Raw genomic sequence first — 115,343 nt, forward strand, 5'->3', positions numbered from 1 at the left:
TCATCGCTTTCTTTAAAATATTTTAAAACCTGATTCACAAGATTAAGCTGTTTTGCATGCAACATCGAGATTTCATCGATGACGAGAACTTGCGCATTTTCAAGGTGTTCCTTGAGATATTTACGCTCTTTCATACGTTTCAGGTCATCGTCAGTTAACTGATCTTTAATGCCGATGCCTGCCCATGTATGAATGGTCATACCGTTCATATGTGTTGCAGCAATACCTGTAGACGCCGTAATAGCCACAGGCACTTTACGTGCTTTTAAGTATTGAATGTACTGATTGAGTGTATAAGTTTTCCCTGCACCAGCCGAGCCGGTTAAAAAGACATTTTCCCCTGCTTTAAGCAGTTTAAGCGCAGTTTCCTGTTTCATAATCTCGTAAGTACATCTTCAACAGCCCATAGCTTAACGATTTTCCCGAAAAAATTAAATGAATGTGAAAAAATTTCTATAAAACCAATATAAATCAATAATTAATAGCAAAATAATATTTGGTAGGTTTTTGGTAGGTAGGAAAATGATCTTCATATCTCAATACTAAGGCCATGGTGAGGCTCACCTGTAATAACAAACAATGGATTTATGGAAGAAGGAATCACTCCATGGCTTTTAAAAATATTGCAGATCAAACAAACGGTTTTTATATTCCCTGTGTATCACTCTTTGGACCAGGATGTGCCAAAGAAATTGGCACAAAGGCACAAAACCTCGGCGCAAAAAAAGCATTAATTGTGACCGATGAAGGCTTATTTAAATTTGGTGTCGCAGATCTTATTGCAAACTATTTAACTGAAGCGGGCGTTGCTAGCCATATTTTTCCGGGTGCTGAACCAAACCCAACAGACGTCAATGTTCATAATGGTGTAAATGCCTATAACGACAATGACTGTGACTTTATTGTCTCGCTAGGTGGTGGTTCTTCTCATGACTGTGCGAAAGGAATTGGATTAGTAACTGCTGGCGGTGGTCATATTCGTGATTACGAAGGTATTGATAAAAGCAAAGTACCAATGACGCCGCTGATTGCAATCAATACCACAGCTGGTACTGCATCTGAAATGACTCGCTTCTGTATTATTACCAATACAGACACTCACGTAAAAATGGCAATTGTTGACTGGCGTTGTACTCCACTTATTGCAATTGATGATCCGAAACTCATGATTGCGAAACCTGCTGGTTTAACAGCTGCAACGGGTATGGATGCTTTAACTCATGCTGTTGAAGCGTACGTTTCTACGGCGGCTAACCCAATTACCGATGCTTGTGCAGAAAAAGCGATTACCATGATTAGTCAGTGGCTACAACCTGCTGTCGCAAATGGTGAAAATATCGAAGCTCGTGATGCCATGAGCTATGCACAGTACTTAGCTGGCATGGCATTTAACAATGCATCTTTAGGTTATGTTCACGCGATGGCGCATCAATTGGGCGGTTTCTATAACTTACCTCACGGCGTATGTAATGCAATTTTATTACCACACGTATGTGAATTTAACTTAATTGCCTGCCCAGATCGCTACGCAAAAATCGCTGAGTTAATGGGTGTAAAAACTCATGGACTGACTGTGATGGAAGCTGCGTATGCTGCAATTGATGCCATCCGCAAACTGTCTTCATCCATTGGTATTCCATCTGGTTTAACAGAGCTAGGCGTGAAAACTGAAGACCTTACAGTCATGGCCGATAATGCTCAAAAAGATGCTTGTATGCTGACCAACCCACGTAAAGCAAATCATGCGCAAGTTGTGGAGATTTTTAAAGCAGCACTTTAATACTGATGTAAATGGCATGTCCCTCTAGTAAGTCAAACCCCTCCGACCGTTGACTTACTTTTTGGGGAATACTTAGCTCCAGCGGTATTCCCTTTTTTTAAAACCTCTATTCCAAACCAACCTCTAAACCTGATTGACAATTCGCCCATTTCATTGAAGGATACTCAGCATGTCTTAATTACAATAGCTCGATAAAAATGAATACATCCTCAGCTACTCAAACATATGCCCCAGATATTTTAGGAACTGGCTACGAACAGCTCACACTCAACTTTCCTGATGATTATGAAGGTAAAGTTGTAGCAACCCTAGTTCGTAAGAAAGCTGCTCAACCGACTCAAAAAGCTGTGCTTTATATTCATGGGTTTTTAGATTATTTCTTTCAAACTGAAATGGCTGAACAATTCAATGCACATGGTTATGACTTCTACGCACTAGATTTAAGAAAATACGGCCGTTCAAAGCTACCCCATCAAATTTTCTATAATGTGCTTGATTTAAATGAATACGATGCCGAAATTACTCAAGCATTAGATATCATTGCTAAAGAACAACACACTCAGGTCTTGCTTGCAGGCCATTCGACTGGTGGTCTGACAGCAACGCTTTATACTGCCCATCACCCAAGCCACCCTCTTATTAAAGCGCTATGGGCAAACAGCCCGTTTTACGATTTTAATTTAAGCCTAGTCGAGAAGAAATTTGGTATTCCAGTGCTCAGTCGAGTAGGAAAATATCTGCCAAAAGTTAAATTCCCAAGTCAATTAAACAAATGGTACACCGCGAGCCTTCACAAACAGCTCAAGGGCGAATGGGACTTTAATCTGGACTGGAAACCTACCTCTGCCCCGACAGTTCAACTCAGCTTTCTACATGCGATTCATACAGCACAAAAAGAAATACATCGCGGGGTTAAACTCAATGTTCCCGCGCTGATTATGCATTCTCATCAGACTAAAAACCCTAAAAAATGGGGAACAGATGCGACTCAAAGTGATGTGATTTTAGATGTTAAAGACATTGCAAAACATGGTAAAAAAATCAAAGGCGATGTCTCCGTTGTCTCTATTCACAATGGATTGCATGATTTAGTCCTTTCGGCCCAGCCAGTACGGGAACAAGTCTATCAACAATTATTCCAGTGGCTGGATCAAAAAATCACTTAACTGAGCTTAGGTGAGTCAAGGTATTTCACCAGCAGTTGATGCGCAGGATGTTCGCTCGGCACTAACTCCATAAGGCGTTCTACCGCATCAATTGCTTCGGGGAAATGAGCTAAATGCTTAAGTAATAAATCTGTTTCTTGGGTTTTAAAAATTGCATCGCTTAGGCGTGATTCGAGGCAGTCACGCCATGCACATAAAAACGGACTTTCAGTTTTTGCCAGAAAAACACCTGTGTAAAGCTGCAAAGCTGAGGCTGCATATCCTGCATCCAGTGCTTGTTCAGCTTGCAAAAAATCGGCTTCTACATGAACAAGCAAACGATATGGACGTGAACCAAGCAAGCCCCCCAAAATATCTCGAAGTTGAGACATTTCAGCTTTAAGCGTACCCATACTGACTTTACGTTCGCCATAGAGCGCCTGATAAAGATGCTCTAAAGTTAAACCATGCGGACATAAGGCCAATATAGTTAAAATCTCAATTTGACGCGGTGTTAATAACAAACTTTTGCCATTAAATTTAACTTGTGGTGTCGAAAATGCCCGAATATTTAATTGTTGACGCTGCTGCTCTAGCAAGGCAGATTGAATAATTGAAGCACAACGTTCAGCAGCCAATATTCCCAAACTATTATGATTTTTCCAAGTCGTCGATAAATCAACGACACCTAGAGTTTGTTTTGAATAAGGATCGATAATTGGCGCGGCATAACACACCCAATCATGAATTGATTCCATATAGTGTTCATTGGAAAAAACACAGCTTGATTGTTGAGTTTTTAAAGACAAAGCCAATGCATTGGTGCCAACAAATTCTTCACGCCATTGCCCGCCCTGCACAAAGTGAACACGCTCAGCAGCACTTTGCATTTGCGCACTTGTTGCCGTCCAAATGATCGTACTACCAATATCCCCCACGGCTATTACCATTGAAGATTGCTCAGCAATATGGCGTAAATCATCAGCACATTGCGTTAAGGCCATATCTAAAGCATTTTGTGAAGCAGATTTTTTCTCGACTAATGGGGCAGCAAAACGCTCTTTAGGAATCGCAGCAGAGGCTGACCGTTCCCATGAACTTGCAATACTTTGACCCAGTTTGGCAGCATTTTGAGGAGAGAGACTATTTTGCGTACGCAGTTGATCAATCAACGTCCGTTGCTGCAATAAATCCTTTTTTGTGAACATTTGTAAGTTCCTTATATATCCACATTTCTATTCCAACCTTTCTCCAACCTTCTTCTTTATATCCTAATTAAACAAAGTACGAAAGTACCTACTGACAGGGTTCTTGTTAGTCTTTAGTCCTAAAAAGCAAAGGAATATTTATATGCGCTATATCGATCCAAATCAATCGGGCTCAAAAGTTCAATTCAAATCACAATATGAAAATTTTATTGGCGGTGAATGGGTTGCACCTGTAAAAGGTGCTTATTTTGACAATGTATCTCCTGTTGACGGAAAAGCTTTTACCCGTATTCCACGCTCTAGTGCCGAAGATATCGAACTCGCTCTAGATGCAGCACATAAAGCCAAAGCAACATGGAATAAAGCCTCGCCAACGGTCCGCTCTAATATACTTTTAAAAATTGCTGATCGTTTAGAAGCAAATCTTGAAATGTTAGCAGTAGCAGAAACTTGGGATAACGGTAAAGCAGTACGTGAAACTTTAGCAGCAGACATTCCACTTGCAATTGACCATTTCCGTTATTTCGCTGGATGTATTCGCGCTCAAGAAGGCGGCATCTCTGAAATTGATGAAGATACGATTGCTTACCACTTCCATGAACCGCTAGGTGTCGTGGGTCAAATCATTCCATGGAACTTCCCAATTTTAATGGCAGCATGGAAACTTGCTCCTGCTTTAGCCGCTGGTAACTGTGTCGTGATTAAACCGGCAGAGCAAACACCAGTAGGTATTTTACTGGTTGCTGAACTCATCCAAGATATCTTACCGCCGGGTGTGCTTAATATTGTGAATGGTTTCGGCGCAGAAGTTGGCCGCCCGTTAGCGACAAATCCACGTATTGCCAAAATTGCATTTACAGGTTCAACCCAAACTGGACAAATGGTCATGCAATATGCGACCGAAAATATTATTCCAGTGACCTTAGAACTTGGCGGTAAGTCACCAAATCTTTTCTTTGAAGATATCATGGATAAAGAAGATGACTTCTTAGAAAAGACACTTGAAGGTTTTGCAATGTTTGCCTTGAACCAAGGTGAAGTATGTACTTGCCCTTCTCGTGCTTTAGTACAAGAGAGCATTGCTGATCAGTTCTTGGAGATGGCCGTCGAGCGTGTAAAACGTATTAAAACGGGTCACCCACTTGATACTGAAACCATGATTGGTGCTCAAGCGTCTCTACAACAACAAGAGAAAATCTTAAGTTGTATTAATACGGGCCGTAAAGAAGGTGCAGAACTCTTACTTGGCGGTAGTGGCCGTAAAGAAGTAGGCGATGGTTTCTATGTTGATCCGACTATTTTTAAAGGTCACAACAGCATGCAAATTTTCCAAGAAGAAATTTTTGGACCTGTGCTTGCTGTGACAACATTCAAAGACTTTGACGACGCAATCAAAATTGCCAATGACACCATGTATGGTTTAGGTGCAGGCGTTTGGTCACGTTCAGCACACATTTCTTATCGTGCTGGTCGTGCGATCGAAGCGGGTCGTGTCTGGACAAACTGCTATAACATCTACCCTGCTCACGCTGCATTTGGTGGCTATAAAAAGTCAGGTATTGGCCGTGAAAACCATAAGATGATGTTAGATCATTATCAACAAACTAAAAACTTGTTGGTGAGTTATTCAACGAAACCAATGGGCTTCTTCTAAGTTCTGCACCAAGTTGATACCAGGCTATCAACACTAGAAAGAAGTAAGATCATTAATTATGTAAGAAGCTAGTAATTTAGATTGCTGGCTTTTTTATTTATGTTGTTAAACCATGAGTTTTTATCATTTGGAATAAAAAACCATCATCAAACCTTTAAATCGCTTCATTTAGGCATTGCTTTTGCATTGATTAATACAAACCAACTCCAAGGAGTATTGTATGAATCAACCAGAAACAGCTTCCGTCATTTCTTCAAACACTGAAATCTCGTCAGCAGAATATTTTGCACAACGCCAACTTAAACAAGGCACGGTCGGTTGGTTACTCCTGATTGGTTTAGGCGTAGCTTATGTGATATCGGGTGATTTTGCCGGTTGGAACTTCGGCATTGCCCAAGGTGGTTGGGGCGGTATGTTTATTGCCACCGCACTTGCTGCACTTATGTACCTGTGCCTATGCCTTTCTATGTCAGAAATGTCCACTATGATGCCTACGGCGGGTGGTGGTTATAGTTTTGCCCGCGCGGCTTTTGGTCCTTTTGGTGGCTATTTAACAGGAACAGCTATTTTAATTGAATATGCAATTGCCCCTGCGGCGATTGCAGTATTTATTGGTGGTTATTGCGAATCTTTATTTGGTATTAATGGCTGGATGATTTACCTCGCCTGCTATGCCATTTTTATGGGCATACATTTGAAAGGTGCTGGTGAAGCCTTAAAAATCATGTTTGCAATTACGCTTGTCGCAGCGGTTGCTCTTATAGTGTTTATTGCTGCAATGATTCCGCATTTTAATGCACAAAACCTGTTAGATATTCCAGTTGGTACAGGGGTAGGCGCAAGTCGTTTTTTACCCCATGGTTACTTAGGTATCTGGGCAGCAGTTCCTTTTGCAATCTGGTTTTTCCTTGCAGTTGAAGGTGTTCCTTTAGCAGCCGAAGAAGCGAAAGATCCAGCCAAATCTCTCCCACGGGGTTTAATCGGTGCAATGCTCATATTAACGGTGTTTGCCATGCTCATTTTATTCTTGGGTGCGGGCGCAGCGGGTGCAAGTACTTTGCAAAACTCTGGCGCTCCTCTCGTAGACGCTCTGGTTAAAGTTTATGGAGCTAATACATGGCTAGCGACCTTTGTAAACTTTGTGGGTTTAGCAGGTTTAATCGCAAGTTTCTTTTCAATTATCTATGCCTATTCGCGTCAAATTTTTGCACTGTCACGTGCTGGCTATTTACCGACTTCACTCTCATTAACCAATAAAAATAAAGCACCTTATCTTGCGATTATTATTCCGGGCATTATCGGTTTCTTACTTTCACTTACTAAAGAAGGCGATTCACTGATTTTAATTGCCGTTTTCGGGGCAACCATTTCTTATGTGTTGATTCTTTTATCTCACATCAAATTACGCCTATCTAAACCCGACATGCCCCGTCCCTATAAAACTCCCGGCGGCATTGTAACCTCAAGTATTGCATTAGTTTTAGCAGTGGCTGCGGTCGTTGCAGGTTTTGTGGTAAACCCGAAAGTCTGGTTCATTGCTGCTGCTATTTACATCGTGTTTATTGCTTACTTTTTATTCTATAGCCGCTATCATTTAGTGAAAGGTACACCAGAAGAAGAGTTTGCAAATATTAAAGCCGCAGAACAAGAACTATAAAACCAGATAAGGATGCAATCATGAGTTATCGTAATATTGTTGCCAATCAACACTATCACTTTGCTGACTTAAAGACATTAATGGCAAAAGCAACGCCGTTACGTTCAGGCGACGAGTTAGCTGGTATTGCAGCAACAGATGCAACTGAACATGTTGCGGCACAAATGACTCTAGCCGATGTACCTCTTAAAACCTTTTTAAATGAAGTTGTGGTCGATTACGAAACAGATGAAATTACCCGTCTAATTATTGATGAACATGATTTGGCAGCCTTTGCCCCTATTTCACACTTTACAGTGGGCGATTTTCGAAATTGGTTGCTTGGAGAAGAAGCGACCACCCAAAGCTTAAAAGCATTAGCATCAGGTTTAACTCCAGAAATGGTGGCTGCTGTCAGCAAAATTATGCGCAATCAAGATTTGATTTATGTTGCCAGCAAATGTGAAGTCGTTACCCAGTTTCGCAACACCATCGGTTTAAAAGGCCATCTTTCCACTCGCTTACAACCCAATCACCCGACTGATGATGTGCTCGGTATTTCTGCCAGTATTTTAGATGGTTTGATGTATGGTAATGGCGATGCCGTGATTGGCATTAATCCTGCGACAGATAACTTACATAATTTGTCAGAGCTACTGAAATTGCTTGATCATGTGATTCAGGAATATCAAATTCCAACCCAATCTTGTGTGCTCACGCATATCAGCTCAGGTATTCAACTCGCTGAAAAAAATGTGCCGATTGATTTAATGTTTCAGTCAATTGCTGGCACTCAACAAGCCAACGAGGGTTTTGGAATATCGCTCGACTTACTACAAGAAGGATATGAAGCCACGCTAGCACTCAAACGCGGGACCATTGGACAAAACGTTATGTACTTTGAAACTGGTCAAGGCAGCGCCTTATCAAGCAATACACATCACGGCGTTGACCAGCAAACATTGGAAACTCGTGCCTATGCCGTAGCCCGAAAATATAACCCGCTTCTGGTCAATACAGTAGTCGGTTTTATTGGCCCCGAATATCTCTTTAACGGCAAACAAATTATACGCGCAGGCCTAGAAGATCACTTCTGCGGTAAATTGCTTGGTGTGCCAATGGGCTGCGACATTTGTTACACCAACCATGCCGATGCCGACCAGAATGATATGGATGTTCTGCTTACCCTATTTGGCGCCGCGGGCATCAACTTTATTATGGGTATTCCGGGTTCAGATGATGTCATGCTCAACTATCAAACGACGTCATTCCATGATGCCCTCTACTTAAGACAACTTTTAGGATTAAAGCCAGCCCCTGAGTTTTCTGCTTGGCTTGAACAACAAGGTATTTTTAAACAACAAAACTCTCAAATTTGTTGGGCAGATCACATGCCTGACCAATTCTCTCGTCTGCTCATGAACTAGGGAGAACGCCATGAAACTTAATCGTGATATTCAATATCCCTCTTCTACCCATCAAGATCAGTGGGAAAAACTCAAACAGTTTACCGATGCCCGTATTGCTCTGGGCCGTGCAGGCTGTAGTATCCCAACACGAGCCTTACTTGAGTTTCAGTTGTCTCATGCACAAGCAAAAGATGCGGTTTATCAAAATCTAGATGTTTCATATTTATCTGAACAGTTACAGCAAAAGCAGCTCAAAAGTCTTCATATTCAAAGTAATTCCGCTAATAAAGAAATTTACCTTAAGCGTCCAGATTTAGGGCGTCAGCTTTCAAGCCAATCAAAAGATGTCTTAATTAAGGAATATGCAGAAAACCCACAACAGTACGATGTTTGTATTGTGATAGGTGACGGACTCTCTGCAAGAGCAATTGAAGCGAATGCATTGGCATTTATTGCAGCGCTGAGTGAACAAATTCAGCAAGAAAACTGGAGTCTTGCACCAATTTCACTTGCGACAGGCAGTCGGGTTGCCTTAGGTGATGAAGTTGCTGAAATATTTAAAGCATCCATGCTTGTGATGCTGATTGGTGAGCGCCCAGGTTTAAGCTCTCCTGACAGTATGGGAATTTACTACACATGGAATGCCTATGCAGGTTGTTCAGATGCGAAACGCAATTGTATTTCCAATGTTCGCTCAGCAGGTTTAAGCATTCCTGTTGCGGTACAACGTTTAATGACATTAATGAAAAAATCAAAACAGCTCGGCTTTTCAGGCGTTAATTTAAAAGATGAACATCAACTTTCAGATATAGGTCTTGAGGGAACTCAAAAGCTATTATTTTAAACAATAGAATATGTATAGGGATTTATTGATAAATAGATAATCCTTTGCATAACAACATCATTTCAACGAAAAATATCAATTCCTGGGTATTAGCGATTTATACAGATATTCTCTTCTTTATATTTATCGCTATACTCCACATATTGATCTTCTATGAATCATTTGTATGAGCACAACAAACGCCTTCCCAAAAACTATTTATGCCATTCAGCATCTTGCTTTCGAAGACTTAGGTTCATTAGAAGATGTCTTTTATCAACTCGGATTTCGTGTCCGTTATTTTGAGGCGGGTGTTGATGATTTAACCCCTGCTTTTGTACATGAAGGTTTAACCATTATTTTAGGTGGCCCAATCGGCGTTTATGAAACTGACGATTATCCATTCTTAAAAAATGAAATTGCTTTACTCAAACAACGTCTAGCAGCTGATAAACCTACTCTGGGTATTTGTCTAGGTGCACAGCTTATTGCTCATGCACTTGGTGCAAAAGTATATGCAGGACATCAAAAAGAAATTGGCTGGGGTCCACTGAGCTTAAGCCTACGCGCTAATCAGGTTTTATCTGGTTTGCTTAATAATGTTCATGTTCTACATTGGCACGGTGATACTTTCGACCTTCCTGAAAATGCAGTGCTCTTAGCAAGCTCTGATATTTACACCAATCAGGCATTTGAAGTCGGTAATAATATTCTTGCCTTACAGTTTCACATTGAAAGTACTGAAGAACATTTTGAAAAATGGTTAATTGGTCATACATGTGAACTTCGCCATGCAAATATCTCAATTCCAAAACTTCGCGAAGAAAATCAGCAATATGCTCAGAGCCTCGAACAAGCTGCTTTTGACGTTATTCAAAAATTTCTTAAACGAATTGGATATAGTGGTTAATCTTCAATTTAATATATTAATTAAATTATATCCATAAAACCAAATGCTTAATTTTTACCCAAAGATGGATTATTAATCTATCTTTGGGAACCTTTATAATTAATTTCCGTGTATTATTAATTTATTCATTTTGTAACATAAAATAAACGCTGATTTACTATGGAAATCCTGAAATTTATTAAAAGCTTTAACACGGTGAATACTTATTTATCGCTAGCATTTATTCTTCTTATCATTATTGTTCTTTATTTTTATGTGGTTAATCCAGCTTAGCTTATTTGCCAAAGCACAATAAAGAATAATATAGGTAAGAAAATAGATATAAAAAAGCCCAACTGAGTTGGGCTTTTTTATATCTGCTATTTACTCAAAAACATGTTACTCGGCTTACTTTTTCTCAGGCTTAAAGCTATCTTTCAAATCGAGAATACGGTTAAACACTGGTTTTTCAGGTGAATGATCATGTTGATCAGCAACGAAATAACCCTCGCGTTCAAATTGGAAACGATCTTCAGGGCTCGCTTGTGCCAAAGCAGGTTCAATGACAGCTTCTAACACTTTCATCGAATCCGGATTTAGGTTTGCCAAGAAATCATCACCTGTTTCAGGGTCTGCTTCTGTGAACAAACGATCGTAAATACGTACTTCAGCAGGAATGCCTTTAGTCGCAGATACCCAGTGAATTACGCCTTTTACTTTACGGCCTTCAGGGTTTTTACCTAAGGTTTCAGGGTCAATTGAACATTTCAACTCAACCACTTCACCATTAGCATCCTTAATGACTTCATCACATTTAATCACGTAAGCATGACGTAAACGTACTTCACCATCAGGAATTAAGCGCTTGAAGCCCTTTGGTGGAACTTCCTCAAAGTCTTTACGGTCAATATAGATTTCCTTGGTTAAAGGAATTACACGATCACCCATATCCACGTTTGGATGGCGAGCATGATTAATATCCATATCTTCCGGTAAATTGGTTAAAGTCACTTTAAGAGGGCTTAAAACAGCCATACCACGCGCAGCTGTATTTTCTAAAGATTGGCGAATACAGAACTCAAGCATTGCAACATCTACAATACCGTCAGTTTTTGACACACCTACGCGCTTACAGAATTCACGCAAACCTTCAGCAGTAAAGCCACGACGACGCATACCGACTACAGTTGGCATACGTGGGTCATCCCAACCATTCACATGACCACCTTCCACCAATTTACGTAATTTACGTTTTGATGTAATGGTGTAGTCCACATTTAAACGTGAAGATTCATACTGATGCGGAACCGCTTCAGATTTTACTTTTTCTACAATCCAGTCATAAAACGGACGGTGATCTTGGAACTCTAATGTACAAAGCGAGTGAGTAATCCCCTCAATAGCATCAGACAATGGATGAGCGTAGTCATACATTGGATAGATTTTCCACTTATCACCTGTTTGGTGATGCTCTGAATGCAATACGCGATATAAAATTGGGTCACGCATATGTACGTTTGGGCTTGCCATATCAATCTTGGCACGCAGAACAGCTTCACCTTCTTTAAATTCACCACTGCGCATTTTTTCAAAACGCGCGAGGTTCTCTTCAACAGATACATCACGGTATGGTGAATTTTTACCAAGTTCAACAAAACTACCGCGGTTTAACTTAATTTCTTCTGGAGATTGTAAATCCACATAGGCATCGCCTTGCTCAATCAATTGAACAGCCCATGCATATAATTGATCAAAATAACCTGATGCATAGCGTGGCTCACCATTCCAGTTAAAACCAAGCCATTTCACATCATTCGCAATACCGTCTACATACTCTTGTTCTTCAGCATCAGGGTTTGTATCGTCAAAACGTAAATTACATAAACCATCAAACTCTTCAGCCACACCAAAGTTTAGGCAAATCGCTTTCACATGACCAATATGCAAATAACCATTTGGTTCTGGTGGAAAACGCGTTACGATCTGCTTTGCACGACCAGCAGCCAAGTCTTCAGTAATGACTTGGCGAACAAAATCTAAGCCAGCCTGTTGTTCTTGCTGCGTAGAATCGACAGAGGCATGAGTATTCGGTGTCGGGTTATTTGGCAGGCTCGAGACAACATCATTAGGCTTCATAGTGTATCAATCACTTCTTTGTAGATAAAATTTCGAAAAATTTAAACGCTATCTTCATTTTTAACAAAGATTTTAACGTTTTTTACTTGCCTTGTAGTTTACAGTTTGCTTATGCTTCTCTCAACCAAAAACCCATGGTCATAAGCCCATGTTTAGGAGATTAATGTAATGAGTTTTCCTCAAGTCGAATTAAACACCAATAAAGGTCGTATTGTTCTTGAATTGAATGCTGAAAAAGCACCTAAAACAGTAGCAAATTTTTTAGAATATGTACGTGACGGTTTTTATGACGGCGTTATTTTCCACCGCGTCATTGATGGTTTCATGATCCAAGGTGGCGGTATGGATGAAAACTTCAAAGAAAAAGCAACACGTGATTCAATTGAAAATGAAGCTGATAACGGTTTAAGCAACGACGAAGGTACGATTGCAATGGCACGTACTCAAGCTCCTCACTCAGCGTCTGCTCAATTCTTTATCAACGTGAAAAATAACTCTTTCTTGAACCATACCTCTAAAACTGCTCAAGGTTGGGGTTATGCTGTATTTGGTAAAGTTGTTGAAGGTTTAGACATTGTTGAAGCGATCAAAGGTGTTCGTACTGGTAACCGCGGTTATCACGCTGACGTTCCTTTAGAAAATGTTGTAATCGAATCTGCTAAAATTATTTCTGAATAATTTTAGGATAAAGCTGTGACTTATCTGTTTATCTCAGATTTACATTTGTCACCTGAACACCCTCGACTCGTTCGAGGGTTTTTAGACTTATTGGTGCATTACCAAGATAGAAATACTCAACTCTACATCTTAGGCGATTGGTTTAATGCCTGGATTGGAGATGACTATTCAGCACCATGGCTTGATGAAATTGTTGAGGCTTTAAAAGTCTTTAACCAAAAAGGGAATCGGGTTTACTTTCAAGTCGGTAACCGTGATTTTGCGCTTAATCAAGTTTTCCTCAATAAGTTTAATGGCGTCTTACTACCTGACATTTATTTCCTCAATATTGCAGGACATCAATATCGTCTAGAACACGGCGATGCATTATGTACAGATGACGTTTCCTATCAAAGATTTAAAAAGATTATCCGAAATCCTCTCTTAGTTGCTCTTTTACGCCGTACCCCACTGAGTTTTCGCACTAAGTTGGTTAATGGCTTCCGCAAAAGAAGCTCCGCTGATAAACAGCAAAAAAGCTATGAAATTATGGATGTGAATGAGCAAGCCGTTATTTCTGCTTTAGCAGATGTAGATATACTGATCCATGGGCATACTCACCGCCCCTCGATTCATCAGGTGCAAGCTAAACAACGAATTGTACTTGGCGATTGGCGTGAAGATCAGGCTTATATTTTAGAAATTGATCCATCTTCAAATACGCACCAGCTCGAATTGATTGTCTGGAATTATTAGCTAGAAATTAGACACTTTTTATTTGAACTTTCAATTCTTTAATTTTTTTATTTAAATCAAAATCGTAAATCACACACATGCTGGCAATAAATATAAATTTCCAGCTTATATGTGCATGATCGTGATACTCAATGTATAAAATAAGCAGACTCAATACAAATATAAGAATGATAAAGGCTTTAACAATTCTAGTTTCTCGCAACTTACTCTTTGCCTCAGGTGGCATTAAATCAATCATTTTCAATAGATTACTAAAACTTTATATGAGCATTATATTTCTTTATCAAATTACATAGGAAATGTTTTTGAATAAAATAGCGTATGATGACAAAGATTAAATTCTCTCAATTGCCATAAGATTGATATGGAGTAGACCTATGGACCTATTGAATTCTGTTAAAAGTCGCTATACAACAAAAGCGTATGATTCTGAAAAGAAAATTCCTCAAGAAAAAATTAATAAATTATTAGAAATTTTACGTTTTTCACCTTCTTCAGTGAATATACAGCCTTGGCACTTTTTCGTTGCGGATAACCTTGCAGCTAAAGAAAGAATAGCGAAAGCCTTAACAGGTAAATATGCTTACAATGGTCCTAAAGTACTTGAGTCATCACACACACTTGTATTTTGCACAAAAACAGATATTTCATCTGAATACTTAAATCAATTACTTGAGCAAGATGACTTAAGTGGTCGTTTTAAAGATGAAAAAGCTAAATTAGGCCAAAAAGATACTCGCCATGGCTATGTTGAGTTCTATCGAAATGAGCAGAAAAATTTATTTGGATGGATGGAAAATCAAACATTTATTGCTCTTGGGCAACTACTTTTTGCTGCGGGTTTAGAAGGAATTGATGCAACCCCAATGGGGGGCTTTGATGAAGAGATTTTAAATACTGAGTTAGGTTTAACTGAGAAAGGCTTACGTAGTTCAGTCATTGTTTCCCTAGGTTATCGCAGTGAAAACGATTTTAATGCCAAACTACCTAAATCACGCCTACCAGATGAAGTTATTTTTACCTATTTATAAAATTAGAATAGTTCAAGAGATTCAACTCTCTTGAACTATAAAGCCATTGCCTTAGCTAAACAAATCACGCCACTTATCCCAAATAAAATACCTAAGGTGGTAGGCCATTTTAATTTTTCTTTATATAAAATTATTCCACTTGCAATTCCTAATAACACAACAAGAATATTCATACTTGCAAAAACAATTGCGGGCGAATCCTTTAAAAGAATATGAGCTTTCACATATAAAGCAATATTTGAAAAATTAAGTACCCCCAACACCAACCCAGCTATAGCACTTTTAACCTGCCATTTTTGGGTTTTCTGCACCAATAAATATGAAATTGATAATATAAAAGCTGTAATAAAAATAAGATTCAGAGTGAGTGTAAATTGAAGACCTAAACTACTTGTATATTTTAATAAAATATCTACTGCTGCATAGCCAACCCAGACGCTCAATAAAGCAAGAATTGATTTTCGAGATTGATGACCTGAAGCGGAACTTAGCTGTCCAAATAAAACCAGTAAAACTGCAAAAATACCTAATCCTATACCCCATAGTTTTAACGTATTAAATTGTTCTTGAAAAAAGAAATAAGCGGCTAATAAAGAAAGTACTACAGAAAGACGCTGTGCGATTTCCGTTTTAACAATTCCTGCATACTCCAATGATTTAGCAAGGCACAAGAAAATACTAGGTAAAATTACCCCTAAAGCAACAATTAACCACCAAGGCGTATGTTGTATAGAAACCTGTTGAATATTAGGTTTAAACCACCAAAAGCAAAATAGACTTGCACTTGCATAGTTCCATGCAATCATATGTAGTGGTTGATATCCTTTTTTCTTTAAATTTTTTAATAGAATAGACACCAAGACGCTACTTAAGGCAGCCGCCAATATCAATAACATGACTTACAACTCTATTTATTTAAATATTTGAGTCACCACGATCAAATCATGACCTTGGATGAGTTTAATATTTTGAATTAACTTTTAAATAAACATAAAAAAACCAGTCATTATCTGACTGGTTTCTTTTTAGATTTCAATTAACGATTATTTTCGTCTTCTTGACCATCTTCAAATTTAGTGTCGTTGTCAAAACCACCTTGATGACCACCGAAGCCGCCTTGACCGCCGAAACCGCCACCTTGAGCACCACCGAAGCCGCCTTGACCGCCGAAGCCGCCACCTTGAGCACCACCGAAGCCGCCTTGACCACCGAAACCGCCTTGAGCGCCACCGAAGCCACCTTGAGCGCCACCGAAGCCGCCTTGAGCGCCGCCACCGAAGCCACCAGTAGGTTGACCACCAAAGCCACCTTGAGTGCCGCCTTGTGCTGGGAAGCCGGTACCTTGTGCGCCTGCTGGGCGTGGGTTACGCGCTGGAACAACAGTTGAAATCGCGTGTTTGTATACCATTTGACTTACAGTATTTTTTAATAAAACAACATATTGGTCAAATGATTCAATATGACCCTGTAATTTAATACCGTTCACAAGGAAAATAGAAACAGGGATACGTTCTTTACGGAGAGAATTTAAGAACGGATCTTGTAAAGTTTGACCTTTAGACATTTTTAACTCCAAAAAAATTTTTTAAATCAGCGCAAAAAAACTATCTTTATTTTTCAACTAAAAATTATAAAAAGACAGTGTGCAAATTTTGCTTTATCCATAAGAGTTTCGCAAGTCTTCTTTCGCCTGCTTTATCGTCAAGTAAGTTTTAAAATCGTGTATTTCTTGCAAAGAACGTAACCACGTATATTGACGTTTGGCAAGTTGTCGTGTTGCAAATAAAGCTTTATCCTCCATTTCACGTTTACTTTTGAGACTTATATCACTTTTTAATAGAAATTCTAGTGCTTGTCGATAACCCACTGAACGCATTGAGGGTAAATTTTCATCTAAATCGTATTTTTCAATTAGAGCTTCAACTTCACTCAAAAAACCGATTTCCCACATTTTGCTTAATCTTTGCTCAATGCGTTGATGTAATTCTACCCGATCTGGAAGTAAAGCATAATTATGAAATATGTATCGATATGGTACGTTTTTTGGTTGTGCTGCCTGTAATTTAGTAATTGGCTCACCCGTAAGCTTATAAACCTCTAGTGCTCGAATAATTCTTTGCTTATCAGTCACATTAAATTTTATAGCCGCAGCAGGATCAACGGAAGCTAACTCATCATAAACAGCCTGCCACCCTTCATTTAAACCTTTTTCTTCAATTGCTGCCCGAATTTGGGCATCTGCGCTTGGCAAATTACTCGATAGGCCTTCTAATAATGACTTAAAGTACAACATTGTGCCTCCCACCAAAATAGGAGTTTTCCCACGTGAATGCATGTCATCAATCAACTTACACGCATCTTCAACAAACTGAGCAGCTGAATAAACTTCAAGAGGTGTAATAATATCAATTAAATGATGAGGATATAGCGCTTGTTCTTCACGAGTTGGCTTAGCAGTACCAATATCCATATCTTTATAAACGAGTGCAGAATCAACAGAAATCAGCTCAAAATTTCCACGTTCATATAATTCACATGCCAAAGCGGTTTTCCCGCTCGCAGTTGGTCCCATTAAATTGATGACGGGCAATTGATTTGACATGTAAAACTACTCTCCTCGAGCAAATAATTTATCTAATTGAGATAATGGAAATGCACGCCAAGTTGGTCTTCCATGGTTACATTGGCTGGCAAATTCGGTTTGTTCCATTTGGCGAAGTAAAGCATTCATTTCAGACAGACTGAGTTGTCGATGTGCACGCACTGCCCCATGGCATGCCATTCCAGCTAATAATTCGTCTCTTTTTTGAAGTAATCCTTGTGCTTCATCATTTGGATCTAAATCGTTTAAAAGTTCAGGAATAAGATTTTCAAAGTCAGCTTTTTGTAATATGGCTGGCACTCCCCGAACAATAATCTGCTCATCCCCATATAAATCAATTTCCAGTCCTAAGCGCTCAAGTTGAGGTTTCAACTCTTCCACACGCACTGCCTGCATACGGCTAATAGAAATGACTTTAGGGATAAGCAACTGCTGAGACGTCCAAAACTCTGGTTTGTCCCAAGCATTTTTCATTTGTTGTAATAAAATTCGCTCATGCGCTGCATGCATATCAACAATAATTAGCCCTTCTGTATTTTGCGCTAAAACATAAATTCCATGAAGTTGTGCAATTGCGATACCTAATGGAAATTCATCGACCTTAGCTACTGGCTCAATATTTTCATTCACGGAAAAGTTAGCGGGCTGATCACGCAGTGGCGCCAAGTATGTCTTTAACGCATTATTTAGCTGAGGAGATCCATTATATTTTGGCGTTTGATCGGCATAATGAATAGTTTGTGGACGGCTAGCATTAAAATCAGTTAATAGCTCTGTCGGTGCATTCTGAGTTCGCGCTTCATTATCTGGATTTAAAGCTTCATTTGCACGATGCAGCGTAAATTGTTCCTGATATTTAGGTTGAGGCTGTACAGAATAATCTGAGGTTTCATCCACTTTCATCGCTTGAGCTAAATCAGCGCTCGCTGTCTGAAATTGCGACAGAGTTTCTTTTGCATAATGCCTTACAAACTCATGCACTTCTCTCTGATTTAAAAACCGGATTTCATGTTTTGTAGGATGAACATTCACATCAATATTTTCAGGATCAACTTCTAAAAACAGTAAATAAGATGAATGTTGATGTCCATGTAAAATACCGTCATATGCCATACGTAGCGCATGTGAAATCGTTTTATCTTTGACGATACGTCCATTTACATAGACATATTGCATATCAGCCTGCGCACGAGCATCTGAAGGATGGCCAAGCCAACCTGATAACCGCATGCTAATACTTTCGGCATCCATCCAATATGCATTTTGTACAAATTGCGAACCTAATAATTGCTGTACTCGCTGAAAACGTAGTTCTCCGCTATCAGCTATAGGTAAATTAATTCTAATATTATCATTATGCTCAAGCACAAAACGTATATCAAAATGTGTTAAAGCCAGACGACGAACAATCTCTTCAATATGACCAAATTCAGTCGTTGGTTTCTTTAAAAATTTACGGCGTGCCGGTACATTAAAAAATAAGTCCTGAACACGTATGTGAGTTCCCTTTTGAGCAGCAACAGCTTGTATTTCTTGATGATCAAAGGCTGTGCCATTGACTTCAACCTGATGGCCAATACCACTTTCATCTTGGCTACTGGTCAATGTCAATCTTGAAACAGCAGCAATCGAAGCAAGTGCCTCCCCGCGAAATCCCAAACTTACAATCGCGTGTAAATCTTCTGCCGTTTTAATTTTACTTGTGGCATGACGCATGACGGCTAATGCCAAATCCTCAGAATGAATACCATGCCCATTATCAATAATTTCTATTAAGGTCGAACCACCCTGAGCGATCCGTATAATGAGCTCGGTTGCACCAGCATCAATGGAGTTTTCTAATAATTCTTTAACAACAGATGAAGGACGCTCAATCACCTCACCAGCAGCAATTTGGTTGGCTAACGCTGCGTCTAATGTATGGATACGACGTTGTGTTAGCTTTTCATCAGTCATGAAGCTGTTCCTGCAAAGTCTGATACAAATGTTCTGTGGGTAAAGTTAAGGTCACTAAACGGCTCAACTCATCCTCTGACTTTTGAATATCGATGATGATATCGGCCTGAGGAATTTCATCGCCACCTTTTGATGGCCATTCAAATAAAAATAATGCGTCTGTGACATCTAAATAGTCACGGATTCCCATTAATTCAAGTTCATAAGGGTCATTCAAACGATATAAGTCAAAATGAAAAATTTCTTTGTCATTGATTTTATACGGCTCAACCAGCGTATAAGTTGGACTTTTAACCGAGCCTTTATGACCTAAAGCCTGTAAGAAATAGCGCGTAAGTGTGGTTTTACCCGCACCTAAATCTCCAATTAAATAAATCACACCCGACTGAACATGTTGCGCCAACGCTTGAGCTAGACGCCCAGTATCTTCTTCATGATTTAAGACCAATTTCAATGAATACGACATAGCACACATAACATGATTCAAAATAATCGATATGATAACATTGCCCTGCCCTAAAAGCCTACTCAAGCCCTAGAAGTTGGCTTTTTTTATATCAATTCTCTTACATATTTACATTTTTTATGTCTAGTCCAAACGAATTTCTACCGCCCATGATTGATGGGGTGAGCGCAAGCCAAGTCTATCTTCCTGCACAAACAAATACTCAAACTATTTATGAGTATCTATGCCAACATTTTCAACATATTAAAGTACAAGAGTGGCAACAACGATTTCAAGATGGGCTTATTTATGAGGCAAATGGACAAAAATTAACACTAGATAGTCCATATCAAAGCAATACGCATATTTTTTATTATCGATTTCTTGCCTATGAGCCCCATGTTCCTTTCGAACATCGAATTTTATTTGAAAATGATGACTTACTGGTGGTCGATAAACCTCATTTTTTAACAATTAGTCCAACTGGACAATATGTGCAAGAAACATTATTAGTTCGACTTAAAAAACAGACAGGTAATGAGTTTTTAACGCCTATACACAGACTAGACCGTGAAACTGCTGGGGTTGTTCTATTTTGCAAACGGGTTGAATCTCGTGGTGCTTACCAACAATTATTTGCAGAGCGTCAAGTCAATAAAACTTACCACGCTATCGCTCCTTATAAAAAAGAATTAAAACTCCCCCAAACACTATGTTTGCATTTAGATAAAGGTACTCCTTTTTACACCATGCAAGTTGTGGCTAATGCTAAAGCAAATAGCCAAACATATATTGAGCTTATTGAGCACAACCAGACTTGGGCTAAATACCGTTTAACGCCAACTACGGGTAAGCAACACCAGCTTCGTGTACATCTTAATTATTTAGAAATTCCGATTAAAAATGATCCATTTTATCCCACGGTTCAGCACAAGTCTGAAGATGATTTCTCAGAACCATTGCAGCTTCTGGCTAAGCATATTTTATTTATAGATCCGCTAACAAAAGAGGAAATGTCTTTTAATTCCATGTTTAAACTGACATTGTAATGTAAGCGTAATGACAAAAAGATTGTATTTTATGCCGAAAAACATTGAAATTACATTGCAATGGTTTAAAATAAATTTCTAAAAATTAAAAATCATTTGGTTTTGTTATTCATGCGAAAAACAGAAGTTTATCAGGTTCGACTGGACTCCCAAGAGAAAAAACAGGCGTTTGCTGTTTTTAAACAATTGGGAATTACCCCTGCCCAAGCGGTACGACTTTTTTTTAAACAGGTCGTATTAACTAAATCCATTCCGTTTGCAATTGAAAATCAGACGATTAATATGGAACAATTATTAAAGCTGAGAAAAGCGAAGGTATCATCATTAAACCAAAATTCATCAACTTCAGTTGAAGATGATGATCATGAAGATTTATTTGAAGAACTAAATGCTCTTCTGGGTGAAAGCGACAAAATTTAACACTGTTGCATTTATAAACAAGTTTTAACGTCAAAAAGCTCTTTTTTTCGTTATGCTCTCTTTGTAAAAACATAATGATAAGTTACAAGGAGTGCCAAATGATCGTTAGACGAGCGACTTTTGAAGATTTAGAGCAACTCGCCGTTTTATTTGATGAATACCGCCAATTTTATGGGGCCTCTTCTAATTTCAAAGAATCACTTCACTTTCTCAAGCAGCGTTTTGAGAATAGAGAAAGTGTGTTTTTCATTCATATTAAAGACGATAAAATCACAGGTTTTATTTTACTCTATTTAGGTTTTTCTTCAGTTGCTTGCTCAACTTACTATATTTTAGATGATGTATATGTTACACCCGTTTTCCGTCGTCAAGGTTCGGCTAAACAGCTAATCGATACAGCAATTTTATTTGCAAAACAAGAAAATGCTTTGCGAATTAGTTTAGAAACTCAAAGTAATAACCATGAGTCTCATCGCCTATATGAACAAATGGGCTTTATTCGGGACAGTGAATTCCAAACATTTCATTGCTTTCTTAAGTAATATTTTGGGCGAGATGTTTTTGCTCTTCAGATAAATAAATCCATTCTCCCTCTGCAATTTCAGGTATAGCCAATTGCCCTATTTGATGGCGATGCAACGCTTCTACTTTGTTTCCTACAGCGGCAATCATTCTTTTGACTTGGTGATAAACGCCTTGATGAATGGTCATCGTTAATTGATGAGTTTCCAATATTTCTACATCAGTTGCAGCAAAAATACCTTTTTCCTGATGTAAGCTCACCCCTTGAGCTAACATTTCAATTTGCTCAGGCGTGACCGGGTCTATAGTCGTAACATGATAAACCTTTGGAACATGTTTACGAGGATGAGTTAAAGCTTGAAGATATTTACCATCATCGGTAATTAAGAGTAAACCAGTTGTATCTTGATCTAAACGACCAATCGCCTGCACACCTCGATGAATCATAATGTCAGGTAAAAGACTAAAAACACTTTGATGATGCTGAGGTTGGTGTGAGCATTCAAAGCCTTTTGGTTTTTTTAAAGCAATATAAACTTTTTCTCTATATTGATAAGTTTGTCCAAAAAGAGAAAACTCTAAATTTTCAGGAGAGAATTGCTTCTTTAGATCATCAGCAACCTCTCCATCAACACTTACAGATCCGTTTTTTATTAACTGCTGACAATATTTACGTGAACCAAACCCTTGAGATTGTAAAATTTTTTCCAGCAGCATGAAGTTTTCTCATTAGAACTAAGCCGTCATTTTAACGTAGTTTCCACTTTTTACTAAACGCTACGAGCAGCTCTTTGCATTTACTTCATTCAATTCACACCCTACTCTTCAACGACCCGATAAATATTTTCATTCTGCTCACTTTCAAATAACAATTCTGTAGTAGGTAAAATAATTTCATTATCAACAATAATATGCTCAATACGCTGACTTAATTTTAAAGATTCATTTTCATGTTCAACTAAATTTTTCTTTAGTTGAGCTTTTGCATTATGTATCTGATCAAACTGATCTTTAATTTTGATATCTATAATATCCATAAAAATGTCCTGTACTCATGAGTAATGATTATTTTTATATCATATTTTTTTAAAACCATAACTTTTAACTTGTTAATTTATATAACATTGTTTCCAAGCGTAACCAAGAACTAAAACTCTTTATCATTGAGAGATATACAATGAATTTTTATTAAAAATACTATCTGAAATCGACTGTATCTTTTAAAGCTTTCACATTACGGCTCTTAAATATTATACAATTCCATTTTATTTACTTTCATTTCTGCTTCTCATGCTTGCCCAATTTGATGTTAATTTAGTTGTTTTACTAGTTCTGCTCGTCTGCGGTTTATTAAGTCAAAATGTGGCTGTAACCATTGCAGCGGGTGTACTGATTGTCGTTAAAATCACGCCTTTAAGTGAGTTCTTCCCTTACATTCAAGCCCATGGTCTTAATTTAGGAATTCTTATTTTAACGATTGGTGTACTCACTCCCATTGCGAGTGGAAAGCTCAGTGGGGAGACTATTTTAAAATCATTTATTAGTATTAAATCGCTGGTTGCTATCGCAATTGGTTTGTTAGTCGCTTGGCTAGGCGGCCGTGGAGTAAAACTGATGTCAAGCCAGCCTGATGTTGTTGCAGGCTTACTCATTGGTACAGTTGCAGGTGTGGCCTTACTTCGTGGTGTACCAGTCGGACCTCTTATTGCAGCGGGTTTACTTTCCTTATTTATTGGTAAATAAAGTGTCGATATTAAAAAAGGTGCAATTAAGCACCTTTTTATACTTAGGTTAAATTATTTACTTTAACCAGAATAATAGGAGTTTCGTTTTAAAGAGAACTTTTCCAATTGCTTCAAGAAACCTTCAAAATAACTTTTCTCTTTTTCTTCAGTTCGATAGCCCGCATATAAAGTTCGTCTTAAGCCTGTAGATGAAACACAATCTAAACGACGGCTTGTAACCCATCCCTTTTGTTCATATTCATTTACTACCCAATCAGGTAAAGCAGCAATGCCTCGACCACTTGCTACAAGCTGAATAAGCATTTGAGTTAAATCTGTTGTTCTTATTTGTTTAGGTTGAATATTCGCAGGAATGAAAAGTTTGGACATAATATCTAAACGATGCTTATCAACTGGATAAGTAATTAAAACTTCTTCCGCTAACTCTTGAACTGTAATATTTTCAGCACGTACCAATGGATGCGTGTTTGATAAGACCAAACGTGATTCATATTCAAAAATTGGGAAATATTCAATTCCTTTTAATGCAATTGGATCTGCTGTAATGAGCAAATCAAATTCTGCATTTTGTAAAAGTTCATGCGGATTTGCTTCAAAACCTGAAGCAAAATCTAAGTCAACATCTGGATATTGCTGTCGATATTGATTTAATAACGGCATTAACCAGTCAAAGCAACTATGGCATTCCGATGAAAAAATAATTCTGCCAGTCTGTCCATGGACAATACGCGTGATATCACTGTGAGTAATCTGAATTTGTGGCAAAACGTCATCGGCTAACTTGAGTAAGCGCTGCCCTACATTAGAAAAACTAACAGGTCTGCTGCGACGATTAACAACCTCTACCCCATACCAATGGTCTAATTCTTTTAACTGATGAGAAATAGCAGAAGGCGTTAAGCAAAGGTCATTTGCTGCCGAGACCAATGAACCGTGTTCACGCAAGGCAACTAAGGTTTTAAGATGACGAATTTCTAACATGGTTCCACGCTTGAAAAATAGATTTATCTATAAATGTTCTAATCTCATCTTTATTTTTCAAAAAATCGAACAACTTTAGATAAATTCTTACTAATGAATACTATTCATCTTATCACAAAATTAATTAGTCAACTTCAACATGAATTTTATTTTACTATTTTTTATTAGTTGAATTCTTATAATTTTAAAATTGAGATAGCTCCCTTCCTTCCCTATGTTATTGAATATATTTCTGCTCCCTAATTAAAATTAGACCCGTATTGGATCTAATTTTAATTAATGCTAAAAGTTATTGGGCCAACACATTTAAGCTAACAATTGTATAGTTTTGATTTTTAGGCTTTAGCTTTAAATCTACTGGTGCTGTTACTTCCAATAAATACTCACCAGCTTTTGGAAATTTGAGCTCAACTTGCCCTTTATTATCTGCCTTAAATGGCAGTGCTTGTTTATCAGTTGTACCTTTTTCTCTTAAATTAACTTCAGCATAAGCTAAAGGCTGTCCTTTTTCAGTTACAGATAACTTAATCGATTGAGCAGCTTTTATCAGGTTTGGGTGTACAGAAAAATTAACTTTTATTGGTGTATTCGGAAGTTGAATATCTGAAACTTTTCCTTTAGAAAGATAACTTTGCAATGTCCACTCTCGTGTTACTTGCTCTGTTTTAATTGTTTTTGTTTTAAGGTCAGCTGGAATCAAATATTCGCGTTCTGCTTTTGGTGGGGCTTTATCAGCTGGCATATCAAAAAATAAATGCCATGTTTTTTGGTCATATACATAGCTTAAAGGATAACTTGCTTGAGTTTGAAGAATATACGTTCCCTCGTCTGGCAAATCTACATCAAAAACAGTTACAGACTTGTGTAAAGCTTCTGGCTTAACGGTCTTAAGCTCATTTTTAGGAGTAATTACGGTAAGGTTGGCATCCTTTAAAGCATATTCACTATTTAATGCTTCTTCGGCATAACCTGCAATTACGGGTACTTGAGTCTGTTCAGTTTTATAAGCTAACGGTGCTACATAAGGTTCATGAGCAAAGCTATAGCTACATGCGAATGCAAGAGAAAGTATTAAAAATTTATTCATTATTACAAAATCCTGTTGTACACAACGGTGAAAGTTTTCAGACAAAAAATAGCAGCTACAGTATACATAAATAAAAATCATTATTATTATCATTTAATATTCAAGTTTAAAATTCTCTGATCTTTTATTCAAAAAGAAAGTGGTTGAGTTCTTAACCAAATGGTTTGGATCACCCTTATCTGGTTGTTTTTGTACTTAGCCTCGGCGATCTTAATTTTTGTTTTTATTATTCTGCACTCTTTTCCCTTATACTTCCTTTTTTGAGTCTCTTCTTAATTTATTATGGCGTCCCCGCAATCCCCTCTTTCTTCTGCACATCAACACTATTCACTCTTTTTAGCAATTTTCTCACTGGCTGTAGGTGGTTTTTGTATTGGAACCACCGAATTCGTCGCAATGGGACTGATTCAGGAAATTGCAAATAATTTAAATATTACAGTACCAGAAGCTGGCCACTTTATTAGTGCCTACGCTTTAGGTGTAGTGATTGGCGCTCCTATCATCGCTATTCTTGGAGCCAAAGTTCCTAGAAAAACTTTATTGCTCGGCTTAATGCTTTTTTATGGCATTGCAAATGCCTGTACCGCTTTAGCTCATACCCCCGAAACTGTTTTAATCTCACGTTTCATTGCTGGTTTACCACACGGAGCTTATTTTGGAGTCGGAGCATTAGTTGCAGCTGAACTAGCGGGTCCATCACGAAGAGCATCTGCTGTTGCCCAAATGATGATGGGACTTACAGTTGCAACTGTGATTGGTGTACCTCTAGCAACGTGGTTAGGTCAAAATTTTGGCTGGAGAGCTGGTTTTGAATTTTCAGCAACCATTGCTTTTGTCACTTTAATTGCTGTTGGCTTCTTTGTACCTAATATTCCAGTCCAAGCAAAAGCAAGTATAAAAACAGAATTAGCTGGCCTTAAAAATATCAACATGTGGTTAACACTAGCGGTAGGCGCCATCGGTTTTGGAGGCATGTTTTCTGTTTATAGCTATGTATCACCAATTCTAACTGAATATACGCAGGTTAATATCCAAATTGTCCCTATCGCTTTAGCTATTTGGGGTACTGGTATGGTTATTGGTGGCTTAGCAGCTGGATGGCTTGCAGATAAAAATCTGAACAAAACGATTGTAAGCGTACTCATTAGCTCAGCTATCGCTTTTGTTGTTGCCAGTTTCTTAATGAGCAATATTTATACTGCTATTGCCTCATTATTTTTGATTGGCCTCACCGTAATGGGATTAGGCGGAGCTTTGCAAACTCGTCTAATGGATGTAGCAGGAGATGCTCAAACATTAGCAGCATCTCTCAATCACTCTGCCTTTAATATGGCCAATGCATTAGGTGCATTTCTTGGTGGATGGGTACTCAGTCACCAAATGGGTTGGATCGCACCAATCTGGGTTGGTTTTGTCTTGAGCCTCGGTGGTCTTATCATTTTACTTATTGCATTTGCCGTAGAGAAAGCAAGTAAGAAAATTTAATCAAAGAAGATGCTAACTCATTATTTCTAATCAGTTAGCTTTCCGCCACAGTGAGGGCAATAACATTTTGTCTCTCTAACCGACTCTTCTTCCTCTAATACCTTTTCACGCATAATCTGAATAATCAGGTTATGCGCTTGCTCTTTTGGCAGGCCTACTTTTTGGCGGATCCGCTCAATTTCAACTTCATCATGTAAAATATCAATACCTCGTACCTGAAGTAACTCACGGAATTCTTGCTCTAGTCTTTGATTACGCTGATTAAGTTCATTTGCAAGCCCAGATGCTAAAATACCGGCAGGTAACGCTGCAATACCAACACCCAAAATGGTAATGAGTGCGCCTAGTAACTTTCCTAAACTGGTGACTGGGGTCACATCGCCATAACCTACTGTAGTTAAAGTAACCACTGCCCACCACATAGATTTAGGTATTGAACTAAAAGCTTCTGGTTGAGCTTTATTTTCAACCACATAAATGCCAGAAGCAGTCATAATAATCATAATAATTAAAATAAAGATAACTGCCTGAAAAGACCCTTTCTCACGTTTAATCACACACAACAATATCTGTAGGGAGATAAAATACCGTGTCAATTTTAATAAACGAAGTAACCTTAGGATTCTGAGCATACGAAGATCAATTCGTACAAAGAAATTGAGATAAGCAGGTAAAATTGCCATCAAATCAATAATTGCTTCCCCGCTTTTCATCCAGTTCAAGCGGATTTTCCATGCAGATTGTGTCGTATCTCGATCTGCAACACTCCACAATCTTAATAAATATTCAATACTAAAAACTGCAATTGAAATAACTTCAAAATAGTCGAACCAAGCATGGTAACTTGTGTATAAATCATTTACTGTTTCTAATAAAACAGCAGCGACATTACCAACAATCAAAACAACTAAAAAATAATTAATACATCTACTTATCGTAGTTTCATAGTCATGATTATGAAGATTATTATAGAAGAACTTACGCAATTCCTTCCAAGCTGAATTTTGCATATTGATCTGACCACTTGATATTGAAGATATAGTAAGCTCTCGCCCTCTATTCACCAATATAGTCTTTAATAAATTTTCCTTCACTCACTTCAATATTTAAAATTTTTCACTTTTCCCACTTCAACTCGCTGCTACACATCGAAATTCATTTTCTTGCCACCACAACATATCATAAATGCCTGGGTGTGATTTTAAGATAATATTTATATAATTTTGCAACACCATAATATGATGGGTAATATCAAGTTTTCTAAATAAAAACTTTCTTAAAATAGGTGTATTTGGAGAAATAAAAACTGCAAATCCATTGCTATATTCTTCATAGACACTGATTCCAAGATACATGGTTATTTCGGGCAAAGGAATCTCAATTTGCCACCCCCAGTTTTCACTATATAGCTCGACATTTAAATGATATCTATTTTTCAATATACTAAAAATATATTGTGCAATATCTTCAGTTTTTTGAACTAAAACACCTCCTTCATCGGAATGCATCTTTTGTTCATATGGTTGATAATCATCAAATTTAAATAAAACTACCGTCTTTAACATTCTCAAATTCCCTATATAAAATACTTATATTTTTTTTAATTATTTTTAAGTTCGTTTAATTATTTTAAAACAAAACATCAGTTAACTTCTAGTACAATATTTAATTTTATATGGATCAAATTAAAAAATGATATATGTAGTACTTTCAAATAAACTTATGAACCAATTCACACTTTTAATAAAAATTAAAACTCAGAAAGACTATTTTTTACCCAACAATGTATATAAATTATTTTATTTAATAATTTATATACCACTTATAGCTTAATCTAGACATATAATTTATTTTTTGATCTTTAAAATTTTCTAAAAAATAATAAGAGGATATATTAATTTAAATAAATATATTTATGAAATTTTTTATGATTAATAATACTAAGTACTATTTATTAAGTTGATACTCATATAGAGAATTTATAATTCTGATATCATTTCCAAAGCGACAATTTTAAAATAAAACTTAATAATTTTCATATATATTAAGAAATACTTAACTTTAAAAGAATTGTCTTTCCCCTTGAAATTAAAGCTAGTACTTACCTCTCATTATTTTTATGGTTTTTGAATTTTTTATCATTATATATTTGCTGGCACAACTGCATATATTACCGCAATGTTTGCAGACTTTTATACGGCGAGACTTGCACTGCTGGGTTCACCGCCAATATTGTTTGCTTTAATGATAGCAGTAACCTCATGACATTAACCCATTATGCGACTGAAACTTCCCCTGTTGTGTTTGGCTCAGGCTACACCCCACTTGGTGAATGGTGGAAAGCTGGCTTTGTCATGGGCGTGGTTAATATCATTATTTTTGTAGTAATTGGCGGACTTTGGTGGAAAGTATTGGGTTATTGGTGACTTAAAGTTGAGGGACATTTCTTACGGATAGGAGTGTTCCTCTAAACTTAAATAATAAATCTTACCAGCAAGCTCACAAAATTCATCGTAAGAGTACTTATTCTTATTTAATAAAACAAAATTATGTTCAAGTGCCATAAAATATTCTCTTACTCTAAATAGTAGTTTTCTCTATCAATCAAATCTTTCCACTCTTCATGACTATAGATTTTAAGGTTATTGAGTCGGGTGCCTATCAATAAGAAACGATCATCCCATGTCAGAATCTCATGGGTATCTTCAAGTTTTATTTCAGAAAATTTTGGAAAGAATTTAGGATCAAAATGTATTATCCCTATTTCCAATAGATACTTTACCTCTCTAGGATTTTCAGGAATAGAATGAAACATAGGAATACGTTCTATTATTTTTTTGGCAATTTGATGTGGTTCAGAATACAAATCATCTAAATACCATTTCTGATCAGAACTTTTCCATATATATGCTTCGAAATTATTCTGCTTAATTAATAAGGTCTCAGTAATAGCATTTGGATTTTGATACCAAACAGTAAATTCTAGATCCTTTGTTGGAATTATAGAAAACATTGGCAATTTTATATAAGGATATGCTTTTAATATCCTAGAAAATAATTTTTGAATTAAGCTATTTAACTCTTCAAGATTTTGTTCTTTATAAAGAATTTTTTCTAAATCAAGAATATTATCTTCTATATTTACAATGCTTTTCATTATTATAAAAATAAGGGCTGATTAATCAGCCCTTATTTTATCTTTTTGCTCAAGCAAAGCATAGCTTTGCTCTTGCGCTAGGGAAAAGCCGATAGGCTTTTCTTGTTCCTAGCTCATTAAGTCAATTGAGCAGCAGAAATTTTCTTAGTATCAACTTGATCAGCTTCTTTAGTATATTCGCTCATCTTGTCGAAGTTTAAGTATTTGTAGATGTCAGCAGATGCGCTGTCGATTTGCGACGCATACTGTTGATATTCTTCTGGGCTTGGTAATTTACCAAGAACCGCAGCTACAGATGCAAGTTCAGCAGAAGCTAAGTAAACATTTGCACCTTGACCTAAACGGTTCGGGAAGTTACGAGTAGAAGTCGATACACATGTTGTATTCGGCGCTACACGTGCTTGGTTACCCATACAAAGTGAACAGCCTGGCATCTCTGTACGCGCACCAGCACGACCATAGATGTTATACAAGCCTTCTTCCATTAATTGGTGCTCGTCCATACGTGTTGGTGGAGCTAACCATAAACGAGTAGTTAATGAACCACTTGGTACTTTATCAAGTAACTGACCCGCTGCACGGAAGTGACCAATGTTAGTCATACAAGAACCGATGAATACTTCATCAATTTTGTCGCCTTGAACGTCAGAAAGAAGTTTCGCATCATCTGGATCGTTCGGGCAGCAAAGAATTGGTTCTTTAATGTCAGCAAGATCGATTTCGTAAACTTTTAAGTATTCTGCATCAGCATCAGCTTTTAACAAGCTTGGGTTTTCTAACCACTTCTGCATGTTTTCAGCACGGCGCGCCATAGTACGAGCATCGCCATAACCTTCAGAAATCATCCACTTCAACATAGTGATGTTAGAACGTAAGTATTCAGCAACTTTCTCTTCAGAAAGTGTGATTGAACAGCCAGCAGCAGAACGTTCAGCAGATGCATCAGAAAGTTCGAATGCTTGCTCAACAGTCAAGTCATTTTCCATTTCTGATAAATCGATCTCAAGGATACGACCAGAGAAGATGTTTTTCTTACCTTTCTTCTCTACAGTTAAGTCACCTGCTTGAATCGCGTAGTAAGGAATTGCATGTACAAGGTCACGTAAAGTGATACCAGGTTGCATTTTACCTTTGAACTTAACAAGTACAGACTCTGGCATATCAAGTGGCATAACACCAGTTGCAGCTGCGAACGCAACTAGGCCAGAACCCGCTGGGAATGAAATACCGATTGGGAAACGTGTATGTGAGTCACCGCCAGTACCTACTGTATCTGGAAGTAACATACGGTTTAACCACGAATGGATAATACCGTCACCTGGACGTAAAGATACACCACCACGGTTCATGATGAAGTCAGGTAATGTATGGTGAGTAGTTACGTCAACTGGTTTTGGATATGCAGCAGTATGACAGAAAGACTGCATTACCAAGTCAGCAGAGAAGCCCAAGCAAGCTAAGTCTTTTAACTCGTCACGAGTCATTGGACCAGTTGTATCTTGAGAACCCACTGTAGTCATCTTAGGTTCACAGTAAGTACCCGGACGGATACCTTGACCTTCAGCTAAACCACATGCACGGCCAACCATTTTCTGAGCTTGCGTGAAGCCTTTGCCAGTGTCAGCAGGTTGTACAGGTGTACGGAACAATGTAGAAGGTTCAAGACCTAATTCTTCACGTGCTTTAGTTGTTAAACCACGACCAATGATCAAGTTAATACGACCACCAGCACGTACTTCGTCTAAAAGTACTGGAGTTTTAAGTTCTGCTTCTGAAATTTGTACGTCATCTTTAAAAGCAGTAACTTTTGCAGCAGCATGGTCAATTTTCAATACTACTTCGTCGCCCATGTTCATGTTAGCAACGTCGATTTCTACAGGTAATGCACCTGCGTCTTCCATTGTATTAAAGAAAATTGGAGCGATTTTAGAACCTAAGCACACACCACCATCTTTTTTGTTTGGAATGTGTGGAAGTTCGTCACCGAAGAACCAAAGTACAGAGTTAGTTGCAGATTTACGTGAAGAACCTGTACCAACAACGTCACCCACATAAGCAACTTGGTTGCCTTTCGCGATGAGTTCTTTGATTTGGTTTAACGGGCCAACTTCACCTGGTTTTTCAGGATTGATACCATCACGCTCGTTTTTCAACATTGCATTTGCGTGTAATGGGATATCTGGACGGCTCCAAGCATCTTGTGCTGGAGACAAGTCATCAGTATTTGTTTCACCAGTTACTTTGAACACAGTGATTTTAATTTCTTCTGGAACGTCAGGACGGCTTGTGAACCATTCTGCGTCTGCCCAAGATTGTAAAACAGCTTTAGCATTGGCATTACCCGCTTTTGCTTTATCTGCTACGTCATGGAATGCATCAAATACAAGAAGTGTTTTCTTTAACGCTTCAGCAGCTAGGCCTGCAAGTTCAGCATTGTCAAGAAGCTCAACGAGTGGCGCTACGTTATAACCACCAAGCATTGTGCCAAGTAAGTAAACTGCACGCTCTTTAGAAACGAGTGATGAAGTTGCTTCGCCTTTTGCAATCGCTGCCAAGAACGCTGCCTTTACGTAAGCTGCTTGGTCAACACCTGCAGGAACACGGTTTTCAAGCAAATCAACCAAAAACGCTTCTTCGCCTGCTGGTGGATTTTTTAATAGTTCAACAAGCTGAGCTGTTTGAGCATCATCAAGTGGCTTCGGTGGGACTCCGAGTGCGGCACGTTCTTCAACGTGTTGGCGGTAAGCTTCTAGCACGGTGTTCATTCCTCTTTTTTTGAAAAATTACTTGCAAATTCCAGCTTTCTTAAAAAGCTTCACAAGTAATATGGACTACAAAAGTTTACTAGAGTTCAAGGTAAAAGTTAATGAAAACGGGGTGTTTCTCCGTGATGCCCATTATTTTGTATCTAAATACCCATGTACAAATAATAAGCATATTAGCCAAATCTGGGCTATTTTTAAGCGGAATAGCCTCAGATGAGAGGAAATTCAATAACCTTACCCAATTAGAACGATTTATATTTTGGCATTTTGTCATGAGGTGTTGCCAAACATTCATCCATCGCTTGCTTTCTAACTTTTTCTTGGAGTGCTTGAGAATCTTTTGTCAGTTCTTCTTTTGGAATTGCATAAACTTTTTCAATAACATTAAGAATGAACTTTTTCGTAACATCATCTTCAATTTTATTTGCATGCTCAACTGCTTGAGCTTTTTCAATTGCTTGCTGGCGATCAAAAACAATACTTCTAGCCGCATTTCCTACGCTAGTACAAAAGCCATGCCACTGCTCTTCGGGTGTTAATGGCTTCTTTTCTGAACAACCGACAAAGAACAAACTCATTGCAATCAATAAAATCTTTTTCATCATTTCACTACACTAATTATTGCTGTTGATATCATACGGAAAATCATCATTTTTGCAAAAATTGCCATAAAAAAAACCGAGATAGAAAACCCTCGGTCTTTTTATATCAAGCATTAGAAATGTCAGTTTAATGTTTCGGGTTAATTAAAAAATTTAATATCCGTAGGTGTTGGTATTTTTGCTGCATCACCAGCAGGTTTTAAGGTGCCATTTTTTGCATCAAAGCGAAATAAACTTATGTTATTACTAAAAACATTGGTTACATATAGGTATTTACCAGATGCATCGAATGAGAAAGCCCGTGGTTCAATACCATTTGCTTTATAAACTGTTGGTTTACCTAGCAATCCATTTTGTTGAATTTTAAATACCAAAAGTTTGTTGTCTGTACCACGATTGGCAGCAATCACATATTTGCCATTTGGACTGAGGATAATTCCACTCGCACTCTTAAATTCAGGTGTTTTGTCCTCATGAATTAGTTTTAGCTCAGCTACTTTTTTCAAATGACCATCTTGTACGTTAAATGTCACAATTTCACTTCGCATTTCTGCGGTAATGTAGGCATGTTTACCATTGGGTGAAAAGACCATATGGCGCGGGCCAGAACCATGGGTAAAGGTCACATCTCGGCTGCTGTCCGCTTCAAGTGGTTGAGGCTTATTCGGGTTATAACGAAAGGTATAGACTTTGTCATTTCCAAGATCGCTCGCATATAAATACTTGCCATCTGGGCTGAAATTTGTCGAATGTGCATGACCACTCTCCTGACGCCCTTTAACATGACCAGAACCTTCCGCGAAAACAATATTTTGAACCATTTCACCCAAATGGCCGTTTGGCAAAATTGGCAAAACAGCCACCCCACCACGACCTTTATCGAATGCCGAATAGTTCGACACAAATAAGAATTTACCATCTAAACTGATTGATGCGTGTGTTGGATGTCCACCATGACTATCCACTGTGTTCAACACCTCCACCTTTTTGTTTTGAATTGATAATGCAGTTACCGCTCCGTCATTTTCTTCATTAGTGGTATATGCAAAACGGCCATCTTTAGATTTCACAATCCAAGAAGGACTTTTCATTTTCAACACCTTAACAGGAGTTAAAGTCCCATCCCTATTAACTTGAAGCTGGTACAAACCTTCACTGGCTTGTTTTGGTTTTTGCACAAGCGGTGCATCAGGAATCGATGTCCATGTTCCCACTAAAGCGATTTGTTGCTGTGCAGCATTTACAGTGGAGCACCACCCAAATGATAAAAGCGTCAACGACAATGTTGCTGTTAATTTTTGAATTAGCCCACGATATTTAATATTTGTATCGTTGTCCTTGCCATATTTTATTTCAACATAAGTATCTATTTTCACGTTTATTTCCTTGAAAAATTCACCTTATTTGCACTTATCAACAAGGTATTATCAATCTAATTTCATTTAATGTTTCTGAAAACTAATTTATAAAACAGCAATTTTCAAGTGAATTTTCTTTAATTAGAACCGTGTTCAAGATTTGGTTCCTTTGAAAACAAACGATAGTTCATATAGTAAATATTCAATTTTTTAAATCTTATGAAGGTGTTATTAAATTAAAAGCCCACTTGAAGTGAGCTTTTAATTCATACATTTAGAAACGCCAGTTGTAGAATAAATCGATCGCTCTTTCTAAAGACTGACTTGCTTCTAGATATAAACGGCGGTTCATTTGATAACGCAACGTAAGCTTGTTCACTGGCGTAAACACACCGACACCATAACGAATAAACAGATCCGGTGTGATATAGCCCGTTAAACTTACTTGCGTATCATCCCCTGTACCTTGTGCATCTAAAGCTAGTCCACTTAAACCAAAAGTACGCCCAATCTGGTTAGTTAAAGCTCGTGTACCACCCAAGCCCATACTGATACCCGCAGCGGCAATGGTGTTATTTACATCAGACTTAAAGCCTTCTGCATTACTTAAACCGCTCGAACCTTCATTAATACGCCCAGTAACGAGCGCGTTCAATGCTTCTTGCTCAGATAGACCTGCATCGTTATAAACCTGAATGTTTGGAGATGTCGCAGTACCTGTAACACGTACTCCAACCATACTACCCTGAACATTTTTGTTTGCGTCTATATCTAAAGTTGGATTTGCCAATGGACCATTGAAACGCGCAATCGCTCGATTCAAATCTAGACTTTGCCCATAAGCCTCAATTTTCACTTTTTGACTGACACCAATTGCTCCATTAGCTCTCATTGCAGTCTCGTAACCACGTTGGCTTAAATTTAAACGACCAACTAATGGAATATTACTGTTAAAGCCTTGGAATATCACTTGGTTTCCAATATTAACAGCAATATCCGCTCGAATATCCCAAGGTTTAGCAGCACGTAAAATTGCAAGCGGATCTTGGCCTTGGCGAACTATGCGGACATCAGATGAGGTATTAATGACTGGAGTCGTTGTTTCCGGCATTGAAATACGTGCACGAGGAACATCTACCGACCCTTTTAAGCTTAAACGCTTATCGAAAGGATACATATCAAGTGTAAGGTTTGGATTGGCAATTGCAGTAATTAATGGTGCCTGACGTACAAGTAAATTATCACCTTTGAGGTTTAATTGAAGACGTGGTGCATCTTTCCATTCAAAACTACCTTTTAAAAGACCTACACCTTGACCGCTGTTAAACGCGCCGTCAATTGTTGCCATGTCCTGACGAATTGATGAATAAACCTGAACATTCGTTAAATTAACTGGCAGCGAAATCATACTGATTGCACCATTTTTCAGACGCATTTCACCAGTAAATTGTGGCTGAGTTAATGTACCGTTGACTTTACCAGCCAAAGCTAAAGTCCCACTCAGTTTGCGGACATCTTGAATAAATGGTTTCAAAACTTTTAATTGAACATCATTAAAAGCGACCTCACCATGCATTGGCATTGATGGCTGGAATGGGTTGATAATAACGTTCGCATAACCCGTACCAATATCAGGTGTTTTCACATCAACACGGAATAACAGTCCTTCAGATACACTTTTTGCAATAATACCCAACTCATCATAAGCCAGAGTGGTTGCTGGGTCTTGTGGATCTTCAGCAGCTAAACCAATTTCACCTTTGCGTGTAATTAAACGTGCGTCAAGTTTTGGATTTCCTCCATTTACCCACGATGCCTTGGCATAACCATTTAATTGCCCAGTTATCGCTAAACCTTCTGGCATAAATGCCGCGAAGTCACTTAAATCCATGTTTTGAGTTACAAACGAGATATTACCGCGTGCTTTACTTACCCGTACCGGCTGGTCAAAACAGAGCTGGCTATTCGCACTTTGCCAGCAGTGTTGACCTACATATAGCTCAGACCGTGCAGAAGAAAAAATCACTGGAGCATTTTGATTTTGTGCCAAACGAATGCGTCTTGAATCAAAACTTCCTTTCTGAATCTGGCCTAACCAATCATTATTTTGGTTAAACCCACCTGCCAACTGAACATAGAATTTGGAAATACTATTATTGCCGAGTACTTTCAATAAATGCGCTTTTCTTGTTCCGGTTAAATTCAATTCGGCAGACTGAATTTGTCTATTTCCACTACGCAAATTATCTAATTTTGCGGTTAATTGAGTCGGTGTTGTTTCCGATGTTGGAAGTTCCCCCTGAATACTCAATCTCTTCACGCTCACTAAAGTATTAAAAGCAAAATCATCTACTGCGATATTTGCTGTTGCTTTTAAACGTGGCTGTGATTGTACATTCAGGTCACCATAAGCTCGACCACGTAGACCCGGATATAACTCGTAGAGTGCTGGCGCATTAAGCTTGATTTTTAGATTTTGGGCATTACCTGTCGCTTGTAGCTGATTCTGCCCATACACTAAAAATAAATTATTGGCTTCAAATTGCTGAGGTAAAAAGCCTTTTTGATTAGAATCCATCAATAAAGATAAATTACCTTTACCTCGAACAGGTTTATTATTTAAAAAGCCTGCAAGATTCAATTGTTGAATATTAATTCGTTTCAAATGGTCTGACCAAACCCCTTGAGTTTTCAGATTTCCTGAAATTTCTCCTTTTACAGCTGAGGTAAAATATTGGGGTTTAAAGCGTACCAATGAACTATTAATATCCCATGCAATGCGATCTTTTAAATTTACAGAACCTGTCGCATAGATTTTTCCAGCTATCCCATCATGTTGTAACTGGTTAATTCGAATAAAATCTGGTGTGCCCGCTATAGAAAACTTCAATAAACCATTTGCCTGTTTTAAGGCTTTTAAAGATCCATCATAATTAACTGCAAAACCTTTAAAACCACCACCAGCTTTCACATCATGAAATAATAATGCTGCTGTACTCTTTCCACCCAAACTTATCGTCTCTTGACCTGCTTGAGCCAGTCGACCAGTTAAGTCAATTTTCTCAAATTGAATGATCTGCTGGTTTGGTTTAGCAAAACCATTTGCTTTAATCGAACCATTTAAAAGATTAACAGGTGCTGCCGCATGAATACTTTGTGGATTAAAATCTTTTGCATTTAACAATGCGTTCCAAACCAACTGACGTTTTTCAGTAGGAAGCAACACTTTAGCCTGCCCAGTTAAGCTACCTTTTTCAGCAGTAAAACTAAAATTTGGAACATTTAAAACATTATCTTTAACATTCAGATTGGCTAGATATTGCCCTGCTGGCAATAAGGTTTTTTCATGCTGATATACTTTTGTAGCAACTTTAATATCTTGCTGACCATCACGTAATGTTAAATCAACCTGACCATTGTCACTGCTTAACCATCCAATATAAGGCATTGCACGGTCTATTTTCGTCCAAGCTACATTCATAAGCATTGGTTGAGGTTTATTATTTTTCTCTGGCGCCTGATTAAACTTGAGCTTCCAAGACTCGTAACGGTCAAAATCAACATTAGCAAATACTTCAGTACCTTTTTCCAAAGAGCCGGTTGAAGCAACAGTAGCATCTAAACTTGGCGGTAAAAAGTCTTGAACAACCTGAGGAATGGCTTTGTCTTTAGGATTAATATGGTCTAAACGACCTTTGACATCCCAAGTAACATGGTCTTTCCAGTTCACTAAACCTTTAAGGTTCACAGCACCTTTCATTACCTGACCATTAAAATCGGTAATGTTAAGTTGATGAACTAAGTCAGTATTCATTAAAGCGTTGTATTGACCTTCAGGTAAATTCTCACCTTTTAAGTCAGTATCAAGCGCTAGATTAAGTTGTTTAATATCACCTTGAAACTTGATCACACCATTTTTTGCAAATAATTTTTGTTCAACCAATAAAGGTAAGTGATAATTTTTGAGTAATAACTCACCTTGCATTGGAACTTCATCACGAACAGGATGTAACACCACCCAACCCGTTAACAAATCTGGAGTTGTTGTTGCAACACCAGCTTTTAAAGTATCTAAACTTCCGCGAGCTGCGACTTTAATATTTTGAATATTTAAACTTTTTAGAGATGGGATTCTTAAATCTGCTGTCGCATTTAATGGGTATTTACCACTAAAATCCATTTTTCCTGTGGCATTATGGACAGAAAGATAGCCCATATCCATACTAGATTTTTCAAATTCCAGTTTGGTCTCTGACCAAAGCGCATCTTGTAAATGAACATCATGAAAATCTACATCTGAGGTCGCTAACTTAATCTCTAAATGATCAACATCGGCTTCATCAACGCGTAGAACAAATGGTAACTTAATCGGCTTAAATTCGAACGCTTTACCAGACGGCGGAGCTTTATTAATAATATGTAAGTTACGTACATCTGCATGACTTAAATGTACTTCTTTTTCTAATAATAAAGAGCGCCATCCTAAACCTACGTCAGCTCTATCTAATGAAACATCAACGTCCTTTAATTGCACCAAAACATTCTTAAGAATAATTCCGCGCAGTAAGTTACCGCCTTCATATTCATATTTAATTATTTTCTGAGCCTCTAAAACCCGATCTAATAAAAAACGACTTCCGCGATCTGTTGACATCATAATCACTAACGAAGACGCTAATAATAAAAATATGATCAATATCGTCAGCACGAAACTACGCAAAATGCGCCGCTTCTTAGGAGAGCTAGGTACCGAAGTTGGCTGCTGTTCTACTTCCGCCATAAAATAAACCTAATAAAATTTTATTTTTAAAGTTGTGGGCCTATAAAGAAATGTAAACGAATCGGATGGTTTTCATCTGAAATACCCGAAGCGACATCTAAACGGATTGGCCCGATTGGAGACTTCCAGCGAATTCCAACCCCAACGCTATAAGCTGCTGGATTACTAAAGTCTTTATCATAGGCATTACCAAAGTCAGAGAAAACGGCGGCTCGCCAACCGTCTTTAAACTGATAGTTATACTCTAAAGAACCTACAGCCAAAGCTTGTCCCCCAATTTTATATCCATCGACTTCTGGGGAAAGACTCTTATAATCAAAGCCACGAATGGTTTGGTCACCACCGGTAAAGAATCTAAGATTGTACGGAACCTTGTCAAAATCATCGGTAAAAATGTAGCTAAGGTCAGATCTTCCAACGAATTGATGGTCGTCATTTTCACCAAGAGAATAAATAAATCTCCAACCTGCACTTGCAATTGCCATATTGGCATCGGACAGTAAACTCTCGCTGCCTAATTCTACCTTATAGGTTTGTTTAAAAGCTTTCGTTGGATTTAAACGTGTATTACTAGAGGTTTTAGACGTTTCATAACTAAATAATAAGGCTTCCTGCTCAGATGCAGCCGTTTTAAAAGCATCTGGTAATTCCGAAATATCAACATCACCCTGTTGGGTCAAACGGTCTAAACGATAGCGGACACCAATGGTATGTTGCCAGTTCCCTAAGGGCCGTTTAATTACACGCTCACCACCAACAACAGCAGATTCAGTTAACAAACTTACATCTGGACCAATATCATCACGAGTTTCACGCTCATATCCGCCCACGATATTAAAATAGTCATTTAATGGGTGTTTATAAGGAATACTATATCGCCCATCAATCGATTGACGAATTTGAGAAACTTCCAAGTTGGCATCAAAAGAATGACCATATTTATTCACAATAGAACGGCGATACTGACTACGTAAACGTGCGCCTGTATCGGTCCCGTAACCGACACCAGTTTCTAAACTATTTAGCCTGTCTGCATTTAAGGTCACGATGACTGGAATTCTTTTTGTTTCACGTGCTTGTGCTTGCAGGCGGTCTTGTTCAGTTTCTTGTTCATTTTGCTGAACTGAAGCACTTTGCAAAGTCGCTATTTTAGCCTCTGCACCTTTTACATTTTGTGTTCCTGCAAACTGTTTTTCATCTATTACATTTTGTGTCACTTCTTTATTAGATGTCGCTAATTGACGTGCTTTCGCAAGTTGTCTTTCTTCTGGTGAAAGTAAATTAGATTCATCAACATCAATATTTTGTTCGTCAACTAAAGCCTGTAAATCTGGTGGTAACTCAAGTGGTTTTTCAATTGGATCAGGTTTGATTGAGTCAACTAAGGTGTAATTAAAATAACGCGAGTTGGTTAGATTATTTGCTAAAACATTGACACGCCAAAAAGCATAATCATCGCCATCTTTCCAAGGCGCCATACTTTCTAAAACATTCAAATTTAACGGTAAAGGTTTCGATGGATCACTCATACGAAACTCAACCTTATCTAATTTGTATCGCTCACCTGTTTCATAGCGTAAATTAATATCAGCCTTATTTTCTGGCTGACTTACTTTTACATCATGTAAGCGCCAAAAAGCATCAAAATAACCATTATCTGATGCTGCGTTGACAATTCGGGTTTTCGTAGTTTCATATAAACCATGGTTAAAAATATCGCCTACATCCTGATCAGGAACTAAGCGAATAACTTGAAACTGGGGTTGTTTTTCACCCGCACCAGTAAATTCAATATTTTGTTCATTAATTCGTACTGGTTCATTTGGTGTAACATTAACACGAACCCGACTCGGGCTTAATTTTTCAAATTTAAACTCAGCATTATAATAACCAACCGCTTGAGCAGCCTGATTACTTAATGTTCTGAGTTGAGGTAAAGCTGCATTAAAATCTTCGAATGATTCTTGGGTAAATGTCGATAACTTACCTTTGATATTTTTAGCCAGCACATCTGAAGCACCACTTACTTCTGCACTAATACGCGGTACTTGTTCCATCGGAATTGCACGTGGCGGACGCACTTTATTTAAAATACGTTTAAAGAAACCAGCTTGTTCAGGCGGGGCATCGGTCTCTGGAGTTAACTCTGGTAAGGTTTTTCCAGTTTCATTGGCTTCGACTACAATCTGGCTATCAGATTTAATCTCTTGCATAAGCTGATCAATATTTACAGGTGCTTGTTTAATTTCCTGTATTTCAGACTGTGTTGCATCACTTACCGTTACTTCAGGTAGCTTTTGAGTCCCATTTTGGAAGTTTTGCGCTTCACTTTTAGCTTCTTCAGCGACTTTATAAATTTCATTTGCCATGTTTTGATCGACAGGCAAATCAGGTAAATCCTCAAGATTATCAAGCGTAATTGGCTTAAATTCGTCAATTTGATTTGGAAATTGTTCTTGTTGTTGCAATATAGCCAAGCTATCTTGTTGTTGCTGAGCTTGAGTCACAAGGGTAGCAATATCTGTTATTGGAACATTATTTTGCTGATCCACTGACGCTAATTGTTCAGTTGACGCATCAGACACTGTCTGATTTAAAGTTGAAGAGTTACTCTCAACAGAGGTTTGAGCAAAACTTGGCGTTACACAAACGGTTAACAACAAGCTGCTACAAATAAGTTTAGGAATCCCCTGCATTTTTAAAATTAAATGCATAGAATGAGTGAGAGTTGACTGTTTAAACTTAATTTTAGAAGGCATAGAAAACTCTAGACTTATTTTTTAATAAAACGCACCAAGGTAAGTGTAAAACTCACTCAAAAACCATTGATTTTTCATTTAATCAAGCGTTAAAAATATCATACATGGTTTTCGATGCAAATTAACACTCGGTCACATTTTTTTATAAAACACAATGAAGTTTGCACATGATGAAACAAGATGAGCACCTGATGACATCACGTCGGTTCGTACCGATGTTTTTTACCCAGTTTTTCGGGGCATTAAATGATAACGTTTTTAAGCAATCTTTATTATTAGTGATTACTTATGGTTTGATTCAGCAGCAATCTGCCCCTGTTAGTACTCTTAATAATTTAGCGGCTCTCTTGTTTATTTTGCCCTATTTCTTTTTTTCGGCCACTGCCGGACAAATTGCAGATAAATATGAGCGTTCACAACTCGTCCGCGGCATAAAAATTTTAGAAATCATCATTATGCTCATCGGCTCTGCCGGTTTTTTATTGGGACACTTATGGTTGCTTCTGCTTGCTTTATTCTTAATGGGTACACATTCAACATTTTTTGGTCCTATCAAATATGCAATTTTGCCTGAAATTTTAAAACCACATGAGTTGATGTCCGGTAATGCTCTGTTTCAGTCGGGCACTTCAATGGCAATCTTATTTGGGATGATTTTAGGTGGTGCGGTGATTGCATCATCACACGGAAATTTATTGTGGATTAGTCTTACAGTTGTGATTATTGCTGGCTTAGGCTATTTGTGTAGTCGATTTGTCTTACCGCAAAAAGTTGCTGCACCAGATTTAAAAATAGACTGGAATTTTATTCGTACGAGTTTTCAAACAATTAAATATGCCAAAAGCTTACCTTTAGTATTCATTATTTTATTAGGTAACTCATGGTACTGGTTTTATGGCGCTACTTATTTAACGCAAATTCCACAGCTCACTCAACAGAACCTTCACGCTTCAGAAAATGTCGTTAGCCTTTTGCTGACTTTCTTTTCGGTTGGTATTGGTGTCGGATCTCTTCTTTGCCGTAAAATTGGGGGTTCAGAAATTAATATTAAAATGGTACCGATTGGTGCAATAGGTCTTACTGTTTTTGCATTATATCTTGCTGCTAGCTTAGCTTTTGTACCTGAAAGAACTGGGGCATTACTCACTTTAAAAGATATTTTTACCCAAGGCTGGGTTTACTATCATGTCATGTTAGCAGTGACTTTACTGGGAATTAGTGGCGGTTTTTATATTGTCCCTCTTTATGCCATGATGCAGGCTTATTCACCACGTTCACATCGTGCTCGTGTTGTAGCAGCGAATAACATTTTAAATGCCGTTTTTATGGTTTCTTCTGCAATTTTTTCAATCTTAATCTTAAGTGTTTTAAAAATTGATATTAAAATACTTTTTATTATTACAGCTGTACTTAGTGCAATCTTTAGTATTTGGCTTCTAGCTCGACTAAAACCAATGCTTGCCACAGCCCACCTTTCTTTAGAGGACTAATTTATGCGCCAATATACAGGCATCGATCGACTTATTAACTCTTTTGATCAGGCATTACGTAGTCTTGTTCCGGGTGCAACAGCAGCGCAGCGCCAAAATCCAGCCGAAACAGTTGAAGCAAAACTAGGGGTAGAAGATGCTCGCCATGTAGCGGGTTTAATGCGTGTTAATCATAGTGGTGAAGTCTGTGCTCAAGCCCTTTATCATGGTCAGGCATTAACGGCAAAATTACCGAATGTACGTCAAGAAATGCAGCAAGCGGCAGTTGAAGAACAAGATCATTTAGCTTGGTGTGAAGTTCGTTTAAAAGAGCTAAATAGTCATACCAGTTTATTAAACCCAATTTGGTATGGTCTTTCTTATGGTATGGGTGCTCTTGCCGGTATTGCAGGTGATAAATATAGTTTAGGTTTTGTGGCCGAAACTGAACGTCAGGTTAGTCTTCATTTACAGGATCATTTAAATCAGTTACCCGCTCAAGATGAACGCTCTCGTAAAATTTTAGAGCAAATGAATGAAGATGAATTACATCATCGACATACTGCACTGGAAGCAGGCGGCGTTGAATTACCTTACGCAGTAAAAATTACCATGACAGCCATTTCAAAACTCATGACAAAAACCAGTTATTATCTTTAAGAAATAAAGGATTGATCTCAATCAGATCAATCCTTTTCAAATATTATTTTAAGCCATGATCATATTTGAAACGCTCGATATCTCGAATTGAGTTCCAATAGTTTCGATTAATACGGTCACGATCAATTTGTAATTCTCTTAAAAGCTTACGATAACGTTCACGCTCTTCTGGCTTTAATTTTTCGTTGTAAGCACTGTCAGAATATTGCTTAAACTTTTCGTCATAACGGTCATACTCATTTTTTGCATTATAGTGATCGGAAGCTGCCTGATAATAAGGTCTTAAACGATTACGCTGCTCAACTGGGCACACATTGATATTGCCACTACCCTCTAAAGCGTTATAAAAAATATTTGTTGGCTGGCAATAATATCCTAGACCTTCTTTATACCCACGTTCATATGACTTTTGATCTGGAACAATATTGGCTTTTCCACATGCTTTGTAATATTGATCTAAACGTGGCGACGAACCTTTTGAACCATCTTTCTCACCCACTAATGACCAATTCGCAGTCTTACATTCTTCTACGCTCATTGCAGCACAACCTGAAAGGCTGATTGCTAGAATGGCTAAACCGATATTTTTCATATTAAGAGAACTCAAAAAATAAATTTAAAAAACGCAAAAATAAAATTCCAGTAAATACCCTAAAAGGCCTTGCTCTATTCAAGACTTCAAAAAAAGTGACTCACTGGATAAGACTTTAAGTTTAAATCAGTTTGACCATCTCACCAAATTGAAAGGCTATAATTCCTAACATTGTTTAACCTAAAAAATAAGACCAAATGAAATTTGATAACTTTTAGATCACTCTTATACGCTAATTTTACTTAAATTTTTAATTATAAAGATTAGACTCAAACAATTGATTATTCATGCAAAAAAAACTAAATATTCCAAAAATTATTCTTTAATCATTTTACTCTTTTTTTATGCTATTAACCTCACAGCTTGCGGTAGGATTTTAGCTAAATAACCACCAAGGTTTTTATAATGAGTACGCATATTTATCCAAACTTAAACTTACAAGACTCTCACCTTAAGGCTTTTAAAATATCAGACGATTTTACTCCACCAACACAAGCCTATACTTTCCAACCCGATTTATTTTTGAAAGAAGTCGATGAATATTTAAACTCATATCCTCATACTCAACATATTGATATTTGCCTACATGATTTAAATGGGCATATTCGTGGTAAACGAATTGATGTTAAAAGTTTGAGAAATCTCTCCAACGGATGTTATTTTCCACTTTCTGTTTATGCAATGAGTCTTGATGGAAAAGTTATTGAAGAGACAGGCCTAGGAAAATATATTGGTGAACCAGACAGACTTTGCCTGCCCATTTTAGGCAGCTTGCAACCAAGCGCCTTATCCCCTGAATTGAATGCCCAGCTTTTCCTCACAATGCAAGAAGAAGGTGGCTCAGATTGTCGATATGAACCACGCAATATATTAAAAAAATTATTAAATCAGTTACATACTAACAATTATTTTCCTGTCATGGCTGCTGAACTGGAATTTTACCTTTTCTCACCCAACCATCACACTGAAACATGTTTGGAAAACCAATGTTTTGACATAGATGCACCAAATAACTATCAACAAGTCTTAGAAGAAGTTGAAAAAGCAGCCCTACTACAATCTATTGAAATTACCGCTATTGTTGCAGAGTCATCACCTGGACAATACGAACTAAACCTTCAACACACTCATGATATTTTAAAGCTGTGCGATCAAATTAATGCCTTAAAAAGAATTGTAAAACAAGTCGCAAGAAAACATGACTTAACTGCCTGTTTCATGGCAAAGCCCAACTTGGCAAAGGCTGGTAGTGGCATGCATTTTCATATGAGCATGCTCAATCAGTACCATGAAAATATATTTAGTTCAGAAGTAGAAAAAGATGAGCTTCCCGCCAAATTACTCAGCTCGATTAGTGGCCTAATTGAATTAATGCCTGCATCTATGGCTATTTTAGCACCTAATATTAATTCTTATAGACGTTTTAAAATCGGGCACCATGTGCCATTAGAAGCAAATTGGGGTACCAATAATCGTAATGTTGCTATTCGAATTCCATGCTCAGATTTAAAAAATCAACGCTTAGAATATCGAGTTGCTGGAGCCGACTGTAACCCCTATTTGGTTACAGCTACGATTTTAGTCGGTGTGTCTTACGGCTTATCTCATAAATTACCGCTACCAAAACCTGCACATCTTTTAAAATTTCCAGATGAGCACATTTTATTAGCCAACAATCAGCCAGAAGCCTTAAAAATATTTAAAGGGAGTCTTATTTTAAAAGGATATTTCGGAGCGGAATTTATAGAGCATTGGTACACAGTTAAACAGGCTGAATATCAAAATATTTATAGTCAAATGACCGAAGCAGAACAACATTGGGATATATAAATAAAAAACGCCGAAAGATATAAACCACTTTGCAAACCCTTAGGGAGAAATTCCCTAAGGGTTTTTTATATGTAATTAATAATTTTTCTGTTTAGCTAAAAAACGTAATCCCACACCGGGTTCGGTTGCAATATAGCGTGGCTGAATTGCATTATCTCCAAGTTTACTTCTCAACTTGCCTACTAAAATACGTAAATAGTGAGTATCTTCCTGATGGGTCGGTCCCCATAATTCTTTTAAAAGTTGTGGCTGTGTTAAAAGCTGCCCTTGATAGCGCATTAACAGCGTCAAAAGCTGAAACTCTTTTCGAGTTAAAGTAATTGGCTGTTGTTCAATCCACACTAAACGCTGCATGACATCAACTTTAAGGTAGCCGTCATCATACACATGAGCTTCTTGTTGAATGGGTTGGCTTCTTAAAATGACACGTATGCGCGCCAACAGCTCTTGCACACTAAAGGGCTTGGTCATGTAGTCATTTGCACCCGCATCTAGCAAGGCAACTTTTTCATATTCATCGGCGCGTACAGATAACACAATCACAGGAACATTCGACCAACTACGTAACTCTTGAAGCACTTCTTTACCGTCTAAATCTGGCAAACCCAAATCTAAAATAACTAAATCAGCACCTTGTGTTGCCAAAGCCTCCAAACCTTTGTAACCAGTCTCACAAAGAGTGGTTTTATATTTTTGTGTTCTTAAGGCAATATCTAAAAATTTACGAATTTGAGGCTCATCATCAATAATCACAATACGTGTTTCTACAGGCGATGTTTCTGAACTTATCATGACTTTACAACTTATTCTTTTACTGGATGAATGGGTAATTTGATTTGAATTAAGGTACCTTTATTTTGGCGCCCTGAAAATGCTTCTATTGTACCCATATGAGCACCTATAATTGCCTTAACAATCGTTAGCCCTAAACCTGTACCGAATTTTCCACGGTCTCCACGTTCCATAGTATAAAACATATCGAAAATGCGGTTTCTTTCATCTTCAGGAATTCCCGTTCCTCTATCTTCAATTTCTATTTTTACTTCATCTTCTGATGAAAGATTAGCACGAATCATGACTGGTTCATCTGGAGGTGAAAAGTTTGCAGCATTTTCTAAAATATTAAAAATGGCTTGCTCTACCAGTGCTGGATGAACATACAAACTAATTACTTGTTCAGGTAATTCGACCAACACTTGAGTATCTGGTTTATAACGCTTCAAACGGCGGGTTGCCGAACCAATTAATTCATCTACACCAATCCAGTCTCTTTTTAGAGATAAGCCTTCATGCCCCAAACGTGTCATATCAAGCAAATTTTGAATATAACGGTCTAAGCGCTCGCCTTCTAAATGAATGGTTTCGAGTAAATCTTGTTGATCTTGCTCTGACATATCAGCTTTAAAATGAGCAAGCGTATCAGCGGCTCCAATAATAGAAGCAAGTGGTGAGCGTAAATCATGCGATACCGAAGATAATAAAGCAGAACGTAAGCGCTCTGTTTCACTGGTTACTTTTGCTTGTTCAAGCTCATTAACCAATTGGGTTCGAAGTGCTGCCTGCGCAATATATTCAATTACGCTTTCAGTCAGCTTCTTTTGCTCAAAATTTAAAGAAATCACTTCATCTTTAAAGTAAATTCCCACAATACCTAGGCTATTTTTTTGTTCTAAAAGAGGTAAAAACCACCAGTTTGACTGACTAAGCGTATCGGTAAAACGCCCACATGGTTGTTGATGCTTCAAACACCAATCTGCTGCCACTTTTTCTTTATCATTTAGTTCTATGTCAGATGAAATCACTCTATCTTGAATAGAAATCCACACTTTAGTTTGAAGTTGTGTTTCTAAGGTCATAAGTCCTGTTTGCATGACTTCTTCAAGGTTCACTGCACGAGAAAGTTTACGCGCCAAGTCTTGCATCACCGTAGTGTAGGCATTTGCAGCTTTTAACGATAAAACCTGCTGACGTAATTGAGAAGCCAAGCGCCCAGCGATTAAAGCTGCTGCAAAGAAAGCCACAACGGTAACCACACCTTGATGTGCTGAAATCTGAAAAGTAAAACGCGGTGCAATAAAGAAAAAGTTATAGGCTAAGAAACAAATAAGAGCGGCTACTACCGCAGCAAGCATTCTAGTTTTCGTTGCTACAATTAAAACTGAAATAATAAAAATGACAGAAAAGTCTTCAATACCTAATAAAACTTCGGCAAAGTGCGCTATAAAAATACTGGCACAGGTAACGGCTAAAACAAAAATACTTTCTTTTAAAGATAGAAAAGACGGCTTTTCAAACTGAGTTATCTTTTTAATGCCCTGTTCTGGATGCAAAATAGTTAATGCAATTGAGCTTTCTTGATTCAGTAATTGCTGAGCCAAATTTTTCTTAAATAACTTTAACCACCATGGTGAAATACTTTTACCAATGACCAGATTTGAGATTCCCCGATCTACCGCAGCGTCCATTAATACTGATGCTACTTGATGACCGTATAAAACTTCTGTCCGACCACCCAGTTGCCGAGCTAGTTCAAACGCCCGATCAATTTCAATATATTCTTTCTTATATGAGCTTTCAGAGTTTGTTAAAGTCTGCTGAGTGCCTAAACTTTTAGCAACATTCACGACTGTCCAAACGGCACCATAACGTTCTGCTAAACGACAACCCGCCCGTACTAAATACTCAGAAGAACCTTGTCCATCTATCGCAATCATTAATTCATTTTGCAACGATATAGACTTCAAGCCTTTAGAGGCATAACTCTCTTTTAAATCTGAATCGACATGTTCAGCAACGCATTGCATTGCTAGTTCACGTAGTGCAGTTAAATTTGAAATGCTAAAAAAGCCTCGTAATGCCAGATTTGCTTGATCGGGCACATAGACTTTTCCCTGATGGAGCCTTTCAATGAGCTCACTGACTGGCAAATCAATTAAACGAATGTCTCGAATACGATCAAACACTCTATCTGGTACAGTTTCACTTACCCTAATGCCAGTAATCTGGTACACCACATCATTTAGGCTTTCTAAATGCTGAATATTCATGGTGGTGAATACGTCAATACCTGCATCTAGTAATTCATTGACATCTTGCCAACGCCGTTCATGACGACTATTTGGTATGTTGCGATGAGCCAACTCATCAACCAAAACGATTTCGGGATGCCTCAGCAAAATAGCATCCAAGTCCATTTCGTCTAAAGTATGCCCCTGATATTGCATTTCCTTTCTAGCAATTTCAGGTAAGCCTTCCAAAATTTTTAAAGTTTCTATTCTTCCATGGGTTTCGACAATACCTACAACAACGTCAGTGCCCTGTTGAAATAACTCTTTGGCACGGGCAAGCATGGCATAGGTTTTTCCAACACCCGGCGCTGCACCGAGAAAGACCGTTAGTCGACCGGCTTGATATCTATTAACGTGGTTTAATAAGGCTTCAGCCTGATTTTCGCGATTGCTTTGCACTTAATATCATCCGGTAAACTAACAACTTTATTTTTAGGTTAATGTGTAGATTGTAATTGATCTAAAGCAATATTGAGCTCTAATACATTAACACGAGCTTGTCCTAATACACCAAACTGCATCGGTTCAATATGTTTTTGCAAAAGCCCTTCCACAACTTTAGGGTCTAAATGTCGCGCTTGAGCTACTCGGACAACCTGTAACTGAGCAGCTTCGGGACTGATATGCGGATCGATCCCACTACCCGATTTAGTCACCAAATCACTTGGAATAGGTGCATTGCCTGTATAATCTTGCTTTCTCACCTCAAGTATCTGAGCGTCAATTTGCTTTTGTAACTCAGGATTAGTACGAGCTAAGTTTGTACCCGCCATTGCCATGAGGTCATAATTGGCTGCCGAAGGACGTGGATGAAAATATTCGTTCCCGACAAATGGTTGAGCCACTAAAGTTGACCCAACAACTTTGTGATCTATTTCAATCAAACTACCATTGGCCTGATTGTTGAATAAAACCTGTCCAGCACCAGTAGCGATAGCACTGTAAATAGCACCGCACCCCACTAGAGTAAAAATTAATAATCCTAAAGATGCTCTTAAGGTCTGACCCAAATTTGCTTCTGAATTTTGTACATAAGTTTTCATTTCAAACTCCAGATTACAAACCAAATAATTGAACAATCACAACATCAATCGCTTTAATGGCAATAAATGGTAGGACCACACCACCCACACCATAAATCAACATATTTCGACGTAATAATTGAGTTGCAGTTGAAGGTTTAAATTTCACGCCTCGCAGTGCAATTGGAATTAATAGCGGGATAATAATCGCGTTAAAGATTAATGCTGATAAAATCGCACTACTTGGGCTCGCCAGATGCATCACATTTAAAACCTGCATTTGCGGAATCGCTGCAGCGAATAATGCAGGCAAAATTGCAAAGTATTTCGACACGTCATTTGCTAAAGAAAACGTTGTTAAAGCACCACGAGTAATCAACTGCTGTTTCCCAATTTCAACTACGGCCAGCAGTTTGGTCGGGTCTGAGTCTAAGTCGACCATATTGCCTGCTTCTTTCGCAGCTTGTGTACCAGAATTCATGGCTAAGCCAATATCGGCTTGCGCTAATGCAGGCGCATCGTTGGTTCCATCACCGACCATCGCAACTAAACGACCTTGTTGTTGTTCAATGCGAATACAAGCCAATTTGTCCTCTGGTTTTGCTTCAGCAATATAGTCATCTACGCCAGCTTCAGCAGCAATCGCAGCAGCAGTTAATGGGTTATCACCTGTCACCATGACGGTTTTAATGCCCATTTCTCTTAAACGAGCAAAACGTTCTTTAATACCATGTTTAATCACATCTGAGAGTTCAATCACGCCCAATACATGATTTTGATTTGCTACGACTAATGGTGTTGCCCCTTTTTTGGCAACTTGTTCAACACGCGCTTTTAACTCTAAATCTTGAGAATAATCTTCATCGACAAATTTCAAAATGGCATCTAACGCACCTTTACGAATTTGATCACCATTAGGGAAATTCACACCAGAAATTCGGGTTGATGCACTAAAAGAGATAAATTCAGCCTGCTCAGGTTCTTGCTGTTTTAGCCCTTGTTCTTTTGCTAATTTAACAATCGATTTTCCTTCTGGTGTTGGGTCTGCAAGCGAACTTACCCAAGCAGCCACTCGTAACTCAGACTCAGTTACCGAAGTTAAAGGATAAAAAGAGGTCGCTTGACGGTCACCATAGGTAATGGTTCCTGTTTTATCGAGTAAAAGCACATCGATATCACCAGCAACTTCTACAGCTTTACCCGATTTTGCCAAGACATTGGCTTTGAGTGCACGGTTCATCCCTGCAATCCCAATCGCAGGCAATAAGCCACCAATGGTTGTTGGAATTAGACAGACCAATAACGCCACGAGCACCACTGGATCAAGTTCAACATGTAAATAATTGGCAATAAACGGCAAGCTAATCACGACAATTAAAAACGTGAGTGTCATCACCATTAACAAAAAGCCAAGTGCAATCTCATTCGGTGTTTTTTGACGATTTGAACCTTCGACCAAAGCAATCATACGGTCTAAGAAACTTTGACCAGATTCAGCAGTCACTTGCACGATAATGCTGTCTGTAAGGACTTTAGTCCCACCAATAACACCAGAACGGTCAGTTCCAGCTTCACGTAACACAGGCGCAGACTCACCTGTAACAGCTGATTCATTAATAGTGGCAAAACCTTCTACAATTTCACCATCGGCTGGAACAAGCTCACCTGCATGAACTTCAATAAAATCATTTAATTGAAGCTCAGTTGCTGGAACTTGAGTCGCTTGACGGTCGGTCAAAGAATTGAGTCTTCGAGCGGTTAAGTTTTCTCTTGCTGCACGCAATGAAGATGCCTGACCACGACCTCTAGCCTCTGCAACAGCTTCGGCATAGTTGGCAAATAAAATGGTAATGAACAGGATAGCTGTTACTACCAAACCAAATAGCAGTGTGGTGTAACCCAAAATGGTACTAATTGCAGTAACCACTGTCCCAAGCCATACAATTGCCATCACAGGGTTTTTAATTGCATGTTGTGGTAGCAATTTCACAAATGCGTTTTTCCAAACTTCAAAATTTGGTACTGCCATGTTTTTTTTATGGCTATTTACATGAGTTTGTGTATTCATTTTCACTCGCCTCCTTAGCCTTTAACCAATAAAAGTTGATCGGCAATTGGCCCAAGGACAAGAACTGGCATAAATTGTAATAAGGTAAGCAGAACAACAATCGTAATCAGCGTTAAAGCAAAGGTTGGAGTTTCAACCTGAAGACTACCTGCTGTTTCAGGTGCTTTTCTTTTTGCAGCTAAGCGTGTAGCAATCATTAAGGGTAAAATTAAGGTCGGGAAACGTCCTAAAAGAAGAGCGATACTACAAGTGACGTTCCACCATACGGTGTTATCTCCAAGGCCTTCAAAACCTGAACCGTTGTTTGCAAATGCAGAGACATATTCGAAAAACACTTGGCTAATGCCATGCGGTCCCGGATTGCTGATGCCTGATAGACCAGGAATGCTGAGGGTTAAGGCAGTAAAGGCAAGAATAATGAGAGGTTGAATCAAGATAATAATCGCGAGTAACTTAATTTCAGCAGCTTCAATCTTGCGTCCAAACAATTCAGGGGTACGACCTGTCATTAAACCTGCAATAAATACCGCGAGTAACAGATAAATCATGAACTGTTGCAGACCACAGCCCACACCGCCCCAAATGGCATTAATCAGCATATTAATGAGTTCAACCAGCCCAGTAAGCGGCGCAGAAGAATCATGCATCATATTGACCGAACCATTATTTACTTGAGTTGTGACAGCTGCCCAAACCGCTGATGCTGCTGGTCCAAAACGTTGCTCTTTACCTTCCATTACGGCGAGTTGAGATGCTGTAGATGACATACTCTCAGACCAGACAGCAGCTGCACCAGAAATAACTGACATAAAAAGCATGCTACCAAAGACAAAGTAAGCAAACTTTTTACGCTGAGTAAAATGCCCGACCATAAAAATCACGGTAAGTGGAATGAGTAAAATCGCAATCATTTCTAGCAAATTAGAAAGTGGTGTTGGATTTTCTAAAGGTACAGAACTATTTGGACCGTACCATCCACCACCGTTACTACCCAATTGCTTAATAGCCACCATCGGTGCAACTGGTCCCAAAGGAATTTTTTGAGTTTCTACAGTACTGGCTTTATCAATAAGTTGTACTTCTGGCCCACCCTGAAAAGTTGCTGGGACACCTTGGCTATTGAGCAATAATGACCAGACAAAACAGAGTGGAAGTAAAAAACGGACTGTAGGGCGAATTACATCTGCCCAATAGTTACCAATTAAAATTTGATCTGGTTGCTCGACAACATCGGCTGCAATATGGCTTGGACGCTGATAAAAGAACGCTCTTAAGGTCGCGACAACTAAAGCCAGCCCCATCATTGGAGTAATGACTTGCAAACCCACAATACCTGTCATTTGCGACAAATAAGATAACTGAGCCTGACCAGAATAATGCTGTTGGTTGGTGTTTGTTAAAAATGAAATAACAGTGTGTAGCGCTAAATCCCAACTCATATTTGGTGCATGGTTAGGATTTAATGGTAGCCATGCTTGCGTCATAAAAATAGCAAGAATAGCCACTGCAAGAAAAATACAGCTAACAACAAATGCTAAAGAATATTGTTTCCAGTTCATTTGTTGTTGTGGAGATACACCTAACAAGCGATAAACAGGATTTTCAATCCAGCGGAATAATCCATCACCGACCATCGGCTGATTTGCCATCACTTTAGATAGATATTTACTGAGGCACCATGCTAAAAAAATAGCGATAAATAAAACAAGTATAAGTTCTAACATGGCTATTCTCCTTTATGTTCCATGGCTTGACTTGCCAAACTGGAAATAAGGAGAAATGAAGAAATATCATTTTTTTTAAGTCCGCATAAGACAATGCCAGACTGATGCAAGATGCGCATTTGAGAATTTATAAGCATCTTTATTGTCCTGAAATAACACTAATTTAGTGAATTTCAGTATCGGTAAAATGCTCGTAAATTCTCTATTGAGGAACTCAAAGCCCGCGTAAAATTTGCGTAAAATCTAAATTGAAAGACATTAAACTTTAAAATTGACGATTGGATAAAGCATCTCATCTGTCTTCAAATTTTCACAATGCCAAAGCTCATATAAAGGAATTTTTACATCTAGTGCCAATGGTAATTTTTTAGAATTAAATTGCATATGGTCTAGGTCGCTCCCCCATGCAATCAAATCAACATCGAGTGAAATATGATGAGATGGGCGAACACGGCCTGAATCTAATTCAAGTTTTTTTAAAAAAGCTTCGATTTGTGAAGAATTTAAAGAACTTTTTAATAGACATGCCGAATTCCAGTAATCATCTCCAATGCCATCTCGGCATGGAATTTGATAAACCGATGAAAACTGCACTTTCCCCAATGTTGCCAATTGCGTATAAGCAAAAGTAAAGTGTTGTTCTGAGTCTAGATTACTCGCTAACGCGAGCGCAAAAATTGTTTCGGGTACGTTCAAGACGGATTCCTACTGCATTAGCTTCTGCAATAATGGCAGGTTTACGAATAGTAATAGTAATTGACTCAATCGTTGGAAAAGTATTAAACAAGCACTCTAAAACAAGCTGAGCCGCATGTTCGATTAACTCAGGTTTCGCTTGCTGAATGGTCTGAGCCGATATTTCACAAATCTGTGCATAGTTGAGAGTATCTTCAAGTTTGTCAGACTGTGCAGCTCGGCTCAAATCATTATGGATGGTTAAATCCAACATTAAAGGTTGAATGATTTGTCTTTCCCAGTTGAAACAACCAATGACTGTTTCAACCTTTAACCCTTCAATAATAATGGCATCCATAAATTTAAACTGACCTTAATGCTTTAACAACGAAGCAGGTTCCATATTTTGAACCATTTTCAAACGCTGGTCTGCATAAATATCGGTATATGGTGCGAGTACGCGCATAAAACGATCGAAATAAAGCATTTGCTTAAATAACAAAGCAAAATCTCGAGGGAATTTAATGCCGTGACGTTCTCCAACCCCTACCATATCCATCATAATGTCGTTTAAATCGGCAGGATTTGATGCCAAAATTTGCTGTGGGTCAGCCATTAATACGCCATTAAATAAGCGCTCTAAATCTTGTGCCAATACTTCAACATCAACTTTGTTATGCGTCATCCCCATTTTCAGCATGTTTTCAGCCATGGCCTGATAATCAGTTTTTTGCAATGCATCCATAAAGGCCATACACGCTGTCCAGACTTCTGGGTTTAGCTGTCCTACAATACCAAAGTCAATAAAACCAATTCGACCATCTTCGAGCAACATTAGGTTTCCGGCATGTAAGTCTGCATGGAAACTCTTACATAGCATCAAACTACCGAACCACGTATTCATTGCCGTAATAAGTACTTGTGATGGATCTTTGGCGTATTGTTTTACAACACTAAAATCTGTCAAAGACACGCCATATAAACGCTGCATGGTTAAAACACGGCGTGTAGAAAACTGATGATAAACTTTAGGCGCAGTCGCAGCATGGTTTTGCGAAATATTAAGATATTCAACAAAATCATCTAAGTTTTGTGCTTCTTCAATGAAATCAACTTCTCGAACCATACGGCTTTTAATTTCATCGACAATTTCAGAAAGTGCAGCAAATTTGATTTTAGGTACCACACGCTCAAGCAGCTTGGCAGCCCAATGCACCACATTTAAGTCAGTATATAAAATGGTTTCAACACCAGGCTTTTGTACTTTAATAACAACATCTTCGCCTGTAGTCAGTTTAGCTGCATGAACCTGAGCAATTGATGCAGAAGCTAAGGGTTTTTCATCGATATAGCTAAAAATCTGATTTAAATCGCGCCCTTCAAACTCAGATGCAAGCACACCTTGAACATAACTAAATGGCAGTGTTGGTGTTTGGTCTAAACAACCTTGAAACTCTTCTACATATTCACGAGGGAAAAGCGATGGTGTACTCGCAATAAACTGACCAAGCTTAATATAAGTTGAGCCAAGTGACTCAAAGGTCTCTCTCATGAGTTTGGCATTACTTGGTTTTTCAGTTGCATATTTAATTCCAGCTTTGGCCGCAACCACTGCTGTTTCACCAATGCGGGCAACGGAACGTAACCCATCAAACAAAATATTTTTTTTCATATTTCTTTAAAACCAAATCATTCCGGTTGAGTGTAGCAAATTTTATCTCGTTTACTGATTAGCTTGCCTGACAAAGTGGGCAATTTACATCTTTATCAAAACTCACAATACGTTGTGTCATGTTTAAGCCATCCCACAGTAAAAGTTTCTGTTTTAAAGGTACACGGTTTAACCCTAAATACAACAAAGTGTGATGTGCTTGTAATGACGCTATCATTACAGGGGTAGTAGCAAGTACGCCAGACTCTGCACAGCGTAGGCCTTCGTTGCTATGCTGTTCTTTTGGAAAAAGACATTCATAACACGCTGAATCTCCTTCAACCATAAACATTTGTGCTTGAAAACCAATTGCTGAAGCACTAATTAATGCGATCTGATGCTTCTTACAAGCTGCATTTACTAAATAGCGGGTTGTAAAATTATCACATCCATCTAAAACCACATCTTGGTGTTCAACAAGTCTATCAATGTTATGTGCGTCTAAACGTTCGTTATAGTATTCAACACAGATATAAGGGTTAATTTTCTGTAAACGTTTAGCTAAAATTTCAGCTTTATAACGTCCGATATCTTCATGACCAAATGCAATTTGACGTTGCAAATTACTTATCTCAATAGTGTCTGCATCAATGAGTGTGATTTTCCCGACCCCTGCTCGCGCTAGTAGCTCTGCACTGCTACAACCTATTCCACCAGCCCCGACAATCAGCACATTGGCAAGTTTGAGTTTTTCCTGAGCTTCTATATCCCATCCATCAAGTAAAATCTGACGGCTATAGAGATGCATTTCTTCATCACTTAACTCTACAAAATCGATATCTTGAAGCTCTGTCACGCACTGATCCTTTCACTTAGAGGCTAAATGATTTTATGATTAAGTCGGGCATTAAGAAAGCCATAAAATAGAAACAGCGTTTTATTCTTTAAACTTTTATCCAACGCATTACTTCTTTTAAGCTTTCTGCAACAATAGAAATATCTATTTTCTTTATTACTTAGGCTAAATATGTCCCAATCATATATTGCACCTGTAGAGTTAGAAAAAGCGTATCGTTTGTTAAATCATGGCCCAACTGTACTTGTCTCTGCTCAGCATGGAGATGACCGAAATGTGATGGCAGCCGCTTGGGCATGTGCATTAGAACTCACCCCTGCCAAAGTAACCGTTGTTCTCGATAAAAGTACTAAAACTCGTCAGCTCGTTGAAAAAAGCGGTTATTTCACCCTACAAGTTCCCTGCTATGCGCAGCTCGATATGACGCATCAACTTGGTACAATTAGTAAATTAGATGACCCGCAAAAACTTGAGCATTGTGGGGTTGAGTTATTTTATCAAGAAGGTCTTACAAGCCCGCTTGTATCAGGTTGCATTGCATGGCTCGTGTGTAAACTTATTCCAGAACCTCACAATCAGTCAGCTCATGATTTATTTATTGGTTCTGTTGTGGGTGCTTGGGCAGATAGCCGCGTTTTTAAAGATGGACATTGGTACTTTCAAGACGCACCGAAAGAACTTCGAAGCCTACACTATATTGCGGGTGGAACCTTTTATTTAATTGGCGAACAAGTGAAAGCTCAGCTTTAATCATCAAAAAGTTAATTTCGTTTCAATTGCAAAAAACCGCAGAGCAATTGCGGTTTTTTGTGGTCAAAATTTATTATTTAAAAAATTAATATTTAAACACCCTTATTTTTATTATTTTGCCGCCATACGAATTGCACCGTCCAAACGAATAACCTCGCCATTTAAATATGAGTTTTCAGCAATATGCCCAACTAAACGGGCAAATTCCTCTGGTTTTCCTAAACGAGACGGATATGGCACCATTTGTCCTAAAGCATCCTGAACATTTTGCGGCATTCCCTTAAGCATCGGAGTTTCCATAATTCCCGGTGCAATGGTCATAATGCGAATGCCATGGCGCGCAAGCTCACGAGCAATTGGCAATGTCATAGCCACAATAGCACCTTTAGATGCGGAATACGCTGCCTGACCAATTTGACCATCAAATGCTGCAACTGAGGCTGTGTTTACAATTACGCCGCGGTCTTCTTCGCCTGCTTCAACTGTGTTTTTACTCATCGCATCCGCTGCAAAACGCAGCATGTTAAATGTACCTGTAACATTAATTTGTAGAGTCTTTGCAAATAACCCTAAATCATGTACGCCTTCACGACCGACCACTTTAGCCGAAGGACCAATACCCGCACAGTTAACCAAACCATGCAAACGACCATGTTTGACCAATACATCCTTAAAGAATTGTTCAGCAGCAGCTTCATCGGTTACATCAAGTTTTACAAAGTCAGCTTTTGATCCTAATTGTTTTACTTGCTGCTCACCAGCTTCTACATTCATGTCTACCAATGTGACTGAAGCACCTTGTTGCACCAAATATTCAGCTGTTGCAGCCCCTAACCCAGAGCCACCACCTGTAATCACAAAGTGCTTCCCTTGAATTTTCATTATGTAATGTCCTATAGAAATGTTCTTTAAACTTAGTAGTGAGAGTAAAAGTTGTTGTTTTCCGATACAATTTCAAAAAGCCTCAAAATGTTTGCAGCTTTTGATCAATCCAAATTTTATATATGAAATATTTCACTTGAAATATACGAAGAAAATATGAGTCTTTGACATGGTTGTCCAACCTTCTTTAAGTAAAGGAACTATTTCGATTGCACTGGTACATGAAGCACTGGGTGCTGCTTATGCCAAAGGGCTAAATACCCAAATAATTCTAAGTAAAGCGGGAATTCCTGCCGAATTACTGATGTCTCCCAAGGCACGTGTGCCCGTTACAACATATGCGCAACTATGGATAGAACTTGCCAATGCCATGAACGATGAGTTTTTTGGTATGGACAGCCACCCTATGCGTCGAGGTAGCTATAAATTATTGACTAAACTTGTCAGTACGGCGGAAACTTTAGAAAAGGCGCTTTACGATATATTGAAGTTTTTTAACTTTATTTTGGATGATCTACAGGGTGAATTAATTCGGGATCAGCAAAAAGCCTATTTGGTCATTCGTGATCGTGAACAACCCAAACGTATGTTTACCTATGCGACTTTTTTAATATTGGTGCATGGACTTATGTGCTGGTTGGTAGATCAACGAATTGGCTTAAACAAGATTTCGGTACGTTGTATTCAACCCCAAGATATTCAGGACTATCTAGTCCGTTTTGGTGGAGACATTAAGTTTAATGCCGAGATAAACCGAATTGAATTTGATGCTCACTATTTAGATATTAAAATTAAAAAAGATAAAAAAGCACTTTATGATTTCTTAGAGCAAACTCCGCAAAATCTTTTAGTTCGCTTTAAAAATGAAAATGCATTAAGTCTTCTTATTCGTCGTCATTTATTGAAACTTCATCCTGCACAATGGCCCGAACTTAAAGATGTTGCACAACAGCTCAATATTTCTGAAGCAACCGTTCAACGCCGACTGAAACATGAAGGTGTCAGTTACCAGCAAATTAAAAATGAAATCCGCTGTGATATTGCGGTTGAACGTTTAAGTAAAACTAACGATTCAATTCAAGATATTAGTGGAGATTTAAGCTTCCAAGACCCAAGCGCATTTCACCGTGCCTTTAAAAAATGGACTGGCGTCAGCCCAGGTGCGTACCGAAATAATTTAACTGCACACAAGCAATAATGTACATGTCGAACCAAAGCTTAAAATTTTAATATTTAAGCTTATGATATTTATATATTTTAAATTCAATATTTCAGATAAGTATATTACTTAAAATTCAATAATCACTATAAAAACAGTTACTTAGAATTTCTTCTAAACTTTTATCTTTCAACCTGATTTATAAATCAAAATAACTAAGTTTAGAAAGAATCGAACCCATGCGAGGATGATCTATTATTTTGCCAGCAGCATCTCCCGGTATTTTAACCGGTTTACGTAACAGCTTAAGTTTATCTTGGATGTTTATGATTGCAGCTGAATTGATTGCAGCCACTCAAGGAATCGGTTATTTACTCAGTGATGGTCGAGAAACATCCCGTCCCGATATTGTTATTATTGCCATTATTTTACTGGCCCTATTGGGTAAAGTGACAGATACCTTAATGAAACTTATAGAAAACTGGTTATTACGTTGGCGCGATACACTACAGAAATAACTTTAAATCCAACAAGCCAAAGTGACCCGATCATTTTGGCCATAGTCTTGAATAGTTTTAATTTCACTAAAACCATGCTCAGCAAATATATTTCGAACAGCTTGCCCCTGATCATAACCATGCTCTAGTGCAATCCAGCCCTGTGGTTTTAACCAGTTCTTACCTTGAGCAATAATAATTTCAATATCAGCCAGTCCCTGATGATCTGCAACCAATGCACGGCGTGGCTCTGTTGCCAGTGCCTGCATGTGTTCATCTTCAGGGTCAATATATGGTGGATTAGACACAATTAAATCAAACTTTTGTGGCTCTAGTGCTTCAAACCAAGCGCCGCAAGCGAACTTAATACATTGCAAATTATGAGCTTGTGCATTTTCTTTTGCGACTTCCAAAGTAGGTGCATAAATATCAGTTGCTGTTACTTGCCAATCTGGACGTTCACTTGCTAAAGCGAGTGCAATTGCACCTGTCCCCGTTCCCAAATCAACAATATTTGCATTATTTGGCAAATTTAGATTTAAAACGGTTTCAACTAAAACCTCAGTATCAGGTCGTGGCACTAAGGTATCAGACGTTACTTTTAAATCGAGTGTCCAAAATGGTTGTGAACCTGTCACATAAGCTAAAGGTTCACCATTTTTAATACGCTCAAGACCAGCTATATAGTCTTGCTCTTGTTGAACTGTTAACTCTTGCTCAAGTTTAAACTTTAATTCAAGTGAATTGATTTTTAGAAAATGCTCAAGTAACCAAGCATTTTCTTGTCGTTCATAACTGTCAGGCTCACCACGAATTGCAAGCGCTTGAGCAATATTCATTATCCGCCATTTTCCTGCGCAAGCATTGCAAGCTGATCTGCCTGATATTCACGATGTAAGCTATCAAGCAATTCAGTTAAATCACCTTCCATAATGGCATCTAACTTATATAAAGTTAGGTTAATACGGTGGTCAGTCATACGACCTTGTGGGTAGTTATAAGTACGGATACGTTCAGAACGGTCACCAGACCCCACTAAATCACGGCGCATTTCAGACGTTGCTGCATCCGCCGCTGCGCGTTTCGCATTTTCTAAACGAGAAACTAACAATGCCATCGCTTTGGCTTTGTTTTTATGCTGTGAACGTTCTTCTTGACACTCAACTACTGTACCTGTTGGAATGTGGGTAATACGTACCGCAGAATCCGTTTTGTTAATGTGCTGACCACCTGCACCAGATGCACGGTAAGTATCAATACGCAAATCTGCTGGGTTAATCTCGACATTTGTATCGACATCAATCTCAGGCAAGATCGCAACTGTACAAGCCGATGTATGTACACGACCTTGTGACTCAGTTGCAGGTACACGTTGCACACGATGTGCACCACTTTCAAATTTTAGGCGACCGTATACTCCATCACCGTCCACACGGCAAATGACTTCTTTAAAGCCACCATGCTCACCTTCATTTTCAGAAAGTACTTCTATACGCCAATTTTGTGTCTCGGCATATTTACTGTACATGCGGAATAAGTCACCAGAGAAAATTGCAGCCTCATCACCACCCGTACCGGCACGAATTTCTAAATAAGCTGCATTAGAATCATTTGGATCTTTTGGAATCATCAAAATATTGAGCTGGCTTTCTAGCTCCCCAAGCAATTCTTTATTCGCTTGAATTTCTTCTTCTGCCATATCTTTAAAGTCAGGGTCAGACTTCATCATTTCAGCAGTTTCAATATCTTCTTCTGCTTGACGGTATTTGCCCCAAACTTCTGTAATTTCAGATAAATCACTATGTTCACGAGACAATTTACGGAAACGTTTGTTATCGGAGATCACTTCCACATCTGCAAGCAATGCGGTAAGTTCTTCATGTCGATCACAGAGTTGATCAAGTCGTAAACGGAGTGACGCTTTCATAAGAGGAAATATCTCAAAAGTCCAAAAGGCTTATCAAATGCTATGGCTATGTAAGTATAGAAGATAAGCAAAATCGTAAAAATAGCGCATAGTTTACAGATTATGCCGCTTAAATGACATATATAATCAGCCAATTCATCAACTTTCACAGTAAGTAACGACTTATAAATATAATGATTTCAGATGAGATTTATTACCAGCTTATAATTTAGCTTTTTCTATAAAAAATAATACATCACCTTTTTCACTCAACCGGGCAATAGAGGCTTTATTCATAAAACCTCTTTACCTGACTATTTATTTTAATTTTTCTAATAATGTTTTACCCACCAGAACAGCCGAGGCCGGATTTTGTCCCGTAATAAGTTCACGATCCACCACTACATTTGGAGACCAAGCATTCGTATTACTTTGATATTTACCACCAATTGACTGTAATGCCGTTTGTGGATAGAACTTCATTTCACCACCTTTTAACAAAGCCTTCGCTTGTTCTTCTTCTTGGTTACTAATTACAGTCATCCGATAATTTTTATAAATCCACTCTCCAGTTTTTACGGTTTTGCCTTGCTCAAGTTGCTGAACAACTTCCGAAGCATTCGGTAACGTTGACATCAACGCAATAGGGCCATGGCAAACCAGTGCTGTAGGTTTTTTAGCTTTATGAAAAGCTGTCAAAACTTTCCCAAGTTGTTTATCTTTTAACAAATCTTGCATAGGTGCATGTCCACCTGGAATATAAATAGCATCAAACTGATCAATACCAATTTGCTCAATACGAGATAGACTCAAAACCGGAGAATCTTGAGGAGACGTTAACTTAAGGTCATGCAATAAGCCTACGTACTGCTTTAATGCTTTTTCATCTTGGTTAAAGTACATCGCACTATTTGATGACTCATCTAACGTTGGAGCTTTGCCTTTTGGTGTAGCGAAAGTCACTGTGTGCCCTGCATCTAAAAGCATTTTTGTAGGTTGCATTAACTCATTTAAATAAAAACCAGTTTTAAAAATATGACCATTTTTTAGCTCTAGCTGCCCTTCATCAGACAATACAATCAATACATGGGCAGCATTTGCACTGAATGCTGCTGAAGCGGTAACTATTGCAAGCATTATTTTATTTAGAGATTTCATCATTTAACCTTCATTCCAACCATTTGCTGGATTTATATTTTGGATGGATATATTCTATTTTTGCCAATGGGGTAGATAAACAACCACATTTGAAAATCTTTTTTGCGTTTGAGGACAAAATGTCTCGTCAATTTGACCATCTTGCCGATGTTGAAGTGTTTTTAATTGTGGCTGAAAAGCTTTCTATTAGTGCAGCTGCAATTTATTTGTCCACAACGCCTTCAGTCATTAGTAGAACAATTACACGGTTGGAGAAAAAATTGGGTATCCAGTTTTTTAGAAGGACCACTCGTCATTTAAGCTTGACTGAAGCAGGTCAACTTTATTATGAGAAAATGCAGCACGCCTTTCAGCTAATCGACCATGCAGAACGTGTGGTTCAAGGTGAACAACTGCAAATTTCTGGAAAAATCAAATTAAGCGTTCCTACAACTTATGGACACTATCGTTTACCACCCTTATTAGAAAAATTTCTTTTGCAATATCCAGACATTCAAATTGAGATCAGCATCTCTAACCGAAATGTTGATTTAATTGCTGAAGGTTTTGATTTAGCTATTCGCCAAGGCCATCTTCCTAATAGCTCTCTTGTAGCCAGACCGCTGGAACTTGCCCCTCTTCAACTTGTTGCTTCACCTGATTATTTAAAACGTATGGGTATTCCTCAAACCTTGGAAGAATTAAATCATCACCAATGTATCGCCTTTGAATTACCTAGCAGTGGTAAGGTCACTCCATGGTTCTTTAAAGATGTAGATCAAGAAATTCAGTGGACACCAACAAATCGGATTTTGGTAAAAGAAGATATTTTAGGCGTAGTTTCTCTAGCTGAAAGTGGATTAGGGATATGCCAGAGTTACGAATTTATCGTTAATGAAAAAATTCGGCAAGGAAAATTACAACCTTTACTTGAGGCTTATGCAGGTCACACACGTCCCTTCTCTTTACTGTACGCACAACATAAACATATGTCTTCTGCCACAAGAGCTTTGATCAACTTTCTCTGTTCAGATCGCCAGTAAAAAACTCATAAAACTAAATGAGATTCATATTTATCTATATGAGTATTAAACATTCTATTTTAATAGAAAACATACAAACCAGACACTAAACTACAATAATGAATTGATGGTTCTCCATATTTTAAGAAACGTGTTTTGTTACATTTGCCGTAACAAAAGATATAGGGTCCTGCTGCTAAGGACACGGAGTAAAAAATGAAATTAAATGCTTGGTTATGTAGCGCTGTTTTAGCAACTTCTATGGTTACTGTAGCGCATGCTGATAACACAACACATGTAGCAGCTGCTTCCGCTTTAGGTAGTGTTGCTGGTACTGCAATTGGTAAAAGCATGGGTGGTACATCTGGCGCAACAATTGGTGCTGCTTTAGGTGGTGCTGGTGGTGCAGCAGTTGCAAGTGACCGTCGTCACCGTACAGAATCTGCAATTGGCGGTGGTTTAGGTGGTGGTGCTGGTTATACCGTTGGTAGAAGCATGGGCGGTACAAATGGTGGTTACGTTGGCGCTGCTTTAGGTGCTGCGGGTGGTTCTGCTCTAGGTAATAAGATTTCTAAAGACCGCGATGCTGACAGATCTTCTAAACATTGGAAGAAAAAACACCGTCGTCATCACTAATCAAATTTGATGAAATAATTATAAGCACCTTCGGGTGCTTTTTTATTAGGGCCAACAAATATTCAGCTTCTCTCTTTTGCTCATGATTCATCCATAGATTAATATAAACAATACAAACAGACACAAAAGTATCGTATCGCCTTGGGGCTTCTCCATAATTATCACGAAATTTTTGATTACATTTATCTCAAGATAAAAATACTGTCCTTCTCAGTAAAAAGGACATGGAGCTGCAAGATGAAAATGAATATTTGGTTAGCTAGTGCATTAATTGCAACATCGTCTATGGTGACGGTTGCACATGCAGATAATGGTACACGTGTTGCTGCAACCTCTGCGTTAGGTAGTGTTGTTGGTACAGCAATTGGTAAAAGCATGGGTGGTACAACAGGCGCAACAATTGGTGCTGCTTTAGGTGGTGCTGGTGGTGCGGCGGCGGCTAGTGACCGTCGTAATCGTACTGAAGCTGCCCTTGGTGGTGCTTTAGGTGGCGGTGCTGGTTATACAGTCGGTAAGAACATGGGCGGTACCAACGGTGGCTACATCGGTGCGGCGGTAGGTGCGGCGGGTGGTTCAGCACTAGGCCGTAAAGTTTCTGAAGATCGTGACTACAATGATCGCTATGATCGTGGTAGCCGTTATGATCGAGATGATCGTAGATATGACGATGGCGACCGTCGTCACTATAAAGGTGGTAACCATCGTCATGACAATGGTTTACATCGTGGCTGGTATAAAAATCGCTAATTTGTACATGCATAAAAAGCACCTTCGGGTGCTTTTTTATTGAGAGACAAAATCTAATATCGAAAAAAAACGATATACATTAACCCTTATATATCGTAGTATTTCGATATATCCTTATTCGAGAATATCGCATGCGATCACTTCAAGATACCAAGTTTTCAATTTTGGAACTTGCTCCTATTCGTAATGATAAAACCATCGAATTTTCGTTACGTCACGCATTAGAATTAGCACAACATGCAGAGAAACTAGGTTATGAACGTTTCTGGCTTGCAGAACATCACAACATGGATGGAATTGCGAGCTCTGCTACAGCCATATTGCTAGGTTTTATTGCCGCACATACACAGCATATCCGTTTAGGTTCAGGCGGCATTATGCTTCCTAACCATGCTCCTTTAGTTGTCGCAGAACAATTTGGAACACTTGCTACTTTATATCCAGATCGTATTGAACTTGGCTTAGGTCGTGCTCCTGGCACCGATCAACTCACCATGCGAGCTTTACGTCGTGGGCATCAAGAAACAGAAGATCAATTTCCAAAAGATGTTGTCGAAATTCTAAAATATTTTGACGCTCCTCAAGCAGGACAGAAGATTATTGCAACGCCAGGGCAAAATACACATGTTCCTGTTTGGTTACTTGGATCTAGCCTATTTAGTGCTCAACTCGCTGCAAAACTTGGTCTACCCTACTCATTTGCATCGCATTTTGCACCACGTATGCTAGGTCAAGCCATTCAACTCTATCGTGAGAACTTTGAGCCTTCTGCTTATTTAGATAAACCTTACGTGTCTATGGGTGTACCTGTTGTAGTCGCAAATACTGATGAAGAAGCACAGTTTTTAGCAACAAGTGCATACCAACGTGTATTAGGCTTAATTCGTGGCGAAAGCTTAAAGCTTAAACCGCCAGTTGAATCAATGCAGGGACTATGGAATACAGCAGAACAGCTTTCTGTTGAAAACTTCTATGCAATGGCACAAATAGGCTCGGTTGAGACTGTCCGCACTGGTTTACAAAAGCTTTTAGCGACATACGATGTTGATGAGTTTATTTTTACCTGTGATATATACGACACAACAAAACGTCTAGAGAGTTTTACGCAACTCATGAATGTAAAAACAGAACATTAAAACTCCGCTTCTCTTTCTCACGCTTGAATTGATTTCAAGTGTGAGATGACCATCTATCTGAAAAGACTTTACCCCAACTTCCTGCTTGGTTATTTATATTAAAACGATAAAAACATCATGATTGAAAAACCAAAAGGACTTTTGGAAAATGAGTATTAATATTAAAAATAACGCTTCAAAATCAGTAATTTTTCAAAATACGTCTCAAGATTTTGAAGACTTTGCTGGTCAAGTTATTCCATCTACCTCAATTAAAGAATTTGATTTTTCACATTCATCTGTCGCTATTATTGGTACAAATCAAGATACCGTGACCCATCTTGAAAAAATTTGCCAACAAGCAAAATTTGTGACCGTATTTCAAATTACACCTCATTTTATTTTGCCCCACAGTCAAATGGGCACAAATAAATTAATTACTCATCCACTCATTATTAAAAATCGAAGATTATTTAACAATCGAGTAAAAAGTCTTTTGGCCTTACGTTTTCTTGACACTCAAGTTAGTGAAACATGGCTTAAGCGCCTTTTAACACCCAATACTGCAACGACTAAAAAAGTATTTTTTAAATCTGATAGTTATTATGCTGCACTCCAAAAACCCAATTGTAAGTTACAAACTTGGCCCATTGTTAAAGTTAACAATACATCAATTCACAGCATGGATGGTATAGAACAACCTGTCGACATCATTATTAGAATAACTGCATAAAAATAAAAAGCATGGTTTTTAGGCCATGCTTTTTTATCACTTACTCATATTTTTGAAAATTGCCATGATCATCGTAATGTAAAATGATGCGTTGTTTCTTTTGCAACTCACTTAAGATCTCAGGACTAACTGAAAATTGAGCTGCTAACAGTTCAACTGAACTATTTGCCGCTTTCATCCGTCGGTCCTCACCACTAAATCTAATCCAGTTATAACTCGCCCACAAAATCAAAATGAGAGCGCTAATTCCGATGAGTAATGCTAAATGAAGTAAGGTCTTAACTTCGGATAAATGATCGACCCAGACATAATCATAAATTAGGTGGCCTTCAAAAACCCATAAGAACAGTGAAACCAATGGGAAAAGTAACCACATTAAGCAAAACCACCCAACAGTTTGCAATGTATAGTTTGCTGTTTTATTTTTCACATATTCCGGCTGGTCAATATATTCAGGAATATCTAACTCTTCTATATCTTTGTTTTCCTCAGGTTTCATGGGTTATCTCCACGGAAGCCTCGGTCTGGGCTGACCCAGCGAGCACGTTTTTTAGTGTTAAATAAAGTTTTTGGTACGGCAACAACGCTTGTAAATAAAGTAAGTAACCAGAAAAATAACGGGTACCAAATAACCCAGAAATAGTTTCTAAAGAAGCGACCACGGTCATAACGCTGGTCAATCCACAAACTCACCAAAAACTGTATCAGACATGTGCCGCCTAATATCACGCCATACCACTGTGGCATCAGTGTTTTGATCTGCCATTGCAAAGGTAATTCAATAAATAACCCTGTAAAAAACAGAATGAATATCAGAATCATCACATAAGACCAAATAATGCTAACTAGAGCTTCAATCATCACTGGCCACATACGGCGTACGCGTAGCTTAAACATTTGCGGGATATATTCTAAAAGAACCTCTACCCCACCTTGTGCCCAGCGAAGGCGCTGTTTCCATAGACCTGTAAATGTCTCGGGCATATAGATATAACAAAGCGCTTGTGGAATATACTGAATATCCCAATGGTCCAGCTGTAGCTTCCAAGAAATATCAATATCTTCGGTAATTTTATCGTCTGACCAAAACCCAACTCGAACGAGCGCTGTTTTACGAAATGCGGCGATCACACCAGATACTGTAAAAATACGACCATATGTACGCTGTGCACGTTTAATTAAACCAATAATCGAAGAAAACTCACCAACCTGTAATTTCCCTAAAATACTAGATCGGTTTAAAATTCGTGGATTACCAGTTACAGCACCAATTCGCGGGAAATTAATAAATGGCTGCATTAACCAAAGTACTGCATGCGGATGTAACAATGCATCCCCATCAATACAAACAAGATATTCGTATTTACTGACCAGCACCCCCGATCTTAAAGCTACAGCCTTACCCTGATTTTCTGCTAAGTGTACAACCCGAAGTCGTGAATCTTGCGCTGACAATTCATCAAGGATTTCGGCGGTCCTGTCACTACTTCCATCATTGACAGCGATCACTTCAAAATTAGGATATTTTGTTTGCAGTGCATAACGAATTGTTTGTCGCACTTGGGCTTCTTCGTTAAAACACGGAATAATAATACTGCACCCTTCACTGGTTGGCTCAGGGAGTGTTTGTTCACGGTATTCCCTTTTAAAGAAAAACCAAAGCCCCCCTACCATCCATGTCCAAGCCATGAGTAAAGGATATAAAAAGGCAAAAGCAAATAGAATATCGAGTAATACTCTCATTACTTTTTCCCCTCTACTAATCCAGCAAAAGGCTGATACATGACAGGGCTAGCATTTAGACTAATCGGATTATATAAATATTGATGTACATCTTTTGATTTTTCAAAATTATAGCCATCAATACCGAATTTCTGAATTCCTATACGCTGAATCGAAAAGAGCCCTTGCTGTACTTCTTCCCAACTGGTCTTTTGAGAGTTTTCCGGCAATACTAAAGTCATCATTATTCTTTGCTTATCTTTTCCATTAAGCGTATTTAATAGGGCTAACAATTGATTAAATTGTTTTTTCTTGCCAATCATATTGAACTTTAAATTGACCAAATCATGTTGCGATAAAAGTGTTTTTAAAAGCGCTGGTAAGTTTTCTACATGATCTAAATCAGGAGTAAGCAATAAAATAAATTGCCCTTGGTTACTCATATTTAAATACGGCTTTACAGCATTTTTGGTAAGTTGGCTAAGTTGTGCTAGATGTTTTGATTGTTCAATACAACTACCCTCTTGCACAGTTACTTTTTGCATTTCGCAATTTAAAGCTGTTCCCGCATTAAGCTGAATACCACTTAAATTACTATTTAAGCGTGCAATATCTTTTGCCAAATCTACTGCTAAAAATGGCTTATCTTTCTGAGGGTAAGCCGGCAACTCTAATATTACCGCTTGGCCTGCACGAGTTTGAGCCTGCCATAAACTACGGTTTAAAATATCTTGTTGCACAGGCATTTTATCTGTAGAGAAATAAGCAACATCATATTTCCCATCGGCATTTTTATCTTCCAAAGGTTTTAAAATTAAGGCATTGTTTTTTAAGCTATACAGTTTTGATAATAACTGTCCTAATTTTTCATCTGTTTGAGTATTTTGTGCAGCTGCTAACTGCTTTAAATCCATACTCACAAAATGACGAGGTTCTTTAAATAAATCAGACTCTTCAAAGTTCAAAATATTTAACATGCCTTCAGTGAGCTGTTCAGCTGTAGGGTTATTTATTACCAAGCTTCGTTTAAATGTTGAATCACCCACCCGATTCATACCGTCACGACCCAAACTGAAAGAAAACTCAAAGCCTGCTTGCTGCGCTAGTTTTTCCAGTTGCTCATTTACAGCGCCATAAGGCCAAATAATTGCTTTGGGATTAACACCGACTTCTTTTTTCAAAACGGCATAGGATTTCTTCAAATCTTGCAAAATACGTTGTTGATATTCTGCATCTGTTTCATAACGTGATTGAGATTTTAAATATGCATACGAAGTCGCAGCGGGCTGCTCATTACCTTGAGGATTGGCTAATATGCCATGATGCAAATCGTCACTATGGCTTGCAAACTCAGCTAACCCTGATGCTTGCATTTCACGAACTTGAGCCCAGTTCACCAAGTTACCTTGACCATAGGCTTCATAACCTGCCTGCGTATTGCCATTCATCCAACTGGTTGGAAGAGCAAAAACTGCCGGAATATCATATTGCTTAAGTAATGGAAATACTCGGCTATAACTACTCAAGGCCCCATCATCGAAAGTAAGTAGAATAGAGTTATGCGGCAACTCCTTACCTTGTCGGCGGGCCTCCTCAATCTCTTTTAAACGAATCGGCTTCCAGTCAGATTGACTAAGCCAATCTAAAAACTGTGCCAGATTATTGGTCTGAATCGCATAAACATCACGGTCACCTTCCTTTAACACATCATCTCGTACATCATGAAAAGTTAAAGAAACCGTATGATTTTTTGGTAATTCAGTTTCAATTCGGGCATGAGAAAATTGTACGGGTAATAATGTTGAAGCAAACACACAGCTCAACATTTTTGACATCATATTATTCATTAAAAACGCCCTTCAAATCCGAAAATACCGTAGGTATGTTGTTCATCATGACCATCGTATGGATGATATTGCCAACCAATTCCATAATTGAGCTGCCAAGTCCGTGAGAGCTGCCATTGATGTTGATATTGCAGAGAGTATGTTGGTCTAGCTGAGTAATCTGCTTGTTTATAAAGCCCGACTCCAGCCTCAAAATGCTGCTTAAATGAGCGTTCATATTCTCGCCAAGTTACCCAGTCATGGCTTAAATTCAACTCAGCACTGTAATGATTGCTGGGACTAAAGTAAGCGGTCTGATCTTGACTATTGCTGCCATAAAATCCACGAACAGTCCCGTAAGTAATATGGTGCGGCGCATCAAATAATCGTTCACGCCAAAAAGTTGAAAATTCTTGTTGTGTATTACCATCGCTTATATCGGTTAAGCCATAACTCGCCCCAATTTGGCGTGACTCATCTTTTTGCCATGTCAAAGCAGCACGGTAAGCTTGCCCATCCTCACCAGCATCAATTGCTTGTAATGGAATATTAGCTTGGCTGTCATATTGCAATTGGTATTGCCAGTGGTCGTTTAACCATTGAGACCAATCAAGACGAACACCTGCTTGCCCGCCATCTGTACTTTGCGATAAAATCGCTGACAACGCCTTACGGTTCGCTTGCCACTCAGCACCGACACCATAACGCTGGTCATGTACATCGCCAAAACGGTACTCTCCGAAACGATCTTGATGCCAAGCAAATAAACGATAATTATCTTTAATCCATGGGCTATTAAGACGAGTTTCCATTTCTCGGTCTTTTAAACCATTTTGCCCACTCACAGAATCGCTACTATCGGCTGCCTTACTTTGGCCCCAAGTGGTTGAGTGAGAAATTGTCGGTCTATTGCGGTCATCTAACTCTTTTCGACTTTTAATTACCCCACCATCTTCAGGATAATATTCCAAAAGACTTTCAGTATTTTTACGCCACTCTGGAATATCCCCTAAAGCCTGAGCATTTTGCATCTGATTAATTCGAGTATCTTTAGAAACTGGTGTTAAACCATTTAAACGAGAAATAGTTTGCTTAGACTGTAGAGGTTTATCTCTCCAACGCTCGACACGAGCCAAATTATTAATTAAACCTTCATTGGCAGGAGCCAAATCTACTTGTTTCTGAAAATGCTTTTCTGCTTGATCAAGATGATTTGCATAAGCTAAGTGCATACCCTGTAAAGTAATATAGTCATCACGGTCGGGATGACTTGTTTTGTCTACCCCTTTTGCCTGACTGTATTTATACATCGGAACAAGTCGATCAACTTCACCCAAAAATTGTTCAGCTTCTTTATATTTTTCTTGTTCAATATATGAGTAGTACAGTCCAGTATATACCGTCATATCTGGATAGTTTTTTTCAGTAAGCAAGGTTTTAAAAGCAAGCTCAGCTTGTTGTGGCTGTCTTTCAGCCAAATAACTATCAGCTATGGCATGACGAATATAAGCAGGTAGTTTTTCTAAAGGTATATTTAACTTAGTAAATTGATCCAGTACTGTACGAGTACGCCCACGGAAATCTAACGCATATATATAGTCATAATGGAATCTTAAATAATTAGGGTCTGACGGTTGAATCAAAGGTTGCATTTGCTCACCTTGCTTCAACACAGCATCAAGTTCGGCAAAGCCTTCACTATCTGACATGCCTTCCCGATTTAAATATTTATAACGAGCAATAGCGTTATTTACACGTTGAGAATACTCACTGACTTGTAGCCAGTGTTGTAACGATTCTATTTGTGTATTTTTATCACTGGTAAGCAATAACTGCTGAGCCTTGTTATAAGCCCCCACAGCCGCTAAGTCATAACTGTATTCTTGTAAAACTGCAAAAGACTTAGGCTGCTGCTTATATGCTTGCTCAATTGCAGATAAAGCATCTACAGGTAAATTGATAAGACGATATGCATAGGCTATTTGCACAAGTTGATCAGTCTTCAGATTTTTACTATTAATTTTTGCTAACTGTGCTTTGGCATTTACAGCATCTTGAGCTTCAGCATATAAAACTGCTAACAAAATCTGCCCATCAAGCGTTTTTTGAATATTAAATTTATTCGACCAATCAATCGCATTTTTAAAGTGTTTAAAATCACGAAAATTACGTATTAAAGGTAACTGTCCATATTCTGGAAAAGTAACCGAATTAATATTGGCTAAATGCTGAGAAAAAGTTAATAGATCTTTTTTTTCATTTGACATTACAACTAAATAATCAGCTAACAACTTTTGATCATGCGGATAAGTTTTTAGCAATTGATCCAGTTGAAATATTGCTTGGTGAGTTTGTCCAGCTTTATAAGTGTGAATAGCCTGCTCTCTCAATTCGTCCACTTGAGCAGCATATAAATTGAGAGGTAAGATGTATACCAATGAAAAAACACATTTTTTTAGCATTTTGATAATCGGATAGTCCCATATCGAGGTGGGAAAGTATAATTAAAAATAAATAAATAATCACACAACAGTAAAATAGTGTGATCAAGTTAACATTTTTGAAATGTGGATTCTTTTTGATTGTTTTTTTAAAATATTTAGTAAAATTAAATAATTACTATTTTTCAGCACAATAAAATACATACACTTCTTTTCAATAGTGTTATTTAAATTTACAAATGAGTTGCAAAAGAACTACAGGTTTATAACCAATAAAAAACATTTAATAATGTTTAGTTTTATATTTAAAACTTTTATTTTTATTGTATTTTATATTTAAAAAACCATTCAACTTATTTATAAACTAATATACACAAATTGAATGGTTAAAATAAGCAATTGATTAAATTAACCAATACGACGTTTTAATCCTGTCATTTGTAAAACACGTGTTGAAATTTCTTCAATCGACATTTCAGTCACGTTTAAATATTTAATGCCTTCTGAAATATAGATTCCTTCAATTGCTCTAAGTTCCATTTGGCATTGGCTAAAACTTGCATAACGACTATTAGCTTTACGCTCACTACGAATCGCAACTAATCGCTCAGCATCAATCATTAAACCAAACAATTTACTACGATGTGGTCTTAATACTGCTGGCAAACGGTTATCGTCTAAATCTTCTTCTGTTAATGGATAGTTTGCAACACGAATACCGAATTGAAGCGATAAGTAAATAGAGGTCGGCGTTTTACCCGAACGAGAAACTCCAATTAAGATTAAATCCGCCTTATCATAATGACGAGTACGTGCTCCATCATCATTATCAAGCGCAAAATGAACAGCATCAATACGGGCTTTATAAGATTCAGAATCAGTTACCGCATGAGTCTGTCCAACCAAAGTTGTCGGCGGGATTCCTAACTCTTGCTCAAGCTTACTGATTAGCCCTTCAAATACATCAAGATTAACCGCTTTAGCCGTATTAATGATTTCTCGTACATGCGGATCAACCAAAGTATCAAATACTAAGGGCAAACAACCATCTTTGGTTTGGCATCGATTAATCTCAACCACAATCTCCATTGCCGCCTCTTCGGTTGCAATATACGGCATGATATGGATATCAAAATCTACATTGGGAAATTGTGCTAATAACGAATGTCCAAGAGTCTCTGCAGTAATTGCAGTTCCATCAGAAATAAAAAAAACGCTTCGCTTAAATTGTTTACTTTCTGACATTAAAATTCTCCTTAAACATTTGTCTTAGTACTATATAATCTTTATAGTAAACTGATCTTACATGACTGTCGCTTAGTATAATTCTCAACTAAGCACTTTATTTTTATAATTTCATGCCAAGATAGACATTAATACTGCAAAAGTGGAGTGAAAACTTTGGAAGCGCGCGTAATCGGTCTAGAAAAATTAGGGAAACACGATGTCGAACTCGTAGGTGGGAAAAACTCATCTTTGGGTGAAATGATCAGCCATTTATCAAATGCTGGTGTATCGGTACCTGGCGGTTTTGCAACTACTGCTGATGCCTATCGTGAGTTCTTAGATCAAAGCGGTCTTAACGCTCGAATTCAAGCAGAACTTGCTCAACTCAATGTTGATGACGTAAATGCTCTTGCAGAAACAGGTGCTAAAATTCGTCAATGGATTGTAGAGACTCCACTCACTGCAACCCTAGAACAAGAAATTCGCGCCGCTTTTACAACACTTTCTAACGGCAACCCAGAAATCGCGGTTGCCGTTCGTTCATCTGCAACTGCTGAAGATTTACCAGATGCTTCATTCGCAGGTCAGCAAGAAACTTTCTTGAATATTCGCGGTATTGATAACGTTCTTATTGCGATTAAAGAAGTATTTGCTTCTTTATATAATGACCGTGCGATTTCTTACCGTGTACATCAAGGTTTTGACCATGACGTCGTTGCACTTTCTGCAGGCGTTCAGCGTATGGTTCGTTCTGAAACTGGCGCTGCGGGTGTAATGTTTACCCTTGATACCGAGTCTGGTTTCCGTGAAGTTGTATTTATTACAGCATCTTATGGTTTAGGTGAAATGGTTGTGCAGGGTGCCGTGAACCCAGATGAATTTTACTTATCTAAACCATTATTAAATGCTGGTAGACATTCAGTTTTACGCCGTAACCTTGGATCAAAACACCAGAAAATGATTTATGGTGAAGAAGGTTCTGCTGGTAAATCGGTTGTCGTTGTTGATGTTGAAAAACAAGAGCGTCAACAATTTGCTTTAAATGATCATGAGTTACAAGAGCTAGCTAAACAAGCGCTTATTATTGAGCAGCACTACGGTGCGCCAATGGATATCGAATGGGCAAAAGATGGCGATGATGGTCAAATTTATATTGTTCAAGCTCGTCCTGAAACGGTAAAAAGCCGTCAAAATGTAGGCACAATGGAGCGCTATCTTCTTAAACAAAGAGGTACTGTTCTTTGTGAAGGTCGTTCAATTGGTCAACGTATTGGTTCTGGTAAAGTCCGCATTATTAGCTCAATTAAAGAAATGGACAAAGTTCAAGAAGGCGACGTTCTTGTATCAGATATGACCGACCCTGATTGGGAACCGGTAATGAAGCGTGCTGCAGCAATTATTACTAACCGCGGTGGTCGTACATGTCACGCGGCAATTATTGCACGTGAACTTGGTGTACCCGCTATTGTAGGCTGTGGTAACGCAACAGAAGTATTGACTGATGGTCAAGAAGTAACTGTTTCTTGTGCCGAAGGTGACACTGGCTTCATTTACGAAGGCGCTTTAGATTTCGAAGTTCAACGTAACTCAATTGAATCTATGCCTAAGCTTTCGTTCAAAATTATGATGAACGTAGGTAATCCGGACCGCGCGTTTGACTTTGCTCAAATTCCAAATGAAGGTATTGGTCTTGCTCGTCTTGAGTTCATTATTAACCGTATGATCGGCGTGCATCCTAAAGCCCTGCTCAACATTGATAGTCTACCTCGTGAAACTCGTGCTGCGGTTCTGACTCGTACTGCGGGTTATGCTTCACCTGTAGATTTCTATGTTGAAAAATTGGTTGAAGGTATTGCGACTCTTGCTGCTGCATTTGGTGACAAGCCAGTTATTGTTCGTATGTCTGACTTCAAATCAAATGAATATGCAAACTTAATTGGCGGTAAGTTATACGAGCCTGAAGAAGAAAACCCAATGCTCGGTTTCCGTGGTGCAAGCCGTTATGTATCTGAGAACTTCCGTGACTGTTTCGAATTAGAATGCCGTGCGCTTAAGAAAGCTCGTGATGAAATGGGTCTAACCAATATTCAAATCATGATTCCTTTTGTACGTACTGTATCTGAAGCAAAACGCGTTATTGAGTTACTAGCACAAAATGGTTTAAGACGCGGTGAGAATGGCTTAAAAGTAATCATGATGTGTGAATTACCAACTAATGCCCTATTAGCTGAACAATTCCTCGAGCATTTCGATGGTTTCTCTATCGGTTCGAATGATTTAACTCAGTTAACACTCGGTCTTGACCGTGACTCAGGTATTGTTTCACACCTATTTGATGAACGTGATGCAGCAGTTAAAGCGCTTCTTTCAATGGCGATCCATGCCTGCCGTAAAGCGGGTAAATATGTAGGTATCTGTGGTCAAGGTCCTTCAGACCATCCAGATCTTGCAAAATGGTTAATGGAACAAGGTATTGAGTCTGTCTCTCTTAACCCTGACTCAGTTTTAGATACATGGTTCTTCCTTGCTGAAGAAAAAATCAAGCAAATCTAATATGTTATAAAAAAAGGCCCATCCGTGGGTCTTTTTTCATCTTTAGAACAGAGAATTTTTATTTATGCAAATTTACTTGGCACGTAATAATCAACAAGCTGGGCCTTACACCTTAGAACAAGTAAATCAAATGTTGGCTAGCCAACAAATTTTGTTAACTGATTTAGCTTGGCATGAAGGCATGACAGAGTGGAAAGCTTTAGGAGAATTAACCCAAGGTAAACTTGTATATCAACCTATCGGTTATTCTGCACCTGTCATAAACACGAACAGCTCTCCTAATGAAACTATTCGTCAAATTCGTGTAGAGCCTAAAATTCACGAACTTTCCTCTATTCAATCTCGAGCTTTGGCAAAAATTATTGATTTATTGCTTTGGTTACCAATAGCTGCAATTCCTTCTTTTTTCTTTAATGAATCACAGTATAAGCAATTATTTGAATTGCAAAAACAAATGCAATCAACTGAAGTTGCTTCAACTAAAGCAGCAGAACTACAACACCAGCTTTTCACTTTAATTCCTATAGAAGCTTGGCATTCTATGCTTATTTACGTAGTAATCATGCTTGCAATTCAAGCCTTTCTTTTAACAAAGTTTGGGCAGAGTATAGGTAAGAAAATTGTTGGAATTAAAATTGTAGATGCCGAGAGCAATGGTAAAGTTAATCTAACTCGCATCTTCTTATTAAGAAGCATTGTTTTCATCATACTAAACTTGCTGTTTATGCCTATTAGTACAATTATTGACTATGCTTTTGCATTAGGGCAAAAGCGACAAGCGCTACATGACAAAATTGCAAGAACAAAAGTGATCAAATGATAGTGAATGACTCATTCATTTAAGGTCTAAAAAAAAAGGAGGCACCCCGCCTCCTTTTTTCTATAGTGAGTTGATATTTAAATAAAAGCTTTATAAAAAATAGATACCCTACAAAAAAAATCGGGTTTTAAAACAATTATTTCAGCCTGCTTTATGTATAGCTTAGTTTGTCGATATGAGGCATAATGCCCTACAACGTAGCGGTGTCATATAATTGAGAAGTCTAAATTTAAGGATTAGCGTTCTCAATCATGCGACACTTTAATCGCTATCCCATATTTAATTAGGGAATGGGACTCTTCACCGAGGTTGTAAAATGAGACAAACGATTTTAGCTGTATTGTCTTTATCAACGCTTGCCGCACTTTTGACTGGGTGTGGTGGTGATATGGTACTTCTAAACTCTAAAGGTCCAGTTGGTCAAGGTCAAAGTGACCTTATGATGACTGCGATCTATTTAATGTTACTTGTGGTGATTCCTTCAATCATCATGGCATTATGGTTTGGTTGGAAATATCGCGCGTCAAATAAAGATGCAGACTATAAACCTACATGGGCACACTCAACTACAATTGAAGTTGTAGTATGGGGTATCCCTGTCATTATTATTGGTATTTTAGCTTGGTTAACTTGGTGGGGTTCCCACAAGTATGACCCATACCGTCCTTTAGAATCAGATAAAGCTCCTTTAACTATTCAAGTTGTTGCAGAACAGTTTAAGTGGATCTTCATTTATCCTGAACAAAACATTGCAACTGTTAACGAAGTACGTTTCCCTGAAAAAACTCCGTTAAGCTTTAAAATCACCTCTAACTTTACAATGAACTCATTCTTCATTCCACAGTTAGGCGGGCAGATTTATGCAATGGCAGGTATGCAAACTCACCTTCATTTGTTAGCAAATGAAACTGGCGTATATCGTGGTTTCTCTTCTAACTACTCAGGTTACGGTTTCTCTCAAATGCGTTTCAAGGCGCATAGTGTTACAGAGCAACAGTTCAACGAATGGGTAGCAGCTGTAAAAGCAGGTAATGGTTCTACTATTAATCCAGAAGCAGTTCAAAAAACTACGCTTGACCAAGCTGAATTAGCAACCTTACGTGATGGTAACCGCTCTAAGCATCAGATCGAGCATTTAGCAAATCGTGCTAAAGCTGCTGGTGATGAAGAAGCGTTTGCTAAAGCTGAAGCTATGAAACCGTTCCCGACTAAGCCACACCCTGTGACTTATTACTCTTCAGTTGAACCAAAATTGTTTGAAACAATTATCAACCATTATATGAGTAACTATCATGGTGTTGACCACTCTGCTGCGCATGCAACAGCTGAACACGCTGCTCAAGGGGAATAAGACATGGATATGATTTTTGGTAAACTGGGTTGGGACTCTATCCCGACAGAGCCAATCGTGCTTGTCACCATGGTCCTTATGGCACTTGGTGCAATTGTTGTGCTTGGCGGTATCACCTATTTCAAAAAATGGGGATATTTGTGGAATGAGTGGTTTATTACGGTAGACCATAAAAAGATTGGTATTATGTACATTCTTGTATCTGTAATCATGCTTTTGCGTGGTTTCGCCGATGCAATTATGATGCGTCTACAACTTTTCCTCGCTAAAGGCGGCGGCGAAGGTTATCTACATCCAGACCATTACGACCAGATCTTCACCGCACACGGTGTAATTATGATCTTCTTCGTAGCAATGGGTCTCGTTGTTGGTATGATGAACATTTCTGTACCTTTACAGATTGGTGCTCGTGACGTTGCTTTCCCATTATTGAACTCTTTAAGCTTCTGGTTATTCGCTGGTGCTGCTGGTTTGATGATGCTTTCACTTGTATTAGGTGAATTTGCTGCGACTGGCTGGATGGCTTACCCTCCTCTGTCTGGCATTCAATATTCTCCTGGTGTAGGTGTTGACTACTATATCTGGGCACTTCAGGTTTCTGGTCTAGGTACGCTTTTATCTGGTGTTAACTTCTTCGTTACCATCATCAAAATGCGTGCACCTGGCATGAAATTGATGGATATGCCTATTTTTACGTGGACTTCACTTTGTACGGCTGTATTAATCATTGCTTCGTTCCCTGTATTAACAGGCACACTTGCAATGTTAACTCTAGACCGTTACTTCGGCTTCCATTTCTTCACAAATGAGCTTGGCGGTAGCCCAATGCTTTATGTGAACTTGATCTGGACATGGGGTCACCCTGAAGTATATATCTTGGTATTACCAGCATTTGGTCTATACTCAGAAATCGTTGCAACCTTCTCTCGTAAAGCGTTGTTCGGTTACAAGTCTATGGTGTATGCAACTATCGCGATTACTGTTCTTGCGTTCGTTGTATGGCTTCACCACTTCTTTACCATGGGTGCTGGTGCGAACGTTAACGCGTTCTTCGGTATCATGACCATGGTTATTGCGATTCCTACTGGTGTGAAAATCTTCTCTTGGTTATTCACCATGTATAAAGGTCGCATCACCTTTACTACTCCAATGTTATGGACGCTTGGCTTCCTTGTAACATTCGGTATCGGTGGTTTAACTGGTGTACTTATGGCTGTTCCACCTGCGGACTTCTTGGTACACAACTCATTATTCTTGATCGCTCACTTCCATAACGTAATTATCGGTGGTGTGGTGTTTGGTATGTTTGCCGGCATCATTTACTACTGGCCAAAAATGTTTGGTTGGAAGCTCAATGAAGCATGGGGTAAAGCTGCGTTCTGGTTCTGGTTCTTTGGTTTCTATTTTGCATTCATGCCACTTTATATCCTTGGTTTCATGGGTATGACTCGTCGTTTGAATACGTATGACAACCCTGAATGGGATCCTTACCTTGCAATTGCATTATTTGGTGCTGTTCTTGTTGCGATTGGTATTGCATGTTTCTTAATGCAAATCATTGTTGGTTTCTTACAACGTAAAGACAACATGGACCTTACAGGTGATCCATGGGATGGTCGTACGCTTGAATGGGCAACCTCTTCCCCTGCTCCGTTCTATAACTTTGCGCATGAACCAGATGCAAGCGGTATTGACCGTTTCTGGACTGACAAAGAAAATGGCGTAGCATACGCACGCAACACTAAATATGAAGACATCCACATGCCGACTGATCGTGCTGCTGGTTTTGTCATTGCAATGTTCATTACGATCCTTGGCTTTGCTCTCATCTGGCATATTTGGTGGCTTGTTGTCGTTTCATTCGTTTCAGCTGTTGTTAGCTTGATCGTAAGCTCATTCACTAAGAATGTTGATTACTACGTTCCAGCTGCTGAAGTTGAGCGTATTGAAAACGAACGCTATGCTTTACTTGAAAAACACTTGAAGAAGGACTAAGGAAATGGCTGAAGTACTTCATCACGACAACCACGGCCACGATGGTCATCATGAACATGATGACACTGATTTAACGGTCTTTGGTTTCTGGACATACTTGATGAGTGACTTGATTCTTTTCGGATCACTCTTCATTGCGTTCGCTGTATTAAGCAGTCATATTCCACCAGGAACTCCAAGTGCATATGACCTATTCCATGACTCATTAGGCTATGTGTTAACTGAAACATTTGCCTTATTGATTTCATCGGTAACTTTTGGTTTTGCTGTACTTGCATCTTATAAAAAGAATGTAAATCAAGTGATCACTTGGTTATTCATTACATTCCTTTTTGGTGCAACGTTCATCGGGATGGAAATCTATGAGTTCCATCACCTTGTACATGAAGGCCATGGTCCAACTCACAGTGCATTCTTATCATCGTTCTTTACTTTGGTTGGTACACACGGTATCCACGTAACTTCTGGTTTAGTGTGGATGTTGGTGTTGATGTATCAAATCAAAACTAAAGGTTTGACATTACCGAATACACGTCGTCTAGCTTGCTTAAGCTTGTTCTGGCACTTCCTTGACATCGTTTGGATCTGTGTATTCAGCGTCGTTTACTTAATGGGAGTTCTCTAATGAGTAGTCATGACCATAATGCTGCAGGTGCGTCACACGGTAACTTTAAGCAATACACTGTTGGATTTGTCCTGTCTGTTATCCTCACCATCATCCCGTTCGGGATGGTGATGGCGGGTGGTTTCAGTCGTGGCATCTTAGTTACAGTAATTGCCATCACTGCTGTTGCTCAGGTTCTTGTACAACTTGTGTACTTCCTACACATGAATACATCATCTGAACAACGCTGGAATATGATCGCATTTATCTACACAATCTTATGTATCGCGGTGCTTTTAATCGGTTCTGTGTGGATTATGAATTACCTTCACTACAATATGATGATCTAAACTGATTGTCATGTTGAAAAAATATCTATTCCTGACTAAACCAGGAATTCTCTTCGGTAATTTCATTACCACCTTGGGCGGCTTTTTCTTAGCCGCCCAAGGCTCTATAGACATCTTATTATTACTACTCACCTTAATTGGAACAACTTTAGTTGTAGCTTCTGGTTGTGTTGTAAATAATGTTATAGACCAAGACATCGATATCAAAATGCAGCGTACACAAAATCGTGCGTTGGTCACAAAAACTATCTCTCCCACTGTTGCACTTATATATGCATTTGTTCTGGGACTTATCGGTTTTAGTATTTTGTGGTTCGGTGTAAATGCTTACGCTTTTTTGTTTGCAATAATTGGTTTTATTGTCTATGTCGGTTTTTATAGTTTGTGGACAAAACGTACCTCAATCCATCAAACCGTAATTGGTAGTATTTCCGGAGCGAGTCCTCCTGTTATTGGTTATACAGCAGTAACTCATCATTTTGATGTAGCCGCCTTACTTTTGTTTTTGGCTTATGCGCTATGGCAAATGCCACATTCATGGGCAATTGCTATTTATCGTTTTGACGATTACAAAAATGCGGGAATCCCCATTCTGCCAGTTGCACGTTCTATTTATCGCACGAAAGTAGAGTGTGTCATTTATATCTTGTTGTTTGCAGCCGTATTGAATGGTTTGTATTGTTTTGGCTATACCAATATATTCTTTCTAGTAACCTTTAATGCATTAACAGCATATTGGTTCTATTTATCAATTATTGGATTTAAAGCTGAAAATGACCAACTTTGGGCTAAACGTTTTTTCCTCTACTCGGTCATATTAATAACCCTGTTAAGTTTAAGCTTTAGTTTCACCTATCAATCTCCTGCTCCAAATCTTCCTCTCTTTTAAATAAGGGAGGATTTCCTCATTAATAGTAAAGAAATTTTACTTTTCTCATCAAAAGATTTGTTTTTAGTCGAACTTTTACCTATAATTCAGCCTTCGCAATTTTTGCGACATAACTTTTAAGTTATGACTCCTTGCTTCTAATTTTTTATTTATTAGGGGCTGTTTAAACCGTAAGGAGCTGACAATGCGTCATTACGAAATCGTACTTTTAGTACACCCAGATCAAAGCGATCAAGTTGTAGGTATGGTTGAACGCTATATCTCTCAGATCAAAGAAGCTGAAGGTCAAATTCACCGTTTAGAAGATTGGGGCCGTCGTCAATTGGCTTACCCAATTAACAAAATTCATAAAGCACACTACATTCTTATGAATGTTGAATGTGGTCAAACTACGCTTGATGAGCTAGAAGAATTATTCCGTTATAATGACGCGATCATTCGTAGCCTTATCATCCGTCGTGAACACGCAATCACTGAAGAGTCATTGCTTGCTAAAAGTGCTGAAGAAAAGCGTGCGCGTAAAGCTCAACGTGAAGAAGCACAGCAAGTTGCTCAAGAAGCTGAATAAGGAGAACATCAATGGCACGTTTTTACCGTCGTCGCAAGTTCTGCCGCTTTACAGCTGAGAATGTTGTGTACATCGACTACAAAGATATCGATACTTTAAAACAGTACATCACTGAAAACGGCAAAATTGTTCCTAGCCGTATCACTGGTACTAAAGCTCGTTATCAACGTCAATTAGCACTTGCTATCAAACAAGCTCGCTATTTGTCTTTGATTCCGTACACTGACAACCATAAGTGAGGTGATCTGTGGACGTTATCTTATTACAACGCATTAAGAACCTTGGTAAATTAGGCGATAAAGTATCAGTTAAAGCTGGTTATGGCCGTAACTTCCTTATCCCTCAAGGTAAAGCAGTTGCAGCTACTGAAGCTAACACTGCTGCTTTCGAAGCTCGTCGCGCTGAACTTGAAAAGCAAGAAGCTGAAATTTTAGCTGCTGCTCAAGCACGTGCTGAACAATTGAATGAAGTTAACATCGTTATCACTGCTAAAGCTGGTGACGAAGGTAAACTCTTCGGTTCTATCGGTACTCGTGACATCGCTGACGCTTTAACGAATGCTGGTCTTACAGTTGACCGTGCAGAAGTTCGTTTACCGAATGGCGCGCTTCGTCACACTGGTGAATTCAACATCGCAATCCAATTGCATCATGATGTTGTTGCAGAAGTTCTCGTTACTATCGTATCTGAGTAATTTCTCATCAAAAAAAGAGCATGCTTTTGCATGCTCTTTTTTTATGTGCCCTATTTTTAAAATAAGATATATTAATTCCTGATCAGTTCTTTAGTTTAATTGGTTTTTTAATTAGGTAGTTTATTTAGTTTTGTTTTAAGATAGTCTTCGGCCTTACAGGCTATTTGCATACACCTTTCTTTATCATCAGGTCTAATTATGTCTCAGGCGAATGCCACTTCTTTAACTCTTTCATCTCGAACAGAAAATAAAACGAGTGAATCAGGGCAACTTAAAGAGTTTCGCACTCCCCCTCACAATTTAGCCATTGAGCAAGCTGTACTTGCTGCACTAATGACAGTTGCCGAATCGTTCGAGCAAGTTAGTGATATGTTAAAAGAAAATGATTTTTATGCGACCCGTCATAAATATATTTACCGTGCAATCGAAAAATTAGCGCAAGAAAATTCACCTTATGATGCTGTCTTGGTGAATGATTGGCTTTTAAAACAAAATTTACTTGATGCTATTGGTGGCGAAGAATATTTAATGCAGCTTATGGCTGATTCCCCATCAAGTTTCTACAACTTAGAAACGTATGCCACTAAAATTAAAGAGTTCTCTACGCTTCGTAGTATGATTAAAGTTAGTACTGAAATTTTACAAAATGCTTATGACACAAAAGGTCGAGGTGTTAGTGAAATTCTAGATCTAGCAGAAACTAATATTTTCTCTCTAGCCGAACAGCACAATAACAATAAAAAAGATGCAGGTCCTAAATCTATTAGCTCTGTCACCGCAGATGTAATTAGTAAACTTGATGAATTATCAAAACTAGATGGCAATATTACAGGTTTAACCACAGGTTTCTTAGAGCTTGATAATAAAACATCAGGTATGCAAGCTGGTGACTTAATTATTGTTGCTGCACGTCCATCTATGGGTAAAACCACTTTCGCCATGAATTTGGTTGAAAGCGTTCTACAATATAACAAGCTACCCGCTCTGGTATTTTCAATGGAGATGCCAGCGGACTCAATTGCGATGCGTCTTATTTCTGCAATGGGTAAAGTTCACCAAGGACATTTACGCTCGGGGAACTTAGATGCTGATGAATGGACCAAAGTTACTGGCACAATTTTGCAGCTTCAACAAATGCATTTGTATATTGATGACTCATCTGCCCTACCTCCAACGGAACTTCGTGCCCGTGCTCGACGCATTGCCAAAATGCATGATGGTAAAATCGGCTGTATCATGGTTGATTATTTACAGCTCATGAAAGTTCCAGGTATGGGTGATAACCGTGTGGGCGAGATTTCAGAAATTTCACGTAGCTTGAAAGCATTAGCAAAAGAAATGCACTGCCCTGTTATCGCACTTTCCCAGCTCAACCGAAGTCTGGAAAACCGACCAAATAAACGCCCCGTAATGTCAGACTTACGTGAATCTGGTGCGATTGAGCAGGATGCCGACTTGATTATGTTTATTTACCGTGATGAGGTTTATAACAAAGAGTCGAAAGAAGCCGGTACCGCAGAAATTATTATTGGTAAACAGCGTAATGGCCCAATTGGTTCAGTTCGCCTTGCCTTTGAGGGTCAATATACCCGATTTAGTAATCTCTCTCCTGAGTATTACAGCCAATACGATGATGAAGAATAAACTCTATCTCTAGCCCAAAGGAGTAAATGAGGGTGCGCCAAGCAACAGTTTATATTGATCGCCATGCGCTTCAATATAATTTAAACCGTGTCAAACAACTCGCAGCAAATTCAAAAATTGTAAGTATGGTGAAAGCTAATGCTTACGGACATGGAATCAAAGACTGTTTAGCAGCCTTAAATGCCTCAGATGCCTTTGGTGTCGCCTGCCTACAAGAAGGCTTAGAAATTCGTGAACTTGGATTTCAGCAACCTGTTACTTTAATTGAAGGGGTATTTTCTGAAGATGAAATGCCTATTGCAATTGAACAAAAATTTGAATGTGTAATTCACCATCAACAGCAATTTGAATGGCTAATTAAACATAAGCAAGAATACATCGCTCAAGGTTTAAAAGTCTGGGTTAAGCTCAATAGTGGTATGAACCGTTTAGGTTTTAAAGTTCCTGAAATTATTGAAGTTATTAAAACTTTAAAAGCTGAAGGCTTTACCTGTGTACTGGCAATGCATTTCGCAAATGCAGATGTAGACCATCCACTCAATGAGCAACAAAAACAACAATTTTTACAGGTTAAGCAAGCTTGTGACCCAGTTTTAGCGTCTTGCTGTAATTCGGCTGCTATTTATAAATGGCCAGAATTACATTTTGACTATGTTCGTCCGGGTATCATGCTTTACGGCGCTTCGCCTTTTGCAGATAAAACAGTCCATGATCTTGACCTAAAACCAGTCATGTCCTTTACAGCAGAAGTGATTGCAGTGAATCATATTCAAGCTGGAGAACATGTAGGTTATGGTTCAACCTTCTGCGCACAACAAAAAATGGATATTGCAATAGTTTCTATTGGCTATGGTGACGGATACCCTAGAGCTTATATTAAACAAAACTATGTCGCTATTGATAAACAGCTCTGTGCAATTGTAGGCCGAGTTAGTATGGACATGCTTGCAATTGATGTTACAAGTAAGCAGGTAAAATTAGGCGCCCAAGTAGAACTTTGGGGTGAGCACCGCCTAGTGGATGAAGTTGCTGATGCAAATGGAACAATAGGATATGAATTGCTTTGCCGCTTAAGTAATCGCCCCACTCGAAAAAACAGTTAAAGAATAAAATATAAAAAAATCCAAGCATGCTTGGATTTTTTTTATTAGCTTTTAAGAATTTTATCGCCAGTAATCATCAGTGGGTTTTGGCATTTCCTGTAAACCGCGACGCAAAGTATCTGACCATTGTTTACTAATCTGTGAAAAATACGGATCATCTTCAGTAATTCGTTTACCCACCGGAATAACAAAACTATCTTTATTATAAACTAATGCATCGAGCGGCAAGCCCACAGAAACATTTGAGCGCAAGGTTGAGTCAAAAGAAATTAGGCTACAACGTAATGCATCATCTAATGGCATTGCATAATATAAAGCACGGTCCAAAATAGGTTTGCCATATTTACTCTCACCTATTTGAAAGTAAGGTGTATCTGTAGTTGCGCAAATAAAATTACCCTGTGGATAGACATTATAAAGCTGCATGTCGCCACCTTTAATCTGTCCACCCACCAAAATACTACAGGCATAATTCATTTGTTCTTGAGTATCTGTACTAATATCTTCTAGAACAGTTTTCAAGGTTTTACCAATTAATTCAGCTGCCTCAAACATAGTGTTAACACTATATAAATTAGGCTCTTGCTGCAAAGTAAGCGCATTTTGCAAATGACCTATAACAGCTTGTGTGGTCGCTAAATTACCTGCTGTTTGTAAGGCCATGAAACGCTCTCCAGTAACGCCGAAAGTATGCAATTTTCGGAACACAGAAATATGATCAACTCCTGCATTAGTTCTAGTGTCACTAATAAACACTAAACCTTGTTCCAATCTTAGCGCACAACAATAGGTCATTTCATTCTCTTTACATTCAACAGGCCAACACTTGAACCACAGACATCATGTTCTCAACTCCTCCTTGCTCTCTTACACCACGAATAGGCGCAACATCGAGATAATCACGTCCAACTGCAAGGTAGATATGATGTTTGGGTGTAAACAACTGATTGCTTACATCAAAACAATACCACTGATTTTCTAAAAATACTTCTGCCCAAGCGTGACTAGCAAGGTGCGGATAGTTTTGATCAAATAGATAACCAGAGACATAGCGTGCTGGTAATTGTAGCGCACGACACATCGCAATTAAAACATGGGCATGATCTTGGCATACTCCCTGCCCAGCGTGAAATGCTTCAGTTGCAGTTGTCTGAACCGAAGTACTTTCAGGCTGATAGAGTATTTTCTGCAAAATGTATTCACTTAATAACGCAATATGCTGTCGGTCTTTGACCACCACAATATTTTTGGCAAAGTCCAACATTTCTGAATCACATCGAGTTGCACTTGTCATCTGCAAAAACAAATTTGTAGGTGTAGATAAATTTACACAACCCAGCTCTACATTTTGAAGTTCAACGATTCCTTGAGCCATAAACGTAAGATGTTGGTATTGATAACGCTGACTAGCCGTCATCCATACATTGTTGAATATGTCCCTTTTTATCGTTTTGTCACCTGGCACGCTAATTGCCCAGTTCATAACATGTTGATGCGGCGATGTTTGAGGCATCATTTTAATATACTGGATACTGTTCTGAGCAGTTTCAGTATAGCTATAATGCGTTTGATGATTCACCATCAATTTCATAATCACACCTCAAACATATGTTCCAACTGCTGTGTAAAAGTATAATAAGCGTCCCACGTTTGCTGATGCTTTAGTACCTGCCAATTTTGATCTATGTTTTTCCAATCTAAGCCAGCAAGCCGTTGCACCACAACATCCAACTCAGATACAAGGGCTGATAAATCTTGCCCAAAACGTAGCTCTATATCGAATTGCTCTATTTTTTGCCCTGAATGCAGAAATAAACAAACATCTTCATTCTCCGCTTCTAATATTTGAGTACATTGTTCAACAGCTTTTCTCAAAGCCTCAGGTTGGGCTTGAAGCGTGTTAATAACATTATTTAATTCTGCATAAGCATTTGATGACAATATACCTCTTAGTTCCTGAACATTATCTTTAGCAATAACGAACTGGTTCAGTAACGAAAATGTTTGCTTCTTGTCTAACATATAGTGATTTAGTAATTCAGCATTTTCTATTACCAAACCAAATGCTGTTGCAAATTTTGTTGCTTTCTCATCTTGTGTAAAGGGTAAGTGAGAGGCAGCAAATTTAACTCGCATTAAATATCGACCCAACCAATATATTTGATGCGCACTCGAATTGAGTAAAACCATAAAGTTCCTCTTTAACCCACAATTAGGAATGTAATGTTTCGACAACCCATGTATCTTTTATGCCGCCACCTTGGGAAGAATTTACGACCAAAGAGCCAGCCTGCATGGCCACTCGCGTTAAGCCACCCGGCACTATTTCTGTACGATAAGGGGAACTCAATACAAATGGACGTAAGTCAATGTGACGTTCAGCCACCCCTGCTGTAGTTAAAGTTGGGGCTACAGATAAGGCTAATGTAGGTTGTGCAATGTACATATGAGGTGTGGCGATCAATTTTTTTCTAAAGTCATCAATTTCACACGAACTTGCTTGAGGTCCAATTAGCATGCCATAGCCACCTGACCCCTGTGCTTCTTTAACGACTAATTGATCCAGATTAGAAAGTACATAATCTAAGTGTTCATCTTTACGGCATTGATAAGTAGGTACATTTTTTAGAATTGGTGTTTCACCCAAATAATATTGGATCATTTGATCCACATAAGGATAAATAGATTTATCATCAGCCACACCTGTTCCAGGCGCATTTGCAATAACAACATTTTTTTGCAAATAAGCAGACATGAGACCTGCCACACCTAAAGCACTGTCAGGCTTAAATGCTAAAGGATCTAGAAAATCATCATCTAGTCGGCGATAAATAACATCTACTTTTTGTCGGCCACGAATCGTTTTAACAAAAACTTGATCATTTTCTACAAATAAATCCCGATTTGTAACCAGTGGCACATCCATTTCACGTGCTAGAAAAGCATGCTCATAAAAAGCACTGTTAAAACGCCCTGGTGTTAGTACCACGACAAAAGGTTGGTCCGCAGGAGAATTCTCCTGCAATATTTCTTTTAAAAGTTTTGGGTAATGTTCAATTCCCTGTAAATTATTGGCCGCACATAGCTCCGGCATCAATTGTTGGCTAATGTTTCGGCATTCGATCATATAAGACACACCAGAAGGTGTTCTTAAATTATCCTCCAATACAAAAAATTCTCCTTCATCATCACGGATAATATCAATTCCGCTAATTTGTGAATAAATTTTACCTTTCAGAGAGTGTTTAAGCATATGGGGCTGAAAAGCATCATTCCCCATGATTTGCTCTTCGGGAATAAGCCGTTCTTTTAAAATATGTTGTCCATGATAAATATCATCTAGGAAGTAATTTAAGGCTTTGACGCGCTGTGCACAGCCCGAAGCTATTTTCTCCCACTGTTTTTTTTCAATCACCCTTGGAATTAAGTCAAAAGGAATTGTTCGCTCTGTACCTTCTTTATCACCGTATACATTAAAAGTAATCCCATGATAAAGAAAATGCTGTTTTGCTTGAACATTTAACTCTTTTAACTCATCTAAAGTACGAATACTCAACCATTGTTCAATTTTTTTAGAAGCCGCGCCATTAGCTGTTACATCATCTAGCATCTCATTAAAAAACTGTGATTTTAGTTGCTCAAATAAGTTCGTCTGCACAGAAATATGTTCTAAAAAAGAGGCTGGATTAATGAGTGTCGTAGCTGTCTGCTCTTGTATAAAAAAATCATTATCTATATGTAATTCATGCTCTTGTTCTGACATAACCACCTCGTCTTATCATTTATCTATATTTCATTTTTAAATAAGCAATTTCAGTGCCACTTATATATCTGTAATATTTATAGGGGTCATTGTTATAACTTTCTTCCTCCAAATCTTAACATCGATTGCAAAAGGACCTATAAACCGATTCTGACAAACTTGCTAAATCTGTAAAGATTTTTTATTGTGTTGACACCAAAGCAATTGGATATAGATGTATTACGCTTATGTCTGTAATAGAAAAAGAAACTTCAAATAGTTTATATCGCCAATGGCAGATTTTGTCTCGACTTCCTACCGGCAAGTGGATTGGAACAAGAGAATTACAGGAAATGCTTGAACGTGAAGGTATTGAAATCAGTTTAAGGACTATTCAACGTGACTTAAATCAAATTGCTCAGCGTTTTCCAATTGAAAGTAACAAAGCCGTACCTCAGGGCTGGCGGTGGCAATCTGATGCGCCCATTCAGAGCTTACCTCACATGACTAGCTCTCAGGCAGTCACATTTATGATGGTTGAGGAACATCTTAAACACTTACTTCCACCAAGTCTGCTTGATGAGATGGGGCCTTGGTTTGATTTGGCCAAACGCAGCCTCTCTACACAAAATAATGTTAGACAATGGATTAACCGAGTACGCATCGTACCAGCAAGCCAACCTCTCATTCCGCCTGTAGTTGACCGAAATGCTCAACAGGCAATTTATGAAGGTCTACTCCAAGACAAACAAATAGAATGTATTTATCGAGCACGAGTAAATCAGGGCGAGGATAAAACTTATGTTTTAAATCCTTTGGCTTTGGTACAAAAAGGTGCAGTAATTTATTTAATTTGCACACGACATGACAAAACTGAAGTTCAAACTTTTGCCTTGCACCGTTTTAAATCAGCAAAAGTCTTAGATAATCGAGCACTGCATCCGGTCAATTTTGATATTGATCATTATATTGATTCAGGCGCTTTAGGCTTTAGAGTGGACTACAAACAGCCAACTGAGTCAATTCAGCTCACATTAACCATGACAGAGCAAACTGCTAGAACTTTCTATGAAAGTCAGTTAAGTAAGGACCAAACGATAGTCCCACTTGAAGAAAATATTGTAGAAGTTACAGCGACCGTACCTTTTACGTCTCAACTGGTGTGGTGGTTGCGTAGTTTTGGCAAGAAACTACTGCATATCGAACCAATTCAAGTACACAATGCTGTACGAGAAATTGAATCTGAGAATAAATAGATATAAAAAAGAGAACCATAAGGTTCTCTTTAGATTTTGAATTATAATTTTCTTAATTTTATATTGGCTTTTATATTTATAGTTGTTTTCAGATCCATGTGTTCTCCCCCACTAAAACTGATCTGCTCTTCTTTTGCGCTATTTTGAACATAAGCATTGGCATGCCATTTCATCTCTATTGTAGCGAATTGATTTCATTGTCATGGTTAAAGCCCTCTTTGTTTGAACGTGAATTCAATATAACTGGCTGCTTGAAATATGTGAAATAAGAAAAAAAGGAAGTGAAATCTGTTTTCTTCCTTAGGAAGTTTCCATATATTTTTTGAACAGAAAATAAAAAAGCCCAGTCTTAACTGGGCTTTTTTTACATTTATAAGATTAAGCTGTTTTCTTAATCATATTATTTTTACGAATTGTGATCATCACAAGTTGAACTGCTGCTGGTGTAACACCAGGAATACGGCTCGCTTGAGCTAATGTTTCCGGAAGAACCGTTTTTAATTTCTGAGTAATTTCACGCGATAAACCAGACACTACATCATAATTAAAATCGGTAGGAATTTTAGTTTCTTCAAGACGCTTTAACTGCGCCACATCTTCATGCTGACGGTTAATATAACCTTCATATTTCACAGCAATCTCGATTTGCTCACCCACGTGTTCAGACACATCAGAACCAGTAAGTTCCGCAATTTGATTAAAGTTAATGTTAGGGCGTTTGAGTAAATCAATTGCACTACACTCTTTACTCAAATCAGCGCCAGTCATTTCAACAAACTTTTTACCCATAGGGTTATTCGGCGCTGCCCATAAATGCTGTAAACGAGAGGTTTCACGCTCAACTGCTTCCATTTTTTCACAATAAGCAGCCCAGCGCACGTCATCAACCAACCCAAGTTCACGACCAACAGGAGTTAAACGTTGATCCGCATTGTCTTCACGTAACATTAAACGGTATTCAGCACGTGAGGTAAACATACGGTATGGTTCTTTAGTACCTAAAGTGATGAGGTCATCAACCAATACGCCCATATAAGCTTGGTCACGCTTAGGTGTCCACTCTTCTTGCTCCCACGCACGGCGCGCAGCATTTAAACCAGCAAGTAAACCTTGAGCACCAGCCTCTTCATAACCGGTCGTACCATTAATTTGGCCAGCAAAATATAGACCACTAATAGCTTTAGTTTCGAGAGTAAATTTTAAAGCTTGTGGATTGAAATAATCGTATTCAATCGCGTAGCCTGGACGCAAAATATGGGCATTTTCCATACCACGAATAGAACGAACAAGCTCAAACTGCACGTCAAATGGAAGTGAAGTCGAAATACCATTTGGATAAAGCTCGTGTGTATCTAAACCTTCTGGTTCCAAAAACACCTGATGTGAATCTTTATCTGCAAAACGGTGAATTTTATCTTCAATTGAAGGACAATAACGTGGACCAACCCCCTCAATAACACCGGTATACATTGGTGAACGGTCTAAGCCGCCACGAATAATGTCATGAGTTTTTTCATTGGTATGCGTGATATAACAATTCACTTGTTCAGGGTGCATAGAGGCATCACCCATGAACGACATAACTGGCGATGGGAAGTCACCTGGCTGCGGAATCATGACTGAAAAATCAACCGAACGTGCATCAATACGTGGTGGTGTACCTGTTTTTAAGCGACCTACAGGTAATTTTAATTCACGTAAACGCTGAGCAAGTGCAATAGAAGGCGGGTCACCCGCACGACCACCGCTTGATTTTTCTAAACCAACGTGGATTACACCACCCAAGAATGTACCAGTAGTCAACACCACTGTTTTAGCGTCAAAGCGAACGCCCATTTGAGTAACAACACCTTTAACAGTATCGCCTTCAACAATCAGGTCATCAGCTGCTTGCTGGAAAATATCAAGATTTGCTTGATTTTCTAATGTTTCACGAATGGCAGCTTTATAGCGAACGCGGTCAGCTTGAGCACGTGTTGCACGTACTGCCGCACCTTTACGTGAATTTAAAATACGGAACTGAATACCACCTTTATCGGCAGCTAAAGCCATTGCTCCGCCAAGCGCATCAATTTCACGTACTAAATGTGACTTACCAATACCACCGATTGCTGGGTTACAACTCATTTGACCCAAAGTCTCAATGTTATGGGTCAAAAGCAAAGTCTGTCGTCCCATACGCGCAGCAGCAAGGGCCGCTTCCGTACCTGCGTGACCGCCACCGATAACGATAACATCATAAACTTTAGGGTAGTGCATGAGTACAAAACACCAGAAAAAAAAAGACGGAACATTATAGCAAAATTATCTGCTTATTGATGTACATAATTACAAAATCGTCTTCACATAATTTACGGTACGCCACAAGATTTGACATTTTGTTTCATGAATTCAATACAAAGTGAATGTTATTAAAACAAATTCATCTTAGAATAAAAAATGTACAGCACTTCTATGACTTTAAAATTAACGCGACAAGAAGGAATACAAAATGAAATCGACCATGTTAAAAATCTTAACTGCATCTCTACTTTGTTTTTCAGGCGTAACTTTTACACATGCTGCAGACATGAGCAAAGCCGAAACTCAAAAACAAGTTAGAGCATGTGCTAAAAAGCAGCAAGGCGAATGGGTATCTTACAGCCATAATGGCGTAACTTTTAATGGTACTTGCCAACCGAATGAAAACGGTAAGTTACAATTTAAAGCCCCTGCTCCTTAATTTGTTTCGGCATAAGGTATAGAAGAAGCAATTTATTTTCCGCTATACCTTCTCAGTATTTTTAAAGTCGGCCCATTAAAGATGGGCCGCTTTCTTTTTTAAAATCGTCTAGTCAGCTACAATACGCCTTTAAATAAAATTTTTAGGTCCTTTTCGTGAAGTGGTTACAAATACACATTACCGTTGATCAAGCACAAGTTGAGTTCACAGAAACACTTTTAATGTCTCTAGGTGCGGTAAGCGTAACTCTGGATGATGCTGAAGATCAGGCTTTACTTGAACCATTACCAGGTGAAACACCTTTATGGAATAAAGTGATTGTGACCGGCATTTATCAACAAGACGAACAAGACCCTATTGATGTCGACACTTTAGAAGCTTTCTTAAAAGCTCAACTTCCAGACGCTCCTATCCGTCATGCCGAGCTTGAAGATCAAGTGTGGGAACGCTCATGGATGGACTATTACGAGCCAATTCAAATTGGGGAAAAGTTCTGGATCGTACCTGAATGGCTAGAGCCACCAGAAGCTGATGCAACTAATATTAAGTTAGACCCAGGCCTTGCGTTTGGTACAGGTAACCATGCAAGTACATTCTTATGTTTACAGTGGTTAGGTAAAGCTGACGTTAAAGATAAAATCGTTATTGATTATGGCTGTGGTTCAGGCATTTTAGGTGTAGCAGCTTTATTATTAGGCGCTAAAAAAGTATATGCCACTGATATTGACCCTCAGGCTGTTTTAGCAACAAAACAAAATGCTGAACTTAATGGCGTATTAGATCGTCTATATGTTGGCCTTCCTGAAGAATTTAATCAAGAATTCGGATCTCAACAAGCAGATGTTCTGGTTGCAAATATTTTAGCAGGTCCGTTAATGGCACTTGCACCAGAGTTTGTAAAATTGCTTAAATCTGATGGTGAATTCGCGCTTGCTGGTGTGATTGAAGAGCAAGTTGCTGATGTTTCAGATGTTTATTCTGAATTTTTTGATATATTAGATATCGAAAAACGCGAAGAAAATTGGTGTCGCATTTCAGGAAAACGCAAAACAATAAACTGAGAATATTTTAACTCATGAATGAAAAACAAACCCGCTGCCCTAAGTGCTTAACAGTTTATAAAGTATCCCTTACTCAATTGACTGTTGCTCAGGGTATGGTTTGTTGTCCTAAATGTGACTTTAATTTTAATGCCCTCACCCATTTGGTTAATATTGAACAACCAGTCATGGTTAACTCATCTACATTAGCCAATGGTTCTATGCAAGCAAGATATATGACGCATTCTCATGTGTTAGATATCTTTGATCAAAAAGTTGAAAACTCAAATATTGATCTTTTAACTTATCTCAACAATTTAAATTATTTTCACAACGAACCTATTAACGCACTACCCAATCTTAATTTAGCTGAACAAACATCCGCACAAGAACAAGACAATAATAAAAAGCATAGTTGGCTGTACTACACGCTCTGGAGCTCTGCTAACCTTATTTTGATTTTAGTTTTTACTTTTCAAATTCTCTGGTTTAACCCTAAGCTCATGCATGCAAGCCCAACCGTCAGCCATGCATTTAATTATGTTTGCGAAACACTGCACTGCAATAAGTCAGCCGAACAATATCAACTTATTTATATAGAAAAGTTAAAACTCCGCAAAGTTGACACAAGTCATACGCAATTTTCAGGCATATTGCTTAATCAGAATGATAAAAGTATTGAACTTCCCAACCTAAAGTTGAGTTTTGCAACAGACTCAAAAAAAACAGAAGAAGTTATATTGACTCCTCAACAATATCTTGTTGAAAACTTACGGGGTATTCAACGTATTCCCTCTAACACCCCTTTCCGATTCCAATTTGAGCTAAACAGAAGCAAAAAAAGCTTACTAAATTATCGATTAGAAATTGTCCACCCCTAAAATGTAAAAAAAGTGAAAAAAAAATAAAAAAAAATGCAGTTAATTTGCTCACTTTTTCCTAGACAATGGTATGATACGCGCCACGAAAGCTTTGACTCATATACTCCTCGCTCTCAATCCAAAAAAAATACTGTTAAGCATGTGTGCTTTTCTACTTTAAGCACATAGCCTAACTTTTTTTGTTTTTGAGGGGGCTGTAACAAATATTTAACTATTGTTACGCTTATTTTTTATTCAATACGAAGAAATATGGCAAGCTAATTGTTCTTATGTTTTAGAGTCACTGTTTTAGGATCTAAAACAGGACTCCGTATTTTTAGACCACATTTATATACTACTTTATCCAAGCTAGTATTTGATTTTCGGATTAACTCGCATGAATAGCAAATCTCCTATTTTTACTGCACAATCTGATGTTGCTCTTCGCATCCACGTTGATCGCGCAGTTCGCCATTATTTTGCACAATTGCAAGGTGAGCAACCATCTCAGGTATATGACATGGTGCTAGCAGAAATGGAGAAACCTCTTTTATCTGTAGTTCTTGAATATACACGTGGTAATCAAACCCGTGCTGCCGAGATTCTTGGACTCAACCGTGGCACTTTACGCAAAAAGTTAAAAGCTCACGGTTTAATGAGTGAATAAATGATAAAATGCTCACGACGTCGTGGGCATTTTTTTATGCTTATTGGTTTTAATCCGTAGACTTGAAATTGTTGAATTAAACATCATGACTATTAAACGTGCTTTGATTTCTGTATCTGATAAGACAGGAATTGTCGAATTTGCTCAAAACCTTGCAGCTTTAGGGGTAGAACTATTATCTACAGGCGGCACATACAAGTTGCTTAAAGATAATAATATCGCTGTTGTTGAAGTATCTGAACATACTGGCTTCCCTGAAATGATGGATGGTCGTGTTAAGACATTACATCCAAAAATTCATGGCGGTATTCTCGCTCGTCGCGGTTTAGACGAAGCAGTAATGGAAGAACACAACATCGATCCGATTGATCTTGTTGTTGTGAACCTTTATCCATTCGCTGCAACAGTTGCAAAACCTGACTGTTCACTTGCTGATGCTATCGAGAATATCGACATCGGCGGTCCAACAATGGTTCGTGCTGCTGCTAAAAACCACGCTTCAGTCGGTATTGTTGTAAATGCTTCAGATTACGATACAGTTATTACTGAATTAAAAGTTGCTGGTTCACTTTCTTATGAAACACGTTTTGATTTAGCTGTTAAAGCATTTGAACATACTGCCCAATATGACGGCATGATCGCTTCTTACCTAGGCGCTCGCGTTGGTAAGACCGAAGGCGAAGCTGATTTATTCCCTCGTACGTTCAATACTCAATTGAACAAAGCACAAGATTTACGTTACGGTGAAAACCCACATCAATCTGCTGCATTTTACGTTGAAGAAAATGCAAAAGAAGCATCAGTTTCTACGGCAAAACAGTTACAAGGCAAAGAATTGTCTTATAACAACATTGCAGACACAGATGCCGCACTTGAATGTGTTAAATCATTTGCAAAACCTGCTTGTGTAATTGTAAAACATGCTAACCCTTGTGGTGTTGCTGTTTCTTTAGACGGCATTAAAGCTGCTTACGATTTAGCTTATGCGACTGACCCAGAATCTGCTTTTGGCGGCATTATTGCGTTTAACCGTGAGTTAGATGTTGCAACTGCTCAAGCAATTGTAGAGCGTCAATTCGTTGAAGTAATTATTGCTCCAAGTATTGCTGATGGCGTGCTTGAAATTACTGGCGCGAAGAAAAACGTACGTGTTCTAGTATGTGGTGAATTACCTGCAATAGACGCGCGTGCACCACAACTTGACTACAAACGTGTTAATGGCGGTTTATTAGTTCAAGATCAAGATTTAGGTATGATTACTAAAGATGATCTTAAAGTAGTAACCAAATGCGCACCAACTGAACAAGAAATTGATGACCTCATCTTTGCTTGGAAAGTTGCGAAATATGTAAAATCAAATGCAATTGTTTATGCAAAAAACCGCCAAACTATTGGTGTTGGTGCAGGACAAATGAGCCGTGTTAACTCAGCTCGTATTGCTGGCATTAAAGCTGAACATGCTGGTTTGGTTGTTGAAGGCGCTGTAATGGCATCTGATGCATTCTTCCCGTTCCGTGACGGAATTGATAATGCGGCTAAAGCTGGCATTAAATGCATTATTCAGCCAGGTGGTTCTATGCGTGATGAAGAAGTAATCGCAGCAGCTGATGAAGCTGGTATTGCAATGGTCTTCACTGGTATGCGCCACTTCCGCCACTAATTTAAATTTAGTCCTCCCTAACCCTCCTTTCATTCAGGAGGGTTTTCCACAATAATGGAGCTAACTCTCCACCTTGAGGGATAGAGGGGGATGAAAAGGATTAAAGTTAAGGAACAAATTAAAAATGAATATTTTAGTTTTAGGTAGTGGTGGTCGTGAACATGCTTTGGCATGGAAAATTGCGCAAGATACCAATGTTACTCAAGTTTTTGTTGCACCAGGTAATGCTGGAACTGCAACAGAAGATAAATGTATTAATGTTCAACTTGATATTTTAGACAACTCAGCAATTATTGCTTTTGCTAAAGAAAATAATGTTGATCTTATTATTGTTGGTCCAGAAGCACCATTAGTTAATGGTGTGGTTGATGCTGCACGTGAAGCAGGTTTAAAAATTTGGGGACCTACTCAATATGCAGCGCAGCTTGAAGGTTCAAAAGCATTTGCTAAGCACTTTTTAAAGCGTCACAACATTCCAACTGCTTTCTATGATGTTTTCACTGAAGTAGATGCAGCTAAAGCTTATGTTGAAAAAAATGGCGCACCAATTGTAATTAAAGCTGATGGTCTTGCTGCTGGTAAAGGTGTAATCGTTGCAATGACCAACGAAGAAGCTTTTGCAGCAATTGATGACATGCTTGCAGGCAACAAATTTGGTGATGCTGGTTCACGCGTTGTGATTGAACAGTTCCTTGCAGGTGAAGAAGCTTCTTTCATTTGTATGATTGATGGTAAAAATATTTTACCAATGGCAACTTCACAAGACCACAAGCGTATTTTTGAAGGCGATCAAGGTCCTAACACTGGCGGTATGGGTGCCTACTCTCCTGCTCCAGTTGTAACTTCTGACATTTTTGAACGCGTTATGACTGAAATCATGCACCCAACTGTAGAAGGTATGGCTGCTGACGGACATGTTTACACTGGTTTCTTATATGCCGGTCTAATGATTGACGAGCAAGGTCAACCACGTGTGATCGAGTTTAACTGTCGTTTTGGTGACCCTGAAACTCAACCAATCATGATGCGTTTAAAGTCATCTCTTGTTGAATTGGTAGAAGCTGGTATTGCTGGTAATTTGCCAAAAGAAGCTGAATGGGATGAACGCAAGTCAATTGGTATTGTACTTGCAGCAGAAGGTTATCCTGATAGTGTACGCAAAGGCGATGTAATTTCAGGTATCGGACATTCACCTGAAGATACTAAAATTTTCCATGCTGGCACAGCAACTCGTGAAGATGGTCATATCGTGACTTCTGGCGGTCGAGTTCTTTGTGTAACGGCATTGGGTGATAGCGTTCTTGAAGCACAAATTAATGCACTAGAAGTATGTGGTCAAGTTACCTTTACGGGTATGCAATATCGTAACGACATTGGCTACCGCGCAATTGCACGTGAAAAAGCTTAAAAACTTTCAAGTTTAAAATTCTAATAGAAAAGTCTCTATATAGAGGCTTTTCTATTATGTGAAACCATATAAAAAATCGTATAAATCTTTATTGTATTGCTAAAGATATCAACAAATAAAAAAGAAGCACCCTATATCAACCACCCTTTTATTGATATGATTGGCATACCGTTGGAACTGTCAATAAACACTGCTGTTTTAATAATTTTCATAGCGACTTGCTCTACACATTATAACTGTAGAGAGTTTTTCTAATGTTCTAAATTTATGAACACTCATTTGGCTATTGTTTGGGATTAACTGTTTGGGGAAACAGTTTTTTGTTTATAAAACAATTACCCTCACTTACCACCAAAGTATGCAAGCAAATTATGGAACCCCTGAAAAAGATATCAGAGTTTAAACCTGTTGTAATTCCAACTCCTCCCATTTCATATAGATATAGATCAATACTTATTTTTCTATATCTCTTCAATCAGGACTTTTTTAAATGAAAAAGCTGATCAGTCTTTTTTTAAGTATGTCAGTAGTACTATTGGCAGCGTGTGGTAAACAAGAAGGTTCTCCACAGACACAACAAAACAATGATAGCTCCCAAGTACAAACGGTAGTGATTGCCTCTACAGGTTCAGATGCTGATATTTGGCGCTATATCGCAACTTTACCTGAAACCCAAGCTGCTGGCTTAAAGTTAGAAGTGAAAAACTTTACAGACTATGTTTCTATGAATGCAGCCATTGCAAACAAAGAAGTAGATCTGAATGCTTTCCAATCTTATTCATATCTTGTTGCATTTAATAAATCAAACCAAGATAAGATTGCGCCAGTTTCTACCACATATCTTGAGCCAATGGGTATTTACTCAAGTAAACACAAAAAAATTGATGAGCTCGCAGAGGGTGCAATTATTGCAATCCCAAATGATGCTGCCAACGAAGCTCGTGCTTTACTTTTATTACAAACAGCTGGCTTAATCAAACTTAAAGCTGATTTTAACCCGGCTCAAGGCAGTCCAAACGATATCATCGAAAATAGTAAAAAGATCGATATCAAACCAATCCAAATGGCAACAGCATTACGTATTAAAGATGAAGTTGATGCCGTTGTATTAGGTAACACCTTAGCAATGGAAGGTGGTTTGAACGCACTCAAAGATTCTATTTTCTATGAGCCTGTTGATCAAAGCACACGACTTAATGTCAACGTTCTTGCAACTGCTGATTCACGTAAAAATGATGCTGTTTTGCAAAAAGTTGGACAGCTATATCATAGTGCAGCAGCTAAAAAGTATGTAACAGAGCGTTTTGGTGGAACAAAAGTTGACGTAGATCAACCAATCAGCTATCTCTCAGAAGCTAAATAGTAATATAATAGCCGAAACGTGAAACAGGCAAATTCTCTTTGCCTGTTTTTTCTTTCCAGCATAGCTTCTGACGATATGATTCAATTTAAAAACATTTCAAAGCACTATCAGCTCAAAAGTCAAACCATACGCGCACTCGACCAAATCAATTTAGAGATTCCAGAGGGCAGTATTTTTGGCATCATTGGCTATAGTGGTGCAGGTAAAAGTACCTTAATCCGCCTGATCAACCTACTTGAGCGACCAACAGAAGGTCAAATCATTATTAATCAGAAAGATTTCACCGCTTTGGATGCACGCTCATTACGTCAGGAACGTGCCAGTATTGGCATGATTTTTCAGCACTTCAATCTGCTACAAACCAAGACGGTTGCTGAAAACATTGAAATGCCAATGTGTCTACTGAATTACAATAAAGTAGAACGTGAAAAGCGCTTAAATGAGTTATTGGAGTTCATTGATCTTAAGCATAAAAAAGATGCTTATCCAGATGAACTTTCTGGCGGACAAAAGCAACGTGTCGGTATTGCCCGTGCTTTAGCAAATCATCCAAAAATTCTTTTGTGTGATGAAGCAACCTCTGCCCTTGATCCGCAAACAACCAAGTCAGTTTTAGAGCTACTCAAAAAAATTAATCAAGAGCAAAAAATCACGATTGTTATGGTGACCCATGAAATGGATGTCATTGAAACTATTTGTGATCATGTAGCTGTGATGGAGGCAGGTAAAGTCATTGAACAAGGTTCAACGATTGATATCTTTAGTAAACCTCAACATCCAACCACTAAAAACTTCATTCAAACTGTTTTACATCAACAGTTGCCTGTGAATATTTTAAATCAGCTCGAAAACCAGCATCATCATAGTATTTACTGTTTACAGTTTTTAGGGCGTTCTGCTCAAGAACCTGTAATTCAGTCACTAATTAAAAAATTCGATATTAGCTTAAATATTTTATTTGCCAACATGACTGAAATTAATGGCACAGTCATTGGTCAAATGTTTGTGCAGCTTTTAGGTGATCCTCAGCTAATTAAGCAGGCTATTGAGTTTTTGGAACAAAATGAAGTAGGTGTAGTTCAATCAGGAGATCAAGTATGAGAGATTTAATCGTACAGTGGTTAACTGAACTCACTCAACCTTTCTGGCACAGTTCCCTTTCTATTGATCAGTTCGTTACAGCTTTGCAAGAAACCTTTCATATGGTTTTCTTCGCACTTTTGTTTGGTGGCATTTGGGGCTTTATTCAGGGAATTATTTTATTAGTTACCCGTCCAGAAGGCATTTTACCCAATAAAGTGATTTATCATTTACTTAATCCAATTGTAAATGCTTTACGCTCTCTTCCTTTTATTATTTTACTTATTGCAGTGATTCCTCTTACTAAGCTATTAGTCGGTACTTCAATTGGTACATGGGCAGCTATTGTTCCATTGACTATTTATGTTGGCCCTTATATGGGACGTCTGATTGAAACTTCATTGCTTGAAGTAAATGAAGGAATTATTGAATCTGCTCAAGCGATGGGTGCTACACCTTGGCAAATTATCTCTCGTTTTATTTTGCCTGAAGCACGCAGCTCACTGATTTTAAACCTTACCACAGCGACAATCAGTCTTATTGGTGCAACCGCCATGGCTGGCGCAGTTGGTGCAGGTGGTATCGGTGATTTAGCGATTTCATATGGTTATCAACGTTTTGATACCAGCGTTGTGATTTTAACAGTGATTATCCTACTGTTATTAGTACAGATTGTACAAACGCTAGGGAACTGGCTCGCTAAGCTCCGTTAAGTCATCCATACAAAAAAGCTCTCTTTTAGGGGGCTTTTTTTTGTTTTATATAACCCTTTTATTAAAAACAGTTGAGTGCATGGCTCAATTCCATTTTCTGGTATGATCAGAATTAGTCATTATTCATTTACTCTTTGGATTTAGTTTCAGGATAAAACAATGCGTTATAGAATTCATTTTATTGATGTGCAGAATGCCCTCCAAAACTATATCTGGATTTTAGAAGATACTGAAACCCAAGAAGCTGTAGCAGTCGATCCAACAGAAGCACAGCTGGTAATTCAATTTTGTCAAAATCATCAGTTAAATTTAAAACAAATCTGGCTTACTCATTGGCATAAAGACCATATTGGTGGTGTTGCTGATTTAACAGCTGCCCAAAATATTACTGTGTATGGCCCACGTGATGAGCTCACCAAAATTCCGGGAATTACCCACCCTTTACAGCATGACGATCATCTAAAATTTAATGATTTAAAAGTAGAGATTATTGCAACCCCTGGTCATACCTTAGGGCACATTGTCTATTTTATTGAAGAATTAGAGGCTGTATTTTGTGGTGATACCTTATTTGCAATGGGGTGTGGTCGATTATTTGAAGGCACAGCCGAACAAATGTTTCACTCACTGAGTCGTCTGGCAGCTTTACCAACCCGCACAAAAGTTTATTGCACACATGAATACACGCTTTCAAATGCCGAATTTGCCTTAACGGTAGAACCACACAACCATGCCCTATCAGAACGAGCTGAAGAAGTCCGTGAGCTACGTAAGCAACAATTAATCACCCTACCAAGCACGATTGAACTTGAATTAGCAACCAACCCCTTTCTTCGCGCAGAAAGTGTTGAAGACTTTGCTCATCTGCGTGCCCTTAAAGATAATTTCTAAAATTAAGCTTTCAAAAAAGATACAGTTTCATTTTTAAGAACTGTATCTTCTTGCTGATTACCTGCTGCCTGTAATTATTTTTTACATTTACTCTGTTTTTTATTTGCTCATTATTCTAAAAATAACGTTGAATTTATAATTTTTAAAAACAATCGCGTAAACAGCTCTTTAAATAAAAAGTTATTATTTTTTAGTTATATAACCCCTTCATAATTTTATAAAAATGAAATCTTTTATTTCTTTATCTTACTTTTTTTACAAGTTGCAAAATAAAAAAAAGTTTTACCCCTTTAAAAAATCTAATTAAAACCCTATTAATAAATAAGATGTAATGCCACGGATAGAAGGAGTTCTCACGTGAAAAAGGTTGTTAAAGCTAAAAATTTGATTGCGTTTCGCATTTGGTTAGAAAAGTTAGGGTATTCAGTTAAAAATCTTGCTGACGGGAAAGGTTTTACTTTTAGTTTTAAAAAAGAATATGGTTTAGTAACCTGTGAGTTAGCAGGTAATTCATTAGCAATGCAATTAGGTGAAGAGTTTGAGGATCACTTAAAAGCATAATTTTTCACGACTTGATTTTAATTACAATATTGTCTTTCTTAAAAGATAAGTAGTGTTGTAGAACTTTAGAATGGCTTAATTAAAATATATTTTTTAGTTATTAAAAAAATCTGTAGCAGGGCTACCCTCCCAAATTGCCCTTAGCTACAGATTTTTTGTAAGGTTAATCTGCTTTAGGGTTCTTTAATGCTTTATCAAGAAGATCTTTATCTAAAGCCTTATCCCAACGTGCCACAACAATTGTTGCACATGCATTACCCACTAAATTTGTTAAAGCACGGCACTCAGACATAAAGCGGTCAATACCAAGAATTAAAGCCATACCTGCGACAGGAACAGCTGGTACAACCGATAAAGTTGCAGCTAGAGTAATAAAACCTGCACCAGTCACCCCTGCTGCACCTTTAGAACTTACCATTGCGACTAAAAGTAACGCAACTTGTTCACTAATTGATAAATCTACATTACAAGCTTGCGCAATAAATAGAGCCGCCATAGTCATATAGATATTTGTACCATCAAGGTTAAATGAATAACCTGTTGGAATGACTAAACCTACAACTGATTTTTCACAACCTGCTTTTTGCATTTTGTCCATTAAAGATGGCAAAGCTGCTTCAGAAGAACTTGTTCCCAAAACCAACCAAAGTTCATCTTTGATATAACGAATTAAATGAATAATTGAAAAGCCGTTATAACGAGCTACTGCACCTAAAATTACTAGAATAAATAACACAGCAGTAATGTAGAACGTCATGATTAACAGTAATAGATTACCAATTGATTCAATTCCATATGCGCCGATCGTGAAAGCCATTGCACCAAAAGCACCGATTGGAGCAAGCTTCATTAACATACCAACTAAGTAGAAAACTGGAGCTGTTAAGTTATTTAAGAAATCGGTAATTGGACGTGCTCGGTCACCCAAAGCAGCCAACGAAATACCAAATAGTACCGCTACAAATAACACCTGCAAAATCTCGCCACCAGCCAAAGGACTGACCAATGTTTGCGGGATAATATTCATGAAGAAATCGGTAATATTTGTTGCATGCGCCTTTTCAACATAAGTATTTACTTTGTCGTTGACTAAGGTAGCTGGATCAATGTTAAGGCCTTTACCTGGTTGGATAATATTTGCCACGATCATACCAACTACAAGAGCCAAGCTTGAGAAGGTCAGAAAATAGAGCATAGCCTTACCAGTCACACGGCCAACTCGGCTCATGTTTGTCATACTGGCAATACCGGTAACAACAGTTAGAAAGATGACGGGAGCAATAATCATCTTAACAATCTTGATGAATGCATCACCAAGTGGTTTTAAACTCTCGCCAAGTTCTGGGTAAAAATGACCAATTAAAATGCCCAAAATAATTGCAAAAATGACCTGTACATACAAAATTTGGTGAAATTTCTGTTTTTTCTGTACCGTTTCTTGGTCAAGGGTATTGAAATCCATTATCTAAATACCTTTTCGATGGGGATAAAAAAATAAAATATAAAGCAAGCACCACAAGCTGCTTTAACAAGGAAAAGCCATTGTAAAGAATAAAAAACACCCTGTGTTATAAATTTAAAAAATGTCAAATTCAAAAATCATGCGTTAAATTGTATAGAATACTTTTTATTTTTAAGTTTTAAATATCGAAAAAATAGTTAATTTTTTAAATAAGTCATTATTTATATTAAAATTTCATACCATAAAAAGTGATAAAACCCGCCATGAGTACTTGTTTATCTACCTCAAGCCAACCATTTATTAAATAAATGATTTTATATAAAACATATGAATTATAAATTATGAAAATTTATTTTAAAAATAATAAGAAAAATTGATATATAGTTTTTTATAAGAAAAACGACTATTTCTTATTAAATATTTAGACTAGTAGGTTGCTATAAATTAATTAAAATTGGGATAGTTCTTAAATAAACGCTCTAATAAAATATGGACATAATCTAAGCCTAATGCACGATCAGTGAATAAGATTCGAAATAGCATAGGGGCAATGACTGCTTCAATAATTTCTTGATTCGAAATGGTTGGTTCATGACGTAATCTTGCTCGAGCTTGAATAATATCGAGTTGTTGAATAATTAAGGTTTCGCATTGTCGGGCATTCGAAGATTCAGCTGCATATAACACATCACGTAGTAAGACCTGTCCTACTTCAGAAGAATACTCTTCAAAATACTGTTCGACCCATGCGGTAACATCAAGTTGAAATGAACCTAAATCTTTTGGCTCCATATCAGGTTTGAGTTCATTTAGAGCAACATCTGAAAATAACTGATTAATGTCTCCCCAACGGCGATAAATTGTTGAAGGTGTTACTCCTGCCTCATGAGCGATCATGGGTATGGTGATTTGGCTTTGCTCCAATGTTTTTTGAAGCTCTTTGACTGCTTGGTGTACCGCAGTTTGAATTCTTTCACTACGGCCACCTGGTCGTAACCCAGTAACAACTTTTGCCATTAATCAGCTCTACTTCAATAAAAAAATAATTAAAATATTATTTGTATATACAAAATACACTAAAGCTAAGGATTTGCTTTAGTGTAAAAATAATGTATAAAAGCTAAATATTCGCTTTTATGTTATTCATCTTATATGAACAATTCAAGTTCGAAAGTGTCTAGATCTGTTTTTCGACTAGATTCAAAAATTGCGTTGACCTTAAACACCGTCACACTCATGACCTTTATGGCCGCATCCAGCTCTCCCACTCCTCTATATCGCTTGTATCAGCAAGCTTGGCAATTCTCGCCTGTCACATTAACCTTAATTTTTGCAACCTACGCATTTACCTTACTTGCCTCTTTACTCATTATTGGTTCTTTATCTGATTATATTGGACGTCGGCCTGTCATTCTTTCGGCGATTTTTCTGCAAATTGTTTCAATGAGCTTTTTCCTGTTTGCCTCAGATGTTTCTATGCTATTTATTGCTCGTGGTCTGCAAGGTATCGCGACCGGACTTGCCGTTTCTGCTATAGGCGCCGCCATTTTAGATTTCAGTAAGCATCAAGGGTCTCTGATTAATAGTATTGCTCCAATGGTCGGTATGGCAGCTGGTATCTTTATCACTTGTATTATTTTGCAATTCTCAGCTCAACCTTTGCAGCTCGTTTTTGAGCTTTTATGTGTCCTCTTTATATTTCAGCTCATTTTAAGTTTTTTTAACCCTGAAACTGCACAAAAAAGATCGGGCGCACTTGCTTCTTTAAAACCCAACATGGCTATTCCTCACCAAGCGAGAAGTGCTTTATTAAGTATTAGTCCGATTAACATTGCACTTTGGATGGTCAGTGGTTTTTTCTTATCACTTATGCCCTCTTTGCTGGCAAAAATTTTTCAAACCTCTTCTCCATGGTTAAACGGGATTATGTTTATGGCGCTTGCACTCTCAGGTGCAGCAGGCATTTTGACACTTAGAAAATCTACAAATTTTCGTATTTTGCTGACGGGTACCTTATCCATCATTATTGGGGCAACCGTTTTATTTTTAGCGATTAATTTTACAAACGCAGTAGTTTTATTTTTAGGTTCTATTATTACTGGAGTGGGTTTTGGTACCGCTTTTATGGGTGCTATTCGCACAGTAATGCCTCTAGCGTTACCAGAAGAACGTGCTGGTCTGATGGCTGCATTTTTTGTTGAAAGCTATTTGGCTTTTAGTATTCCGGCAATTCTTGCAGGCTACTTTGTGGGTAAAATCGGACTTATGAACAGTGCTAATATTTATATGAGTTTAATTATTAGCCTTGCTCTGATTGCACTTGTAATGATTTTTAAAAATATTAAAAACAAATAATGATTTCAAAAAAGCCTCTATTGAGGCTTTTTAACTTTACTGATCACGCCAAGGTTTTAAGAACCGCTTTACATACTTTTTAAAAGGCCAAGTAAACTGTTTTACAAAACTATTTGGGATTTTATAACCAACCGTTCCATATACACTTGCCAAATGTTTAGGCATATAGACTGTTTTAAAAATAACATCATAGAGGGGGATAAAAGCAGCATAATTTTTATCAATAGCTGGTTTTTCTGAAGAATGATGCCAATGGTGGAATTCTGGTGTTGCAATAATCCAGCGTAAATATGGAAAGCGAAAACGTACATTGGAATGAATAAAAATAGCGTGAAACGAAATAAAAACTAAATAAGCAAAAACAGCTGAAGTATGAAAACCCAATAGGAAAATCGGTAAAGTCGCAATAAAGCGAGTCATCAGTACTTCTATGACATGCAAACGAGAAGATGCTAACCAATCCATATATTCAGTCGAATGATGAATCGCATGAAAGCGCCATAAGAAATTAACTTCATGCATAGCACGGTGCAACCAATACACTGTAAAATCAACCACAATTAGTAGCTCAATAAATTGCAGCCAAATTGGTTGAGCTTGTACATAAGGTACAATCGGGTTATCAGGCAGGTGCGTAATCCAATATTGAATTGGCATAACCGTTAAAAAGCTGAATAGTTGAATCCCAACATGGCTGACCATGAAATATTTCATATCGGTCACCCAGCCCACCCTTAATATTTTTTGTTCAGGATTTTTAGCAAAAAAACCTTCAAGCGGAATAAAAACAAACGCTAGAATGAATAGGGTTAGTACAAAATAATCGATACCTGCATAAAACGGTACACTTGGTAAAACGGGTGCTTCAATTACGCCGCAACCCAAAACTGCTGCCACAAATGAAAAACATAGCCCGTAGAACCCATATCGGTTTTGACGAACAATCGCGCTAAATGCACCAAAACCAGCACTAATCACAATGCCAGTGATCAGACCATAATAGAAAAGATTATAGTGCTTTGCGTAAAGAGGACGAAGTTCTGGTGTCGTTAATACACTGGGAAATAAAAAACATAAAGCACCAAATAAACAAAGTAAGCTGAGTGACATTGAAATAAAGGCGCTGATTTTCCCTAACCCTGCGTTAAGTTCTAAATTTTCAAATTTTGCTCTTAATTGATCGGTCATAATTCGTATCAACAGTTCTTATTGTGTATGCCGCGAATGCTATCAAAATTTAATAATAAATTGGAAAGAACTTTAACTTCTGAGATCAAACCCAATAATCTGAAAATTGAATTTTAAATCTAACTTTCAACACAGATATTAATGGTTTTATAGAATTTAATCATTTTTATGTCTTACTTTAAAAAGTTAATCATTAAAGTCCAATAATATTTACCTCTTAGCATTTCAAACGTTAAGTAGTAAAAGCATTTTTAAAGATAGAAAAGCCTTCAATATGAAAGCTTCTCTTAAAAAATATTGGAATTCTATTGCAAAGTATCTGCTACATACATACGTAACATCTCTCCATCATCATCCTTCACCATAGTTAGAAACTGCCAACCACATTTTTCATAAAATTCAGTATGGTCTGTTATTAAATAAAGTGTTTTGATGCCGTAATTACTTAAGTCTTGACGTACAAAATCTAGAATTTTCTTTGCAATACTTTGATTTCTATACTTTTCTTCCACAAATAAAGCACATAAATTTGGTGTTAAATCCTTACGCTCATGGAAGTCATTATCAATAACTCCTGCACCAGCTATTAAACGATTATTTTCGTCTAAAACGGCATACCATTGTGGAATAACATGCTTTTGCTTAATAGAAATCTGAATACTGTCAAGATAGGCCTCCGCAGGTATTTGCCACTTCTCGGAAAACCAATGGGCAACCTTTTCTTTATACTGAGGGTGATCAGATAACCGTAATATTTGCATAAAATAAACCCATGTTTAAGCAATCTTAAGTTTAAGGGTGAGCTAATGTGTTATTAACTGGCTGTTTGGTTGGACTCTCATAAGTCGTCTCAGCAACTGGTGAAACGCGCCAAATCGTATTGCCCACATCATCTGCGACTAAAATAGCGCCAGAGAAATCTATTTCTACACCAACAGGCCGCCCATAAGCTTTATCTTTATCACTGAGGAATCCAGTCAAAATATCTTGAGGCGGCCCAGATGGTTGACCACTTCTAAATGGCACATACACTACTTTATAACCACTATGCGGTTTACGGTTCCATGAACCATGCTGACCAATCAATGCACCACCACGAAATTGTGGCATGAGTTCGGCTGCGTAAAATGTAAGGCCTAAAGAAGCGGTATGGTTACCCAGTGCATAATCAGGTTTAATTGCACGCGCAACCATTTCAGGATTTTGTGGTTTTACTCGTACATCTACATGTTGACCATAGTAGCTATAAGGCCAACCATAAAAAGCACCATCTTGAACTGACGTCATATAGTCAGGGACTAAATCACTGCCAATTTCATCGCGCTCATTAACAACCGTCCAGAGTTTTCCGCTTTGAGGTTGCCAAGCCATACCATTTGGATTACGCAGTCCCGTTGCAAATGGACGTGACTGACCACTTGCAATATCAAACTCCATAATTTGTGCTCGACCTTTTTCTTGGTCTAGCCCATTTTCAGCAACATTACTGTTAGAACCGACGGTAATATAAAGCTTTGTACCTGCTGGGTTAGCAATTATATTTTTGGTCCAGTGGTGATTTAAAGGTCCTCCCGGTAGGTCCAATACTTTGGTTCCACTTGCTGTAATTTGAGTTTCGTCCTCTTGATAAGGAAAACGCATAAGTGAATCGGTATTGGCGACGTACAGGTTATTACCTACCAGTGCCATACCAAATGGGGAATTCAAATCTTTGAGAAATACGGTTTTTTGATCAGCTACTCCGTCTCCATTGGTGTCTCGAAGCAAACTAATACGGTTAGCACTCGGATGAGATGATCCTGCACGTCTCATCACGAAGGCCATAATTTTTCCTTTAATGCCTTTACTATCATCGGGCTTAGGCGGTGCATCAGTTTCAGCTACCAATACATCACCATTCGGTAAAACATGCATCCACCTTGGGTGCTCAAGCCCCTTAGCAAATGCTTTTACTTTTAATCCTTGAGCAGGAGTTGGCATCTCTCCTTCTGACCAGCCTTTTGCTGGCGCTATATTTACAGTAGGTAATAAACTTGATTTCGGCTCTGGGAGTTTTGGTTCAGGACCGTAACTATCAGTTATTGGATATTGAGACGATGAAGCACACCCTGTAAGTACGACTACAACAGTCGTGCCCAAAGTTGGCAATAAAAAACGGGAAAGCATTTTTTTCTCCATTTAATTTTTATCGTAATAAGAAATAGCGTAATTCATGTCTGCAATTAAACAAGAAGCTTTAATTAGGTCTTTTGTTTATTGCTTGAAAAAAACCTTCTTTATCTTTTGGTGAAATCATCACTGAAGTAATTTCTCCATTTTTCATATAATAAATTTTGAGTCGATCTAATGAGAGCGCTGGAGATGAAAGTGGATTATGAGTAGGTTCTATTTGGGTAATATTATTAATATTAATTTTCCATCGAAATACCAAGCTCTTAATAATTAATGTGTCGTTTTCTACGACATAATAAGTGTTAAAAATTGGAAGCCAAATGATAAAAATAATTAAACTATAAATAATGAGATGCGGAAAATTTGAAGCTAAAGAATAATTATGATTTGCTTCATAAATTTTCATAACGATGATGGCAGTAGTAACAATAAATATTAATAAAAGCCACCAATCAATTTTTGATCTAAATTTCAAAAGTTATTCTCCATTCTAAAATCTCATTTATAAAGGGGCTTCCTATAATTTTTAAGAAAACAATTAAACTAAAAATTAGCTCTAAATGTTAAAGATATAAAATCTCGATCATCTATGGTGCTAAATTCATTAGAACCAAAAAAGTTATTATAGGCAATCTCTGTTGTATATTTTTGTTGGTAAGTCATAGATAACGCGGCACTTACACTCATTTGACCTTCTTGAAAGTTTTGGCTATATCCATAAACGTCATGTCGGAAACTAAGACTTGGAGTAATAACTGTAGAAGGTAAAATATCTTGATAGCTTAATGCGCCACGTAACCGATATCCAAATGACCATTCATTAAAAAATCCATTTTTATTACAAAAACGTTCATTTAAGTTGTCAATTTCTGTATTTGTAAGATGAGCTGTACCATACGGCGTACATTTAAAGTGGCCTGTTTCAGGATTATAAGCACCTGTTGAAAGCTCACTACGGCCAAATGCACCTGTCCGACCTATTCGATGATTACCAATATCTGCGATATGATTTAAGGCAAATTCTGTAGACCATGTCATCGAATTTGCGCCCAAAATATTAAATATGCTGTCAGTTGCTCCGACCGAAAATTGTGTTACAGGTAAACGTACATATCCTTGAATATATTGGCCTAATTCAACAGTTTCCCCTGGAGGGGAAAATGGTGTGCCATCCGATAACACTTGAGCATAGACAATGTCGGTACCGTTTAATTGGAAAGGTTGATTGGGCTTGTGTGTTAGTTCACTGAAAACTGTTGTGGTGCCAACTTTCCCAGTCAGACTTAATCCAAATATTTTGATATTTTCAGGATAGATAGAAAAATAACTCGCGGTATTAAAGTGCTCTGGCCCCGACGCTGTAACAGCCGTTCCATCAAA

102 protein-coding genes and 3 pseudogenes (2 of these 105 cut by a window edge) are annotated in these 115,343 nt (G+C 38.2%); 53 read left to right on the forward strand and 52 right to left on the reverse strand.

The features are described from left to right. Window positions 1-377 carry the start of an AAA family ATPase gene (locus MSG66_RS06590; protein WP_324653094.1) on the reverse strand. 1,336 nt of this gene lie to the left of the window's left edge, so the window shows 377 of its 1,713 coding nt (coding positions 1-377); the start codon lies at window positions 375-377; its stop codon lies beyond the left edge, outside the window. Between the two features lie 230 nt (window positions 378-607). On the opposite strand from MSG66_RS06590, the gene mdh reads away from it, so the two are divergent. Then, window positions 608-1,780 carry an iron-dependent methanol dehydrogenase gene (gene mdh, locus MSG66_RS06595; protein WP_324653096.1) on the forward strand — a complete coding sequence of 391 codons (1,173 nt, stop codon included), beginning with the start codon at window positions 608-610 and terminating at the stop codon, window positions 1,778-1,780. Between the two features lie 197 nt (window positions 1,781-1,977). Beyond that, window positions 1,978-2,946, forward strand: coding sequence for an alpha/beta hydrolase (locus tag MSG66_RS06600; protein ID WP_324653098.1), 969 nt, complete (start codon window positions 1,978-1,980; stop codon window positions 2,944-2,946). On the opposite strand, the gene MSG66_RS06605 is transcribed toward MSG66_RS06600, so the two are convergent. Then, window positions 2,943-4,133, reverse strand: a complete 1,191-nt coding sequence (locus tag MSG66_RS06605; protein ID WP_133972852.1) for a helix-turn-helix domain-containing protein — start codon at window positions 4,131-4,133, stop codon at window positions 2,943-2,945. The genes MSG66_RS06600 and MSG66_RS06605 overlap by 4 nt on opposite strands. Before the next feature lie 142 nt (window positions 4,134-4,275). On the opposite strand from MSG66_RS06605, the gene MSG66_RS06610 reads away from it, so the two are divergent. The 6 genes from MSG66_RS06610 to MSG66_RS06635 all read left to right on the forward strand — a co-directional run bounded on the left by MSG66_RS06610 (window position 4,276) and on the right by MSG66_RS06635 (window position 10,838). Then, window positions 4,276-5,787: an aldehyde dehydrogenase family protein gene (locus MSG66_RS06610; protein ID WP_324653100.1), complete on the forward strand. Its 1,512-nt coding sequence runs from the start codon at window positions 4,276-4,278 to the stop codon at window positions 5,785-5,787. 220 nt (window positions 5,788-6,007) lie between these two features. Then, the gene (eat, locus tag MSG66_RS06615) at window positions 6,008-7,444 is read left to right on the forward strand and encodes an ethanolamine permease (protein ID WP_324653102.1); all 1,437 of its coding nucleotides are present in this window, start codon (window positions 6,008-6,010) and stop codon (window positions 7,442-7,444) included. A 20-nt stretch (window positions 7,445-7,464) separates the two neighbouring features. Further along, complete coding sequence (locus MSG66_RS06620) at window positions 7,465-8,850, forward strand: ethanolamine ammonia-lyase subunit EutB (RefSeq protein ID WP_133972846.1); 1,386 nt, start codon at window positions 7,465-7,467, stop codon at window positions 8,848-8,850. 10 nt (window positions 8,851-8,860) lie between these two features. After that, the gene (eutC, locus tag MSG66_RS06625; protein WP_324653105.1) at window positions 8,861-9,676 is read left to right on the forward strand and encodes an ethanolamine ammonia-lyase subunit EutC; all 816 of its coding nucleotides are present in this window, start codon (window positions 8,861-8,863) and stop codon (window positions 9,674-9,676) included. A 166-nt stretch (window positions 9,677-9,842) separates the two neighbouring features. Next, a complete protein-coding gene (locus tag MSG66_RS06630; protein ID WP_324653107.1) occupies window positions 9,843-10,565 on the forward strand; it encodes a glutamine amidotransferase in 723 nt (240 codons plus the stop codon). A 159-nt stretch (window positions 10,566-10,724) separates the two neighbouring features. Further along, entirely contained in the window at window positions 10,725-10,838 is a 114-nt protein-coding gene (locus tag MSG66_RS06635; RefSeq protein WP_080592263.1) for a hypothetical protein, read from the forward strand. Window positions 10,839-10,952: 114 nt separating this feature from the next. On the opposite strand, the gene MSG66_RS06640 is transcribed toward MSG66_RS06635, so the two are convergent. Next, window positions 10,953-12,680 carry a glutamine--tRNA ligase/YqeY domain fusion protein gene (locus MSG66_RS06640; protein WP_324653109.1) on the reverse strand — a complete coding sequence of 576 codons (1,728 nt, stop codon included), beginning with the start codon at window positions 12,678-12,680 and terminating at the stop codon, window positions 10,953-10,955. 168 nt (window positions 12,681-12,848) lie between these two features. Between MSG66_RS06640 and MSG66_RS06645 the strand changes: the two genes are divergently transcribed. Both MSG66_RS06645 and MSG66_RS06650 read left to right on the forward strand, forming a co-directional pair. Further along, window positions 12,849-13,358: a peptidylprolyl isomerase gene (locus tag MSG66_RS06645; RefSeq protein WP_003652397.1), complete on the forward strand. Its 510-nt coding sequence runs from the start codon at window positions 12,849-12,851 to the stop codon at window positions 13,356-13,358. Between the two features lie 15 nt (window positions 13,359-13,373). Further along, window positions 13,374-14,093: a UDP-2,3-diacylglucosamine diphosphatase gene (locus tag MSG66_RS06650; RefSeq protein ID WP_324653111.1), complete on the forward strand. Its 720-nt coding sequence runs from the start codon at window positions 13,374-13,376 to the stop codon at window positions 14,091-14,093. Between the two features lie 7 nt (window positions 14,094-14,100). Here MSG66_RS06650 and MSG66_RS06655 read toward each other — a convergent pair whose 3' ends face one another. Further along, complete coding sequence (locus MSG66_RS06655) at window positions 14,101-14,331, reverse strand: hypothetical protein (protein WP_324653113.1); 231 nt, start codon at window positions 14,329-14,331, stop codon at window positions 14,101-14,103. Between the two features lie 139 nt (window positions 14,332-14,470). Here MSG66_RS06655 and nfsB point away from each other — a divergent pair, with 139 nt between their 5' ends. Then, window positions 14,471-15,124 (forward strand): oxygen-insensitive NAD(P)H nitroreductase, encoded by a 654-nt coding sequence (nfsB, locus tag MSG66_RS06660; RefSeq protein WP_202741737.1) that lies wholly within the window; start codon window positions 14,471-14,473, stop codon window positions 15,122-15,124. Between the two features lie 35 nt (window positions 15,125-15,159). Here nfsB and MSG66_RS06665 read toward each other — a convergent pair whose 3' ends face one another. From MSG66_RS06665 to tsaE, 5 genes are all read right to left on the reverse strand, one after another. Further along, window positions 15,160-16,020 (reverse strand): DMT family transporter, encoded by an 861-nt coding sequence (locus MSG66_RS06665; RefSeq protein WP_324653116.1) that lies wholly within the window; start codon window positions 16,018-16,020, stop codon window positions 15,160-15,162. A gap of 140 nt (window positions 16,021-16,160) precedes the next feature. Beyond that, window positions 16,161-16,688, reverse strand: a complete 528-nt coding sequence (gene hfq, locus MSG66_RS06670; protein WP_197730998.1) for an RNA chaperone Hfq — start codon at window positions 16,686-16,688, stop codon at window positions 16,161-16,163. A gap of 93 nt (window positions 16,689-16,781) precedes the next feature. After that, the gene (miaA, locus tag MSG66_RS06675) at window positions 16,782-17,726 is read right to left on the reverse strand and encodes a tRNA (adenosine(37)-N6)-dimethylallyltransferase MiaA (RefSeq protein WP_324653118.1); all 945 of its coding nucleotides are present in this window, start codon (window positions 17,724-17,726) and stop codon (window positions 16,782-16,784) included. A gap of 6 nt (window positions 17,727-17,732) precedes the next feature. After that, window positions 17,733-19,682, reverse strand: coding sequence for a DNA mismatch repair endonuclease MutL (gene mutL / locus MSG66_RS06680; protein WP_324653120.1), 1,950 nt, complete (start codon window positions 19,680-19,682; stop codon window positions 17,733-17,735). Further along, on the reverse strand, window positions 19,675-20,148 hold the full coding sequence (tsaE, locus tag MSG66_RS06685; RefSeq protein ID WP_324653122.1) for a tRNA (adenosine(37)-N6)-threonylcarbamoyltransferase complex ATPase subunit type 1 TsaE: 474 nt from the start codon (window positions 20,146-20,148) through the stop codon (window positions 19,675-19,677). Before tsaE ends, mutL begins: the two co-directional genes overlap by 8 nt. 119 nt (window positions 20,149-20,267) lie before the next feature. Between tsaE and MSG66_RS06690 the strand changes: the two genes are divergently transcribed. The 3 genes from MSG66_RS06690 (at window position 20,268) to MSG66_RS06700 (ending at window position 22,138) form a co-directional block, all read left to right on the forward strand. After that, the gene (locus MSG66_RS06690) at window positions 20,268-21,176 is read left to right on the forward strand and encodes a pseudouridine synthase (protein WP_324653124.1); all 909 of its coding nucleotides are present in this window, start codon (window positions 20,268-20,270) and stop codon (window positions 21,174-21,176) included. Between the two features lie 111 nt (window positions 21,177-21,287). Continuing rightward, complete coding sequence (locus tag MSG66_RS06695; protein ID WP_262472342.1) at window positions 21,288-21,596, forward strand: type II toxin-antitoxin system RelB/DinJ family antitoxin; 309 nt, start codon at window positions 21,288-21,290, stop codon at window positions 21,594-21,596. Between the two features lie 98 nt (window positions 21,597-21,694). Next, the gene (locus tag MSG66_RS06700; RefSeq protein WP_042896999.1) at window positions 21,695-22,138 is read left to right on the forward strand and encodes a GNAT family N-acetyltransferase; all 444 of its coding nucleotides are present in this window, start codon (window positions 21,695-21,697) and stop codon (window positions 22,136-22,138) included. Here the strand turns inward: MSG66_RS06700 and MSG66_RS06705 are convergent. Both MSG66_RS06705 and MSG66_RS06710 read right to left on the reverse strand, forming a co-directional pair. Then, window positions 22,131-22,835: a pseudouridine synthase gene (locus MSG66_RS06705; protein ID WP_262472344.1), complete on the reverse strand. Its 705-nt coding sequence runs from the start codon at window positions 22,833-22,835 to the stop codon at window positions 22,131-22,133. The two genes, MSG66_RS06700 and MSG66_RS06705, sit on opposite strands and share 8 nt — an antisense overlap. A 101-nt stretch (window positions 22,836-22,936) precedes the next feature. Then, window positions 22,937-23,155, reverse strand: coding sequence for a hypothetical protein (locus tag MSG66_RS06710; protein ID WP_202741727.1), 219 nt, complete (start codon window positions 23,153-23,155; stop codon window positions 22,937-22,939). Between the two features lie 253 nt (window positions 23,156-23,408). Between MSG66_RS06710 and MSG66_RS06715 the strand changes: the two genes are divergently transcribed. Beyond that, complete coding sequence (locus MSG66_RS06715) at window positions 23,409-23,861, forward strand: DUF441 domain-containing protein (protein WP_324653128.1); 453 nt, start codon at window positions 23,409-23,411, stop codon at window positions 23,859-23,861. 62 nt (window positions 23,862-23,923) lie between these two features. Here MSG66_RS06715 and MSG66_RS06720 read toward each other — a convergent pair whose 3' ends face one another. Together MSG66_RS06720 and MSG66_RS06725 are read right to left on the reverse strand one after the other, a co-directional pair. Continuing rightward, window positions 23,924-24,844 (reverse strand): LysR family transcriptional regulator, encoded by a 921-nt coding sequence (locus MSG66_RS06720; protein WP_042897004.1) that lies wholly within the window; start codon window positions 24,842-24,844, stop codon window positions 23,924-23,926. A gap of 289 nt (window positions 24,845-25,133) precedes the next feature. After that, complete coding sequence (locus MSG66_RS06725) at window positions 25,134-25,931, reverse strand: DUF4198 domain-containing protein (protein ID WP_324653130.1); 798 nt, start codon at window positions 25,929-25,931, stop codon at window positions 25,134-25,136. Between the two features lie 282 nt (window positions 25,932-26,213). Between MSG66_RS06725 and MSG66_RS06730 the strand changes: the two genes are divergently transcribed. Then, window positions 26,214-27,416, forward strand: a complete 1,203-nt coding sequence (locus MSG66_RS06730; protein WP_324653132.1) for an MFS transporter — start codon at window positions 26,214-26,216, stop codon at window positions 27,414-27,416. Window positions 27,417-27,442: 26 nt separating this feature from the next. Here MSG66_RS06730 and MSG66_RS06735 read toward each other — a convergent pair whose 3' ends face one another. Together MSG66_RS06735 and MSG66_RS06740 are read right to left on the reverse strand one after the other, a co-directional pair. Beyond that, window positions 27,443-28,426: an ion transporter gene (locus tag MSG66_RS06735; protein ID WP_324653134.1), complete on the reverse strand. Its 984-nt coding sequence runs from the start codon at window positions 28,424-28,426 to the stop codon at window positions 27,443-27,445. A gap of 120 nt (window positions 28,427-28,546) precedes the next feature. After that, window positions 28,547-28,981, reverse strand: a complete 435-nt coding sequence (locus MSG66_RS06740) for a hypothetical protein (protein ID WP_324653136.1) — start codon at window positions 28,979-28,981, stop codon at window positions 28,547-28,549. Between the two features lie 565 nt (window positions 28,982-29,546). Here MSG66_RS06740 and MSG66_RS06745 point away from each other — a divergent pair. Beyond that, window positions 29,547-29,842 (forward strand): annotated as a pseudogene (locus tag MSG66_RS06745) (anion permease); the annotation flags it as partial. Window positions 29,843-29,991: 149 nt separating this feature from the next. Here the strand turns inward: MSG66_RS06745 and MSG66_RS06750 are convergent. The 6 genes and pseudogenes from MSG66_RS06750 to MSG66_RS06775 form a co-directional block, all read right to left on the reverse strand. Beyond that, the gene (locus tag MSG66_RS06750; RefSeq protein WP_133972810.1) at window positions 29,992-30,573 is read right to left on the reverse strand and encodes a hypothetical protein; all 582 of its coding nucleotides are present in this window, start codon (window positions 30,571-30,573) and stop codon (window positions 29,992-29,994) included. 116 nt (window positions 30,574-30,689) lie between these two features. Beyond that, on the reverse strand, window positions 30,690-33,329 hold the full coding sequence (locus tag MSG66_RS06755; protein ID WP_324653138.1) for a bifunctional aconitate hydratase 2/2-methylisocitrate dehydratase: 2,640 nt from the start codon (window positions 33,327-33,329) through the stop codon (window positions 30,690-30,692). Window positions 33,330-33,580: 251 nt separating this feature from the next. After that, window positions 33,581-33,943, reverse strand: a complete 363-nt coding sequence (locus tag MSG66_RS06760) for a hypothetical protein (RefSeq protein WP_133972806.1) — start codon at window positions 33,941-33,943, stop codon at window positions 33,581-33,583. Window positions 33,944-34,080: 137 nt separating this feature from the next. After that, complete coding sequence (locus MSG66_RS06765) at window positions 34,081-35,316, reverse strand: lactonase family protein (RefSeq protein ID WP_324653141.1); 1,236 nt, start codon at window positions 35,314-35,316, stop codon at window positions 34,081-34,083. A gap of 256 nt (window positions 35,317-35,572) precedes the next feature. Continuing rightward, window positions 35,573-40,078, reverse strand: coding sequence for a translocation/assembly module TamB domain-containing protein (locus MSG66_RS06770; RefSeq protein ID WP_324653143.1), 4,506 nt, complete (start codon window positions 40,076-40,078; stop codon window positions 35,573-35,575). Window positions 40,079-40,104: 26 nt separating this feature from the next. After that, window positions 40,105-42,615 (reverse strand): annotated as a pseudogene (locus MSG66_RS06775) (autotransporter assembly complex protein TamA); the annotation flags it as partial. Window positions 42,616-43,004: 389 nt separating this feature from the next. On the opposite strand from MSG66_RS06775, the gene MSG66_RS06780 reads away from it, so the two are divergent. Together MSG66_RS06780 and coq7 are read left to right on the forward strand one after the other, a co-directional pair. Further along, window positions 43,005-44,327, forward strand: coding sequence for an MFS transporter (locus MSG66_RS06780; RefSeq protein ID WP_324653147.1), 1,323 nt, complete (start codon window positions 43,005-43,007; stop codon window positions 44,325-44,327). Window positions 44,328-44,330: 3 nt separating this feature from the next. Continuing rightward, on the forward strand, window positions 44,331-44,966 hold the full coding sequence (gene coq7, locus MSG66_RS06785; protein WP_042897016.1) for a 2-polyprenyl-3-methyl-6-methoxy-1,4-benzoquinone monooxygenase: 636 nt from the start codon (window positions 44,331-44,333) through the stop codon (window positions 44,964-44,966). Window positions 44,967-45,009: 43 nt separating this feature from the next. Here the strand turns inward: coq7 and MSG66_RS06790 are convergent, their stop codons facing one another. Then, window positions 45,010-45,558 (reverse strand): DUF2799 domain-containing protein, encoded by a 549-nt coding sequence (locus MSG66_RS06790; protein ID WP_324653149.1) that lies wholly within the window; start codon window positions 45,556-45,558, stop codon window positions 45,010-45,012. Window positions 45,559-45,963: 405 nt separating this feature from the next. Here MSG66_RS06790 and MSG66_RS06795 point away from each other — a divergent pair, with 405 nt between their 5' ends. After that, window positions 45,964-47,388 (forward strand): glutamine synthetase family protein, encoded by a 1,425-nt coding sequence (locus MSG66_RS06795; RefSeq protein WP_324653151.1) that lies wholly within the window; start codon window positions 45,964-45,966, stop codon window positions 47,386-47,388. Between the two features lie 75 nt (window positions 47,389-47,463). Here the strand turns inward: MSG66_RS06795 and MSG66_RS06800 are convergent, their stop codons facing one another. From MSG66_RS06800 to MSG66_RS06840, 9 genes are all read right to left on the reverse strand, one after another. After that, window positions 47,464-48,180 carry a response regulator transcription factor gene (locus MSG66_RS06800; protein ID WP_324653153.1) on the reverse strand — a complete coding sequence of 239 codons (717 nt, stop codon included), beginning with the start codon at window positions 48,178-48,180 and terminating at the stop codon, window positions 47,464-47,466. A gap of 11 nt (window positions 48,181-48,191) precedes the next feature. Beyond that, on the reverse strand, window positions 48,192-50,855 hold the full coding sequence (locus tag MSG66_RS06805; RefSeq protein WP_324653155.1) for a sensor histidine kinase KdpD: 2,664 nt from the start codon (window positions 50,853-50,855) through the stop codon (window positions 48,192-48,194). A 38-nt stretch (window positions 50,856-50,893) separates the two neighbouring features. Beyond that, entirely contained in the window at window positions 50,894-51,499 is a 606-nt protein-coding gene (gene kdpC, locus MSG66_RS06810; RefSeq protein WP_324653157.1) for a potassium-transporting ATPase subunit KdpC, read from the reverse strand. Between the two features lie 13 nt (window positions 51,500-51,512). Beyond that, entirely contained in the window at window positions 51,513-53,552 is a 2,040-nt protein-coding gene (gene kdpB, locus MSG66_RS06815) for a potassium-transporting ATPase subunit KdpB (RefSeq protein ID WP_324653159.1), read from the reverse strand. An 8-nt stretch (window positions 53,553-53,560) separates the two neighbouring features. Next, window positions 53,561-55,270 carry a potassium-transporting ATPase subunit KdpA gene (gene kdpA, locus MSG66_RS06820; RefSeq protein ID WP_324653161.1) on the reverse strand — a complete coding sequence of 570 codons (1,710 nt, stop codon included), beginning with the start codon at window positions 55,268-55,270 and terminating at the stop codon, window positions 53,561-53,563. A gap of 258 nt (window positions 55,271-55,528) precedes the next feature. Next, entirely contained in the window at window positions 55,529-55,966 is a 438-nt protein-coding gene (locus MSG66_RS06825) for a 2-amino-4-hydroxy-6-hydroxymethyldihydropteridine diphosphokinase (protein ID WP_133972782.1), read from the reverse strand. Continuing rightward, on the reverse strand, window positions 55,923-56,303 hold the full coding sequence (gene folB, locus MSG66_RS06830; RefSeq protein ID WP_133972780.1) for a dihydroneopterin aldolase: 381 nt from the start codon (window positions 56,301-56,303) through the stop codon (window positions 55,923-55,925). The genes MSG66_RS06825 and folB overlap by 44 nt, the downstream gene beginning before the upstream one ends. Window positions 56,304-56,318: 15 nt before the next feature. Continuing rightward, window positions 56,319-57,617, reverse strand: a complete 1,299-nt coding sequence (locus MSG66_RS06835; protein WP_324653164.1) for an ABC1 kinase family protein — start codon at window positions 57,615-57,617, stop codon at window positions 56,319-56,321. 58 nt (window positions 57,618-57,675) lie between these two features. Continuing rightward, window positions 57,676-58,452: a HesA/MoeB/ThiF family protein gene (locus tag MSG66_RS06840; RefSeq protein ID WP_202741679.1), complete on the reverse strand. Its 777-nt coding sequence runs from the start codon at window positions 58,450-58,452 to the stop codon at window positions 57,676-57,678. A 171-nt stretch (window positions 58,453-58,623) separates the two neighbouring features. On the opposite strand from MSG66_RS06840, the gene MSG66_RS06845 reads away from it, so the two are divergent. Next, window positions 58,624-59,202 carry a flavin reductase family protein gene (locus MSG66_RS06845; RefSeq protein WP_324653167.1) on the forward strand — a complete coding sequence of 193 codons (579 nt, stop codon included), beginning with the start codon at window positions 58,624-58,626 and terminating at the stop codon, window positions 59,200-59,202. Window positions 59,203-59,313: 111 nt separating this feature from the next. Here the strand turns inward: MSG66_RS06845 and MSG66_RS06850 are convergent, their stop codons facing one another. Further along, entirely contained in the window at window positions 59,314-60,084 is a 771-nt protein-coding gene (locus MSG66_RS06850) for a 3-hydroxyacyl-CoA dehydrogenase (RefSeq protein WP_324653169.1), read from the reverse strand. A gap of 169 nt (window positions 60,085-60,253) precedes the next feature. Between MSG66_RS06850 and MSG66_RS06855 the strand changes: the two genes are divergently transcribed. After that, window positions 60,254-61,282, forward strand: a complete 1,029-nt coding sequence (locus MSG66_RS06855) for an AraC family transcriptional regulator (RefSeq protein WP_324653171.1) — start codon at window positions 60,254-60,256, stop codon at window positions 61,280-61,282. A 212-nt stretch (window positions 61,283-61,494) separates the two neighbouring features. Then, window positions 61,495-61,761, forward strand: a pseudogene (locus MSG66_RS06860) (ABC transporter permease); the annotation flags it as partial. Between the two features lie 2 nt (window positions 61,762-61,763). Here MSG66_RS06860 and prmC read toward each other — a convergent pair. From prmC to MSG66_RS06875, 3 genes are all read right to left on the reverse strand, one after another. Then, entirely contained in the window at window positions 61,764-62,579 is an 816-nt protein-coding gene (gene prmC / locus MSG66_RS06865; RefSeq protein ID WP_324653173.1) for a peptide chain release factor N(5)-glutamine methyltransferase, read from the reverse strand. Next, window positions 62,579-63,667: a peptide chain release factor 1 gene (prfA, locus tag MSG66_RS06870; RefSeq protein ID WP_005039633.1), complete on the reverse strand. Its 1,089-nt coding sequence runs from the start codon at window positions 63,665-63,667 to the stop codon at window positions 62,579-62,581. The genes prmC and prfA overlap by 1 nt, the downstream gene beginning before the upstream one ends. 297 nt (window positions 63,668-63,964) lie before the next feature. Then, complete coding sequence (locus MSG66_RS06875) at window positions 63,965-64,804, reverse strand: type 1 glutamine amidotransferase domain-containing protein (protein WP_324653280.1); 840 nt, start codon at window positions 64,802-64,804, stop codon at window positions 63,965-63,967. A gap of 119 nt (window positions 64,805-64,923) precedes the next feature. On the opposite strand from MSG66_RS06875, the gene MSG66_RS06880 reads away from it, so the two are divergent. From MSG66_RS06880 to MSG66_RS06900, 5 genes are all read left to right on the forward strand, one after another. Beyond that, window positions 64,924-65,826, forward strand: a complete 903-nt coding sequence (locus tag MSG66_RS06880) for a LysR family transcriptional regulator (RefSeq protein ID WP_324653176.1) — start codon at window positions 64,924-64,926, stop codon at window positions 65,824-65,826. A 195-nt stretch (window positions 65,827-66,021) separates the two neighbouring features. After that, window positions 66,022-66,441 carry a glycine zipper domain-containing protein gene (locus MSG66_RS06885; protein WP_005039626.1) on the forward strand — a complete coding sequence of 140 codons (420 nt, stop codon included), beginning with the start codon at window positions 66,022-66,024 and terminating at the stop codon, window positions 66,439-66,441. 237 nt (window positions 66,442-66,678) lie between these two features. Then, on the forward strand, window positions 66,679-67,188 hold the full coding sequence (locus MSG66_RS06890; protein WP_324653179.1) for a hypothetical protein: 510 nt from the start codon (window positions 66,679-66,681) through the stop codon (window positions 67,186-67,188). A 131-nt stretch (window positions 67,189-67,319) separates the two neighbouring features. Then, complete coding sequence (locus tag MSG66_RS06895; protein WP_324653181.1) at window positions 67,320-68,324, forward strand: LLM class flavin-dependent oxidoreductase; 1,005 nt, start codon at window positions 67,320-67,322, stop codon at window positions 68,322-68,324. A gap of 148 nt (window positions 68,325-68,472) precedes the next feature. After that, on the forward strand, window positions 68,473-69,036 hold the full coding sequence (locus tag MSG66_RS06900; RefSeq protein WP_133972754.1) for a flavoprotein: 564 nt from the start codon (window positions 68,473-68,475) through the stop codon (window positions 69,034-69,036). 40 nt (window positions 69,037-69,076) lie between these two features. Here the strand turns inward: MSG66_RS06900 and pgaD are convergent, their stop codons facing one another. From pgaD to ppsR, 5 genes are all read right to left on the reverse strand, one after another. Then, the gene (gene pgaD / locus MSG66_RS06905; protein WP_133972752.1) at window positions 69,077-69,535 is read right to left on the reverse strand and encodes a poly-beta-1,6-N-acetyl-D-glucosamine biosynthesis protein PgaD; all 459 of its coding nucleotides are present in this window, start codon (window positions 69,533-69,535) and stop codon (window positions 69,077-69,079) included. Further along, entirely contained in the window at window positions 69,532-70,779 is a 1,248-nt protein-coding gene (gene pgaC / locus MSG66_RS06910) for a poly-beta-1,6-N-acetyl-D-glucosamine synthase (protein ID WP_133972750.1), read from the reverse strand. Before pgaC ends, pgaD begins: the two co-directional genes overlap by 4 nt. Then, entirely contained in the window at window positions 70,779-72,605 is a 1,827-nt protein-coding gene (gene pgaB, locus MSG66_RS06915) for a poly-beta-1,6-N-acetyl-D-glucosamine N-deacetylase PgaB (RefSeq protein WP_324653185.1), read from the reverse strand. The genes pgaC and pgaB overlap by 1 nt, the downstream gene beginning before the upstream one ends. After that, window positions 72,605-75,046, reverse strand: coding sequence for a poly-beta-1,6 N-acetyl-D-glucosamine export porin PgaA (pgaA, locus tag MSG66_RS06920; protein ID WP_324653187.1), 2,442 nt, complete (start codon window positions 75,044-75,046; stop codon window positions 72,605-72,607). The genes pgaB and pgaA overlap by 1 nt, the downstream gene beginning before the upstream one ends. 387 nt (window positions 75,047-75,433) lie before the next feature. Further along, the gene (gene ppsR / locus MSG66_RS06925; RefSeq protein WP_133972744.1) at window positions 75,434-76,270 is read right to left on the reverse strand and encodes a pyruvate, water dikinase regulatory protein; all 837 of its coding nucleotides are present in this window, start codon (window positions 76,268-76,270) and stop codon (window positions 75,434-75,436) included. A gap of 147 nt (window positions 76,271-76,417) precedes the next feature. Here ppsR and ppsA point away from each other — a divergent pair, with 147 nt between their 5' ends. From ppsA to alr, 12 genes are all read left to right on the forward strand, one after another. Next, window positions 76,418-78,805: a phosphoenolpyruvate synthase gene (gene ppsA / locus MSG66_RS06930; protein ID WP_171253681.1), complete on the forward strand. Its 2,388-nt coding sequence runs from the start codon at window positions 76,418-76,420 to the stop codon at window positions 78,803-78,805. 64 nt (window positions 78,806-78,869) lie between these two features. Then, complete coding sequence (locus MSG66_RS06935) at window positions 78,870-79,625, forward strand: RDD family protein (RefSeq protein ID WP_324653191.1); 756 nt, start codon at window positions 78,870-78,872, stop codon at window positions 79,623-79,625. 316 nt (window positions 79,626-79,941) lie between these two features. Next, the gene (gene cyoA / locus MSG66_RS06940; RefSeq protein WP_133972740.1) at window positions 79,942-80,976 is read left to right on the forward strand and encodes a ubiquinol oxidase subunit II; all 1,035 of its coding nucleotides are present in this window, start codon (window positions 79,942-79,944) and stop codon (window positions 80,974-80,976) included. Between the two features lie 3 nt (window positions 80,977-80,979). Further along, window positions 80,980-82,971 (forward strand): cytochrome o ubiquinol oxidase subunit I, encoded by a 1,992-nt coding sequence (gene cyoB, locus MSG66_RS06945; RefSeq protein WP_324653193.1) that lies wholly within the window; start codon window positions 80,980-80,982, stop codon window positions 82,969-82,971. 4 nt (window positions 82,972-82,975) lie between these two features. Continuing rightward, window positions 82,976-83,596, forward strand: coding sequence for a cytochrome o ubiquinol oxidase subunit III (gene cyoC / locus MSG66_RS06950; protein WP_016145819.1), 621 nt, complete (start codon window positions 82,976-82,978; stop codon window positions 83,594-83,596). Further along, window positions 83,596-83,925, forward strand: a complete 330-nt coding sequence (locus MSG66_RS06955; protein WP_133972736.1) for a cytochrome o ubiquinol oxidase subunit IV — start codon at window positions 83,596-83,598, stop codon at window positions 83,923-83,925. The genes cyoC and MSG66_RS06955 overlap by 1 nt, the downstream gene beginning before the upstream one ends. A gap of 10 nt (window positions 83,926-83,935) precedes the next feature. Next, window positions 83,936-84,814, forward strand: coding sequence for a heme o synthase (gene cyoE / locus MSG66_RS06960; RefSeq protein WP_202741662.1), 879 nt, complete (start codon window positions 83,936-83,938; stop codon window positions 84,812-84,814). Window positions 84,815-84,998: 184 nt separating this feature from the next. After that, entirely contained in the window at window positions 84,999-85,382 is a 384-nt protein-coding gene (gene rpsF, locus MSG66_RS06965) for a 30S ribosomal protein S6 (RefSeq protein WP_042897058.1), read from the forward strand. Between the two features lie 11 nt (window positions 85,383-85,393). Next, window positions 85,394-85,621: a 30S ribosomal protein S18 gene (gene rpsR / locus MSG66_RS06970; RefSeq protein WP_004791454.1), complete on the forward strand. Its 228-nt coding sequence runs from the start codon at window positions 85,394-85,396 to the stop codon at window positions 85,619-85,621. Window positions 85,622-85,629: 8 nt separating this feature from the next. Continuing rightward, a complete protein-coding gene (gene rplI, locus MSG66_RS06975) occupies window positions 85,630-86,076 on the forward strand; it encodes a 50S ribosomal protein L9 (protein ID WP_004700828.1) in 447 nt (148 codons plus the stop codon). Window positions 86,077-86,274: 198 nt separating this feature from the next. Further along, window positions 86,275-87,720: a replicative DNA helicase gene (gene dnaB, locus MSG66_RS06980; protein ID WP_042897061.1), complete on the forward strand. Its 1,446-nt coding sequence runs from the start codon at window positions 86,275-86,277 to the stop codon at window positions 87,718-87,720. A gap of 32 nt (window positions 87,721-87,752) precedes the next feature. Beyond that, window positions 87,753-88,823, forward strand: a complete 1,071-nt coding sequence (alr, locus tag MSG66_RS06985; protein ID WP_324653200.1) for an alanine racemase — start codon at window positions 87,753-87,755, stop codon at window positions 88,821-88,823. A 60-nt stretch (window positions 88,824-88,883) separates the two neighbouring features. On the opposite strand, the gene MSG66_RS06990 is transcribed toward alr, so the two are convergent. From MSG66_RS06990 to MSG66_RS07005, 4 genes are read right to left on the reverse strand one after another with little or no spacing between them, the layout of a single operon-like run. Continuing rightward, the gene (locus tag MSG66_RS06990) at window positions 88,884-89,618 is read right to left on the reverse strand and encodes a proteasome-type protease (protein ID WP_042897064.1); all 735 of its coding nucleotides are present in this window, start codon (window positions 89,616-89,618) and stop codon (window positions 88,884-88,886) included. 16 nt (window positions 89,619-89,634) lie between these two features. Continuing rightward, window positions 89,635-90,414 (reverse strand): transglutaminase family protein, encoded by a 780-nt coding sequence (locus tag MSG66_RS06995; RefSeq protein WP_133972728.1) that lies wholly within the window; start codon window positions 90,412-90,414, stop codon window positions 89,635-89,637. Window positions 90,415-90,416: 2 nt separating this feature from the next. Then, window positions 90,417-91,013 carry an alpha-E domain-containing protein gene (locus MSG66_RS07000; RefSeq protein ID WP_324653203.1) on the reverse strand — a complete coding sequence of 199 codons (597 nt, stop codon included), beginning with the start codon at window positions 91,011-91,013 and terminating at the stop codon, window positions 90,417-90,419. Window positions 91,014-91,035: 22 nt separating this feature from the next. Then, on the reverse strand, window positions 91,036-92,586 hold the full coding sequence (locus MSG66_RS07005; RefSeq protein ID WP_324653205.1) for a circularly permuted type 2 ATP-grasp protein: 1,551 nt from the start codon (window positions 92,584-92,586) through the stop codon (window positions 91,036-91,038). Between the two features lie 227 nt (window positions 92,587-92,813). Between MSG66_RS07005 and MSG66_RS07010 the strand changes: the two genes are divergently transcribed. Then, complete coding sequence (locus MSG66_RS07010; protein WP_324653207.1) at window positions 92,814-93,821, forward strand: WYL domain-containing protein; 1,008 nt, start codon at window positions 92,814-92,816, stop codon at window positions 93,819-93,821. 378 nt (window positions 93,822-94,199) lie between these two features. On the opposite strand, the gene mnmG is transcribed toward MSG66_RS07010, so the two are convergent. After that, on the reverse strand, window positions 94,200-96,080 hold the full coding sequence (gene mnmG / locus MSG66_RS07015) for a tRNA uridine-5-carboxymethylaminomethyl(34) synthesis enzyme MnmG (RefSeq protein WP_324653209.1): 1,881 nt from the start codon (window positions 96,078-96,080) through the stop codon (window positions 94,200-94,202). A gap of 232 nt (window positions 96,081-96,312) precedes the next feature. Between mnmG and MSG66_RS07020 the strand changes: the two genes are divergently transcribed. The 11 genes from MSG66_RS07020 to MSG66_RS07070 all read left to right on the forward strand — a co-directional run bounded on the left by MSG66_RS07020 (window position 96,313) and on the right by MSG66_RS07070 (window position 106,786). Then, complete coding sequence (locus MSG66_RS07020) at window positions 96,313-96,543, forward strand: hypothetical protein (protein ID WP_133972720.1); 231 nt, start codon at window positions 96,313-96,315, stop codon at window positions 96,541-96,543. Between the two features lie 155 nt (window positions 96,544-96,698). Then, window positions 96,699-97,604, forward strand: coding sequence for a 50S ribosomal protein L11 methyltransferase (gene prmA / locus MSG66_RS07025; RefSeq protein ID WP_324653211.1), 906 nt, complete (start codon window positions 96,699-96,701; stop codon window positions 97,602-97,604). Between the two features lie 14 nt (window positions 97,605-97,618). Continuing rightward, on the forward strand, window positions 97,619-98,464 hold the full coding sequence (locus tag MSG66_RS07030; protein ID WP_202741642.1) for a zinc-ribbon and DUF3426 domain-containing protein: 846 nt from the start codon (window positions 97,619-97,621) through the stop codon (window positions 98,462-98,464). 376 nt (window positions 98,465-98,840) lie between these two features. After that, window positions 98,841-99,110: a DNA-binding transcriptional regulator Fis gene (fis, locus tag MSG66_RS07035; protein WP_001086304.1), complete on the forward strand. Its 270-nt coding sequence runs from the start codon at window positions 98,841-98,843 to the stop codon at window positions 99,108-99,110. Between the two features lie 85 nt (window positions 99,111-99,195). After that, window positions 99,196-100,770, forward strand: a complete 1,575-nt coding sequence (purH, locus tag MSG66_RS07040; RefSeq protein ID WP_133972714.1) for a bifunctional phosphoribosylaminoimidazolecarboxamide formyltransferase/IMP cyclohydrolase — start codon at window positions 99,196-99,198, stop codon at window positions 100,768-100,770. A 124-nt stretch (window positions 100,771-100,894) separates the two neighbouring features. Beyond that, a complete protein-coding gene (gene purD / locus MSG66_RS07045; RefSeq protein WP_202741639.1) occupies window positions 100,895-102,178 on the forward strand; it encodes a phosphoribosylamine--glycine ligase in 1,284 nt (427 codons plus the stop codon). A 490-nt stretch (window positions 102,179-102,668) separates the two neighbouring features. Next, window positions 102,669-103,541 (forward strand): MetQ/NlpA family ABC transporter substrate-binding protein, encoded by an 873-nt coding sequence (locus MSG66_RS07050; protein ID WP_133972708.1) that lies wholly within the window; start codon window positions 102,669-102,671, stop codon window positions 103,539-103,541. 75 nt (window positions 103,542-103,616) lie between these two features. After that, on the forward strand, window positions 103,617-104,642 hold the full coding sequence (locus tag MSG66_RS07055) for a methionine ABC transporter ATP-binding protein (RefSeq protein ID WP_324653216.1): 1,026 nt from the start codon (window positions 103,617-103,619) through the stop codon (window positions 104,640-104,642). After that, window positions 104,639-105,334 (forward strand): methionine ABC transporter permease, encoded by a 696-nt coding sequence (locus tag MSG66_RS07060; RefSeq protein WP_003652516.1) that lies wholly within the window; start codon window positions 104,639-104,641, stop codon window positions 105,332-105,334. The genes MSG66_RS07055 and MSG66_RS07060 overlap by 4 nt, the downstream gene beginning before the upstream one ends. A 159-nt stretch (window positions 105,335-105,493) precedes the next feature. Continuing rightward, window positions 105,494-106,225 (forward strand): hydroxyacylglutathione hydrolase, encoded by a 732-nt coding sequence (gloB, locus tag MSG66_RS07065; protein ID WP_324653219.1) that lies wholly within the window; start codon window positions 105,494-105,496, stop codon window positions 106,223-106,225. Between the two features lie 357 nt (window positions 106,226-106,582). After that, window positions 106,583-106,786: a hypothetical protein gene (locus MSG66_RS07070; protein WP_003652518.1), complete on the forward strand. Its 204-nt coding sequence runs from the start codon at window positions 106,583-106,585 to the stop codon at window positions 106,784-106,786. Between the two features lie 163 nt (window positions 106,787-106,949). On the opposite strand, the gene MSG66_RS07075 is transcribed toward MSG66_RS07070, so the two are convergent. Continuing rightward, entirely contained in the window at window positions 106,950-108,248 is a 1,299-nt protein-coding gene (locus MSG66_RS07075; protein WP_133972704.1) for a dicarboxylate/amino acid:cation symporter, read from the reverse strand. Window positions 108,249-108,692: 444 nt separating this feature from the next. Further along, on the reverse strand, window positions 108,693-109,265 hold the full coding sequence (locus tag MSG66_RS07080) for a TetR/AcrR family transcriptional regulator (RefSeq protein WP_133972702.1): 573 nt from the start codon (window positions 109,263-109,265) through the stop codon (window positions 108,693-108,695). A gap of 135 nt (window positions 109,266-109,400) precedes the next feature. Here MSG66_RS07080 and MSG66_RS07085 point away from each other — a divergent pair, with 135 nt between their 5' ends. Beyond that, window positions 109,401-110,603 (forward strand): MFS transporter, encoded by a 1,203-nt coding sequence (locus tag MSG66_RS07085; protein WP_262472390.1) that lies wholly within the window; start codon window positions 109,401-109,403, stop codon window positions 110,601-110,603. A 36-nt stretch (window positions 110,604-110,639) separates the two neighbouring features. Here MSG66_RS07085 and MSG66_RS07090 read toward each other — a convergent pair whose 3' ends face one another. The 5 genes from MSG66_RS07090 to MSG66_RS07110 form a co-directional block, all read right to left on the reverse strand. Then, window positions 110,640-111,791 carry a sterol desaturase family protein gene (locus tag MSG66_RS07090; RefSeq protein ID WP_324653223.1) on the reverse strand — a complete coding sequence of 384 codons (1,152 nt, stop codon included), beginning with the start codon at window positions 111,789-111,791 and terminating at the stop codon, window positions 110,640-110,642. 305 nt (window positions 111,792-112,096) lie between these two features. Further along, the gene (locus MSG66_RS07095; protein ID WP_324653225.1) at window positions 112,097-112,552 is read right to left on the reverse strand and encodes a GNAT family N-acetyltransferase; all 456 of its coding nucleotides are present in this window, start codon (window positions 112,550-112,552) and stop codon (window positions 112,097-112,099) included. A 31-nt stretch (window positions 112,553-112,583) separates the two neighbouring features. After that, window positions 112,584-113,957 (reverse strand): sorbosone dehydrogenase family protein, encoded by a 1,374-nt coding sequence (locus tag MSG66_RS07100; protein ID WP_324653227.1) that lies wholly within the window; start codon window positions 113,955-113,957, stop codon window positions 112,584-112,586. Between the two features lie 70 nt (window positions 113,958-114,027). Beyond that, window positions 114,028-114,438 (reverse strand): PH domain-containing protein, encoded by a 411-nt coding sequence (locus tag MSG66_RS07105; RefSeq protein ID WP_324653229.1) that lies wholly within the window; start codon window positions 114,436-114,438, stop codon window positions 114,028-114,030. Window positions 114,439-114,506: 68 nt separating this feature from the next. Then, window positions 114,507-115,343 carry the final stretch of a DUF1302 domain-containing protein gene (locus MSG66_RS07110; RefSeq protein WP_324653282.1) on the reverse strand. It continues 990 nt past the right edge of the window, so 837 of the gene's 1,827 nt are visible here — the last part of the coding sequence; the start codon falls outside the window, past its right edge — the gene reads right to left on this strand; its stop codon occupies window positions 114,507-114,509.

The sequence above is a fragment of the Acinetobacter sp. IK31 genome, assembly GCF_035615195.1.
In the GTDB taxonomy this organism is placed as follows: domain Bacteria; phylum Pseudomonadota; class Gammaproteobacteria; order Pseudomonadales; family Moraxellaceae; genus Acinetobacter; species Acinetobacter calcoaceticus_C.

What these genes read in the sequence shown, in the direction of transcription:
- nfsB (WP_202741737.1), top strand. Translation starts at nt 14,471, where the DNA reads ATGGACCTATTGAATTCTGTTAAAAGTCGCTATACAACAAAAGCGTAT.
- MSG66_RS06705 (WP_262472344.1), bottom strand. Translation starts at nt 22,835, where the DNA reads ATGCTGCTGGAAAAAATTTTACAATCTCAAGGGTTTGGTTCACGTAAA.
- ppsR (WP_133972744.1), bottom strand. Translation starts at nt 76,270, where the DNA reads ATGTCAGAAAGTAAACAATTTAAGCGAAGCGTTTTTTTTATTTCTGAT.
- MSG66_RS06850 (WP_324653169.1), bottom strand. Translation starts at nt 60,084, where the DNA reads ATGAAAATTCAAGGGAAGCACTTTGTGATTACAGGTGGTGGCTCTGGG.
- prmC (WP_324653173.1), bottom strand. Translation starts at nt 62,579, where the DNA reads ATGAATATTGCTCAAGCGCTTGCAATTCGTGGTGAGCCTGACAGTTAT.
- mnmG (WP_324653209.1), bottom strand. Translation starts at nt 96,080, where the DNA reads ATGCACTACCCTAAAGTTTATGATGTTATCGTTATCGGTGGCGGTCAC.
- miaA (WP_324653118.1), bottom strand. Translation starts at nt 17,726, where the DNA reads ATGTCAAATCAATTGCCCGTCATCAATTTAATGGGACCAACTGCGAGC.
- MSG66_RS06885 (WP_005039626.1), top strand. Translation starts at nt 66,022, where the DNA reads ATGAAATTAAATGCTTGGTTATGTAGCGCTGTTTTAGCAACTTCTATG.
- folB (WP_133972780.1), bottom strand. Translation starts at nt 56,303, where the DNA reads ATGGATGCCATTATTATTGAAGGGTTAAAGGTTGAAACAGTCATTGGT.
- kdpC (WP_324653157.1), bottom strand. Translation starts at nt 51,499, where the DNA reads ATGAAAACTTATGTACAAAATTCAGAAGCAAATTTGGGTCAGACCTTA.
- MSG66_RS06990 (WP_042897064.1), bottom strand. Translation starts at nt 89,618, where the DNA reads ATGACCTATTGTTGTGCGCTAAGATTGGAACAAGGTTTAGTGTTTATT.
- MSG66_RS06800 (WP_324653153.1), bottom strand. Translation starts at nt 48,180, where the DNA reads ATGATAAGTTCAGAAACATCGCCTGTAGAAACACGTATTGTGATTATT.
- MSG66_RS06740 (WP_324653136.1), bottom strand. Translation starts at nt 28,981, where the DNA reads ATGTTAAAGACGGTAGTTTTATTTAAATTTGATGATTATCAACCATAT.
- dnaB (WP_042897061.1), top strand. Translation starts at nt 86,275, where the DNA reads ATGTCTCAGGCGAATGCCACTTCTTTAACTCTTTCATCTCGAACAGAA.
- MSG66_RS06995 (WP_133972728.1), bottom strand. Translation starts at nt 90,414, where the DNA reads ATGAAATTGATGGTGAATCATCAAACGCATTATAGCTATACTGAAACT.
- MSG66_RS07060 (WP_003652516.1), top strand. Translation starts at nt 104,639, where the DNA reads ATGAGAGATTTAATCGTACAGTGGTTAACTGAACTCACTCAACCTTTC.
- MSG66_RS06935 (WP_324653191.1), top strand. Translation starts at nt 78,870, where the DNA reads ATGCAAATTTACTTGGCACGTAATAATCAACAAGCTGGGCCTTACACC.
- pgaD (WP_133972752.1), bottom strand. Translation starts at nt 69,535, where the DNA reads ATGAAACCTGAGGAAAACAAAGATATAGAAGAGTTAGATATTCCTGAA.
- MSG66_RS06655 (WP_324653113.1), bottom strand. Translation starts at nt 14,331, where the DNA reads ATGATTGATTTAATGCCACCTGAGGCAAAGAGTAAGTTGCGAGAAACT.
- MSG66_RS06875 (WP_324653280.1), bottom strand. Translation starts at nt 64,804, where the DNA reads ATGAAATCTCTAAATAAAATAATGCTTGCAATAGTTACCGCTTCAGCA.
- MSG66_RS07075 (WP_133972704.1), bottom strand. Translation starts at nt 108,248, where the DNA reads ATGGATTTCAATACCCTTGACCAAGAAACGGTACAGAAAAAACAGAAA.
- purH (WP_133972714.1), top strand. Translation starts at nt 99,196, where the DNA reads ATGACTATTAAACGTGCTTTGATTTCTGTATCTGATAAGACAGGAATT.
- MSG66_RS06645 (WP_003652397.1), top strand. Translation starts at nt 12,849, where the DNA reads ATGAGTTTTCCTCAAGTCGAATTAAACACCAATAAAGGTCGTATTGTT.
- MSG66_RS07000 (WP_324653203.1), bottom strand. Translation starts at nt 91,013, where the DNA reads ATGGTTTTACTCAATTCGAGTGCGCATCAAATATATTGGTTGGGTCGA.
- MSG66_RS07090 (WP_324653223.1), bottom strand. Translation starts at nt 111,791, where the DNA reads ATGACCGATCAATTAAGAGCAAAATTTGAAAATTTAGAACTTAACGCA.
- MSG66_RS06790 (WP_324653149.1), bottom strand. Translation starts at nt 45,558, where the DNA reads ATGAAAAATATCGGTTTAGCCATTCTAGCAATCAGCCTTTCAGGTTGT.
- MSG66_RS07030 (WP_202741642.1), top strand. Translation starts at nt 97,619, where the DNA reads ATGAATGAAAAACAAACCCGCTGCCCTAAGTGCTTAACAGTTTATAAA.
- gloB (WP_324653219.1), top strand. Translation starts at nt 105,494, where the DNA reads ATGCGTTATAGAATTCATTTTATTGATGTGCAGAATGCCCTCCAAAAC.
- MSG66_RS06735 (WP_324653134.1), bottom strand. Translation starts at nt 28,426, where the DNA reads ATGCAAAATTCAGCTTGGAAGGAATTGCGTAAGTTCTTCTATAATAAT.
- MSG66_RS07005 (WP_324653205.1), bottom strand. Translation starts at nt 92,586, where the DNA reads ATGTCAGAACAAGAGCATGAATTACATATAGATAATGATTTTTTTATA.
- MSG66_RS06855 (WP_324653171.1), top strand. Translation starts at nt 60,254, where the DNA reads ATGGTTGTCCAACCTTCTTTAAGTAAAGGAACTATTTCGATTGCACTG.
- kdpA (WP_324653161.1), bottom strand. Translation starts at nt 55,270, where the DNA reads ATGTTAGAACTTATACTTGTTTTATTTATCGCTATTTTTTTAGCATGG.
- fis (WP_001086304.1), top strand. Translation starts at nt 98,841, where the DNA reads ATGAATAGCAAATCTCCTATTTTTACTGCACAATCTGATGTTGCTCTT.
- MSG66_RS06750 (WP_133972810.1), bottom strand. Translation starts at nt 30,573, where the DNA reads ATGAAAAGCATTGTAAATATAGAAGATAATATTCTTGATTTAGAAAAA.
- MSG66_RS06880 (WP_324653176.1), top strand. Translation starts at nt 64,924, where the DNA reads ATGTCTCGTCAATTTGACCATCTTGCCGATGTTGAAGTGTTTTTAATT.
- MSG66_RS06770 (WP_324653143.1), bottom strand. Translation starts at nt 40,078, where the DNA reads ATGGCGGAAGTAGAACAGCAGCCAACTTCGGTACCTAGCTCTCCTAAG.
- MSG66_RS06710 (WP_202741727.1), bottom strand. Translation starts at nt 23,155, where the DNA reads ATGGATATTATAGATATCAAAATTAAAGATCAGTTTGATCAGATACAT.
- MSG66_RS07080 (WP_133972702.1), bottom strand. Translation starts at nt 109,265, where the DNA reads ATGGCAAAAGTTGTTACTGGGTTACGACCAGGTGGCCGTAGTGAAAGA.
- mutL (WP_324653120.1), bottom strand. Translation starts at nt 19,682, where the DNA reads ATGACTGATGAAAAGCTAACACAACGTCGTATCCATACATTAGACGCA.
- MSG66_RS06780 (WP_324653147.1), top strand. Translation starts at nt 43,005, where the DNA reads ATGATGAAACAAGATGAGCACCTGATGACATCACGTCGGTTCGTACCG.
- MSG66_RS07095 (WP_324653225.1), bottom strand. Translation starts at nt 112,552, where the DNA reads ATGCAAATATTACGGTTATCTGATCACCCTCAGTATAAAGAAAAGGTT.
- MSG66_RS06635 (WP_080592263.1), top strand. Translation starts at nt 10,725, where the DNA reads ATGGAAATCCTGAAATTTATTAAAAGCTTTAACACGGTGAATACTTAT.
- MSG66_RS06605 (WP_133972852.1), bottom strand. Translation starts at nt 4,133, where the DNA reads ATGTTCACAAAAAAGGATTTATTGCAGCAACGGACGTTGATTGATCAA.
- MSG66_RS06900 (WP_133972754.1), top strand. Translation starts at nt 68,473, where the DNA reads ATGAGTATTAATATTAAAAATAACGCTTCAAAATCAGTAATTTTTCAA.
- cyoB (WP_324653193.1), top strand. Translation starts at nt 80,980, where the DNA reads ATGGATATGATTTTTGGTAAACTGGGTTGGGACTCTATCCCGACAGAG.
- MSG66_RS07020 (WP_133972720.1), top strand. Translation starts at nt 96,313, where the DNA reads ATGAAATCGACCATGTTAAAAATCTTAACTGCATCTCTACTTTGTTTT.
- cyoA (WP_133972740.1), top strand. Translation starts at nt 79,942, where the DNA reads ATGAGACAAACGATTTTAGCTGTATTGTCTTTATCAACGCTTGCCGCA.
- pgaA (WP_324653187.1), bottom strand. Translation starts at nt 75,046, where the DNA reads ATGCTAAAAAAATGTGTTTTTTCATTGGTATACATCTTACCTCTCAAT.
- eutC (WP_324653105.1), top strand. Translation starts at nt 8,861, where the DNA reads ATGAAACTTAATCGTGATATTCAATATCCCTCTTCTACCCATCAAGAT.
- MSG66_RS06640 (WP_324653109.1), bottom strand. Translation starts at nt 12,680, where the DNA reads ATGAAGCCTAATGATGTTGTCTCGAGCCTGCCAAATAACCCGACACCG.
- MSG66_RS06630 (WP_324653107.1), top strand. Translation starts at nt 9,843, where the DNA reads ATGAGCACAACAAACGCCTTCCCAAAAACTATTTATGCCATTCAGCAT.
- MSG66_RS06665 (WP_324653116.1), bottom strand. Translation starts at nt 16,020, where the DNA reads ATGTTATTGATATTGGCGGCTGCCTTAAGTAGCGTCTTGGTGTCTATT.
- MSG66_RS06845 (WP_324653167.1), top strand. Translation starts at nt 58,624, where the DNA reads ATGTCCCAATCATATATTGCACCTGTAGAGTTAGAAAAAGCGTATCGT.
- MSG66_RS06620 (WP_133972846.1), top strand. Translation starts at nt 7,465, where the DNA reads ATGAGTTATCGTAATATTGTTGCCAATCAACACTATCACTTTGCTGAC.
- MSG66_RS06730 (WP_324653132.1), top strand. Translation starts at nt 26,214, where the DNA reads ATGGCGTCCCCGCAATCCCCTCTTTCTTCTGCACATCAACACTATTCA.
- MSG66_RS06955 (WP_133972736.1), top strand. Translation starts at nt 83,596, where the DNA reads ATGAGTAGTCATGACCATAATGCTGCAGGTGCGTCACACGGTAACTTT.
- mdh (WP_324653096.1), top strand. Translation starts at nt 608, where the DNA reads ATGGCTTTTAAAAATATTGCAGATCAAACAAACGGTTTTTATATTCCC.
- purD (WP_202741639.1), top strand. Translation starts at nt 100,895, where the DNA reads ATGAATATTTTAGTTTTAGGTAGTGGTGGTCGTGAACATGCTTTGGCA.
- MSG66_RS07010 (WP_324653207.1), top strand. Translation starts at nt 92,814, where the DNA reads ATGTCTGTAATAGAAAAAGAAACTTCAAATAGTTTATATCGCCAATGG.
- MSG66_RS06715 (WP_324653128.1), top strand. Translation starts at nt 23,409, where the DNA reads ATGCTTGCCCAATTTGATGTTAATTTAGTTGTTTTACTAGTTCTGCTC.
- eat (WP_324653102.1), top strand. Translation starts at nt 6,008, where the DNA reads ATGAATCAACCAGAAACAGCTTCCGTCATTTCTTCAAACACTGAAATC.
- cyoC (WP_016145819.1), top strand. Translation starts at nt 82,976, where the DNA reads ATGGCTGAAGTACTTCATCACGACAACCACGGCCACGATGGTCATCAT.
- MSG66_RS06690 (WP_324653124.1), top strand. Translation starts at nt 20,268, where the DNA reads ATGTCTAGTCCAAACGAATTTCTACCGCCCATGATTGATGGGGTGAGC.
- MSG66_RS06725 (WP_324653130.1), bottom strand. Translation starts at nt 25,931, where the DNA reads ATGAATAAATTTTTAATACTTTCTCTTGCATTCGCATGTAGCTATAGC.
- MSG66_RS07100 (WP_324653227.1), bottom strand. Translation starts at nt 113,957, where the DNA reads ATGCTTTCCCGTTTTTTATTGCCAACTTTGGGCACGACTGTTGTAGTC.
- MSG66_RS06795 (WP_324653151.1), top strand. Translation starts at nt 45,964, where the DNA reads ATGAGTACGCATATTTATCCAAACTTAAACTTACAAGACTCTCACCTT.
- MSG66_RS07050 (WP_133972708.1), top strand. Translation starts at nt 102,669, where the DNA reads ATGAAAAAGCTGATCAGTCTTTTTTTAAGTATGTCAGTAGTACTATTG.
- cyoE (WP_202741662.1), top strand. Translation starts at nt 83,936, where the DNA reads ATGTTGAAAAAATATCTATTCCTGACTAAACCAGGAATTCTCTTCGGT.
- prfA (WP_005039633.1), bottom strand. Translation starts at nt 63,667, where the DNA reads ATGAAAGCGTCACTCCGTTTACGACTTGATCAACTCTGTGATCGACAT.
- MSG66_RS06760 (WP_133972806.1), bottom strand. Translation starts at nt 33,943, where the DNA reads ATGATGAAAAAGATTTTATTGATTGCAATGAGTTTGTTCTTTGTCGGT.
- hfq (WP_197730998.1), bottom strand. Translation starts at nt 16,688, where the DNA reads ATGTCTAAAGGTCAAACTTTACAAGATCCGTTCTTAAATTCTCTCCGT.
- pgaC (WP_133972750.1), bottom strand. Translation starts at nt 70,779, where the DNA reads ATGAGAGTATTACTCGATATTCTATTTGCTTTTGCCTTTTTATATCCT.
- MSG66_RS06720 (WP_042897004.1), bottom strand. Translation starts at nt 24,844, where the DNA reads ATGTTAGAAATTCGTCATCTTAAAACCTTAGTTGCCTTGCGTGAACAC.
- MSG66_RS07055 (WP_324653216.1), top strand. Translation starts at nt 103,617, where the DNA reads ATGATTCAATTTAAAAACATTTCAAAGCACTATCAGCTCAAAAGTCAA.
- MSG66_RS06835 (WP_324653164.1), bottom strand. Translation starts at nt 57,617, where the DNA reads ATGAAAAAAAATATTTTGTTTGATGGGTTACGTTCCGTTGCCCGCATT.
- MSG66_RS06890 (WP_324653179.1), top strand. Translation starts at nt 66,679, where the DNA reads ATGAAAATGAATATTTGGTTAGCTAGTGCATTAATTGCAACATCGTCT.
- pgaB (WP_324653185.1), bottom strand. Translation starts at nt 72,605, where the DNA reads ATGAATAATATGATGTCAAAAATGTTGAGCTGTGTGTTTGCTTCAACA.
- coq7 (WP_042897016.1), top strand. Translation starts at nt 44,331, where the DNA reads ATGCGCCAATATACAGGCATCGATCGACTTATTAACTCTTTTGATCAG.
- rpsR (WP_004791454.1), top strand. Translation starts at nt 85,394, where the DNA reads ATGGCACGTTTTTACCGTCGTCGCAAGTTCTGCCGCTTTACAGCTGAG.
- MSG66_RS06895 (WP_324653181.1), top strand. Translation starts at nt 67,320, where the DNA reads ATGCGATCACTTCAAGATACCAAGTTTTCAATTTTGGAACTTGCTCCT.
- MSG66_RS06695 (WP_262472342.1), top strand. Translation starts at nt 21,288, where the DNA reads ATGCGAAAAACAGAAGTTTATCAGGTTCGACTGGACTCCCAAGAGAAA.
- tsaE (WP_324653122.1), bottom strand. Translation starts at nt 20,148, where the DNA reads ATGTCGTATTCATTGAAATTGGTCTTAAATCATGAAGAAGATACTGGG.
- MSG66_RS07085 (WP_262472390.1), top strand. Translation starts at nt 109,401, where the DNA reads ATGAACAATTCAAGTTCGAAAGTGTCTAGATCTGTTTTTCGACTAGAT.
- rpsF (WP_042897058.1), top strand. Translation starts at nt 84,999, where the DNA reads ATGCGTCATTACGAAATCGTACTTTTAGTACACCCAGATCAAAGCGAT.
- MSG66_RS06600 (WP_324653098.1), top strand. Translation starts at nt 1,978, where the DNA reads ATGAATACATCCTCAGCTACTCAAACATATGCCCCAGATATTTTAGGA.
- MSG66_RS06700 (WP_042896999.1), top strand. Translation starts at nt 21,695, where the DNA reads ATGATCGTTAGACGAGCGACTTTTGAAGATTTAGAGCAACTCGCCGTT.
- MSG66_RS06610 (WP_324653100.1), top strand. Translation starts at nt 4,276, where the DNA reads ATGCGCTATATCGATCCAAATCAATCGGGCTCAAAAGTTCAATTCAAA.